Raw genomic sequence first — 111,820 nt, forward strand, 5'->3', positions numbered from 1 at the left:
GACATCCCTTTTGAAGATCGCTGTCCTGGTCCAGCATGGTTTCCCACGCGTGCTCGGGGAGCTTCGCGATGGCGGCCTCGTCCGCATCGGTGATCTTCCATCCGACGGTGTAGCGGACTGTGCGGTGGGAGGTGTTCAACTTCTGCAGGTGCTCCAGGAGTTCGTGGGTGGCTCAGGTCTGGTCGGCGCGGAAAAGCAGCTTGGCTCTGGCCGAGTTCGGGATTTGGTCCAACGCCTGGGTGAGCACATGGATGTGGTCGGCGACGGTGTCGGATCCGGCTGCCCGGCCGCAGCAGCATGGCCAGACACTCGCCGGCGTTGGCACACCAAACGGTCAGGGGCGGAAGCCGCGGCTTCCCTTGAAGGTGGGTGCCGCGTCCTCCTTGGTGGAGGTGGTGATGATTGTGGCGTCCAACTCCAAGATGATCCAGCCTTTGAGGCGGAGACCCGCGACCATCAGGTGGGGGAAACCTCCGGGGCGCAGGTGCAGCAGGGTCCACACGTGGCGGCGGATATGCCGTCTGATCTTGACGATCGCTGCCAGAGCGGTTGCGTCGAGGGTGGCAAGAGTCCGGCGCAGGGTGGAGTCGGAGGTGGGCGGGCCGAAACACGGGTCGGTGGTACAGGCCCAGGCGTTCGGCCTCACTCAAGCTGAGGGCTCCGAGCAGGATCGCAATGGCCAGGTGAACCAGGACGGTGGCTCGGTCCCGCCAGGTGATGGTCATGGAAAGCCCGTGGCCCTAGTTCGGACACAGTGACGCCACACGCCACTCCATGGACGCCACCTCGAGTCACCAGCGGACTTGATCCGCACCTCGGGCGGGGCCGAATTGGCTCCGTTGTGGCTCCGGTGTTCCGGAACCCCATGGCACGGGGTGGTCTCGCATGGTCTCCGGTGGCACGGAGGACCCCGGGCAGCGTGGAACAAACCGGGGTATACCACCACGAATCTCCTGCCTTCCCGCTGACTTTTAATCCGCGGGTTCAGGGTTCGATCCCCTGGGGCCCTACCACGATCCACCTGCGCGTTCTCGCCGCGCGGCACGGTGGGAGCTCCCGAGGGTTGCGGTTCGGGCCGTGCGCACGTCCACGCCCCGTCGGCTCGCAGGCGTTCCGAGTCCCGCGCCGTGTGCGGGACTCTCGGGGTCCCTCCTCCTGCTTCGGGCGCGCAGGTCGATCGGTTCGTCATTCTTTCTGTTCCGTTGTGCCTGGAGAAAGCAGAGTTCCACAAAGTGGTTCCAAGGGCTCCGCGTGACTTTTTTCTCCGGTGCTAGGGTCGCTGTTGTGGATATCGATGACATGCTGACCGGAGTGCGCCAGATGCCTGACCAATTGGCCACGGTGTCCGACCCGCTCACCCGCGCACGCCTGGTCGGGGATGTCCTCGCCGCGTTCGCCGAGACCGAGCGTGCACTCAAAGAGGTGCGGTGGCCTGCTGTCGTCGCACTACGCGAGCAGGGTATGACCATGCGCGAGATTGGGGAGAAGCTCGGTGTGAGCGCCTCCCGTGTGGACCAGATCTCCCGGGGTATCAGCGGCTAGGCGGGACATGAGAACGTCCGAGCTCCCACGTGCCGGAGCGGGGGATCATCCGTGTTCGGGACGTTCCGCTCGTGTCGGCGTCCCTGTGCCCGCGAGTCCGTGGCTCCGCCTGCCGCGGGATGATTCCGAGAGGTGGATGGGAGGTACCGGTGGCCCGTCTGGGCGATGACGGCGTGACCGTCCTCGTTCCCGTCGGCGGCACGCTGGAGGACGGTACCAAGTGGGACGCCGCGCGTCGTCTGAGCCCCGGTGACGACGGCTATGACGAGGCACTGGCCGCTGCCCGAACCCGTGCGCGCCTGCCCCGGACACCCCGACCCGAGCCGTCCGAGGCGGATGTCACCGACTTCGTCGCCTCGATGAACCGCGAGTAGCGGCACCCGCTTTTCTTTCGGTCCAGTACCGGATTCCGACAGAAAATCCGCCCAAGAGCTGGCTGTGCTTACCGGTCGGCACCCGGACGGAATGGTGGGGAGGAGAAGAGTGCGAGCCATCGTCTCCGAGGTCCCGCTCAGTGTGTGAGTTGTCGACACCACACCAGCGTCCTGGTTGCCGACTCGGCCTCCGGGGGTGTCGGCCGGATCGGTTCCCCGCTTTTCCGGAGGCAATTCCCACGGTGATCATGCGCGACGAACATGGTCACCGTGATCCCTGTACGGGGGCCCACGGGACGCGCTGGGAGAACAACGAAGTGCGTAACCCCCTCGACATCCTCGCGGAACGCGGAAAACTCCGAACGGTTCCTTCCGCGAACCCGTCCGTGGGTCGGTTCCTCCCCTACGCGGATGACGTACGGACGACCCCCCGCACGTCCGCCCTCTTAGCCGCTGTGCCGGCGCGTACACGATGATCACCCGGAAGAGGCCGGTGGAAGCCGACCTGCGGACTTTCAATCCGCGGGTTCGGAGGCCTCCTCCGCTGTCGGGGCGGTCATCGGCAGCCGCACCTGGAAGCGCGTGTCCCCCGGGACGGACTCCACCTGGAGGCTCCCGTGGTGTTTGTTCACCACGATCCGCCAGGAGATGTCGAGGCCGAGCCCGGTTCCCTCGCCCACCGGCTTGGTGGTGAAGAAGGGCACGAAGATGCGGTCGCGGATCTCGGAGTCCACACCGGTCCCGGTGTCCCCGAACTCCACCAGCAGGTGGTCCCCGTCCCGGGCCGTGCGCACGGTCAGCTTTCCCTCGCCGCCCATCGCCGAGACGGCGTTGTCGACGAGGTTGGTCCACACCTGGTTCAGCTCGCCCGGATAGGCGGGGACCCTCGGCAGCGTCCGGTCGTACTCCTTGACGACCCGGATCCCGGCCCCGATCTTCTTGGAGAGCATCACGAGCGTGCTGTCCAGCAGGTCGTGCACGTCGGTGACCTGGAAGGGGGCGCGGTCGAGTTGCGAGTACTGCCTGGCCGTGTCCACGAGGTGCGAGATGCGGGCGGTGGAGTCCTCGATCTCGTTCATGAGCAGCTCGGTCTCCACCGTGTACTCCAGCCACCGGACGGCCCCCTCGAGGGTCTGCTCGTCCACGGCCTCCGCCACCCGGTCCAGCCAGTCGGTGTCCAGTCCGGCCTGGACGAACGTCGGCGCGAGGTCCCAGCCGCCCGCGATTCCGCGCTCGTCGAGCCAGTCGGCGAGCTCGTCCTCCCGGTCGGCGGCCTCCAGCGCGCTCAGCGGCTCGGCCTTCGACACCTGCTCCGCGGTGCGCTCCTGGATGGCGACGAGCGTCTCCAGGGTCCGGCGCGTGTACGGGCCCGCCGCTATGACCCCGAGCTTGTGCCGCATCCCGGCCACCCGTTCGCGCAGCGACGACGTGGCCCGCACGGCGGCGGCCGCGGGGTTGTTGAGCTCGTGGGTCAGCCCCGCGGACAGGGAGCCGAGCGCCAGGAGCCGCTCACGCTGGTCGATCGTCCGCTGGGAGTTCTGGGTGCCGAAGAACATCCCCTCCAGCAGGTGGACGGCCATCGGGAACCAGTCCCGCATGATCGAGGCGAAGGTCTCGGCGGGCAGGACGAAGAACCGGGAGGGCTCCGTGACGCGGAGGGAGCCCCGGTAGCGCTGGTCCTCGGCGCCGCTCAAGTAGGCCTGCATGGCGCCGGCGTAGGCCCCCCTGTGCGAGGTGCGGATGGTCTCCACGTCGTCACCGCCGACCCGGCGCGACATCACCACCCGGCCCTCCAGGAGCACGTAGAAACAGGTGGCCGGGTCGCCTTCGCGGTAGACGGGTCCGGGCCCGAACTCCTCCACACGGCCCTCACGGCACAGCCGCGCCAGTTGTTCGTCGTCCAGTTCCTCGAACAGGAAGAGCGTGCGCAGCTCCTCCTCGTCGCAGCGTGTCGGCCGCCCGCTCATGACTGCTCCAGGTAACGGTGGACGAGCATCACGGCCATGGCGCCCTCGCCGACGGCGGAGGCGACCCGCTTGGCGGACTCCGCGCGCGCGTCGCCCGCGACGAACACCCCCGGCACGCTCGTCTCCAGGTGGTACGGCGGCCGGTCCAGCTCCCAGTCGTTCGGCGGCCGACCGTCGACGCCCAGGTCCGGCCCGGCCAGGATGAACCCGCGCTCGTCCCTGGCCACGGTGCCGTCCAGCCAGTCGGTGCGCGGGGCCGCCCCGATGAACGCGAACAGCCACTGCGTGCCGACGAGTTCGGTGTGACCGCTCTCCACGTCGCGCAGGGTGAGCTGCTCCAGATGGTCGGAGCCGTGCGCGGCCTCGACGACCGTGCCCGTGCGGACGTCGATGTTCGGGGTGTCCTCGATCTGCTGGATCAGGTAGTGGGACATCGACGCCTCCAGCGAGGGGCCGCGCACCACCAGGGTCACCGACTTCGCGCCCCGGGACAGGTACATGGCGGCCTGCCCGGCGGAGTTCGCGCCGCCGACGACGTACACGTCGTGGCCCTGGCAGGAGGGGGCCTCGGTGAGCGCCGACCCGTAGAACACTCCGCGCCCGGTCAGGTCGTCGAGCCCCGGCGCGGTCAACCGGCGGTAGGACACCCCGGTCGCCAGGAGGACGCTGTGCGCGCAGACCGCGGAGCCGTCCGAGAAGCGGACGGTGCGCGAGGCGCCGTTCACCTCCAGTCCCGACACCTCGCACGCGCTCAGGATCTCGGCGCCGAACTTCGCCGCCTGCCGCCGGGCCCGTTCCGTGAGCTGGCCGCCGGACACGCCGTCAGGGAACCCGAGGTAGTTCTCGATCCGCGAGCTCTGCCCCGCCTGACCGCCGGTGGCGGAGCGTTCCACGAGGACGGTCCGCAGCCCCTCGGAGGCCCCGTAGACGGCCGCGCCGAGCCCGGCCGGGCCGCCGCCGATCACCACCAGGTCGTAGAACTCCTCCGCCGGTGCCGTGGCCAGCCCCACCAGCGACGCGAGTTCGGGGTCCCCGGGTTGCGCCCGAGCCGTCCCGTCCGGGGCGATCACCAGCGGCAGCCGCTCCGCGTCCTGCCCGGCCGCGTCCAGCAGCCGCCGCCCCTCCGGCTCGTCACACGAGTACCAGCGGTAGGGCACCTGGTTGCGGGCCAGGAACTCCCGCACGTCCGACGACCGGGCCGACCACCGGTGGCCGACGACCTTGGTGGTGGCCACCGTCCGGTGTCTGCGGGCCCGCCAGGCCGCCAGGAGGTCGTCCAGGACCGGGTAGAGCTTCTCCTCGGGGGGATCCCAGGGCTTGAGGAGGTAGTGGTCGAGGTCGACGAGGTTGATCGCGTCGATGGCCGCGTTGGTGTCCGCGTAGGCGGTCAGCAGGACGCGTCGCGCACCCGGATAGACGTCGATGGCCTGTTCGAGGAACTCGATGCCGTTCATCCGCGGCATGCGGTAGTCGGCCAGGACCACCGCCACCTGGTCACCGCGGAGCTTGAGTTCCCGCAGGGTGTCGAGCGCGGTCTCCCCGGACTCGGCCCGCACGACCCGGTACGTGTCTCCGTAGCGGCGTCGCAGGTCGCGGGCGATGGAACGCGACACGCCCGGATCATCGTCCACGGTCAGGATGACGGTTCGTCCCGGTCCCGTCGGCTGCGCCATGCGTCTCCCTCGTCCGATCGACTCGCCGCACCCTGCAACGCCGCTCCGGGGTCGCTCAGTCCGGGGCGCGGCCGGTCACCGCACGAAGAGTACGGCGTCCCCGTCGTCGCACGCGGTGGCGGGATCGTCGGATCCGCCTGGGGCGCGGCCGGTCCGCCCTCGCACGGGGGCGGACCGGCCGCCGGGGTGGGAACGGGCAGGAGGCGGGCCCTCCCCGTGGGCGGCTCAGTCGCTCAGGGCGCGGATGAGCGCCTCCTCGTCGTCGTGGGTGAGGTTGGTCTGGATGACGGTCGGGTGCAGGGGCTTGAACGCGCTGACCACCCGGTCGCGCGTGGCCGACTGCGCGAGCAGGAAGACCGCGGCCCGGCCCTGGTCGAGCTCGGAGCCGATCCGCTTGATCATGTCGTCGTCGATACCGACGTCGCTGAGTTTGCCCGCGACCGCGCCCGAGGCGGCGCCGACGGCCATGCCGAGCAGCGGGTTGAGGAACAGCAATCCGATGAGCATGCCCCAGAAGGCTCCGCCCAGCGCACCCGCACCGGTGAGGTTGACGGTCTGGTGGATGCGGGGCCGTCCCTTGGCGTCCTTGTAGACGTAGGCCGTGTCCTCCAGCTTCAGCAGTTCCTGCTTGGCCAGGTCGGACGCGATGTCCAGGGCCTCTTCGGCCGTCTTGGTGTCGGCGACGCCGAGCACGACGAGATGCGCCATCCGTTCCTCCGGTTATCACTTTTCGTGGCTGGTGTGTCACTCCCGGTCTTTCCGTGTGGGCTTCGCGCTAGCGCCATCGTTCGGGAAAACGAGGGCCATGTTCGCCCGGGGGAGTGTGTGACATGCCGGACACCGGACGCCGCCGTGGGCCGGTACGCGGTCGCGGGCGGTCGGCGCCCGGACGCGTGTGCGCTGGGCCTGCGCGCGGATCCACCGTTCCCGCGATGGTGGTCCCACCTGCGGTGACCCGCGCGACCGGGGTGTTCTCGCTGTTCGGAGGCCGTACACTGCGCCGGGCGCCACCCATGCGGGCCCGCCCCGGGGCGCCGCCGGGCGCGACCGACGGCTTTTGGACGTTTCCCACAACGGATGCCGCCCAGAGTCCTCCGCCGACGACATGGCGCCGCCGGTCGGCAGACGGGAGGATGAACTCTGCGGAGTGCCGCCATGGGGGCGGCGCGCACATCGTCGATCTACAGAAGGACGCAATCGGGTGTTCACTCGTGTCGCCATCGTCAACCGTGGTGAGGCCGCAATGCGGCTCATCCACGCCGTACGAGACCTCGCCGCGGAGACAGGGGCACGGATCGAGACCGTGGCCCTGTACACCGACGTCGATCGTTCGGCCGCCTTCGTCCGTGAGGCGGACCTGTCCTATGACCTCGGTCCCGCGTCCGCGCGCCCGTACCTCGACCTGGAGGTGCTGGAGCGCGCGCTGGTGGAGACCGGCGCGGACGCCGCGTGGGTCGGTTGGGGGTTCGTCGCCGAGGACCCGGCGTTCGCGGAGCTGTGTGAGAAGGTCGGTGTCACCTTCGTCGGCCCGAGCGCCGAGGCCATGCGCAAGCTCGGTGACAAGATCGGCGCGAAGCTGATCGCCGAGGAGGTCGGTGTGCCGGTCGCCCCTTGGAGCCGGGGCGCGGTCGAGACCCTGGACGCCGCCCTGGCGTCGGCGTCGGAGATCGGCTACCCGCTGATGCTGAAGGCGACGGCGGGCGGTGGCGGGCGCGGTATCCGCGTCATCAACCACGAGGCCGAACTGGCCGACGCCTACGAGCGGACCAGCCAGGAGGCGGCGCGGGCGTTCGGCAGCGGCGTCGTGTTCCTGGAGCGCTTGGTCACCCACGCCCGGCACGTCGAGGTGCAGGTGATCGCCGACGGTGAGAACGCCTGGGCGCTCGGCGTCCGCGACTGCTCGGTGCAGCGGCGCAATCAGAAGATCATCGAGGAGTCGGCGTCGCCGGTCCTGAGCCCCGAGCAGACCGCTGATCTCAAGGCGTCGGCCGAGCGGCTGGCCGTCGCGGTCGGCTACCGCGGCGCGGCCACCGTCGAGTTCCTCTACCACCCCGGCGACGACCTCTTCGCCTTCCTGGAGGTCAACACCCGACTCCAGGTCGAGCACCCGATCACCGAGTCCACCACCGGCGTCGACCTGGTCAGGGCCCAGCTGCACGTGGCCTCCGGCGGAAAGCTGGAGGGCACGCCGCCGGCGGAGCGCGGGCACGCCATCGAGGCCCGGCTCAACGCCGAGGACCCGGACCGCGACTTCGCCCCCTCCCCGGGCCGCATCGCGCGGCTGGACCTGCCCGCCGGACCGGGCATCCGCGTGGACACCGGGGTCAGCGAGGGCGACACCATCCCCGCCGACTTCGACTCGATGATCGCCAAGATCATCGCCTACGGAGCCGACCGCGACGAGGCGCTCGGCAGGCTCCGCCGGGCGATGGCGCAGACCACCGTGATCATCGAGGGCGGCGCGACGAACAAGAGCTTCGTGCTCGACCTGCTCGACCGGCCCGAGGTCATCGACGCCAGCGCCGACACCGGCTGGATCGACCGGGTCCGGGGCGAGGGCGGCCTCGTCACCCACCGGCACTCCGCCGTCGCCCTGGCCGCGGCCGCCATCGAGGCCTACGAGGAGGAGGAACGCGTCGAACAGCACCGCCTGCTGTCGACGGCGTTCGGCGGCCGTCCGCAGGTGCAGCACGAGAGCGGTCGCCCGCTGGACCTCAAGTTGCGCGGTGTCGGCTACCGCGTGCGCGTCGCGCGCGTCGGGGCGCACCGCTTCCGCGTCGGTGTCGAGGCGGGCGAGGAGGCCCGCACCGTCGACGTCGAGCTCGACCGCTTCGACGAGCACACCGGGCGGATCATCGTCAACGGCACCCCGTACCGCCTGCTCACCGGCACGCACGGGCCGATCCACCTGGTCGAGGTGGAGGGCGTGGCGCACCGCGTCAGCCGCGACGAGGGCGGTGTCCTCCGCTCGCCCGCGCCCGCGCTGGTCGTCGCCACACCGCTGGAGGTCGGCGCCGAGGTCGAGGCGGGCGCCCCGGTCCTGGTGCTGGAGAGCATGAAGATGGAGACGGTGCTGCGGGCGCCGTTCCGGGCGCGGCTGAAGGAGTGCGCCGTGTCCGTGGGCAGCCAGGTGGAGACCGGCGCCGCGCTGCTGCGCCTGGAACCGCTCGCCGACGACGAGGCCGAGGACGCCGCCGCCACCGAGTCCGTGGAACTGGACCTGCCCGCCCCGGCCGCGGGGGTCCCGGCGCGCACACGCATCGCTCGCGGCCTGGAGGACGTGCGGAGCCTGCTACTGGGCTTCGACGTCGACCCCCACGACGAACGCCGGGTGCTCGACGCCTACCTCGCCGCGCGCGAGGAGTCCGTCGGGGAGGGCCACCGGCCGCTGGCCGAGGAGCTCGGCCTCGTCGACGTGTTCGCCGACCTGGCCGAGTTGAGCCGCAACCGCCCGGCCGGCGAGGAGAGCGGCGCCGACGACCGCGTCCACAGCGCGCGCGAGTACTTCCACACCTACCTCCAGAGCCTCGACGTCGAACGGGCCGGGCTCCCCGCGGCGTTCCAGGACAAACTCGCCAAGGCGCTGGAGCACTACGGGGTCACCGACCTGGAGCGTTCGCCCGAGCTCGAATCCGCGGTGTTCCGGATCTTCCTCGCCCAGCAGCGCGTGTCCGCGGACGTGTCCGTGGTGACGGAGCTGCTGCGCGCGTGGCTGCGCGAGCCGCAGCCGGACGGGACCCTGCGCGAGACCGCCGGCCGCGCCCTGGAGCGGCTGGTGGCCGCCACCCAGGTCCGCTTCCCCGTGGTCGCCGACCTCGCGCGCGGCGTCGTGTTCTCCTGGTTCGGCCAGCCGCTCCTGCGCCGCAACCGCGCCCGCGTCTACGCCAACGTCCGCAGGCACCTGCGCCACCTGGACGCGAACCCGGACGCGCCGGACCGCGCCGAGCGCGTCGCCGAGATGGTGCGCAGCACCGAGCCGCTGGTGCGGCTGCTCGGCCAGCGGCTCGTCCGCGCCGACCTGGACAACTCCGTCATGCTGGAGGTCCTGACCCGGCGCTACTACGGCAACAAGGGCCTCACCGGCGTCCGCACCGCCGAGGTCGCGGGCTGCACGTTCGTGGTCGCCGACCGCGCCGGTTCGCGCGTGGTCTCCTCCGCGGTGGGTTTCGACGCGCTGGGAAGCGCGCTGCGCGGGCTCGCGGAGCTGGCGAACGGCGAGGACGACATCGACGCCGACATCTACCTCGCCTGGGAGAAGCAGCCGGAGGACTTCGACGCGATGGCCGCCGCGTTGCAGGACGTCCTCAGGGTGCACCCGCTGCCGGACCGGGTCCGCAGGCTGACCACGACCGTCGCCGGACGCGACGGCGCGGTGATGCACCACCACTTCACGTTCCGTCCTTCGCCGACCGGGATGACCGAGGACCGGCTGATCCGCGGCCTGCACCCGTACATCGCGCAGCGGATGCAGATGGAGCGCCTCAGCAAGTTCGACCTCACCCGCCTGCCGTCGTCGGACGAGGAGGTCTACCTCTTCCAGTGCGTGGCGCGGGAGAACCCGTCGGACGACCGCCTCGTCGCGTTCGCCCAGGTGCGCGACCTGACCGAGCTGCGTGAGCAGGACGGCAGGCTCGTCGCGCTGCCGACGGCCGAGGACACCGTCGCCGCCTGCCTCGACTCGATCCGTCGGGAGCGGTCGCGGCGCCCGTCGCGGCAGCGCTTCAACACCAACCGGATCGTGATCTACGTCTGGCCGCCGAGCGAGATCACCCGCGAGGAGCTGGAGACGATCGCCGGGCGCGTGCGGCCGACGACCGAGGGCGCCGGGCTGGAGGAGATCCTGTTCATCGCGCGCCAGCGCGACCCGGAGACCGGGGAACTGACCAAGGTCGCCATCCGCATCTCCTCCGACGCCGCCGGGGGCACCGAGCTGACCATCGGTGAGCCGTCGAACGAGCCGGTCGAGCCGGTCGACGACTACCGCCAGAAGGTGCTGCGCGCGAGCAGCCGCAACACGGTCTACCCCTACGAGCTGACCGGCCTGCTCGGTGAGTTCGTGGAGCACGACCTCGACGACGACCACGTGCTCGTGCCCGTCGACCGGCCCAGGGGGCGCAACTCCGCCGCGATCGTCGCGGGTGTGGTGACCACGCCGACCGAGCGGCACCCCGAGGGCGTCCGCCGGGTGGTCCTGCTCGGCGACCCGACGAAGTCGCTCGGCGCGCTGTCGGAGCCGGAGTGCCGCCGGGTGATCGCGGCGCTGGACCTGGCCGAGCGGATGCGGGTCCCGCTGGAGTGGTACGCGCTGTCGGCCGGTGCGCGGATCTCCATGGAGTCCGGCACGGAGAACATGGACTGGGTGGCCGCGGCGCTCAAGCGGATCGTCGAGTTCACCCAGGACGGCGGGGAGATCAACGTCGTCGTCGCGGGCATCAACGTCGGCGCCCAGCCGTACTGGAACGCCGAGGCGACGATGCTCATGCACACCAAGGGCATCCTGGTCATGACGCCGGACTCGGCGATGGTGCTCACCGGCAAGCAGTCGCTCGACTTCTCCGGAGGTGTGTCCGCCGAGGACAACTTCGGCATCGGCGGTTACGACCGGGTCATGGGTCCGAACGGGCAGGCGCAGTACTGGGCGCCGAACCTGACCGCCGCGCGGGACGTTCTGATGTCGCACTACGACCACTCCTACGTCGTACCGGGCGAGGAGCGGCCGCGGCGGACGAGGACCACCGACCCCGTCGACCGCGACGTGTCCGACTTCCCGCACACGGTGGAGGGCAGCGACTTCACCACCGTCGGCGAGATCTTCTCCTCCGCGGCCAACCCGGACCGCAAGAAGCCGTTCGACATCCGGACGGTCATGCGGGCGCTCTCCGACCAGGACCACGCGGTGCTGGAGCGCTGGGCGGGCATGGCCGACGCGGACACCGCGGTGGTGCAGGACGTGCACCTCGGAGGCATGCCGGTGTGCCTGCTCGGTATCGAGTCGCGGTCGGTCCAGCGGCGCGGTTTCCCGCGCACCGACGGTCCGGACGCCTACACCGCGGGCACGCTGTTCCCGAAGTCGTCGAAGAAGGCCGCCCGGGCGATCAACGCCGCCAGCGGCAACCGGCCGCTCGTGGTGCTGGCGAACCTGTCGGGCTTCGACGGTTCGCCGGAGTCGATGCGCGAGCTCCAGCTGGAGTACGGCGCGGAGATCGGCCGCGCGATCGTGAACTTCCGCGGGCCCATCGTGTTCTGCGTGATCTCGCGGTACCACGGAGGCGCGTTCGTGGTGTTCTCGAAGGCGCTGAATCCGAACATGACCGTGCTCGCGCTGGAGGGTTCGTTCGCCTCGGTGCTCGGCGGCGCACCCGCCGCCGCGGTGGTGTTCTCCGGTGAGGTCAACGCCCGTACCGCGGCCGACCCGAGGGTGCGGGACCTGGAGGCCCGCGTCGCGGCCGCCTCCGGTACCGACCGGGCCGCGCTGACCGCCGAACTCGACGAGCTGCGCGTGTCCGTCCGCTCGGAGAAGCTCGGCGAGGTGGCCGCGGAGTTCGACCGCGTGCACGACATCCACCGTGCGGTCGAGGTGGGTTCCGTGGACGCCGTCATCAGCGCCGCCGAGCTGCGCCCGCGCATCATCGGGGCCCTGGAGGCGCACCAGAGTTAGGCGGTGTCCGTTCCGGGCCCGCCGCCTCGCTTCGGCCCGGACGGAACCTCCCCGGGCGACCATTCCATGAACGGAGCCCGGGGTGCGGCCCCCGGCGGGCCGGTCACCGACCGCGGTGGCCGGTTCCCGTCGGGGGCCTTCCGCGCCACGGGGCCGTCCCCGGGCGGAGCGGCGCCCTCCCCTTCGCGCCGCGGTCGCGGAGGACTACGGTGGGAGCGCCCGTACCCGGGGCCCGTGGTTCCCTGCGGGCCCGGCCGCGCCGCCGACCCCCCGGGAGCACCGTGATCTGCGACCTGTCGTCCGTCGTCGGCTGGTTCCTGATCGTCTTCGCGGGGATCATCCAGCTCCTCGCGGCACGGAACGCGGACGGCCCTCCTCCCACGGTGTTCAGGGTGGGTGTGGGGCTGGCCTTCGGCGCGGCGGCCGTGGCTCTGCTCGGCTCCGGGCTGGCCGAGTGGTTCGGTCGCTGCTAGAGCGCGTGGCCCGGCTTCTCGGCGCCCGTGGGGCTCAGGACCCCGCGGCCTCCCGCCGGATCCGCTCGAACTGCGCGCCCATGGCCTCGGCGAGCGCGTTGGCCGCGGACAGCGGCCGCACCATGACGGTGAGTTCCTCGATCAGGCCGTCCTCGCCGACGCGCAGGAAGTCGCAGCCCTGGACCTGGCGGCCGTTCACCGTCGCCTCGAACATGAGCGCGTGGTCGCGGCCGTCGGCCCCCTCGTACTCCCGCAGGTAGCGGAAGTCCTCGAAGACCCGCAGGACCCCGCGCAGGATCGCCGCGGTGATCGCCTTGCCCGGGTAGGGCCGAAAGACCACCGGACTGGTGAACACGACGTCCTCGGCGAGCAGCGCCTCGACCGCGGCCATGTCCCTGGCGTCGACCGCCGCGCGGAACTCACGCATGTGCCCTCCTAGGCAATTTGTTGAGTAGGTGTGTTGGACACTAGGTTGTACTCACATAGTTGTCCAGTCTTGAAATTGACTAATCAAGTTGGTTAACTCGGCCTCATGGCGTTGCGTGACGCGGTGATGGCCGCACTTCTGGAGGGTGAGGCGTCCGGATACGACCTGGCCAAGGGCTTCGACGCCTCGGTGGCCAACTTCTGGATGGCCACGCCCCAGCAGCTCTACCGGGAACTGGACCGCATGGAGGCCGAGGGCCTGGTCCGGGCACGCGTCGTGCACCAGGAGAAGCGCCCGAACAAGCGCCTGTTCTCCCTCACCGACACCGGACGCCGGGCCCTGCGCGCGTTCACCGCCACGCCGCCGAAGCCGGGGGCGATGCGCGAGGACCTCCTGGTCCAGGTGCAGGCGGTGGACGCCGGCGACGTCGAGGCGGTCCGGGGCTCGGTCGCGGAGCGGATCGGGTGGGCGCGCGCGAAGATCGCCCGCTACGAACGGCTGCGTGAGCGGCTCCTGGAGGGGCGCGGCGAGGAGGAGTACCTCGTCCACGCCGAGCGGGTCGGCCCCTACCTGACCCTCATGGCGGGCCTGGCGTTCGAGCGGGAGAACGTGCGCTGGGGCGAGCGCGTCCTGGCCGTGCTCGACCGCCGCGCGGCGCGGACCGACACCGGCGCCGGGTCCGGTTCGGGTCGGGGCTGAGGCCGGTGGGATACCTGCGCTACGTCGCGGTGGGCGACAGCCAGACCGAGGGCCTCAACGACGGTGACGAGACCACCGGTTACCGAGGCTGGGCCGATCGGCTCGCCGGGACGCTCGCCGCCCACGAGCCCGAGTTCGCCTACGCCAACCTCGCCGTGCGCGGGCGGCTGGCCGGGCGGATCCGCGCTGAGCAGTTGGCTCCGGCGCTCGCCCTCGCCCCCGACCTGGTGACCGTGATGGCCGGTATGAACGACCTGGTCCGACCAGGGTACGACGCGGATACCGTGGCCGCCGACCTGGAGGCGATGCTGGCCGCGTTCACCGCCTCCGGGGCGACCACGGTGACCTTCACCTTCCCCGACATCGCCCGGATCGCCCCGTTGGCGGGACGGCTGCGCCCGCGTGTGCTGGACCTCAACGACCGGATCCGCGCCATGGCCCGCCGCCACGGCGCGGTGCTGGTCGACACGTTCCCGTACCCGGTGACCACGGATCCCCGGCTGTGGAGCGCCGACCGCATCCACGCCACACCGTTGGGGCACGCCCGTATCGCGGCGGCGGTCGCCCACACGCTCGGCGTTCCGGGCGCGGACGCCTCCTGGTCCGATCCCCTGCCCCCACTCGCGCCCGTGCCGCCCTGGCGCCGCGCCGGAACCGAGCTGGTCTGGGCCGCCGTTTTCCTCGGCCCCTGGCTGGCACGCCGCCTGCGCGGGCGTTCGTCGGGTGACGGCCGCGCCGCGAAGCGCCCCCGGTTGGAACCGGTCCGCACGGCAGGGGCGTGAGGGGGACTCCGGCCGTCAGGCCTCGTTCGGGCCCTCCAACACCGAGACCGTTCCCTGCGCCACGGCGCACGGGGTCTCCACTCCGTCGGCGTCCACCGTGGAAAGGTCGCAACGGCACACGACGCGGGTGCGGCCGGCCCGGACGATCCGCGCGCGGGCGCGCAGCAGGTCGCCCCGGGCGGGGCGCAGGTAGTCGATGGTGAAACCGGCGGTCACGACCTGCGCGCCGACCGCCGCGCCCGCCGCGAACGTGAGCGCGTTGTCGGCCGCGTAGCTCAGCACCCCGCCGTGCACGAATCCGTGTTGCTGGCGCAGGTCGTTTCGGATGTCCAGTTCCAGCGTCGCGCCCTCCTCGCCGAAGGCCGTCAGACGGGCTCCGAGCAGCACACTGAAGGGCTGGGCCTCCAGCACCTTCTGCGCCACCGTCAGGTCCAGACCACCGCTCACACCGCACCCCATGTCCTGTGGGTCTCGTCACCGCCGCACCGACCCTCCTGCGTGCGGGACCCGGCTGTCAAGGGCTAAGTTACTCGCGAGTTAGCCAGCCTGGCCCACCACCGGACGGACGGAGCGGCCCTGTGCCGCCACCCGAACGGCGACCCCCCGCGGAGACCGCTCCGGGAAACCGGGCCCTAGGCGGTCCGCTCGGTCTCGTTCATCCGCTCGATCGTGGGACCGGCCGCCCGGGACCACGGGATCGAGAGGAGGGCGGCGGCCGCGATCCCCAGCGCGCCGGCCACCACGATGACGGTCCCGGTGCTGACGAACTCCGCGAAGAACCCGGCGACGAGGATGCCCACGCCCTGGGCGACCTGTAGCCCGGCCGCGACCAGTCCGAAGGCCAGGGCCCGGCCCTCCTTGGGCACGCACAGGACGAACGCCGCGTTGGCGACGAACTGGTAGGAGCCGGCGACCCCCACCAGGGCGAGGGCGGTGACCATCAGCCACAGTGGCGGGTCGACCAACCACAGGAGCAGCGGCACGGAGGTGAGCACCGCCAGGGGGCCGAGCAGTCGCATCCGGGTGGGCGGTGGGATCAGCCGGGTGAGGACGAGGCCGCCGATCAGCGCACCGACCGAGGAGCCCGCCATGATGAACCCGGTCGCCGCGTCCCCCGCGCCGATCTCGGTGGCCATCGGTTTGGCGAGGCCGTACGGGATCGAGTACAGGCCGGCGAGCCAGGCGAGCAGGGCGAGGGTGCGCAGACGGGAGTCGCCGAAGACGAGCTTGGCGCCGTCCCGGGTCATCGCGAGGAAGCCCGGCCGGTCCTCCTCCCCGGAGCGGGCCGCGGGACGGGCGCGGACGCCGGCCAGCACGATGAGCGCGGACAGGACGAAGACGGCGCCGTTGGCGGCCACGGCGATGTGCGGGCCGATGACCCCGACGACGACACCGCCCGCGACGAGGCCGATCAGCATCCCGACCTGAGAGGTGAGCTGGATGATGGCCGTGCTGGCCACATAGCGCTCCCCCTGGACGATCTCGGTCATGAGCGCCGCGCGGGCGGCGGCGAACGGGATCGACGGCAGGACCGAGCAGAACAGCAGCGCCCAGATCGCCCAGACCGGCATCCCCGGGACGGCGATGAGGAGGACGACCAGGGCGCGGGCCAGGTCGCACACCACCATGACCTGGCGGCGGGGGAAGAGGTCGGCGAGCCCGGACAGCAGGGGGCCGGCGATGAACGGAGGCAGGAAGGTGACCGCGAGCGTGACTCCGGTCGCGAACGCGGACCCGGTGAGCTGGTAGACGAGGATGCTGGTGGCGATGTTCAGCACGTTGGTGCCGATCATCGAGAGGGCGTGGGCAAGCCAGATGGAACGGAACTCGCCGATCCTCATGACCTCGCGGTAGCTGCTTCGCCAGGTCTCGTTCGGGGGGCTGGGGGGTTCGTGGTCCCCGTCATCAGGTGATTTGTCGAGGCTCGGATTTGACACCCGGCACTCCCTCGTTTTTACAGGGTTGAATTCACGCTGTGTCGCGTCCCGATGACCAACCGTTCCCGACGTGAGGGGCTTCACGCAAGCCGCTTTGGGGATTTCGTGTCTGATTCGTTGCTCTGGGTTAGGTTTTTTTGTGTGATCACCCATGCCGCGAAGCGGTCTCAACGTATCGTTGCCGCAGTCCGGGGCAGGTGTGCGGGGTTCTGGGGGCGACCTGGAATTCCAGGTCGCCCCCAGAGTCACGAATTGGGTGCTTAAGGTAACGAAAAGGGTCTTAGTTCCCTTGGGTGCTCTGTGTCGGGAGCGTTCAGGCCCAGCCGAGGTCGCCGAGCCGGTCGTCGTCGATGCCGAAATGGTGGGCGACCTCGTGGACGACGGTGATGCGGACCTCCTCCACGACCTGCTCCGGGGTCTCGCAGATCGCGCAGATGTCGCGCCGGTAGATGAAGATCTGGTCCGGCAGCACCCCGAAGTAGGTGTCGCCCCGCTCGGTCAGCGGAACGCCCTCGTACAGTCCGAGCAGGCCGTCCGGCGACTCGTCCTCGACCGTGATCACCACGTTGTCCATGAGTCGCGCCAGGTGAGGGGGTATCTCGTCCAGGGCGTCCGCGACCAGTTCCTCGAATTGCGCGCGCGTCAGTTCCACCACACCAGTCATTGTGCTGCCTGGCCGCGGGGGCCGGAAGGGAACCGGAGGAGACATAACACTCTGGACGGGAGGAAACATTGGGAACGGTCCGCGGTGGCGGCATCATGGGGGAGTGGTTTCTTGGGGAGCGATCCGCGCGTACGACTACCGGAGAGCCTTGGAACGCGTGCGAGCCGGACGCACGTGGCGTTGGGCGTGCGTCGTCGTCGCGGGGCTCATCGGCGGGTGGCTGGGGTTGGCCCTCGGAGGGCAGGTCGTCACCCCGATCGGCCCTGCCGACGTCACGTTCAGTCTGGTGCCCCAATGGCACGGTGAGACGGTCGTCGACGTCGCCCCCTTCGGGCAGCTGGCCTTCGACACCCACCGGGCCCCGCTGCGGCTGGAGGCGACGATCTCCGACATTCGGCTGTCCGCGGCCGAGGAGATGTTCGCCGACCCCGAGTCCATCAACCGCATGGCCGCGGGTATCGGCGAGGACCTGCGCGCCGGGGTGACCGCGCTGCTGGTCCGGTGTCTGCTGGCCGCCGGGCTGGGAGCGCTGGTGACGGGGTTGGTGCTGTTCCGGAACGTGTGGCGGGCCTTGGGCAGCGTGGCCACGTCACTGGCGGTGCTCGCGGCGTCCGGGGCGGCCGCCGCGGCCACGTTCAACCCGAGCGCGATCGCCGAACCCCGGTACACGGGACTCATCGCGGGAGCGCCGCAGGTGGTGGGCAGCGCCGAGGCCGTCGTGAACAGGTTCACGCAGTACCAGGAGCAGCTCGCCGGACTCGTGGGCAACGTGTCGAGGCTCTACGAGGCGACCTCGACCCTGCCCGTGTACGAGGAGGACGAGTCGGTCATCCGTGTGCTGCACGTGTCCGACATTCACCTCAACCCGGCGTCGTGGGCCATCATCGCCACCCTCGCGGACCAGTACGGGGTCGACGTGATCGTGGACTCCGGCGACCTGACCGACCGGGGGAGCGCGGCGGAGGACGCCTTCGCGGACGAGATCGCCGACCTGGAGGTGCCCTACGTGTGGGTGCGCGGACGGCATGACTCCATGGGCACCCAGCGGGCGGTGGCGGCGCAGCCGAACGCCGTGGTGCTTGACGGGGACGTCCGGGAGGTGGCGGGCCTGACCCTCTACGGGGCGGGGGACCCGCGGTTCACCCCGGACGCGACCCGGCTCAACCCGAGCGCTCGGGAGGTCGCCGAGACGGGCGAGGAACAGGCGGCGGCGGTGGCCGACTCCGGCGACGAGGTGGATGTGGCCGTGCTGCACACGCGCACGCAGGCGGAGGCGTTCGACGGGGTGGTGCCGCTCGTCCTCACGGGGGACGAACACCAGCGGTCCACGCGCCTCGGCGCCGAGGGCACACGGTTCCTGGTGCAGGGTTCCACGGGTGGCGCCGGCCTGGGTGGTCTTGATCACGCCGCCGGTCGGCCGATCCCGTACCAGGCGTCGGTGCTGTACCTGGACGCGGAGACGGGGCGGCTCCAGGCGCGCGACGACATCGATCTCGGGGGGATCGGCTTGACGTCCGCGCAGGTCGAACGGCACATCGAACCCGATCCCGACCGGCCGGTAGGGGAGTCGGGCCGGGAGTCGGGCGCAGACGCGGACGCGTCGGTGAGTCCGTCTGAGGGGTGAGTCCCCGCAGGTGAAGGATGTCCGCGAAGGCCGGTCGAATCACTTTGGAGTTGGTGGGAATCTCCCCTATGCTTGACCTGTCACACGGGCCCCCATCGTCTAGCGGCCTAGGACGCCGCCCTTTCAAGGCGGTAGCGCGGGTTCGAATCCCGTTGGGGGTACGAAGCGGTCAGAGCACTGCCGGACATCTGGCAGAATGAATACCGCAGCGACGCGCCGGGGGTTTTCGACCCGGCGTGACAAACGAACAAGGTCCTGTGGAGCAGTTAGGAGTGCTCGCCACCCTGTCAAGGTGGAGGCCGCGGGTTCAAATCCCGTCAGGACCGCAGACGCAGCCGAGAGATCGGTGCGCATGGCTAGGTAGCTCAGTTGGTACGAGCGTCCGCCTGAAAAGCGGAAGGTCGGCGGTTCGACCCCGCCCCTAGCCACCTCTCGCAGACACGCGAAAACGCCCCGCCACCTGGGAAGACAGGCAGCGGGGCGCTTTGTTGCGTCGGTGGTTGCCGGTGGACCGTGGCGGCTCCCGGTGGGTGTCTGCGGCCAATGCGCGGCCACGTTCAGGAGCGGCGCAGGGCCTCCTCGATCTGGCGCTTGGCCCGGTCCTCCTCCCCGACGAGACACTTCGCGTAGATCTTCTTGAGCACGGCCACGCTGTGCCCCGCCCACTGGGCCACGAGCGTCTCGGAGACGCCCGCGTTGAGCCACGTGGACACGCAGGTGTGCCGGAGGTCGTACGGACGCCTCGCGAGCGGAGAACGCGTCTCAGCCTCGCTCAGCACCTCCTCGCGGGTCCACGCCCACGCGCGCCGGTAGGTGATCGTCGCCAGCGGTCCGCCGCGCACCCCGGTGAACAGCCGACCCTCGGGGTCGGTGCCGAACACCTCCAGGTGCTCCCAGAAGAGCCGGGTCAGCTCCGGCGGACAGGGGACCGGCCGGACCTCTCCGGCCTCGCGCTGCTTCGGACCGCGACGGGTGTCGCGGCTGGTGCCGTCGTCGGTGAACTCGGGCCGGGCGTCGGGGGTGACCTCCTCCACGTAGATCTCGCCCCAGTCGTAGACCGGTGAGCCGGTCGCGTCGGTGCGGGGCGTGGGCAGGGACAGGTTGTGCTTGCGCAGGTTCACCGCCTCCTCGGGCCGGAGCGCCGCGTAGTACATCGACCCGAAGAACGCGACCAGCCGCGGACCGGACTTCATGCCCTGACGCCGCTCGGTCTCCTCGTACCCGTACTCCCGCACCTTGTCGAGCAGGTTCCGGGCCTGCTCCGGGTTGACCACGCACCGCCGGTCGACCTGGTGGACCGAACGGGACGTGGTGGCCTCCAGGTCCCCGATCGGGTTCCGTTCGAGCAGCCCTTCACGCACGGCGTGGGCCAGCGCGGCCTTGAGGATGCCGTGGTTGCGCCGCTGGGAGCCGATCACCAGCTTCCTGCCCTCCAGATCCCGGGTGGCCGCGCGCACGGCGGCTTCGGCGACCTTCGGGTCCGCCAGCTCCCCGACCGCGCGGCTGTGCCGGGAGACCCACCGCAGCGCCTCCTCCACCTCGGGCGGCCGCTCCGCCGCCCGGTAGGTCTTGCTGTAGGCCCACCGCCTCAGCGCGGCCCGGAGCAGTGCCGGTTCGGGCATGCCCCGCTCGGTGGTGAGCAGCGCGGTCGTCGCCATCATCAGGGCGAACGCGATGTTGCCCCGGTGCTTGGCGGAGATGTCCGGCCACTTGTGGTCGACGTAGGAGACCGCGAAGTCGTACCAGGACTTCTCCGGCCGTTCCTCCCGGAGCATGCTCACGGGCAGTCCCTTGGACAGGCTGAACGCCTCACCCCGGCTCTGCGCCTGCACCAGCTGGGAGCGGAAGGCGTCCGCCTGGGCGCTCTTCTTGAACGGCTCCTTGAACTCCTCGGTGCCGACCTTCCAGCGCACCCGGTAGGTCGTGCCCCGGGAGCCCTTGTAGGTAGTGACCTTCCAGACGGCGACCCTGTAGCTCAGGTCGTCGGACTCGATCATCAGGCGTTGTCCTCAGCGGTGGTCATGAACTTCTCGAACTCCGAGCGGCGGATGCGCAGGCTCCCGTTGGGGAGCTTCGCGCACTTGGGGGCGCGACCCTTCTTGCGCCAGTCGTAGAAGGTGTCGCGGCTGATCATCAGCTCCCCGCAGAACTCGTCCACAGTCAGCCACCCCCGGGAGCGCTGCGCGGGGACGGCGGGAGCCTTGGTCGGACGCATCCGGCGCGGCTTGGCGCGGTCGGTCATCATGGGAGGTACTCCTTGCCTCTCACGGGGTTCGGGGTGCGGCTCCGGCGGTGCTTGGCGGTACAGGCCGGGGCCGTCTTGTGCGTTGCGGGCGGCGGCGCTCATCGGGTGAGCCGCCGGTCCGCGCCGGTCATCTCGACTCGGGTCGTCATCTCGATCAGACGGGACGCGATCCGGTCGCCCATCAGCTCGGGTAGGGCGGCGGGCGGTTCGTTGCTGGTGAGGATCACCGGGAGCATGCGGTTGTAGCGGTGGTTGACGATCCGGTACGTCGTCTCCTCGGTCCACGGCGAGGACTTCGTGGTCCCGAGGTCGTCCAGGAGCAGCACGGGCACGCTCAGCACGCGGCGCATGAGCCGCTCGCGTTCCTGGTCGCCGGACGCCCCGGGGCGGAGTGCGGCGTACAGGTCCGGGAAGGTCGTCGCCAGGAAGCCGAACCGCGTCGGGCCGGTCAGGGCGATCCTGCGCACGGCTCCGAACGCCGCGTGGGTCTTGCCGGTGCCGGTGCCGCCCCAGAGCATGAGGGACGGTGCCTGCGTGACGTCGGCGGCGACCTGGTCGGCCCAGTCGCAGACCCGGGGGTGCTCCGTCGAGGCGGTCAGGTACCGGGGCGGGGTCGTGCGCTCGAACTTGGTCAGGGCCGCGTTGACCCGCTGCCTGTGGTGGTAGGCGGGGTGGCCCGGGAGTTCCGGCCGGGGTGTGTCCTCCACCGGGCCGGGTGTGGTGTCGAGGCCCTTCTCGCGGGTGATGCGTGCGAGTCGGGCGAAGAACTGGGTTTCGGTGGTCGTGTTCATGCGGTGCCTCTCATGACCAGGGGTCCGGGTTGTCGCCGTAGTCGCCGGGGTTCCGGTACGGGGTGTGGCCGCCCACGACACGCAGTTGAGGGCGTGGGCGGGTGCGGTTGATCGCGATGCGCAGGGTGTCGGCGGTCAGGGCGAAGCGGCCGTCCGCCGCGACGTGTTCGAGCCCTCGGGAGATCTCCTCATCCGAGTAGCCGCTGTTCAGGGCCTTCTTGACGACGGCGCGGATCTTGTTCCAGTCGCCCATGCCGTTGGTGGCCCGGTGGTAGACGGTGGCGAGCGCGTTGACGCGCTTGTGGCCGACCGGGGCGGGCGTGTCCGGTCGTTCCGGAGAGGCGGTGGGGGTGGCCTGTGACGGCTGTTCCCGCACGCCTTCCCTTATAGGGGCGTCGCTCTTCGTCACCCCCGGGGGTGACGAAGCAGAGGCGCTTGGTCTCCCCCGGGGGTGACCTGTTTCCTCGGAAACCCGTCCTCCCCGGGGGTGATCGGTTTCCCCGGAAACGGGACTTGGGTCCGGCACCCGTTTCCCCGGAAACGTGTCACCCACGGGGGTGATGGACTCGCCCTCGGGAAGGGCCGCCTGGAAGACGGACGTGGCACCACGGGTGCCCCGGCGAACCTGCCGGAGAAGCTCCGCTTCGATCGCCTTCGAGTAGCGACCGGAGACGCGTTGCGGGGCGCGGGACAGCAGGGTCGCGAGGTCGTCTCGGCTGATCTCGACACGGCCGTCGTCGTCCATGTGCTCCGCCAGCACCAACAGCAGTACGCGCACGCTGTCAGGGACGCGGGCGGTGGCGTAGACGCAGCGCAGCCACCGCCCGCGCACCGTGCTCGGGTCAGCCGGTGCCACTACTCCTCCGAGGCGTTCACGTCGTCTCGGAACTCGGGAGCGCACCAGACCTTCACGACGATCCCGTCCACGATCGCGCGTGCGTCCGGGGTCGTGCCGTGGCGCAGTTCCACACTTGTGCCCAGACGCGCGGCCCACTCCCGGACCGCCTGGTGGGAGTCGGCCTGCCCGGCCAACAGGTCGGTGGCCAGGTTCGGTGGCGTGTAGCACCGGGTGAAGCCGCCCGGCGCGTACAGGCTCCAGTTCACCTCCGGCAGACCAGGGGTGGCGAGCAGATCAGCGAGAACGCGCGCGGCCGTGCGCTGGAGGTCGCGGTTGGTGGTCATACTGGGTTCCTCTCGTGTTTCGGGAGAGACGGCCCCACCCGGTGCCTGCAAGCTGAGGGTGGGGCCGTCGTCGCGGTGCGGGCGCCGGTGTGGACGCCCCGGCGCGGTGTTACAGGTCAGAGGGTGTCCAGACCGGTCTGGACACCCGGTTTGGACGGGGTTTGGACACCGGTCTGGAACCGGGTTGGACGGCCCCTGGAATCGGTGCGGGCGGTCCCTGCGAGGGCACCCCGGTCGGTGGGCGGGATGCCCCACAGGCAGCGCCCGGGGTCAGGCGTCGACCAGTTGGCGGGTCTCCAGGACAGTCCACGCCCCGGTGTCCTCGTGACGCAGGCGACCGGCCTCCTCCAGGCGGCGGAGCTGGCCGTAGATCCAGGAGCGCTTGCGCTCCACACCCATCTCCCGGAGTTCGGCCCCCAGCTCGAACGCCTGGAACTCGTGGCCGGGACCCCACTCCTCCATGAGGGAGTCCACGGCGGCGCGGGCCTCTTCCGCGCTGGCCTTGGTGCCCTTCTTGCGCACCGGCAGCGCGAAGTCCTCCCCCTCCTCCAAGGGTGGGATCTCGGTGTCCAGGTCCCCGGCGATCTCGGGGTCGTCGTCGGGGGTGGTCAACACGATTGGTTCGATGTCGGCGTCCACGAGTGGCCCTTCGTCTTCGGCCGGGGGCGTCGCCGCGGCGGGTGCCGACACCGGTGCGTTGGCAGGGACGGAGGTCGTGCGGCCTGCGAGGAACTCGGTGTACTCGGCACCGAACGCGGCCCGGGTGACCGGGTCGAGCTTGGCGTCCTGGTCGGGCAGAGCGTCGGCGGCGGCCTTGAGGTCGCGGTTCTCCTCAGCCGGGTCGGTCGAGGGCGGCCCGTAGGTCTTGGCCGCGACCATGTGCCGGTCCACGTCCACGTGCTCGATCGCGGCGTAGACCGCGCCCGGCTTGGACTTGCGCCACCGGGAGGGGTCGCACCCGGCCTCGGTCACGTAGTCGGGCAGGACGAACGTGGCGTCGGCGTGGTCGCGCACCCCGAAGCACAGCCCGTCACCCAGGTTGGCGCGGGTGTCGGTGTCGAGGTTGCCCCACGTGGCGCGCTGCAACGACAGCTCCAATTGGATGCCGACCGACCGGGCGACCCGGGCCACCTCCACGATCTCGTCGAAGTCCACGACCTCAGCGGCCTCTTCGACCAGCAGGTAGAGGAAGGTCAGCCCGCACCCGGGCACCCACTGGGCGTGCCCGGCGTCGGCGAGGTGGTTGGCGCGGGCCTTGATCGCGCGCTTGACGGCGTCGAGCTGGGCGCGTGCGGCCTTCTTGGTGTAGGCGGGCCAGCCGATCGCCCCCTCGATCGGACCGAGCGTCTGACGACCCTTGGCCAGGTCGATCGCGAGGGTGAAGGTGTCCCGGCGAGCGGCGACCTGCACCATCTTGACCTTGCCGTAGACGCTCTTCCCGGCCCCGGCCATGCCCACGGTCAGGCTGTGCCGGTTGGTGATCTGGTTGGTGAAGGTCTCCCCGTCCTCGTACACCCCCAGTTCCAGCGGGTGGTCCGCGATGCCAGTGCCCACGTGCGCGGGGTTCAGGCCCGGCCAGGGGATGAGCTTGCCCATGACGTCCTTCTTGGTGATGACCAGTTCCGCGCGGTCGGCGCGGCCCTGGTCCTCGATCACGCGGATCGCGCCGGGAGCGACCCCGTAGGCGCTGGCGAGTTCCTTGCCCCGGCTCTGGAGTTCCTCGGCCGTGGTGCCGTTGTCCAGGGTCAGGGTGTGGCGCTGCTGCATCTCGGTGTCCGAGGTGAGCTTGGCCCTGACGTCCTTGAGGTGCAGTTTGGCCGCGACTTCCGCGAAGGTCGGCAGGATGCGGCCGACGCCCTTCTTCGGTGCGGCCTCGGCGGTGCCCTGCGAACGCGCCCACAGGTGGACGTTGGAGATGGCGGCGGCGGCCCACCCGCCGATGAGCAGTGCGTCCATGAGCGGGCGCCCGGGGCCGAAGCCGGTGGCCAGTGCCAGCCACGCGGCGGACCCGCCGGTCATGGCGGTGGAGATGTGGTGGGCGTACCAGGTGCGTGCGTGGGTCAGGTGGTGGGTGGCGTAGGTGACCACCGCGCCCGCTGCCGCGATGGCGGCGGCGGCCAAGCCGGTGCCCCACCCCAGGTCGCCCCACAGCCAGTGGGTCAGGTATCCGGCCGGGATCAGCGCCGGAGCGGCCAACCAGGGGCGGGCGTAGTCGATGAGGGTGTTTCCGCGTCGCGCGGTCTCTGAGTCCCGATCGCCGCGCACCACCAGCTCGTTGCGAGCCATCAGCGTCTCTCCATTCTCGTGTGGTGGGCGGGGGCCGCCCGGTGCGGCCCCCGCGGATTCGGTGTCAGGCGGACAGGTCCAGGGCCTTCTTGCGCTTCTTGCGCTTGACCAGGTACTCGAAGTGCTTGTGCAGGCTGGCCCAGGTGCGCACGGCCTCCACTCCCACGGTGCGCTGGGCCTCAGCGCACCGGCGCAGGTGGCGGGTCACGCTCTTGGCCTTGCGGCGCATCGCCAGACGCGATTCCCCGTCGCCGGGCGGCAGCTCCCTCAAGGCCGCTTCCAGCTCCTGGGCGGAGAACTCCAGTTCCATCGACAGGGCGCGGCTCAGCTTGCGGGTGGTCTCGACGTAGCGGCGGATGTCCGAGCCGGTCTCGAACTCGATCGACTCCAGGTCCGCCATGATGCGCTTCAGTTCCGAGCGCTCGGTGTTGGCCTCAGCCACGGGTGTTCTCCTTGGTCGGACGGCGGTTGATGACGACGGCGATCAGGCCCCGGCCGGGGCCGTAGCGGCGCACGTGGGCGTGGTGTAGGTGGGCACGCCAGGTCCGCCCCAGCCAGGCGGCGGCGTCGGCGGCGGTGTTGCGGAGCGGGCGGACGTCCAGCCACGCGCTGATGAGCGAGTCGGCTTGGCACAGCAGGTGATCGACGAACGAGGCGGCCGCCGCGAGGCGGGTGCGCCAGGTCGGGCGGCGGCTCATCCGGCCACCTCCAGGCCCTCGAAGCCGGGCAGGGTCAGCTGGTCGGCGCATACCGGGCAGCGGTCGTGCGGCTGGCAGCGGTGCCTCTGGGGCTCGCGGCATCGCTCGGAGTACGGCGGGGCGACCTCGATCAGGTGCTTGGCCTTGTCGTTCTCGGCCAGGCGCTTGGTGTAGTGCTCATCGAACTCGGCTTCGCAGGAGCAGCGGACCGTGTAGCACCACGCTTCGCCTTGCGAGGTCTCCTCGCGCCAACGGCGCACCTTGGGGCGGTGGCGGACGGTCATGACACGTCGCCCCCCTCCTCGATCTCGCGCCGGATCCGGCGGACGGTCGACGCGGCCAGACCGAGCGCTTGGGCGATCTCACCCGTGGGAGCACCGGGGTGATCGGACAGGAAGTCCGCGACGCGGCGGCGGTTCTCGATGCCCTTCAGGCGTCGGCGCTCCTGCGCGGTGAGCACACGCTCAGACGAGGAGTCGTCGCCGTGCGAGCGGGACCGCTCGGACGGGCGCTCAGACGGGGTGACCTCGTCAGATGTGGTGTTGGCCTCGTTGTCGTCGGGGGAGTCGTCGCCGTGCGAGCGGCCCGGGGACCGGTCGTGTGAGCGGGTGGTGTCGTGCGAGCGCTCAGACGGGTTTCCGTGTGAGCGGGTGTGGTCTCGGAGGTAGTCGGCGGCCTGTTCCGCGATCTCCTCCCCGACGACCTCCAGGGCCTGCCCGGCAGTGTGGTGTGGCAGCGGAGTCGTCGGCTCCCCGTGCTCCTGGTCCCCGTTGTCGGCGGGCACCTCGGTCGCCGTGGTCCGGGTGCGGCCGTCGATGCGGCCCACCAGGGCGGTGATCGCGGCGGCGGAGGTGGTGGCCACCAGGTACGCCATCGCGGAGAACGCCGCTGCTCCCAGCGACGCCACGGCTCCGACTGGGCCGGAGCCGATCGTGGACCCGATGATGCTCACCAGCAGTGGCACCGCGATCAGCGAGATCAGCGCGGTTCGGGTCCGACCCTGCTTGGGAAGGGCTTCGGCGCGGGCCAGCTTCCCGGCCCACAGGATCGCGGTGGTCGACATCCCGGTCAGGGCGACTTCGGCGAGGTAGCCGATGCCGTCCGGGGCGGTCGGGTGGTGGGCGACCACGGCCGCCTCCAGTCCCATCGCGGACCCGACTGACAGCACGATCGAGGCTCCCAGGCACAGCCGGGAGAACCGCGTACGGCTGCGCACGAGGTCGAGGACGGTGTAGGACTCATCCGTCGCGGCTCGGGCGGCGTCCACGGCGGCGGATGCCCGGATGGCCTTTTCGGCGCGCCGGTCGGCCTCGCGCACCGCCCGCAGCTCCCGGCGGTGCTCCATCTCCAGGCCGGTCGCCAGCCGCTTCGCCTGGAGGCGGTCAGCCCTCGCCCTGGTCTGCGGGTTCAGGCGCGGGTCCGCGAGCAGCTTCTGTTCGGGCACGGCCGCCAGGGCCTGAGCCTGACGGATGCGCTCTTGGAGGTCGGTCACCACGTCGGTGGTCTTGTTCGTGTGCCTGCGGCGGAGGTTCATGAGGTGGCTCCCATCCAGACCAGGCCAGCTCCGATGACGAGAGCGGCAGCGATCAGCAGGTCGACGGCGATGCGGATGCGGACGAACTTGATGGAGGCGACGGCCGCCAGGTTGACCAGCCGCTCGCGGGTGCGCTCGGGCTCCCAGCCCTCCGGGTCGGCGGTGATCCGGGCGAACGGAGCGCCGATGCTGCGGGGGCGGACGACCGTCAGGAGCACGACGAGTGCCACGACCAGAAGCAGGGCTCCGCCCCGCAGCACCCAGTGAGCGGCGGTGCCGCCGGTCAGCAGCGGTCCGGCCGCCAGCACCGCCAGCGAGGCACCTCCCAGGGCGGTCAGCGTGGACGCCTTGGCGTCTGCGCGGGCAAGCTCGGCGCGGGTCTCGTCGATGTAGTCGGTCAGCGGGACGCGGGGGTCAGTCACGGCGGTCTCCCAGCTTGGAGAGGCGACGGAGGGTGCGCAGGTCAGCACGGATGTTCACGATCGGGATGCCGACGAGCCGGTAGACCAGCGCGCACAGGATGAACAGGGCGAACAGCGAGATCAGCGAGGCCATCAGCGTGACCTCCAGAACGGGGGAGTGAGCATCAGGGCGGCCAGCGCGAGGTAGGCCAGGACGGTCAGGATTGCGAGCAGCATCAGCGCCGACCTCCCTTCCGGCGGCGGGCGGTCTGGGTGACGACCAGGCGGGTGCGGGACAGGAGGCGCAGCTTCGAGCGGACCTTGCGGTAGGCGGCCGCCACGCGGAGCGCTCCCAGCACGAGCAGGAGAACGAGGACGGCGGTCGCGATCACCGGGGGCAGCAGGTCGGGGGTCACAGCGCCCACCCCCGGATGTCCTCGGAGGCCAGGGCGGCATGGGCGATCTCGGTCAGGCGGTCGTCGAGGATGTCCGCTGCGGCGGCCAAGCGGGCGGCGCGCTCCTGGTCGCTCTCGTCGGCCAGTTCGACGGCGAACAGGTCGTCGGTGTCGGTGATGCCGAGGACGTCCAACGCTGCGGGGGCGACCTCGAACGGTGCGGGGGGAGTGGTGCTGTTCTCGGGAGCCGTCGGGGACGGCATCATGGTGGTGCGCATGTGCTGCTCCTTGCAGGTGAGCGAGTGCGTAGGAGTCCCGCCGGGCGGCATCCCGGCGGGACTCGTCTCTGCTTGGTCGGTTGTTCGGGCCGGTGACGGCCCTGATGGACCCGGGTGGTCCCGGCCCGGTCCCGCGTCCCGTGTTGTGCCGAGAAGCGGGGCCGGACAGGCACCCCTGGGGTGCGGCGCGGCCATTCCGTGCCGCCGGTCTCCGCCGGTCGGCGCACCCTTGTCGGGGTGCCGTGGCCACGTCTTCCCCTCGCCGCCCCTTGTCTGCTCGGGGTGGGGTCAGGGCTTGCGCGCTGTGTGCCTCAAGGGCTTGTGAAAGCTCGTGCGCTCCGGGATTCCACGCGATGGACAGGGCTCTGCCCTGGTCACCGGAGTCCTCTTCCGGGCTGCGGCCTGTGGCCGTGAAACTGTTATAGCACGCGATCGTCAGGTGTACTAGTACAGTGGGCATATTCCTTGGCCCGGAAGCGTTGTGGCTCGTAGAGTCCCAGCTCACATGGCTGAACATCTATGCGTACTAGTACACTGATCATGTTCACCACGAAGGAGCCACACGTGTCCCCTCAGGTCCAACGAACCGACCCGCCTTACATGCAGGTCGTCAAGCACATCAAGGCTGAGATCGAGTCCGGTGCCCTCCAGGACGGGCAGAAGATCGATTCCGTGCGCGCTCTCAGCGCGAAGTGGAAGATCTCGCTGGCGACCGCGACCAAGGTCGTCGGGGTGCTCAAGGCCGAGGGCCTGGTGCGCAGCGAACCCGGTAGGGGCAGCATCGTCACCCGCGACCAGGCGGCGGCCAGCGCCAAGGACCGTGTGCTCCGCAGTCTGGAGGGCCGGATCTACGCGGCGAACGAGCGTGCCGAGATCCGCTCGGCCGAACTGGTGCCGGCACCCGAGGAAGTCGCGGACGCCCTCGGCCTGCCCACCGGTACGCACGTCATCCGGCGCCAGCGGGTCACCCTTCGGGATGACGTGCCCTCCTCGGCCAGCACATCCTGGTTCAAGGGTGAGTTGGCCGACAGCGCCCCCCTCCTTCTGGAAGCGAAGCGGTTGCCGCAGGGAACCCCGAAGTACATCGAGGAGCAATCGGGGCTCACGGCTGCGGCGGGTAAGGACCAGCTTCGCGCGGACATCGCCTCGGAGGAGGACTCCGCGGCGCTGGGCATCCCGCTCGGTTCCCCGGTCCTGCGCAAGCAGAACTGGGTGCTGAACGCCGAGGGCGACGTGATCGAGTTCGGCCAGTCCGTCTCCGTGGCCCGTCGCTGGGCCACGTACAACTACGAGATCTCCAGGTAGGAGCGACATGGAACTGCTGCACTCGGGCAAGGTGCGCGACGTCTACGCCGATGGTGACGACCTCATCCTGGTGGCCTCGGACCGCGTGAGCGTCTACGACGTCGTGCTGCCCACCCCCATCCCCGACAAGGGCAAGATCCTCACCCAGCTCTCGCTGTGGTGGTTCGAGCAGCTGGCCGACGTGGTGCCCAACCACATCATCTCCGCGACGGACGTTCCGGAGGAGTGGGCCGGGCGCGCGGTGCGCTGCCAGAAGCTCACCATGCTCCCCGTGGAGTGGATCGCTCGCGGCTACCTCGCGGGCCTCGGACTCAAGGAGTACGAGAAGCAGGGCACGGTCTCGGGGATCAAGCTCCCCGAGGGCCTGGTGGAAGCGTCCAAGCTCCCCGAGCCGATCTTCACCCCCACGACCAAGGCGACCGAGGGCCACGACGAGTTCATCACCTTCGCGGACGTCGTCGAGGAGATCGGTCAGGAGACCGCTGACCGTCTGCGCACGGTGACCCTGGACGTGTACAAGCGCGGCGCTGAGATCGCCGCTGAGCGCGGCATCATCATCGCTGACACCAAGCTGGAATTCGGCCGTGCGGCGGACGGTACGCTCGTGCTCGCGGATGAGGTGCTGACCTCGGACTCGTCGCGGTTCTGGCCTGCGGACGACTGGCAGCCGGGCAGGCCCCAGCACGCGTTCGACAAGCAGTTCGTGCGGGACTGGTCGAGCACGGTCACCGACTGGGACCGTACCCCGCCCGGCCCCGAGATCCCGGATGAGATCGTGGAAGCGACCCGAGCCCGGTACATCGAGGTCTACGAGCGGATCACCGGCAAGCGCTGGGAGGCGTGAGCATGTATCAGAGCTACGACCGCAACAAGCTCGTGCGGCAGGTGCGGGAACTCCTGGAGAGTGAGGGCCTTCAGCCGGTCGCTCAGGACGACCCGAAGCCGGAGCACGCCGCGATGTTGCTCCTGCGTTCCTTCGGAGTGGAGCCCGTCGTCGACCACGTGGAAGCCCTCAAGGGCGCGATGAACCGCACCTGGGAAGAGTCAGATGATGCCCGCGCAGAGCGCCTATGAGTACCCAGTCTCTCATCGGGACGTGTGTGAATCCTGAGCCAAATCGCCTTAACCTATAATACTTCCCGTGGAAAGTCCTGTGGCTATGAGCGCGGTGGCCAAAGTTATGGTTATGAGTAGAATTATTGAGCATCCTCCCTGGGGGGAGGATTTCCCGGGGTGCATTTCCGAGTGCAGCTCGCTGGCTGAACGTTGGTAAAGTTTGACGGCGGGATCGTCAAGATCGTCGTATTCTCCGAGTGCGTACCTCTCCATCTTTGAAATGCAAAGATCGCACAATTTCAAAGAGTCGCCATCAAGCCTAATTCGTATTCGCTTGCCACAACTATTGCAAGCCGTCTTTACGCCCGAAGGAGATTCTTTGGAGTACAACTCCTCGGCCCCACGTCGGTAAAGTTTGACGGCGGGATCGTCGAGATCGTCGTACTCACCATTCCCGTAGCTCACCATCTTCGCGATGCAGAGATCGCACAATTTACCGGGATCTTCCCCGGGTCTACTTTTTATCCGTTCGCCGCATGCTCTGCAGGACGCCATTTTCCTCCTTGTGATTCCATTTTTTCTGAATTCTATCTTGCGGCGCGATGGGATGTATATGTTAAGTGGGCAGGATTCTTTCATGTTTCTGGGATTAGATTATACAGTTGATCTCAGAGGTGCGTGCGTGGCAGAAGTGTTTTAAGAAGCGCGTCCACGGTTGAACGCTTCTTCATCCCGCTTCGTGAAACCGAAGCAGGAGCACGGATAGGGCGATCTCCCCGGGGCGGCCCGTGCAGTACCGCGATCGGAACAGGACGTTCCAGCTCTTGAGCTGGGTGACGGCGCTCTCGCAGGGTGAGAGGAGCACGGCGTGGTTGGCATTGGCGTCCTTCTCGCGCTCCGGCCAATGCGCGGCCAAGTTCCGTCACGGCCAAGCCGGTTCCGTCGTTCGTGCAGGTCAGGTGTTGGGTGGCAGCAGTTGGTGTGATCGCCTGAAAAGCGGAAGGTCGGCGGTTCGACCCCGCCCCTAGCCACCCATCCCGAACAGGGACGACGCCCGGAGACCACAGGTCCCGGGCGTTTTTTGACGGCGACGTGACAGCAACCGGGTCAGCCGAGCGCGTCCCCCGGCTTCCCGGGAACCACCGCTGGGAAGCGGCGGGGCGCCGGGTGCACATGGTTCCCGGCGCCCCTCGGTCCCCGCGTCAGCAGGTGCTGTTCGCCGGCTCACCGGTGAACCGGTCGGCCATCCAGTCGTGGGCCCCGTCGTAGTCGAGGAACAGGCTCATGACGTGCGAGCCGGAGTAGGTCCTGCGCCACCGCACGTTCGCGCCGGCGGCGCAGTAGGTGTCGCGCAGTTCCTCGGCCTGGCCGATCGGGATCGCGTCGTCCAGGGCCGAGTGGTACATGAACAGCGGTACGGTCGGGGCCGTCTCCCCGGGCAGGTTCTCGGCCAGGCGCGCCTGCCACTCGGGACTGTTCAGCAGTTCGGAGGTGGTGATGCCGTCCATGCTCCTGAACATCCCGTGGGGGATGGCGTCCACGGTGCAGGAGCCGCGCAGGGTGTCCATCAGCTCCACCCCCTCCTCGGTCATCCTCTCCTCCAGCGGCAGCTCGGGGTAGGCGGAGCTGAAGCCGATCGCCGCGAGGCCCACGAGCGAGAAGTAGGAGCCGCCGTCCAGGAACCCGGCGACCTGGTTCAGGTCGGAGGGCACGGCGCCGGCGGCGACGCCGACCAGCGGTAGCTCCGGCGCGTACTCAGGGTGGAGCTGGGCCGCCCACACGGCGGACCCGCCGCCTTGGGAGAAGCCGTTGACGCCCATCGGGGAGTCGGCGGGGATTCCGGCTTCGTCGAGCCGGGTGGCGGCGCGCAGCGAGTCGAGCACGGCCGGGCCCTGGGAGCGGCCGACCATGAAGGTGTGGTCGCCCGGGGTGCCGAAGCCCTCGTAGTCGGTGACGACCAACGCGTATCCGTCGTCGACGAACCGCTCCATGAGGGAGGCCTCGTACTCCAGGCCCTGTTCCAGCCCGTTCGCCGGGGCGCACTGGTCGCCGATGCCGTGGGTGCCGATGGCGTAGGCGAGCAGGGGCCGTTCGCCCTCGCCCTTCCACGGCGCGGTCGGCACCATGACGGTGGCGGTGACCGCCATCGGCTCGCCGAGCCCGTCGGTGGACAAGTACATCACCCGCCACACGTCGGCCGGGAAGCGGCCGATACGTAGCGCGTCGGTGAACGCGTCGGCGGGCTCGGCGCGGATGACGTCGCCGGGTTCGCCCGCGGGTAGCGGGTCGGGAGGCTGGAAGAAGTCCTCCTCGACGGCGGTGCCCTCCTCCGGCTGGTCGATCTCTCCCCAGGTGCCGAGGGCACCGGTGGCCGAGACCGGTCCGGCCTCGGCGACGGATCCCTCGTGGTTCCACAGTGCGGTGGCGGCGGTCAGTGCGGCCGCCGTGCACGCGGCGGCGGTCGCCGTGGTGAGGCGGGACCGCCGGGCGCGCGGTGTTCTGGACACGGATGTGACTCCTGGTTCCCTTGGGGGTTTCGCGCCTGGGGACGACGCCGTGCCCGGTTTCTGGACGGCACGACTTCACCGGGGCGTCCCTGTCACGGTTCGGGCGCCGTTCGCGGTGGTGCGCATCATCCTGGTGCGGATGGTCCCTTCCGCGCATCGGTGGTTCCACTGGTTGGGGAATGACTCTTTGGAGTTGAGTCATCGCCCTTCGTGGTCACGTGGGCTGTTGGGCGCGGTCGGGCCACTTCTTGGCGCTCTTGACGCCTGGGTGCCGCGAACTCTAAGTTAATGCCACTAACTTTGCTGGGGAAGGGATGCCTCCATGGATTCGGGCGGGCGTCGGCGCGGCGGTCGGGCGGCCGTCGTGTCGACCGAGCGGATCGTCCGGGCGGGCCGTGAGCTCGGGATGCGGAACCTGGGCGTGAACGCGGTCGCGGCCCGGATCGGGGTGTCGGCGACGGCGCTGTACCGGCACATCGAGGGCCGTTGGGAGCTGGAACGGCTGGTCGGAGAGAGCTTCCTGGCCGAGCTCACGCTCAGAGACGACCCGGAGGAGGACATTGAGCGGCACCTGGTGTCCTTCGGCGGGCAGCTGAGGTCGTTCCTGCTGTCCCACCCCGGGTTGGCCTCATACGTCCAGGTGCTGTTCCCGCGCGGTGAGGCGGGCGTCCGGCTGCTCCTCGACGAGGTCGCGGCCCTGGAGCGGCGCGGGTACTCAGCGGACGCGGCGGTTGTCCTGTCCGGCGCGGTCGCCTCCCTGGTGACCTGGTCGGCGGTGGCCGAGGAGCGCCAGTCGGCGGACGCGGACCCGGCCGGGTACGAGCGCGAACGGGACGCGGTCACCACGATGATCGCCGACCACGCCCGTCTCGGCCAGGCGCACTCCGGACTCCCCGCGGTGACGCCCAAGGAGTTCTCCCGCCTGCTCCTGATCGCCCAGATCCGGGGACTGGTGTCGGTGGCGCCGCCGGGCCGCCCCGTAGGCGAGATCGTGGCGGAGCTGTCCGCGGCGGGGGACCGGTGGTGAGGGGGCGCGGGCCCGCGCGGGGTCCCGATCCGTTGGGCGGCCGCCTCCCCCGGCGGTCGCCACGTCATCGCCGAGCGCTCCGGACACGACGTGCCGATCAGCGCGCCCGGTGTCGTCACCGCGGAGATCCGCCGCACGGCGGTCCAGACCTGAGAAGAGGAAGCCGATGAACGAGCGGAACGGCGCATGGGGTCCGGTCAGGCGGACGTTCGGGTGCCTGGCGCTGTTACTGGTGCTCGTCGTCCTCCCGGTCGGCTGTGTCGTCCGGTGGTGGAACAAGCCCATCCACGAGTTCGCCCGGGAGATGGACGACTACGGGACCCTGTGCGGGGGCCGCGAGATCCCCGGGGCCGCCGAGTACACCCCCGGCCCGGGGCCGCACCCCATCGTCGTGTTCGGCGGGGAGCGCCACTCCGACGCCGGCCGGACCGACCTGCACTTCTACGAGGACGAGGCCGGGGAGCCGTTCCGCTCGGACGACCCCGGGCAGATCCAGCTCGTCGCGTGCACCGAGGACATCGACGTGGGTGAGCGGGTCGGCGGCTGCGACTTCGATTCGGAGTCCGTCCCGCTGCACAGGGCGACCGTGGAGGTCCAGGTGTACGAGGCGCGGACCGGTGAGAAGGTCGGCGACCCCGTCGAACTGGTCGGCGAGGACGACTCCTGCCCGGTCGCGGTGGTCTACCGGGGGTCGCTGGGCCGTCTGTACACCGTCCCGACGAAGGAGCAGTACGCGTCCGCGCTCGCGGGTGTCGTCAACGGCTGACACCGGTCCCGTGACCGTCGTGTCGGCGCGTACGGCCACCGCCCGGGATCCTGTGGCCGTACGCGCACCGCGGCCACCGCTCACCGCCTGTCATAGGTCAAGGCGACCACGCCGTTCTCCAGGGGGCGGGTGCCCCTGAGCGTGAAGTGGGTCGGCGAGAAGCCGGCTCGGAACAGCGGGACGCCGGTGCCCAACACGACCGGGTAGAGCTTGACGACGAGCGAGTCGATCTCCGGGAGCAGGGTGCCCGCCAGGCGCCCCCCTCCCGCCAGGTAGATGTCACCTCCCGCTCCGGACTCCTCGGCCTTCAGCTCCCGGATCCGTTCCACCACGTCCGCGGCGATGACCTCCACCGCGGGGTCCTCGCTCCGCCCGAGGCTCTCCGACACCACGTACTGCCGCAGGTGGGTGTACGGGCTGGTGATCCCGACCTTCAGGGCGGCCTCGTAGGTCGCCCGGCCTTGGACGACGACGGCGAAGTTCGGGTTCGGGACGTCCACGCCCAGCTGCGCGCGGACGTGGGTCGGCAGGGTGTCCGGGTACTCCTCGACGATGAGGTCGACCACGTCCTGGGTCACCGGAAAGTCGTCGACCCGGTCTGCGGGGCCCGCGATGTAGCCGTCCACGGACATTCCGACGTAGTAGACGAGCTTGCGCATACACGACCTCTTTTCACTCTGTACGTAGTACTTCATGTGGAGTGGCTTGAATGTAGTACTACGCTTGAAGTGATGTCAATCCGGACGGAGAAGGACACCCATGCGCAAGAACCCCGAACGCCGGGCCGCCCTGCTCGACGCCGCCATCGAGGTGCTCGCCCGCGAGGGCGCACGTGGCCTGACCTTCCGCGCCGTGGATCAGGAGGCGGGCGTCCCGGTCGGCACCGCCTCCAACTACTTCGACAACCGTGACGACCTGTTCACCCAGGTCGGCCACCGCTTCTACGAGCGGCTGGAGCCCGGGGCGGACCTCGTCGCCCTCGCCCAGGAGGGGCCGCGCGACCGCGCCCGGGTCGCCCAGCTCATGCACGACGTCGTGGGGCGCGTCAGCGACTTCCGCTCCGGCTTCCTCGCCCAGATCGAACTGCGGCTGGAGGCCGCGCGCCGCCCGGAGCTGCGCCGTCTGCTCACCGAGCGGGTCCGCGCGGACCTCGACGCCAACATCGACTTCCACACCCGCGCCGGCTTCCCCGGAGGCGAGACGTCCGTCACCCTCCTCTACCTGGCGCTGAACTGGCTCATCCTGGAGCGGCTGACCCTGCCCGACGTCATCTCCGAGGAACGTGCCCGCGCGCTGGTGGACGCGGCGGTCGAGCGCGTCGTCCCCGGGTCCGACGGCTCCGCCTGACGGGGGCGGCGCCCCCAGCCGGCCGCCGCCGGGCTCCTCTCCCGCTACCAACGGTGACCCCGCCCCCACCTGCGGGGACATGCTCGCGGACCCGGGGGCGCAGTCAAGGTGGGCCAAGGGTTTTGTTAGCCTTGCCTAACCAGCTCTCGCCATGCCGTCGACGGCCGGCGGAGGTTCGGCCACGCCCATGTTGAGGAGCCCTTTCGCATGCCCGCAGTACGCCTGCCCAGACCCGCACGGTACGCCGCCGCGGGGCTCGCCCTCACCGCGTTCCTGACCGCCTGCTCCGGCGGCGACACCGAGGACGCCGCCACGGGCGGTGACGGCGGCGGTGACGGAGCCTTCCCCGTCACCATCGACAGCGCCCTCGGCGAGACGGTCATCCCCGAGCAGCCCGAACGCGTCGTCACCTGGGGCTGGTCCGCCCAGGACGTCGTCCTCGCCCTCGACGTCATGCCGGTCGCCATGCCCCGCAACGACTACGGGGGCGACGAGAACGGGATCTTCCCCTGGGACGCCGAGCGGATCGCCGAGCTCGGCGGCGAGGCCCCCACCATCCTCACCGGAGCGCACGCCGACGCCCCGCCCCTGGAGGAGATCGTCGAGGCCCGCCCCGACGTGATCCTCGCCCCCAACTCCGGGATCACCCAGGAGGACTTCGACCGCCTCTCCGAGATCGCCCCCACCGTCGCCTACCCCGACCAGCCCTGGGCCACCACGTGGCAGGAGCAGGTCGACATCGTGGGTCGGGCGCTCGGTATGGAGGAGGAGGCCGACGACCTGCTGGCGCAGACTCAGGAGCAGGTCGGCGCGCTCGCCGCCGAGCACCCCGTCCTGGAGGGCACCACCTTCTTCTACGCCGCCGCGAACGAGGCGGACGTGCTCAACGTCTACCGGGAGTACGACCCCCGCGTCGAGATGCTCACGGACCTCGGCATGGAGCCCGGCGCCAGTGTGACCGAGCTGGACGCGGACCCCGACGACTCGTTCTTCTTCCAGGTCTCCTACGAGAACCTCCAGGAGATCGAGACCGACGTCCTGGTCATGTACTTCGCGGACGAGGCCGCACTGGAGGAGTTCACCTCCGACCCGCTCGTCGCCGCGATGCCGGCCGTCCAGGAGGGCCGCTTCGCCCCCATCGTCGGCGAGGACTTCGTGATGGCCAGCAGCGCCCCGACCGTCCTGTCCATCCCGTGGATGCTCGACCGGTACGTGCCGGAGCTCGCCGCCGCGGCCGAGAACGTCGAGTAGCGCGGACACCGGCATGACCACCACGACCGGGGGCGGCGCGGGAGCCGCCCCCGCCGTTCGACCACGCGGGCGGTTCCGCGCCCCGCTGGGCTTCGTCCTGCTGGGCGCGGGGCTCGCGGTCGCCGCGGCGTGCAGCCTCGCGGTGGGGGCCAACCCCCTGCCGCTCCACGTCGTCGCCGACGCCCTGCTCGACACCGACCTGTCCGACCCGGAACACCTGATCGTCGTCGACCGCCGGGTGCCGCGCACCCTCGTCGGACTCGCGGCGGGCGCCGCCCTGGGCATGGCGGGTGCCGTCATGCAGGGACTGACCCGTAACCCCCTCGCCGACCCCGGACTGCTCGGGATCAACGCGGGGGCCTCGCTGTGCGTGGTGGCGGCGATCAGCCTCCTCGGCGTGACCTCGCCGGGCGGGTACGTCTGGTTCGCCTTCGCGGGCGCCGCCCTGGCGGCGACGGTCGTGTACGGGGTGTCGAGCCTGGGCCGCGAGGGGGCCACCCCGGTCAAGCTCGCCCTGGCGGGGGCGGCCGTCACGGCGGCGTTGACCTCGATCGTCACGGCCGTCCTCCTCGTCGACCAGTCCACCCTGGACCAGATGCGGTTCTGGCAGGTGGGCGCACTGGCCTCGCGCGACCTGTCCGTGTTCCTGCGCACCGCGCCGTTCGTCATGGCGGGGGCGGCCGTCGCCCTGGGCCTGGGCCGGGCCCTCAACGGTCTCGCTCTCGGGGAGGACGTGGCGCGCGGTCTGGGACAGAACCTCGCCCGGACCCGGGGCCTGGCCGCCGTCGCGATCATCGCGCTGTGCGGCGCCGCCACGGCGGCCGTCGGGCCGATCGGCTTCGTAGGACTGCTCGTACCGCACGCGGCACGCTTCGTGGTCGGCCTCGACTACCGCCTGATCCTGCCGTTCAGCGCGCTCGCCGCGCCGACCCTCCTCCTGGTCTGCGACGTCGTCGCGCGTGTGGTCGCGCGCCCCGGCGAACTCCAGGTGGGGATCGTCACCGCGGCGATCGGCGCGCCGCTGTTCATCGCCCTGGTGCGGCGGGGAAGGGCGGTGCGGCTGTGACTCGCGACTCCGGGACCGTGCGCGGTCCGTCCACCGGGCGGTCGGTACCCGCCCGGTCGAGCCCCTCCCGAGCGAGCGTCCCCGTCCGTGCCGTCCGCTTGCGCGGGAACCGGCGCGAGCTCGGCGTCACGCTCGTACTCCTGGTCGTACTCCTGGGCCTCATGGTGCTCGGGGTGAGCATGGGCCGGGCGTCGGTGTCCCTGCCCGAACTCGCCGACCTCCTCACCGGACGCGCCGATCAGGTCACCCGCTTCGTCGTCGTGGAGCTGCGCCTGCCCCGACTGCTCACGGCGGTGGCCGCCGGGGCGTGCCTGGGGCTGTCGGGCGCCCTGCTTCAGAGCATCGTCCGCAACCCGCTGGCCAGCCCGGACATCATCGGCATCACCCACGGCGCCAGCGCGGCCGGGGTCATCGGCGTGGTCTACCTGGGGATCAGCGGGCTGGCCCTGACCGGGTTGGTCTCCCTGGGCGGCGTCGGCGCGGCGGTGGCGATCTACCTGCTCGCTTGGCGGCGCGGTGTGGTCGGGTACCGGCTCCTACTCGCGGGCATCGGCGTGGCGGCCCTGGCCACCAGCGTCGTCTCCTGGGTGCTCACCCAGACGGACGTCCGCGACGCGACGGTGGCGCTGACCTGGATCACGGGTAGCCTGGCCCGCGCCGACTGGCCCACCCTGAACCCGCTGCTGATCTGCGCCGGGGGCCTGGTGGTGCTGTTGGCCGTGTTGAGTCCGCGGCTGCGTTCGCTGGAGCTCGGCGACGACCCGGCGGCGGCCCTGGGCGTCTCCGTGGAGCGCTCACGGCTCTGGCTGCTGCTGGCCTCGGTGGCGCTGGCCTCCGCGGCGGTGGCGGTGACCGGTCCGGTCGCCTTCGTCGCCCTGGTCAGCGCGCCGATCGCTCGACGTACCGTGGGGGCGGGACGGCTGGCCCTGGTCCCCGCGGCGCTGGTCGGCGCCGTGATCATGCTCGCGTCCGACCTCATCGCGCAGTTCACGATCCCCGAGACCACCCTCCCCGTGGGCGTGGTGACCGGTGTCGTGGGCGCTCCGTACCTTCTCTGGCTCCTCATGCGGACCAACCGGTCCGGGGCGGGTGGTTGACATGACTCTGACCGACAGAGCGAAGGCGGCGGACTCCGTCGAGGCCTTCACCTCACTGGAGACCGAGGGGCTGACGCTGGGCTACGGGGAGGAACCCGTCGTCCACGACCTCACGGTCAGCGTGCCGCAGGGCGTGGTCACCTCGATCGTCGGCGCGAACGGCTGCGGCAAGTCCACACTGCTGCGCGGCATGGCCCGGCTGCTGACCCCGCGTTCGGGGAAGGTGCTGCTCAACGGCTCGGACATCCACGGCCTCGCCACCCGGGACGTCGCCCGGATCGTTGGACTGCTGCCGCAGAACCCGGTCGCGCCCGAGGGGATCACGGTCGCCGACCTCGTGGGACGGGGGCGCTACCCGCACCAGGGCTGGTTCCGCCGCTGGACGGCGGAGGACGACCGGGCGGTCCAGGACGCGTTGACGGCGACGGACACGCTGGACCTCGCGGAGCGGTCGGTGGACGAGCTGTCCGGCGGACAGAGGCAGCGGGTGTGGATCGCGATGACCCTCGCCCAGCGCACCGACCTGCTGCTGCTGGACGAACCGACGACCTTCCTCGACATCGCCCACCAGGTCGAGGTCCTGGACCTCCTGCTGGAGCTGAACCGTACCCAGGGCACCACGGTCGTCATGGTCCTGCACGACCTCAACCTGGCCGCGCGCTACTCCGACCACCTGGTGGCGATGCGGGAGGGGCGGGTCTACGCGTCCGGGCGTCCGAGGGACGTGGTCACCGAGGACCTGGTCCGCGACGTCTTCGGGCTGTCGGCGAAGGTGTACCCGGACCCGGTCGCCGGTACCCCGAGCCTGTCGCCGCTGGTGCGCAACCCCGAGCACCTGCCGACCTGACACCGCCGGGGAGGCCGTGGAAGGGGAGGGAGTACGTCCCGGAGGGGAACCGAACCGGACGTCGCGGAGTCTGTCCTGACGTCCCCGTCCCGAACGCACGGAGTGCCCCAGGATGTCGCAGAGTCCGGAACAGTCGCAGATCGAGATCGCCAAGCTGCGCAAGCGCCTCAACCGGCTGGAGACGCGGGTGAGCATGGACTCCGAGGCGGCGCGGCGGTCCCGGCTGACCACGGGTGGGCTGGCGGGCGGTGCCGTGGCGCTCTTTCTGTCCCTCTCCCTTCCCTGGGTGGAGGCCTCCTTCACCGGTTGGGAGTTCCTCTGGGACTCGATCGGCGAACGCCGGTGGCTGGTCGTCGTCGCGCTGATCGCGGTCCTGGTGACGCTCGTGTTCGCCGTCGCGTCCCTCTCCGCTCAGGGGAGGGGAGTCCTCGTCGCCGCGCAGATCGCCGGCTGGTCCGTCCCCGCGCTGCTCGCTGTGGGGGCGATCTACCTCAGCATCGAGGACGTCTCCCTGGTCGGCGGGGTGTGGGTCGCCGCGGTCTCGGGCGCCGTGGTGGCCGGGGCCGCGCGCGGGGCGGCCGTCGCCCATGCCGAACTGGAGTAGCCGTCCCCCGCGCGAACGCCGTGCCGCTCCGCCTCGGCTCACGGCCGGACCCGGTGTGACCCGGACCGCGGCGCCTCCGGGGCCGTTCGGGTAGTGTCCGCGCACGTGAGCCACGCGATCGCCGCAGACGGCACCCGGATCTGGTACGACACCCTCGGCGAGGGTGAGCCCCTGCTACTCGTCCACGGACAGTCCCTCGACCACACGATGTGGAACGGGGTCGCCGAGGAACTGTCCCGGAACCATCGGGTCGTCCGGATGGACCTGCGCGGCACCGGTGACAGCGACGCCCCGGTCGACGCGCCCTACACGATGGACCTCCTGGCCCGCGACGCCCTCGCCGTCCTGGACGACCTCGGTCTCGAACGAGCCCACGTCTACGGCTTCTCCATGGGCGGCAAGGTCGCCCAGGCACTCGCGGTCACCGCCCCCGGACGGGTCGGAGCCCTCGTCCTGGGCTCGACCGCGCCGGGCGGGGAGCACGAGGTCGAGCGCCCCGTCGAGGCGTCGATGGCGCTGCGCAGGGCCAACACCGAGGAGGGGCGCGGGCTCATCGCGCACCTGTTCTACACACCTGCCTGGGCCGACACGCATCCGGACACCGTCGCCACGATCGTGCCGCACAACCCCCTGCGCGCCCAGCGGCGGCACTACGAGGCCAGCCTCCACCACGACGGGTGGGACCTGCTCCCCGACATCACCGCGCCGACCCTGGTCCTACACGGAGAGGACGACGAACTCACCCCCGTCGCCAACGCGAAGCTGCTGGCCGACCGCATCCCCGGCGCGCGCCTGTCGATCCTGCCCGGGGTCCGCCACGGGTACCCGCACGAGGCGGAGCCCAGGGCCACCCGGGAGGTCCTCGACTTCCTGCGGGAGCACCCGCTCACCCGCTGATCCAGGGCCGGCGGTCACCCGGGCGGCCACTGGTCGGCGCGCAGCTTGTCGAGCTGGCGCCGGTCGCGCTTGGTCGGGCGGCCCGCGCCCCGGTCCCGCCGGATCACGGGTCCGGTCGCCTGGGGCGGAGGGGCGGGTGTCCTGTCGACGTAGCACCGCGTCGCGATGGGCGCCCCGACCCTCTTGACGATGACGTGGCTCACGTCGACCAGCCGCGTCGTGCCGTGCAGGCGGACGCGGACCTCGTCCCCCGCCTTCACCGCGGTGGCCGCCTTGGCGGGTCGGCCGTTGACGCGGACGTGGCCGCCACGGCAGGCCTGGGCGGCGTCCGACCTGGTCTTGGTGAGACGGACGGCCCACAGCCAGCGGTCGACCCGGGTGGATTCGGGTCCGGACGGCAGGGGCGCCGACGGGTCGCTCACACCGTCTCCTCTCGGTCTCGTCGGGCGTTGTGAGTCACTTTAGGCGGGCGGCGGTACGAAGTACTCCAAAGTCGCGCTAGAGTTGTTCCTGCAACGAGGTCCTGTGGAGCAGTTAGGAGTGCTCGCCACCCTGTCAAGGTGGAGGCCGCGGGTTCAAATCCCGTCAGGACCGCAGCCGGAGCCCGGCACCGCGAGGTGCCGGGCTCCTGTCGTTGTGGGGTGGAACCCGCGAGAGGGGGAAGGTCCCCCTCGGAGGCGACGACACCGGGCACGGAAGGATGACGGCACGTTGGGCTACCGGTACGCCACCGAGCGGGCGGACCATTCGGCGTTGGCGAGCGGCCAGGTACTGCGTTCGGCGCCCGGATACCCGGGTTTCCCCGTACGCCTGGCGAGTGAGCTCTTCCAACGCGCGCTGGCCCACGTGCACGACACCCCGGTGCGTCTGTGGGACCCCTGCTGCGGCGGCGGGTACCTGGTCACGGTGCTGGGACTGCTCCACCGCGACCGGATCTCCCACGTGCGCGCGTCGGACGTCGACGCCGACGCGGTCGAACTGGCGGCACGCAACCTGGAGCTGTTGACGGCCTCCGGCCTCTCGGCGCGTGAGGCGGAGCTGCGCAGGTCGGCGCGGGACTTCGGCCGGGTGGCGTTCGTGGAGCGCGCCGAGGCGGCGGCCAACCTCGCCGCGGGACTGGCCGCGATGGGTGGCGACCTGCCGCACGACTCGGCGGTGGCCGACGTGTTCACCCTGGACGAGCCGGTGGACGTCGACCTCGTGGTGACGGACGTGCCCTACGGGGAGATGACCAGGTGGTCCGGCGCCGTGCCGGGGCGGGACCCCGTGGGCGCTCTGCTGGCCTCGCTCGGCCGTGCCCTGCCAGAGCGGGCGGTCATGGTCGTCACGGCGCGCACGCGGCGGATCGCCCTGCCCGAGGGCGTGCGGGCCCTCGAACGCGTGCGGGTCGGCAACCGCTCGGCGGTCCTCGTCCGCGCCCGCGACGTGGCCCCGGCCCCCTCCGTCTGAAACCGATTGTCACCCACGCCGGAGTGGGAAACGTGACATCCGTGCCGGATCAGGCATATTCAGTTACGGAACGTGGCGGGTGCCAGGGTGGGTCCCGTCGAGCCAGGCAGTGGCGAACGGGGGGTGTCCTCATGACGGCACGAGGCGAGGGCGGAGTCTTCTGGGGACGTCCGGTGCGTCCGGCCCACGGGGTGAACCGTGTCGGACCGTGCTCCCGGGAGGTGCCGGCCGAGGACGGAACCGCCCTCGTCCGGATGGACGACTACCCGGCGGTCGTACCGGACCGCCCCACCTTCGGTCGGCACGGATACCCGCACAGGCCGAGGTGAGCGCGCGAGCCCGCACCGTCGCCCAGTCCAGAAGGCATCATCCAGGAGACCTCGCACCATGGAGCTGTTCCCGCCCTTCCCACTCGACACGTGGTACGACACGAAGCAGACACTGCACCGCTTCGAGCAGATCGTCGGCAAGACGCGCCTGCGCCACAGCCCTCGCCGCAACCACTGGTGGCATGTGCCCTTCCACCTGACCGGTACCGGGATCACGTCGCGTCCGATGGGGATGGTGGACGGGAACCCCGTCTTCACCGTCGACTTCGACTTCGTCCGTCACCAGCTGGTCGCGTCGAACATCGACGGTGCGCGGGTGTCCTTCCCGCTCCAGGGCAACAGCGTCGCCTCGTTCTACCTGCGATTCCAGTCCGCGCTGGACAGTCTGGGCGTGGACGGGAGCATCCCGGAGGCGCACCCCTTCGACCTGCCCGACGCCGGGCGGCCGTTCGTGGAGGACCACGAGCACGCCGTCTACGTGCCCGAGCACGCCACGCGGTACTGGCAGATCCTCAGCCAGGTCAACCTCGTCCTGGAGGAGTTCTCGTCCGGGTTCTCCGGCAAGACCAGCCCCGTGCACCACTTCTGGCACACGTTCGACCTCGCGGTCACGCGCTTCTCCCCGCATCCGGTGCCGCAGCCGAGGGAGGCGGGTGAACTGATCCGCGAGGCCTACTCGCGGGAGGTCGTGAGCTTCGGGTTCTGGTTCGGTGACGACAACATCCCCGAACCGTGCTTCTACTCCTACACCGCTCCCGAGCCCCGAGGGCTCACCGAACGGCAGCTCGCGCCCACGACGGCGGAGTGGGTGGACAGCGGCCACGGACACCTGGCACTGCTGCGGTACGCCGACGCGCGCAAGGCGCCGGACCCGCAGGCCACCGTCCTGGAGTTCCTGGAGAGCGCCTACCGGGCGGGGGCGGAGCTGGCCGGGTGGGACATCGACGCGCTGGCGTGCCCCGGCGGGATCACCGATCCGTACCGGGCGCGTCACTGAGGGGCGTCGCCGCCGCTGCCGGAGGGTGCCGGGTACTCCGGAACGGGAACACCTCGACGTTTTGACCCGTTCTTTGGTGTGTGCGGAGTTTCTGGGGGAATGTGGCCCCGGAAGCGGAACGCGCGCACAGCGCCCGCGGAGGGCACCCGGAGCGGGGGAGTGGCATGGACCTGACCGTCATCGACGCGCCTGAGCGGTCGAGATACGAGGTGAGCACCGACGGACGGGTGGTGGGTTTCTCCGCCTACCACCTCATCGAGGAGGGGGTGCTCGCCCTGCCCCACGTGGAGGTGGACTCCTCCTTCGAGGGCCAGGGCGTGGCCAGCACGCTCGTGCGCGAGTCCCTCGACGACATCCGCGCCCGCGATCTGAAGGTCGTGCCGATCTGCCCGTTCGTCCAGGCGTTCCTGAAGCGGCACCCGACCTACGGGGACCTGGTCCAGCGGGCCTGAGCGGGCGACCCTCCCCGGTGCTGCGGCCCGAGGCGTCCACCCCGTTCGAGGCGGGGTTCTCCGGCGTCTCCACCGGGTGTTCTCCCCAATCACGGGGCGGTCGAACTTTCGCGTAACGGAAGAATCACCTTCCAGCGAAGATGCGAGCCCATGGGTGAAGGGTCCTACTTCGGGGGTATACGGCTCCGGTTGCCCGTTATCCCCGGAGCGAAGGAGCTCACCCGTCGTGTTAGTCGCAGACGCATCCCCCACCCTCAACGAACGCGTCACCGGCGCCATCGGGGACTTCAACAACGACATCCTCTGGGCCTGGGGCGTGATCCCGCTCCTGGTCGTCGTCAGCCTGTACTTCACCTTCGGGTCCGGCGTGGTCCAGCTCCGGATGCTGCCCGAGATGTTCCGGGTGCTGAGGAGCAAGCCCGAGACGGCGCCCGACGGCAAGAAGGCCGTGTCCTCACTGCAGGCGTTCATGATCTCGGCGGCGGCGCGTGTCGGCACCGGGAACATCGTCGGCGTGTCCGTCGCCATCGCGCTCGGCGGCCCCGGCGCGGTGTTCTGGATGTGGCTGATGGCGACGGTGGTCGGCGGCGCCAGCTTCGTGGAGGCCACGCTCGCGCAGCTCTACAAGGTCCGCGACCGGTCCGGGTACCGGGGCGGCCCCGCGTACTACATGGAGCGCGGGCTCGGCCAGCGGTGGATGGGGGTCCTGTTCGCGGTCATCCTCATCCTGACCTTCCCGATGGTGTTCAACGCGGTGCAGAGCAACACCATCGCCGGCGCGGTGAACAACTCCTCCGACGTCCTGGGCACCGGCTCCGGCATGTGGCTGTCGGCCGCGGTCGGCGTCGTGCTCGTCGTGGCCACCGGCCTGGTGATCTTCGGCGGCGTCCGTCGGATCGCGCACACCGCCCAGGCGCTGATCCCGTCGTTCGCGGCGTTGTACGTCGTCATCGGCCTGGTCATCATGGCCATGAACTACCAGGCGATCCCCGCCGTCTTCACGACGATCTTCGAGCACGCCTTCGGTCTGCGGGAGTTCGGGGCGGCCACGCTCGGCACCGTGATCATCCAGGGTGTGCGCCGGGGCATGTTCTCCAACGAGGCCGGTCTGGGGTCGGCGCCGGTCGCGGCGGCCAGCGCCTCCGTGACGCACCCGGTCAAGCAAGGGCTCGTGCAGACGCTCGGCGTCTACTTCGACACCCTGGTGCTGTGCACGGTCACCGCCTTCATCATCCTGCTCGCCGCGGGCGACCAGGTCGGTGGGGAGATCGAGGGCGACCTGGCGCAGCACGCGGTCATGACGTCGCTGGGCCCGTGGGCGCTGCACCTGATGACCGTGATCATCCTGCTGGTCGCGTTCACGTCGGTGCTCGGCAACTACTACTACGGTGAGTCCAACATCGAGTACCTGACCGACAACCGGGGCGTGCTGGTCGGGTACAAGGTCGTGTTCCTGCTGGCGACCTTCCTGGGTTCGCTGGGCTCGATCGACCTGGTCTGGACGCTGGCCGACACGACCATGGGTTCCATGGCGTTGATCAACCTGCTGGCCGTCACGCCGCTGGCGCTGATCGCGTTCCGCCTGCTCAAGGACTACAACCAGCAGCGTCGGGAGGGACGGGACCCCGTGTTCACCCGGGACCGGATGCCGGAGCTGCGCGGGGTCGAGTGCTGGGAGTCGGAGGAGGAAGTCGTCTCCGGTGTCCGGAAGCAGAGTCCGGCCTGAACCGTTCGGACCGAGTCCGGGCGGGGGCGGCGGCCCCGTGGGGCGGGGGCGGTGACCGGGTCGACGGCCGGGTCGCCGCCCCCTCGCGTGCGTTGGGTGCGCGGGTACGGCAAACCAGGAGAATTCCAACGAAGTCCGGAAAGCCCCTTGTTTACGGGCATCCGTGTTCTTTCGGTCACGAAGACGAGGCGCTAGTGTTCTGCATCACAGTTGTGGCGCCCGTGTGTCTCGCCGAGGGAGTCGGATGTCCATCGTCTCAATCGAGCCCGCCACCGCCGAGAGGTGGACGGACCTGGAGAACCTGTTCGGACCGACCGGAGCCTACGGGCACTGTTGGTGCACGTTCTTCCGCAGACGCGCGAAGGACCACACGGCGAGCACCTCGTGTGAGCGCTCCCAGCGGGGGGTGGACAACAAGGAGGAGCTGCGGCGGCTGACCCTGGAGGGCCGTGTCCCAGGTCTGATCGCCTACGACGGCGACGGGCCGTGCGGGTGGGTGTCGGTGGCGCCCCGGGAGGACTACATCCGGTTGTCGCGGTCGCGGTCCCTGCGTCCGGCGGATCCGGGCGAACCAGGTGTGTGGGCGCTGGTCTGCTTCTGGCTGCCGCCGAGGCGGCGGCGCCGGGGTCTCGGCAGCCGCCTGCTCGACGGCGCCATCGAGTACGCCAGGGCGAGCGGCGCCCGGGTGCTGGAGGCCTACCCCGTGGACACGGTGGGTGGCCGGGCGCCCAGCGCGGAGGTGTACACGGGGACCGTGGAGATGTTCCAGCGGGCGGGGTTCTCGCTCGCCCCGCACCACGCCAGCGAGCGGGTGGTGGCCCGGTTGGCGCTGAAGGCGGACTGAGGCGGGGCGGCGCGGACGGCGCCGAATCGGGGAGACCGAGCTGTCCGAAACACCGCTGAGGAAGGCGCCCGGAAACCGGGGGAGGGTATCTGGGGCGCGTAGGGCCGAAGGCCGCCGCGGTCGGTCGGCTCCTCGAAGACCCCGACGGCGATCGGCCGTTCGATGACGGCTGATGGCGTGCTGGCGGCAGATCGGTCGCAACCGCCGGGGAGGGCGGCGCGGGGAGCGGTGTGCGGGCAGCACGAGGCGGTCGGAGCTGTGGCGCCCCCGTATATCGAGTAGACCGTGCGGCGGGGTGGTCGCGCCAGGGCGGCTGGTGCGCCTGTGGACAACGTGTGTGGTGCGGTCATCGTGTGCTGGGCGACGTTCCCGTGGCGCGGTCGTGGCGCGCGTGGTGAGTGACGGCCTCCGGTGGGCGCGGTCGTGGCGTCGGGCTGCGGTCCCGGTGCGGCGGGCGGTCGTCGTGGCGCGGTCGGCCTGGGCTGACCTGGGTGGTCGTGTGCGCGCCGGGTGGGGTTCCAGGCGTACGTTTTCTGCCGGAGCGCGCGCTGCTTCGCCGTGCGTTTGTACCCCCCTGGGGTAATCTCGGACATGGAGTCGTCAGGCGTGTCGGGGTGCTTGACGGGTCAATACCCCTAGGGGGTATAGTTGCTTCCAGATGGAGCGGCCCGGCATCGGGTCGCTGAGGTACACACGTACTCAGGAGGCGACATGGCCACCATGACCACCGCTGTTTACGAGGTCGACGGCATGAGCTGCGGCCACTGCGTCAACGCCATCACCAAGGAGGTCACCGGGGTCGCGAACGTCTCCGACGTCAAGGTCGACCTGGAGACCCGGAAGGTGACCGTCACCAGTGAGGGCCCGGTCGAGGACGCCGCGGTCCGCGCCGCCATCGACGAGGCCGGTTACGAGGTGCGGAACTGACATGAACGTGACCACGAGGCTCGGACTCTTCGCTCTCGGGCTCGTGGCCGTGTTCGCCGCGATGTTCGGGGTCGGCTCCCTGGCCGGCCCCTTCCTCCCCGACAGTGTCATCGGCCAGACCGGGAGCACGGCGGAGGACCCGCACGGCGGAGCGGTCCACGAGGACCACTAGGGCCTGTTCGTGGAACGGTCGCCCGAGGGGCGCCTGAACCCGGGCCGAGGCGAGGCGGAGGCCCAAAGCAAGCACTGTTCGGGCGCCGACAGGGTTCTGCACGACGAGTCGAGCCGCGAGCGAGGAACGAGCGGCAGGCGAGGCCGAGGAGGAAGAATCCCTGTCTCTTTGGGCGCCTGAACCCGGGCCGAGGCGAGGCGGAGGCCCAAAGCAAGCACTGTTCGGGCGCCGACAGGGTTCTGCACGACGAGTCGAGCCGCGAGCGAGGAACGAGCGGCAGGCGAGGCCGAGGAGGAAGAATCCCTGTCTCTTTGGGCGCCTGAACCCGGGCCGAGGCGAGGCGGAGGCCCAAAGCAAGCACTGACACCAGCAGCGGTTGGAGTGTGGAATTGAGTACCAGCGACACCCGGGCGCGACGCCCCGAGACGGCTCCGGTCGAACTCGCCATCGGCGGGATGACCTGCGCCGCGTGCGCCAACCGCGTCGAGAAGCGGCTCAACCGCATGGAGGGCGTCACCGCCAGCGTCAACTTCGCGACCGAGAAGGCGCGCGTGTCGTTCGAGGGTGAACCCGTCGCCGTCGACGAACTCGTCGCCCAGGTCGAGAAGGCGGGCTACACCGCCACCGTCCCCCAGCCCGACACCGGGCCGGGGGAGACTCCCTCCGAACCGGACGACCCCGCCCGCGCCCTGCGCGACCGGGCGCTGGTCTCACTCCTGCTCTCCGCTCCGGTCATCGCCATGGCGATGATCCCGGCCCTCCAGTTCACCTACTGGCAGTGGGCGTCCCTCGCCCTCGCGGCGCCCGTCATCGTCTGGGGCGCGCTGCCCTTCCACGTCTCGGCGTGGAAGAACCTCAAACTCGGCACGGCGACCATGGACACGCTGGTCTCCCTCGGGGTGACCGCCGCGTTCCTGTGGTCCCTGTACGCCCTCTTCCTCGGCACCGCCGGAACCCCCGGTATGGTGCACCCCTTCGAGTTCACCATCACCCGCACCGACGGCTCCGCCAACATCTACCTGGAGGTCGCGGCAGGGGTCACCTCCTTCATCCTCCTCGGCAAATTCTTCGAGGCCCGGTCCAAGCGCCGGGCCGGGGCCGCCCTGCGCGCCCTGCTCGAACTGGGCGCCAAGGAGGTCACCGTCCTGCGGGGCGGGGGATCGGACGCACGCGAGGAGCTCGTCCCCATCGAGCGGCTCGCCGTCGGCGACCGCTTCGTGGTCCGGCCCGGCGAGAAGATCGCCACCGACGGCACCGTGGAGGAGGGCACCTCCGCCGTCGACATGAGCATGCTCACCGGCGAGTCCGTCCCCGTGGAGGTCGCGCCCGGAACGGCCGTGGTCGGTGCCACCGTCAACGCGGGCGGCCGCCTCGTCGTCCGCGCCTCGAGGGTCGGCTCCGACACCCAGCTCGCCCAGATGGCGCGCCTGGTGGAGGACGCCCAGAACGGCAAGGCGCAGGTCCAGCGGCTCGCTGACCGGGTCTCCGGGGTCTTCGTCCCCATCGCGATCATGATCGCCGTGGGCACGCTCGGTTTCTGGATCGGCACCGGAGGGTCGGTGTCGGCCGCCTTCACCGCCGCCGTCGCCGTACTGATCATCGCCTGCCCGTGCGCGCTCGGCCTGGCCACGCCCATGGCCTTGATGGTCGGCACCGGCCGGGGCGCTCAGCTCGGCATTCTCATCAAGGGCCCGGAGGTCCTGGAGAGCACCCGCCGCGTTGACACCGTCGTCCTCGACAAGACCGGCACCGTCACCACCGGCCGGATGGCCCTCACGGGGATCACCGCCGCTGACGGCGAGGACGAGGACGAGCTCCTGCGCCTGGCCGGGGCCCTGGAGAACGCCTCCGAGCACCCCATCGCCCGCGCCATCGCCAAGGAGGCCGCGGTGCGGGTCGGCGCGCCGCCGACCCCGGAGGACTTCGCCAACATCGAGGGACGCGGCGTCCAGGGGGTCGTCGACGGGCACGCCGTCCTGGTCGGTCGGGTGGCCCTGCTGGAGGAGTGGTCGCAGACCCTGCCCGAGGAGCTCGCCGCCGCGGTCGCCGACGCGGAGTCGGAGGGGCGCACCGCCGTCGCCGTCGGTTGGGACGGGAGAGCCCGGGGGGTCCTGGTCGTGGCCGACACCGTCAAGCCCACCAGCGCCGAGGCGATCCGTCAGTTCCGCGACCTGGGGCTCACCCCGATCCTGCTCACCGGCGACAACGAGGCCGTGGCCCGCGCCGTGGCCGTCGAGGTCGGTGTCGACGAGGTGATCGCGGAGGTCCTGCCCGAGGACAAGGTCGACGCCGTCCGGCGGCTCCAGGACGAGGGGCGCACCGTGGCGATGGTCGGCGACGGGGTCAACGACGCCGCCGCGCTCGCCCAGGCCGACCTGGGGCTGTCCATGGGAACGGGTACGGACGTCGCGATCGAGGCCAGCGACCTGACCCTGGTGCGCGGTGACCTGCGCGCGGCGGCGGACGCCGTCCGGCTGTCGCGGCGGACCCTGGCCACCATCCGGGGCAACCTGTTCTGGGCCTTCGCCTACAACTCGGCGGCGCTGCCCCTGGCCGCGCTCGGCCTGCTCAACCCGATGCTGGCGGGGGCCGCGATGGCGCTGTCGAGCGTGTTCGTGGTGACCAACAGCCAGCGACTGCGCCGGTTCCGGCCGCTCAGCGATCACGCCACCGCCGCCTGAACCGACCGCCCACCCTCCCGACCGACGGCCGCTCCGGGACCCGCGCCCCGGGGCGGCCGCGTGTTCGGGGCCAGCATGGATATCCGGAGAAACCGCTGATCCCCGGGGAGTGCGGATGACTCGGTGTGAATTGGGTCTCGCGTTCCGCGAAACCGAGCGCTAGGGTGTGCCGGTGGACGAACCCCAGGGTTCACACGGAGCCCCACACGGGCCCCGTACCGATCCGCGCGGTACCCCCGCTGTCCGCTCGTGACCCGAAGGACGGAGCCCCCTCCCGGACCGACGCCAGCCCGCCCCTCCCCTATCCCCCTCCCATGAGGCCCCCGTGACATCTGGATGCCCGTACGCCACGTTCCAGCGGAGCGAACCGCACCCCGACCCCTACGCCGTGTACGCCGAGCTGCGTGCGGAGCACGGTCCGGTGGTCCCGGTCGAGCTCGAACCGGGCGTCCACGGGTGGCTGGTCACCGACTACGAGACCCTCATCTCCTGGTCCAGGGACACCACCACGTTCACCCACGACTCACGGGTCTGGCGGGACTTCCGCGAGGGGAGGGTCGACCCCGACTCCCCTCTCCTGCCGATGATGGCGCCCCGGACGAACGCCCTGTTCGTCGATGGTGCCGAACACCAGCGCTACCGCCGGGCGATCACCGACAGTCTCGGTGCCGTCAGCGACGCCGACCTGCGCGCGACCACCCGTCGCTACGCCGACGGCCTCATCGACCAGTTCTGCGCGCGGGGCGAGGCGGAACTGCTCAACGAGTACGCGCGCACCCTCCCGCTGCTGGTCTTCAACGACCTGTTCGGCTTCGACGAGGACCAGGGCCTGCGTTTCGCCACCGCCATGCGCAACATGTGGATGGGCGTGGACGCCGAGCGCTCCAACACCGAGGCCGAGCGCGCCCTGTCCGAGGTGGTCGGCGCCAAGCACCGCGCGCCCGGGGACGACGTGACCACGCGCCTCATCCAGCACCGCGCCGGACTCACCGACGAGGAGATCATCATGCAGATGCTCCTCATCGTCGGCGCCGCCAACGAGCCCACCGCCAACCTCATCGGCGCCGCCGTCCGCTCCGCGCTGGCCGATCCGGTGGCCGCCTCGGACCGGGTCCCCTCCGACGCGGCCCTGGCCGACATCGTCGACCGCGTCCTGTGGCTGGAGCCGCCGATCATCAACTACCCGGTGATCTACCCGCGCGTGGACGTGCCCCTCGGCGGGGGCCGGACGATCCGCGCCGGTGAGCCGGTCACGCTGAGTTTCGCCGCCGCCAACCACTTCTACCGTCGGGAGAACGCCGAGCGGTTGGAGGAGGCACCCAACCGGGCCCACGTCGCCTGGGGCGCGGGGCCGCACCGGTGCCCCGCACGCGACGAGGCCACCACCATCACCACCATCGCGCTGCGCACCCTGCTCACCCGGCTCCCCGGGCTGCGCGTGGCGGTACCGCGCGAGGACCTGCGCTGGCAGATCACCGCCCTGTCCTGCATCCCGCTCCAGCTCCCCGTCCAGTTCACGCCGCAGTCACCCCTGCCCCCCACCGATGTGGAAGGACCCTCATGGAGCCCCTCCGACTCGCCCCGGGAAACCTCCGGTCCCAAGCCGCCCACCTCCGCTCGCTCGGGCCTGTCGTCCCTGTCGAACTTCCTGGTGAGGTTGCTGCGTGGATCGTGACCAGCCACGCGGCGGTCACCGAGGCCCTCGCCAGCCCGCACGTCCAGAAGGACAAGAGGCACTGGCGCGCCTTCAACGCGGGTGAGATCCCGCCTGACTGGCCGCTCATCTCGTGGATCATCGCCGAGAACATGCTGACCAGCGACGGCGACGAGCACACCAGATTGCGCAAGCTCGTCTCCAAGGCGTTCACCCCCCGAAGGATCGAGCTGTTGCGCGGCGGCGTCGTCGCGGTCATCGACGGCCTCCTGGACGGTGTGGAGGAGGCGGCCGGTGCGAGTGAGGACGGTGTCGTGGACCTGCGGGCGCTGCTCGCCCAGCCCCTGCCGATGACGGTCATCAGCGACCTGTTCGGGCTCGACGAGGCGATCCGGCCGACACTGAACCGCCTGGTCGGCCAGTTCTTCGACCAGAGCGTCACGCCCGAGGCGGCGATGGCGGCGTTCACCGAGATCGGCGAGGTCCTCACCGCGCTGGTCGCGGCCAAACGGGAGGAGCCGGGCGACGATCTGACCACCGCCCTGATCGCGGCCCGCGACGAGGACGACCGGCTCAGCGAGACGGAGCTCATCTGGAGCCTGCTCCTGATCATCAGCGCGGGCTACGAGACCACGATGAACCTCATCGCCAACGCCGTCCGCGCCCTGGTCACCCACCGCGACCAGCTCGACATGCTCATGGACGGCCGTGTGCCGTGGTCCGCGGCGGTCGAGGAGGTCCTGCGCTGGGACGGTCCGGCCGAGTACATCCCGATGCGCTACACGACCCGAGACCTCGAACTCGCCGGGGTGAGCGTCCCCGCGGGCGAGCCGCTGCTGATCGGCTACGGCGGTGCGGGCCGGGACGGGGAGCGATACGGTCCCACGGCGGAGGAGTTCGACGTCACCCGTGAGGACACCTCGCACCTGGCCTTCTCCCACGGGCGCCACTACTGCCTGGGGGCGAGTCTGGCCCGGATGGAGGCGGGGGAGGTCCTTCCCCGCCTGTTCGAGCGGTTCCCCAAGCTCGACCTGGCCGTGCCGCCGGAGGAGCTGAGGCCGCTGCCGTCGATCGTCGTCGCCGGGGTCGAGGAGCTGCCGGTGCGCCTGCGCTGAGAGTGACGCCGGGTGGGACACGCCCGGTGACCACGATCCCGTGAGAAGGGGTTTCACCCCCTTCTGGCGGGATCATCGCATTTCAGGGATCATGTGCCTGATGTCAGGGCGCCGGGTGGGTGTTCGCGGCGCCGCCACCGACCGTGCCAACGCCGCCCGGGATCCCTAGACTCTGGATTGTCCCCCCTGCCCGGCCACGCTCCGCTCCCGCGGTCACCCCTGCCCTTCTCCCCTCCCCTTCAGAGGAATCGCGCCACATGAACAGTTCGGCAGCCGAATCCGGCCGCTCCCTGGTCGACAGGTACCGCCTGGACGAGGTCATCGGCGAGGGCGGCATGGGCCGGGTCTGGCGGGGAACCGACACCCTCCTCGACCGTCCGGTCGCCGTCAAGGAACTGACCACGCCGCCCGGCCTCCCGGCGCACGAGGTGGAGGTCCTGCGTACGCGGATGCTGCGCGAGGCACGCAGCGCCGCGCAGCTGAGCCACCCCTCCATCATCACCGTGTTCGACGTGGCCGAGGAGGACGGCCGCCCGTGGATCGTGATGGAGCTGGTCCAGGGGCCCTCCTTGGGCGACCTGATCCGCTCCGGGGAGTCGCTGTCCGTGCGCCGGGTCGCCGACATCGGTGAACAGATGGGCGCCGGACTGGCCGAGGCGCACGGGCGGGGCATCGTGCACCGCGACATCAAGCCCGGCAACGTGCTCATCGCGGGGGAGAACCGCGCGGTCCTCACCGACTTCGGCATCGCCCATCTGGACGGGTCCACCCATCTGACCAGTACGGGACTGCTCATCGGCTCCCCCAGCTACCTGGCGCCCGAGGTCGCGCAGGGGCATCAGGCCACCCCCGCCTCAGACGCGTGGGCCTTGGGCGTCACCCTCTACCAGGCGGTGGAGGGGTCGCTGCCGTTTGACCGGCCCACGCCGATGGCGACGCTCACCGCCATCTGCACCCAGGACCTGCCCGAACCGCTGCGGGCCGGCCCGCTCCGCCCCGTACTGGAGGGGCTGTGCGCGAAGGAACCGGGGGACCGGCTCTCCATCGCCGAGGCGCGCTCCCTCCTGCGCGGGATCCGGGACGACGAGGAGGCCGCCTCCGTCGGCGCCGCCCCCACCCTCGCGACCACCCGTCCCACCGAGGAGCCCGGACCGGCGGTAGCCGCGGACACCGGGGCCGAGGAGGGGGGACCCGACCGCGGCACCGGCGTGTCCGGCGCCACCGACGACGCCCGCACCGCGAGCTCCGGCGGTACGGCAGGCGTCGCCTGGGCCACGCGTCCGTCCGACCCGTCCGGGAGCACCTCCGGGGGCGGAGGGGGAGCACGGCGGGTCAGGGCCGCGCTGATCGTCGCCGCCGCGGTCGTGCTGCTGGTCGCGGGCGCGGCCACCAGTGCCCTGATCAGTATGAACCGCTCCCAGGGCACGGCCGAGACCGCGAGCGGGTCCGTCGACGGGGCGGGTGCCGAGGACCCCCGGGACGCCGACGCCACCGCCGACACCCCGTCGGAGGACGCCGACCCGGACGCGGAGCCGCAGGACGGGGAGGACGGGGCGGAAGAGGACGACGACCGGTGGGACTTCCTCACCCGCTACGAAGACACCACCGGCTTCTCCGTCGACGTCCCCGAGGACTGGACGGTGGAGCGGAGCGGCAGCAGCGTCTTCTTCCGCAACCCCGACGGCGGGTACCTCCAGGTGGACCAGACCGACTCCCCCAACCCGGACGCCGGTGACGACTGGCGCGACCTCGAACCGGCCGCCAGCCAGAACTTCAGCGGCTACTCCAGCATCGGTATCACGGACGTGGAGGACGACTGGGCCGACGCCTACGTCAGCGCCGCCGACTGGGAGTTCACCTTCGACGGCGACGGCGGTCGGATGCACGCCATCAACCGAGGGTTCCACACCGAGGACAAGGGCTACGCGCTGTTCCTCGTCGCGAGCGGCGACGACCCCGAAGCCAACCACGAACTCCTGGACCGCATGGCCGAGACCTTCGAACCCGCCTCCTGAGCCCCGACACCCGTCCCGGACGCACCGCGCCGGACCCTCAGAACACCGAGCACCGCGTGATGTCGGTGAAGGCCTCCAGCGCCAGCGCGCCCGTGACCGAGTTGCCCTTGGGGTCCAGCCCCGGGGCCCAGGCCACCACCGCGTACCTGCCGGGCACCACCGACAGGATGCCGCCGCCCACCCCGCTCTTGCACGGCAGTCCGACACGGTAGGCGAACTCGCCCGCCGCGTCGTAGGTGCCGCAGGTGAGCATCACCGCCATGATCCGGCGGGCGTCCTCGCGGCTCACCAACCGGGTGCCGTCCGCCCGGACCCCGTGCCTGGCCAGCACGAGCCCGGCCCGGGCCAGGTCCTCCGCGCTGATGGTGATGGAGCACTGGCGGAAGTAGTGGTCGAGCGCTTGGGGGACCGGGTTGCGCATGTTGCCGAAGCTCGCCATGAGATAGGCCAGCGCTCGGTTGCGGTGGCCGGTCTCGGTCTCGGAGCGCGCGGTCACCGCGTCCACGTCCAGCCCCGGGTTGCCCGTCTCCTCGCGCAGCAGGTCCCGCAAGGCCCCCAACGCGTCGCCGGTGTCGCTGAGCAGCTGGTCGGTGACCACGATCGCGCCGGGGTTGATGAACGGATTGCGCGGGACGCCGCTCTCGAACTCCAGCTGGTACAGCGAGTTGAACGCGTTGCCGGACGGTTCCCGGTGCACGCGCCGCCAGATCCCGTGGCCGGACCGGCTCATCACCAGCACGAGCGTGAACAGCTTGGAGACGCTCTGGATGGAGAACGGCACCGTCGAGTCGCCGACCGCGTGCACCTCGCCGTCGACGGTGGCCACCGCGAACCCGAACTGGTGCGGGTCGACCTTGCTCAGCTCCGGGATGTAGTCGGCGTCCCGGCCCTCCCCGATGTGCGGTCCGGCCCGCTCCATGACGGCGTCGAGCACCCTGGGCAGGTCGACGCGGCGGGTCACGGCCCCTCACCCCTCTCGCCCCACTGATCATGCGATGGTCACACACAGTATGCGGGTCGGTGTCAGCGGAGCGGGGGAAGCTCCCCGGACGTCCCCGCGCGGCCCGGCGTGTCCGGCCCGTCGCACGCTCGGATCCGCCGGGTCGCGGGCCCGGATCAGTCCGTTCCGTCGAGGAGCCGGGCGTCGTGCACCAGCAGGGCGATCTGCACCCGGTTGTTGAGCCCGAGCTTGGTGAGGACGCCGGACACGTGCGTCTTGACCGTCGGCACGCTCAGGAACAGCCGAGACGCGATGTCGGCGTTGGACCGTCCCTGGCCCACCGCCACCGCCACGTCGAGCTCGCGCGCGTTGAGTGCCGCGAGCCGCCCCCGGGCCCGTTCCGCGCGCTCGGCGTGGTCGCCCGCGGCCACGCGGTCGATGAGGCGTCGCGTCACGGCGGGGGACAGGACGGGCAGGCCGCGGGCCACCTGGCGGACGGACTCCACGATCTGCTCGGGAGGGGTGTCCTTGAGAAGGAAGCCCGCGGCCCCCGCCCGCAGGGCACGCAGGACGTGCTCGTCGGCGTCGAAGGTGGTGAGGACGAGCACCTCGGGGGCGTCGGGGCGGGCCCGCAGGCGCTCGGTGGCGGTCAGGCCGTCCACCGCGGGCATCCGGATGTCCATCAGCACCACGTCCGGCGCGTGCTCGTCGACCAGGTCGGGAACGGCCCCGCCGTCCTCGGCCTCGGCCAGGACCCGGATGTCGGGCGCGCCGCCCATCATCATCACCAGGCCGACCCGCACCAGCGCGTCGTCGTCGACGATCACCACACCGATCTCGCGGGCGTCCCGCTCGGTCTCGCTCATGCTGGCCACGGTAGCCACGCGGACAGGCGCCAGCCACCACCGCCGGTCGGACCGTACTCCAGGCGGCCCGACGCCAGCGACACGCGTTCGGCCAACCCGACGAGACCCCGCCCCGCGCCGTCGACCGGGCCGGGCGGCCGAGGCGCGGACGCGGGGCCGTTGCGCACCTCCACGGTCAGCCCCTCACCGGGGGCGCCCGTCACGTGGACGAGGGTGTCGGCCCCGGACGCGTGCTTGCGGACGTTGGTCAGGGCCTCCTGGACGACCCGGTAGGCGGTGCGGCCCACCCGTTCGGGGACCGAGCCCTCGCAGTCGCGCACCAGTTCCACCCGGGCGCCGACATGGTCCGCCTCCTCCACCAACTGTTCCAGGTCGGCCAACGTGGGCTGGGGAAGCTCTCCCACGGGCGCACGTAGCACGCCGATCACCTCCCGCAGGTCCTGGAGTGCCTGGTGGGCGCTCTCGCGGATCACCGACGCCGAACGGGCGACCTCCTCGGGGGAGGCGTCGGGCCGGTACTCCAGGGCTCCCGCGTGCACGCTGAGCATGGACAGGCGGTGGCCGAGCACGTCGTGGATCTCCCTGGCGATGGCCTCGCGTACCTGGTGCTGGGCCTGCTCCGCCCGGAGCCGGGCCTCGGCCTCGGCGTGCACGGCCCGGTCGCGCAGCGACTCCACGAGCTTCCTGCGATGGTGGACGGTCAGCCCCCATCCGGTGACGGTGCCCAGGATCGCCACCCCCAGCAGGAAGTCGACGAAGAGCGGCACGAAGGGGTCGGGCCAGAGGAACGAGTAGAGGAAGGACGTCCCCACGGCGAGGCCGAACACCGACAGGCTGATCCTCGGCGGGCGGTGCACGGCCAGGGAGAAGAGCGCGATGAGCATCGCCCCGGCGATGAGCGCGGACACACTCGACAGCACGACCAGGACCACGGCGATCCCGATCGGCCAGCGCCGGCGCCACCACAGCGCCACACAGCCCGCGAACGCGACCAACTGCTCGGCGACCGCCAACCAGAGGGGAAGGTCGCGGCGTACGTCCGGTCCGGCCGGGCCGTGCGGGGACTCGCCGAGATCGGCGGTGACCATGAGCCCGAACCCGACGGCGAGCAGGAACATCGCCAGGTCCACGAGCCAGTCGCGTGTGCCGCGCCGTCGTCGCGGCCCGGGGGCCGTGGAAGCGTTCATCGCCCGGAGTCTACGGTTCGCCCGGCCGCCGGGGGCACCACGCGCCGGAGCCGGGGACCGACGTCGGCCGGATCCATACTTTGGTCGGGTCGCGGGGGCACGGCGGTCGGCCGATGGGCGGCGCGGATCCGTGCCTTGGGCGGCGCGACCGGGCACCGACGTCCGATGTGCGCGCCCCGCGCCCTCCCTAGCGTGGGTCCCATGCGAAAGATCCTCCAGGGCACCGGGGCCCTCGTCTTCCTCATCGGGGTCAGCGGCGCGATCGACCACCTGTGGTACCAGCCGTTCTTCGGGATCGTCCTCAACTCGTTCAACCGCCTCGTCGTCCCGAACGTGGCGTTCCTCCAGGAGTCCGCGCTGTTCGCCAACCTCGCGGTGGCGGTCGTCGGCGCGGTCATGGTCCTGGCGGCCGAGGCGCTGGCTCCGGGGCGCCGTCACTGAGGGGACACCCCTGGAGCTGGAACGTTACGCGCGGTGTGCGTCGGTCGGTACCGTGGGGCCCGAACGGGGCGCGGACACCGGTGGGAGACACCCCCCGGAGCGAACCGATCGTGGGGGGTCTATCCGATGAGCACACTCGTCACCGGCGCCACCGGGATGGTGGGCCGACGCGTCCTGACCGAGCTGCGTCGGCGCGGGGTGGACGCGACGGGGGCGTCGCGGACCTCCCAGACCCGACTGGACTGGACGGACACCTCCAACTGGGACGACGTCCTCGACGGCGTGGAGAGCGTCTTCGTGGTGACCCCGACGGGCAGTGGGCTGGGAAACCGCGTGGCGGGGTTCCTGGACCGGGCCGCGGAGGCCGGTGCGCGCAACGCCGTCGTCCTGTCCTGTATGGGCGTCGCGGTCGCCTCCGACCAGGGAGTGGTCGAGCGGAGGGCGAAGGAGCGGTTCCCCAGGTGGACGGTGCTGCGCTCCAACTGGCTCGACCAGGACCTCACCGAGGGCGCCTTCGCCCGCATGGCGCGCTCCCGGAACGGCAAGCTCGAACTGCCGGTCAAGAAGCGGACGGCGGTCAGCTTCGTGGACGCGAGGGACGTGGCCAACGCGGCGGTCGCGGCCCTGGTGGAGGACCACCACGGTCGGGAGTACACGCTGACCGGACCCCAGGCGCTCACGTTCCGCGAGGTGGTGCGGATGACGAAGGGCACCGACAGCCCGGTGTGGCGGTTCAAGACGGTGGACGAGTCGCGGTTCTACTTCCGGGCCACGGACGGGGGCTGGGGCGAGCGGTACGTCGACACGCTCAACGAGCGGTTCGCCGCCGCCGTCGCGGGCGGAGCCGCCGAGGTCACCGAGGACGTGCGCGCGGCGCTGGGCCGGGACCCGATCCCCTTCGCGCGGTTCGTGCGCGAGTCCACGGTCTGACCGGCGCCCTCCGGGTACCGAACACACACGGAACACGGGAGGCCCCGGCCGTCCCGCTTCCTTCCGCTGGAAGGGCGGGACGACCGGGGCCTTCGTGCCGGCTACGGCCTACTTCAGCAGCTGGCGGGCCATCACCAGGCGCTGGATCTGGTTGGTGCCCTCGTAGATCTGGGTGATCTTGGCGTCGCGCATCATGCGCTCGAGCGGGAAGTCCTTCACGTAGCCCGCGCCGCCCAGCAGCTGCACGGCGTCGGTGGTGATCTCCATGGCGGCGTCGGAGGCGTAGCACTTGGCGGCGGCGCCGTAGAAGGGCAGGTCGTCGTCGCCGCGCTCGGACTTGGCGGCGGCCACGTACACCATCTGCCGGGCGGTCTCCAGCTTCATCGCCATGTCGGCCAGCATGAACTGCACGCCCTGGAAGTCGGCGACGGCCTTGCCGAACTGCTTGCGCTCCTTGACGTAGGCCACGGCGTGGTCCAGGGCGCCCTGGGCGATGCCGATGGCCTGCGCGCCGATGGTGACACGGGTGTGGTCCAGGGTGCGCAGGGCGATCTTGAGGCCCTCGCCCGGAGCGCCGACCATGCGGTCGCCGGGGACGCGCACGTTGTCGAAGAACAGCTCACGGGTGGGGGAGCCCTTGATGCCGAGCTTGCGCTCGGGCTCGCCCAGGCTGAAGCCCTCGTCGTCGGCGTGCAGAACGAACGCCGAGATGTTGCGGCCGCGGGCGCCCTCGGGGTCGGTCACGGCCAGGACCGTGTAGTACTCGCTGACCCCGGCGTTGGTGATCCACGACTTCTGGCCGTTGAGGATCCAGTCGTCGCCGTCGGCCACGGCCTGGGTACGCATGCTCGCGGTGTCGGAACCGGCCTCGCGCTCGGACAGTCCGTAGGAGAACATCGCCTCGCCGCTGGCGACCTTGGGCAGGTAGCGCTGCTTGACCTCCTCGGACGCGCCGAGGATGAGCGGCATGGTGCCGAGCTTGTTGACGGCCGGGATCAGTGAGGACGAGGCGCACGCGCGGGCGACCTCCTCGATGATGATGCAGGTCGCGAGGGCGTCGGCGCCCACGCCGTCGTACTTCTCCTCGATGTGCGCGGCGTGGAAGTCCGTGGCGACCAGAGCGTCGTGCGCGGCCTGGGGGAAGGAGCTGGTCTCGTCGACCTCGGCCGCGTGCGGGGCGATCTTGTCCTCGGCGACGGAGCGCACGGCCTCGCGCAGCTCCTCGTGCTCCTCGCTGGTCTTGAACAGGTCGAAGTCGCTCATGTCCGTTCCCTCTCCGGTGGCGTGTCCCGATCCATGGCACCGCGTGCCGGTGTATGGCATCCAGTGCCAGGGTAGGGGGTGAACAGGACGAAGTACACAGACGAGGTCGGATACCTTCTGGGTGTCGTCCGAGACGGACGGACCAGGACACCGAGGTGAAGGGGGTGGACCCCATGGCCGGGACGGGTGCGCGGGAGCGCGCCGAGGCGCGGGGCGGGGCCGCGCGCACGGACACGCGCGACGTGGTGCTCGCCGCGGTCCGGCTCTTCACCGACGACGGGTTCGAGGCCACCACCATGGAGGGCATCGCCGTCGCCACGGGGGTCAGCCGCCGCAGCCTGTTCCGCAGGTTCGGCTCGAAGGAGGACATCCTCTTCGCCGAGCACGACGAACTCTTCTCGACCGTGGTCCGCTACCTGGAGGCATCGCCGGACGATCCGCTGAGCTCGGTGTGCGCGGCCGCGCGCCTGGTCCTCCAGGGGTACCTGCGCGACCCGGAGATCACCGTCCCCCGGTACCGGCTCGTGCGCGCCCACCCGCGGCTGCGCGACCGAGAGGTGGCCATGACCGCCCGCTACCAGGCGGCCTTCACCCGGTACCTGGCCGCTGACGGCGGGGAGGGGCACTCCCTGGCCGCCGGTGTGGTGGCCGCGTCCCTGATCGCCGCGCACAACCACGTCCTGAGGTCGTGGCTGCGCGCCCCCGACCAGGACCCCGGAGAGGTGTGGGAGCGGTTCGACACCGCGACGGCCCTGGTGCGCCGGACGGCCGAGACCGTGTTGGACACCGGGGGGCGGGGGGAACCCCCGGGCGGGGATCGGGCGGAGCCGGAGGCGCTCACGGGCGAGAGCGTGCTGGTCGCGGTCTATCCCAGCGACACCGGTCGCGACGAGCTGCTGCGCCGGATCACCGCGGCGGTACGGGAACCGCGCGCGACGTCGTGACCGGGTTGTCCACAGGCCGCCCCGGGGAGTCCGTCACCGGGCGTACTCTGGACGGGGTCGAAGTAGTAGGAGCGACGCGGGACGGGCAGCGGGAATGAGCGTGGATCAGGCGGGCACGACGCGGCAGGAGGCCGAGGTCGAGCGGGAGGCGGGACGTCGGCGGACGTTCGCGGTGATCTCGCACCCCGACGCCGGTAAGTCGACGCTGACCGAGGCGCTGGCCCTGCACGCGGCCGCGATCTCCTCGGCGGGCGCGGTCCACGGCAAGGGCGACCGCAGGGGGGTGACCTCGGACTGGATGCAGATGGAGCAGGACCGGGGGATCTCGATCACCTCGGCCGCGCTGCGCATCGACTACTCCGACCGGGTGCTGAACCTGCTGGACACCCCCGGTCACGCGGACTTCTCCGAGGACACCTACCGGGTGCTGTCGGCGGTGGACTGCGCGATCATGCTGCTGGACTCGGCCAAGGGCCTGGAGCCGCAGACGCTCAAGCTCTTCGACGTGTGCCGGGCGCGGAAGATGCCGGTCATCACGTTCGTCAACAAGTGGGACCGGCCGGGCCGCGAGCCGCTGGAGCTGCTGGACGAGATCGAGCAGCGCATCGGGTTGCGACCGACCCCGCTGAACTGGCCGGTGGGCATCGCCGGTGACTTCCGCGGCCTGATCGACCGCGCCAGCGGCGCCTACACCAAGATGACCCGTACCCCCGGCGGCGCCCAGAAGGCGATCGAGGAGACCCTGGAGGCGGGCGAGGCGGCCCGGCTCGAGGGCGCCGAGTGGGAACAGGCCCAGGAGGAGATCGAACTCCTCCAGGCCCTGGGCGCCGACTACGACGAGGAGTCCTTCCTGGCGGGGGAGTCCTCTCCGGTGCTGTTCGGCGCGGCGCTGCCCAACTTCGGTGTGGGCCAGCTGCTGGAGGCGGTCGTGGGCCTGGCGCCCGCTCCGGCGGCCAAGGCCGACGACCGGGAGCGCCCGCGCGAGGTGTCGGCTCCGTTCTCCGGCCAGGTCTTCAAGATGCAGGCCAACATGGACAAGAACCACCGGGACCGGATGGCGTTCGTGCGGGTCTCCTCGGGGCGGTTCGAGCGCGGGATGGTGCTCACCCACGCGGCGACGGGGCGTCCGTTCGCGACCAAGTACACCCAGGCGGTGTTCGGCTCGGACCGGTCCACGATCGACACCGCCTACCCGGGCGACGTGATCGCACTGGTCAACGCCCAGGCGCTGGCCGTGGGCGACACCCTCTACGACGGCCCCAAGGTCAACTACCCGGCGATTCCGAGCTTCGCCCCGGAGCACTTCGTGGTGGCGCGAGCGCAGGACGCGGGCAAGTACAAGCAGTTCCAGCGCGGGATCGCCCAGCTGGACGCCGAGGGTGTGGTGCAGGTGCTCACCTCGGACGTGCGCGGGGAGCAGGCCCCGGTGCTGGCGGCGGTGGGTCCGCTGCAGTTCGACGTGGTCAAGCACCGCATGGAGCAGGAGTTCCGGTCCCCGATCGAGACCTCGCCGCTGGAGTACTCGGTGGCGCGGCGTACCGACGCCGAGTCCGCGCCGGGGCTGCACGCGCTGTCCGGGGCGGAGGTGCTGCGGCGGCGCGGTGACGGGGAGCTGCTGGTGCTGGTGCACAACAAGTGGCGGCTGCGGGTGATCGAGCGCGACCACCCCGATCTGTTCATGGAACCTCTGCTGGCCGGAGGCGTCGAGGAGGAGTAGCCCCGGACTGTGACGAAAAAGCCGCCACTCGGGGGTTTCACTTCGGCGCCTTCGGGGCACTGACATCCCTTCCGCCGGGGCAATGACTGTCGGTGCGGCGGCGGTCGGACGCAATCAGGACCATCGGTCCTATGGCCTTGTCGTGCTCTGTTTACCGGAGTTCTCACATGCCGTCCGGTGCGGGTGTGAACTCGTGTGTTCTCCGTACCACCTCCGAACACAGTGAGCGCGTTGGCATGTGGCCAGAGTGACGGACGGGGTCGTGGGGCGCCTCGCAGAGGCCAAGATCACCGAACTGTCGGCACCCCTCCTCAACCCCCGTGATCAGCGCGAAGGTACCCTGTGGGAAGGCCACTAGGGCGCGTACGGACACCCCGTCGCACCGGGCTTCGCGGCACCTGTCCACATCTGTGAAGGGTGCCCGAAGGCCACCGGTTCGACGGGTGTCGGAGTGCTCAGGGGACCGGCACAGGAGGCTGGGCGCCATCGGGAGAACCCCGGTGTCGTCCGCGACGCCTCAGGGCGATCACGGAGTAATCGACGGTCGGCAAAGTTTGTAAATCTTCACCGTGCGGTAATTCTGCCCCCACGTGGGTATGTGTTGCATGTCACCTGTTCGTGAATCGGTGAAACTTATATGATTTTGCTTAACCGTCGTTTAACAAAACAGAACAATAACGAGTGAATCAAGAACGCGGCGGCTGACCGCCCCGCGTCTGAGCACCTCACGTATCCCCCGCCTGGAAAGGTTGACCTCGGGCATGAGCGAAGACGACAAAGAGCGCACGGTGGAGCTCCACTACGAGGGCGGCGTGCTGAAGCTGCCGGTGTTCACCGGCACCGAGGGTGAGCGCACCATCGAGCTGAAGACCCTGCTGGGCTCGACCGGTATGACCACCCTGGATCCGGGGTTCGGCAACACCGCTTCGTGTAGCTCGAAGATCACCTACATCGACGGGGCCGCGGGCATCCTGCGCTACCGCGGATACCCGATCGAGGACCTCGCCGTGGGCGCGACCTTCCTCGAGGTCGCCTACCTGGTGATCTACGGCGAGCTGCCGGAGTCCGGCCAGCTCAAGGAGTTCTCCGACAAGCTGCGCGAGAACGCCGACATCCCGGCCGACATGGGTACGCTGATCGACGCGATGCCCCGCAACGGACACCCGATGTCGCTGCTGGCCAGCGCCGTCAACACCCTCGCGGCGTACTACGACGACAGCGTCGACCCCTCCGACGAGAACCAGGTGGAGCTCGCCACGATCCGGCTGTTGGCCAAGCTGCCGACGATCGCGGCCCGCATCTACCGCAACTCCATCGGCGAGAAGCCGATCGCCCCGGACGACTCCCTCGACTACGTCGAGAACTTCATCCGGATGACCTTCGGAGACAACGCTCCCACCGGCAACCTCGGCGACCTGTTCAACAAGGCCGTCGGGATGCTGCTGGTCCTGCACGCGGACCACGAGCTGAACTGCTCCACCGCCACCGTGCGCGTCGTGGGCTCCTCGCAGGCCGACATCTTCGCCAGCGTCGCCTCGGGCGTCAACGCCCTGTCCGGCCCCTCCCACGGCGGCGCCAACCAGGCCGTCCTGGAGATGCTGGAGGGTATCCGTGACTCGGGCACCAGCATCGAGGACTTCCTGGAGCGGGTGAAGGCCCGCGAGGTCCGCCTGATGGGCTTCGGCCACCGCGTGTACAAGAACTTCGACCCGCGGAGCAAGGAGATCAAGGTTCTGGCCAGCCAGATCCTTGACCACGACGACAACCCGGACGAGCTGTTCAAGCTCGCCCTCAAGCTGGAGGCCGCCGCGCTCGCGGACTCCTACTTCACCGAGCGGAAGCTCTACCCGAACGTCGACTTCTACACCGGCGTCATCTACCGCACCATGGGCTTCCCGAACAACATGTTCACCGTGCTGTTCGCCCTGGGCCGTCTGCCCGGGTGGATCGCCCACTACCGCGAGCAGCTGCACGACCCGGCCTTCCGGATCGCGCGCCCGCGTCAGCACTACATCGGTTCCGCCGAGCGCCGCTACCCCGGCCAGGGCTGATCCCGAGACCCGCACCGCCCGCTCCCGTCACCGGGGGCGGGCGTTGCCGTGTCCGGCTCCGTCAACCACACCTACCCTCCCTTGCCAGGTATTTTGCCCGTCGACTGTCGTGGGGGCGCGGCCCAGAGGGAAGTTGCATCCTGAGGTCCCGTGATCACGGGTGACCGCGAGGGACTCGGGAGGCTGGGATGGTCCGGTACGCGTTGGCCGGCGACATGCTCGGAGAGATGAGCCGGAACTGGTGGATGGTGGTCCTGCGCGGCGTCGCCGCCGTGGTCTTCGGCCTGCTCGCCCTGTTCTGGCCGGGGCTCACCCTGGTCGCCCTGGCCATCGTCTTCGGTGTGTTCGCCCTCGTCGACGGATGCGTGCTGGGGGCGGCCGCCTTCCGCGCGACACCGGGCACCCGGGCGTCGATGATCGTCCAGGCGGTACTCAGCGTCATCATGGGTCTCATCGCGTTGATCTGGCCCCTCGTGGCGGTCATGGCGCTGGTGTTCGTGATCGGTGCCTGGGCGATCGTGACGGGTGTGGCCGAGATCGTCACCGCCGTCCGGCTGCGGGCGCGCATCAGCTCGGAGTGGCTGCTCATCTTCCTCGGCGCCCTGTCGATCGTGTTCGGTCTGCTGCTGTGGTTCTGGCCGCTGGAGGGCGCGCAGGCCATCGTGCTCGTGGTGGGGATCTACGCGATCATCTTCGGTGTCGTGCTCGCGGTGGCCGGTTTCCGGCTGCGCGGTGTCGCCGAGGCGTTCGCCCTGCCCGGGAACCACATGCGGAGGGAACCCGGGGACACGGGGCCGGACGAGGGCGACGAGCCGCCGGGCCCCGTCGCCACCTGACCGTGTTCTCTCGGGGCCTCCGCCGCGCCTCGGCCCGCCCGTCGCCCTCCACCACCCTCAAACGACGCCTGCGGCGCGGTTCCTCCCTCTTCGTCACCCGGGGGCCGCTTCGCGGCGGGCGCCCTCAACGGACGGTCAGGGCCCGCCGATGACGCGGGTACCGAGATGGTCGACCTGGCTTCCGGGGACGACCAACGCGGCCTTCTCCTCCTGCCAGGCGAGGAAGTGCGGTGCGCGGCGGTGCGCCCGGAGCGCCTCCTCGTCGGCGAACACCTCATAGACCCAGAACACGTCCGGGTCCGCCGCGTCCTGGGTGACCTCGAACCGCAGACAGCCGGGCTCGTCGCGCAGCGCGGCGGCGGCGTTGCGGGAGATCCCGGTGAGGAAGTCCTCGCGGCGGCCCGGCGACACGCGGATCGAGATGACGAGTGCCACCGCCTGGTCGGCCACGATTCCTCCACTGTTCTCGGCGCCGGGGGTGTCCCGAGGATACGTCCCCCATGGCCGGTCACGGCCGAACACCGGGACGCCCTTGTGGTTCGGCAGGACGGCGGCCAGACTCGTATCTGGACATCGAGAGGACGGGGCCGTTCACGTGGATCGGGCGTGGACGCGTGACACGGGGAGTGATGTGGAAGGTGGGGAGCGCGCCAGGGGCACGGATGCCTCCGATGAGCTGGGAGGGCATCGACCACGCGCTCAACCGTGTGCGTGGTGAGGCGGATCGGATCGCCCTCTACCGCACCGACCTGGACGGCCACGTCAGCCACCGCCTGCTCCGGGAGGCGGACCTGGTCGGACGCACCAGACTGCGCTGGGAGAGGGCGGACGCGCACGTCCGCAGCCTGTGGGCGGCGCACCCCGCCGTGCGGGACGTGGTCGAGCGCGCCACCGATCTGCGTGTCTCGGGCGACCCCGACTCCCAATGCGAGCTCACCCGTCTCCTCGACGGCCCCTCGGTGGTGCTTCCGCGTACCGACACCCGTCCGGACGCCTCCGACGAACGGATCACCCTCGCGGAGGCCATCGCCCGGGTGACGGCCGACTACGAGGAGGTCACCGAGGCCATCTCCGCCGTCGAGACCGCCTGGGACGCCCTCCACCCCCGGCTCGGCGAGCTGGAATCCATGTGGCACGAGATCGGCACGTACGCCGACATGATCGGCCTCGGCGAGGACGAGTACGAGGACCTGCGCGCCGCCCTCTTCCGGATCGGTGAGGTGATCCGCCGCGACCCGCTGTCGCTCGTCGTCGGCGGACGCGTGGTCACCACCGAGATCGAGCGCCTGCGCGGACTGCTGGACCGCACCCGGGGCGAGCTCCGCGACGCCCTGCGCATGCGTGACTCCTACCACGAGACCGTTGACCGCCTCCGCTTCGCCGTCGACGACGTCGAGATGGTCATCGGGCGGGCCCACCGCCTGCGCGCGCAGGTCGTCGCCAAGGTCTCCTCGCCCGAGGTGCCCGACGTCCCGGACCCGGTCCCCGGTCTGCGCTCGGGCGTCGCCGCGCTGGACGACCTCCGCGCCGGCGGGCGCTGGCGCGAACTCGGCTCCCGTCTGGGCGAACTCCAGCGCGCCATTCACCTCGCCGCCGACGACGCCCGCGACCGGGAGGTCGGGCTCACCCGTCTGCTGGAACGCCGGGCCGAGCTGCGTGGCCGACTGGACGCCTTCCGCGCGCTCTCGGTCAGGCTCGGCCTGGCCGGTGACGTGCGGCTCGCCGGGCTGCACGGCGTGGCGCACTGGGAACTGTGGTCGGTCCCCTGCGACCTGCGCGCCGCCACCGTCGCGCTGGCCGCCTACCTCAGCGCGCTCAAGGAGGTGTCCGGGGCCGACTTCCCCGAAGACGGAACCCCCTCCGGCGCCGGAGAGCCGGGCGGCGGGAGTGAAGGAGGTGCGCACACGTGACGACCGCGTGCACGGAACCCGACTGCGACGGCCGGATCGAGGGCGGTTCCTGCCGTACCTGCGGCCGTGCGCCGGGCGACGTACTCCACGCCAGGACCGAGCAGGTCCCCCTGGCACCTCGGCCCGCCTCCCAACCGGTCCCGTGGGTGCGCCCTCCCGGAACTCCGCCGGGGGACCGTGTCCCCCTCCCCGGCGGCGCCGGGTCCGGAGACACCACGGGCACCGGGAACGTGCACGGCACGGGTGCGGGGTCGGCCGGGAGCAGCCGCCGCTCCGCGCGCGGCATGCTCGGGATGGGCATGGTCCAGGTGCCCATGGTCCCTTACCGGAATCCGGCCGAGGCGGTCATGACCGAGCCCGTCGTCGCGGAGAAGAACCGCTTCTGCGGCGTCTGCAACGACCGGGTCGGCCGCTCCCGTGACGGCCGTCCCGGCCGGACCGAGGGGTACTGCCGCAGCTGCGGCACCCCCTTCTCCTTCACACCCAAGCTCGCCGCGGGCGACCTGGTCGGTGGGCAGTACGAGGTGCTCGGCTGTATCGCCCACGGTGGGCTGGGCTGGATCTACCTGGCCAAGGACCGCAACGTCAACGACCGTTGGGTGGTACTCAAGGGCCTGCTCAACGCCGGGGACGCGGAGGCGCACAGGGCGGCCGCCGCCGAGCGCGCCTTCCTGTCGGAGGTCGAGCACCCCAACATCGTCAAGATCATCAACTTCTCGCAGTACCCCGACCCCGACACCGGTATCCCCGCCGGCCACATCGTCATGGAGTACGTCGGGGGCAAATCGCTGCGGCAGTTGCTCACCGAGCGCGGGGAGCCGGGCACCGGCTACGAGGTCCTGCCCGTCGACCAGGTCATCGCCTACGGTCTGGAGAGCCTGCGCGCCCTCGGCTACCTGCACAGCAAGGGTCTGCTCTACTGCGACTTCAAGCCGGACAACGTCATGCAGAGCGAGGAGCAGATCAAGCTCATCGACCTGGGTGGCGTGCGGCGTATGGACGACACCTCCAGCTCCGTCTACAGCACGCCCGGCTACCGGGTGCCGGAGGAGGAGCTGCGTTCCCCCGGCCCCTCGATCAGCTCCGACCTCTACTCCGTGGGACGGTCCCTGGCCGTCCTCAGTTTCCGGTTCGACGCCAGACGCGAGCACGCGCACACCCTCCCGCCCGCCGACACCGTGCCGCTGCTCAGACGGCACGAGTCCTTCGACCGCCTGCTGCGCCGCAGCACGCGGGCCGAACCGGACCTGCGCTTCCAGGACGCCGACGAGATGGCCGACCAGCTCACCGGCGTCCTGCGCGAGGTGCTGTCCGACATCAAGGGCTCGCCGCACCCGGCGTCCTCCACTCTGTTCGGCGGTGAGAACACGGTGGGCGGCACCGAGATCGGCGCACTCGACGCCGACCGGCTGCTCGCTCCACCGCCGCCCATCGAGGCCGCGGCGCTCCTGCCCAGGCCCCTCATCCACGACGACGATCCGGCCGCCCAGCAACTCCGGGGGTTCTCCGCCCTGAGCGACGAGGAGCTGATCCCCATCCTGCGGGGCAGAGCCGCACCCTCACCCGAGACCCTGCTCATGCTGTGCCACGCGCTGATCACGGCGGGCCGCCACAACGAGGCCATGGACGCCCTGAACCGCTTCAGCGAGGAGGTCCCCGACGACTGGCGCACCATGTGGTACCTCGCCGTCGCCGCGTTGAGCAAAGGCCACTTCCGTGAGGCCGGCGACCACTTCGACCGCATCTACGACCACCTGCCGGGGGAGAGCGCCCCCAAACTCGGCCTGGCCATCGCCAGCGAACGGCTCGGCGACCACGCGACCGCCGCCCGCCAGTACCAGACGGTGTGGAGCACCGACCACTCTTTCGTCAGCGCCGCCTTCGGCCTGGCACGGATCCGCCTCGCCCAGGACGACCGGGCGGCGGCGATCTCGGTCCTGGACACCGTGCCCGAGCTGTCCAGCCAGTACGTGCACGCCCAGACCGCGCTCGTGTCCGTCCTGTCCACCCGGCACGGCTCCACGGACGCGGCGGAGTTCCTGGAGGCGGGTCAACGCCTGGAACGGCTCGGTCTGGACGGCGACTCCACCGACCGGCTCGCCGCCCGGGTCCTGGAGAACGTCCTGGTCTGGCTCGACGCGGGTGGCCGCGCGCCGGCGGACCGTGTGCTCCTGGGAGCACCGCTCTCGGAGGACGGTGTGCGTGCCAACCTGGAACGGCGTTACCGTACCCTGGCTCATCGCGCCGCCTCGGTGCGTGAACGCCACGAACTCGTGGACAAGGCCAACTCCCTACGCCCCGTGACGCTGCTGTGAGAATCGAAGGTACGTCGATGTCCAAGGTGCGGACCTGCCCTGCCTGCGCCGACAGAGTGGCCGCTGGTGACAGCTTCTGCGAGGGGTGCGGCCGCACCCTTCCGAGCGACATCAGGGACGCTCCCGCCGAGAACCCCGACACGGTGCCCACCGCGCCCCAGGTGAGCCTGTCGGGGGCCACCCGCCCGAGTCCCGACGGCGGCGAACGTCCCGGTCTGACGCCCGAGGACGGCGCGCCCACCGCGCCCCAGGTGAGCCTGTCCGCTGCCACGCGTCCGCGGTCCGGCGGCGGTGCCGACGCCCTGGCCACCCAGCCCCTGCGGCGCGACGCCGTCCTCCCCGCCCCGACGGGTGAGCCCCGGGGCCCCGCCGATGGTGCCCACGGCCCGGCCGAGACCTCCAGACCTCCCAGACCCTCCGGTCAGGCGGGGTCCTCCGAACAGTCCGTCCCGACCGTGCCGGAGTGGCCGCCGCCCGCCACCGGAAGCGTCCCGGTCACTCCCACCAACCCCGCCCTCTGCACGTGGTGCCCGGGGCGGGTGCGGGACGGGTACTGCATGACGTGCGGCCTGCTCCAACCCACCGGGCGCGACCACGTCGAGGTGTCCACCGAGAGCGCCGCGGGCGTCAGTGACCGCGGACTGCGGCACAAACGCAACGAGGACGCCATGGCGGTCCGCGTCCTGCCCGCCGACGACCCCCACGCGCCCGGCGCGGTCCTCGCCGTGGTCTGCGACGGGGTGTCCACCTCGCCCCGCCCCGACGAGGCCTCCCGTGTGACCGCCGAAGCCGGCGTCGCCGTCCTCGTCGAGCGCATGCGCCAGGGAGCCGACCCCCGCGAGGCCACCGGCGCGGCGATGACCCACGCCGCCCGTGCCGTGGCCGCGATCGCGGAGTCGCCCCGGTCCGCGCCCGCCTGCACGTTCGTCTCCGCCGTCGTGCGCCCCGACACCGGAACCGTCACCGTCGGGTGGGTCGGCGACAGCCGCGCCTACTGGCTGTCCGGCGGTCCCGCCGCCAGCGCGTCCGCCCTCCTCACCAAGGACGACTCCTGGAGCGAGGCCATGGTGCAGATGGGCATGCTGTCCCGGGAGGAGGCCATGCGCTCGGCGAACGCGCACGCTCTCGTCGCGTGGATGGGCGCCGACTCCGGGGAGGTCGACGCGCACGTCTGCACCGTCACCCCCACCGGACCCGGAGCCGTCGTGCTCTGTACCGACGGTCTGTGGAACTACTATCCGGAGGCCGCCGACCTCACCGCCGCCGTCCCCGGTGCCGGAACCGCGCCCCGGGAGGCCGCCCGCAGGTACGTCGACCTCGCGATCAGGGCCGGCGGCAAAGACAACATCACCGTGGTGGTCATACCGGTGCCCGGCCGACGAGGGGGACCCCGTGCCGGACAGGTCTGACCACCCTGACAGACCCTCCCGCCACACCCGGACCCCTCCCCGCGACGCCCCGGGACCCAGGTAGGAGGGACCCATGCCGAGCTGCCCCTCCGGTCACAGTTCCACCGCGACCGACGTCTGCGACGTCTGTGGCCTGCGGCTGCCCCGACCCCGTCAGCCGCTGTCGGTGGTTCCCCACGGCCCGACCGAACCACCGCTCCCCTGGACGGCCGCCGAACCCCGCGGCGGCCCCTGCCCCGTCTGCGCCACGTCCCGCACCGGCCGCTTCTGCGAAGAGTGCGGCTTCGACTTCGCCTCGCGTTCCGGCGGCCGCCGACGCCGTCCCGGGGCCGCGGACTCCGCGACCGGGATCCCGTGGCTCGCGATCGTGGCCGCCGACCCCGCCTACTACCAGTACATGGCCGACCAGGGCAGGCTCGACACGTCCCAGCTCCCCTTCCCCACGCACCACCGGCAGCGTCGGGTCAGGCTCCAGGGTGAGCGCGTGCACATCGGCCGGCGCAGCGTCAAACGGGAGTTCACTCCGGAGATCGACCTCGGCGGCCCCGACGGGGACCCCGCCGTCTCCCGCGTCCACGCGATCCTGTTGCCCGCGTCCGGCGGTACCTGGGCGGTCGTCGACCCGGGATCAGCCAACGGGACGACGATCAACGGAGCCGTCGACCCCATCCCCCGCAACGTGGAGGTTCCCCTGAATGACAGTGATCGGATCTACGTCGGCGCGTGGACGGCCATCACCGTGCAGAAGGGGTGAGGCCCGGTGACCGGCCACCCTCCGGGGTCCCCGCCCCGGACCGGGCGCCGCCGGTTCCGGCTCAACTCCACCCCGGCCCGGGTGTGGGCGCTGACGATGGTGTGCGTCGTCGCCGTCACGGGGCTGTTCGCGTCCGCGCACACCACCCTGGGCCAGGCCCGAACCGGGCTCGACGTGCTCGGCCGCGACGCGGGACCGCGCGCCATGGCCACCACCGACCTGTACCTGGCCCTGGCCGACATGGACGCGCGCATGGCCGACGTCCTGCTCATGGGGACCGGTCACGACCTGGGGTCCGGGCGCGCCGACGCCCTGGACCGCTTCGAGGCCAGCCGCCGCCAGGCCAACGAGGCGCTGCTCCACGCCGCCTCACTCACCGAGGGCGACAGCGTGGAGGAGCGCACCGTCCAGGCGGTCCTGGACGGGATGGGCTCCTACGAGCGGCACGCCTCCCGCGCCCGCCTGCTCAACGACGAGGCACAGGCCCCGCCGGGAAGGGTGGACGAGGAGGCGCTGGAGGAGTACCGGCGGGCGACCCAGCTGATGCACACGGAGCTGCTGCCCAAGGCGTTCAACCTGGGGTTGGACTCCTCCGCGATCGTGCGGCAGAACCATGAGGAGGGGCAGCGTTCGGTCGCGCAGGGAATGCTGACGGTCGGCGCGGTCGGCGCGGCCACGATCGTGGCGCTGGTCGCGCTCCAGCTCTACTTGCGCGTACGTTTCCGCCGCCGCCTCAACATCCCCCTCCTGGCCGCGACCGCCGGGGTCCTCCTCCTGACCGTCGGCGTCGTCATCACGCTCGAACTGAGCAACGGGTACCAGCGCGGCGCCAAGGAGGAGGGGCTGGACGCGGCGATGGCGCTCGCACGGGCGGGGGCGATCGCCACCGACATGCAGGCCGACCAGAGCCGCTTCCTCGGCGACCCCGAACTGGCCGACAACTACCAGCAGGTCTACCTGGAACGGGCCCAGCAGGTTCTGTTCCGGCCCGCCGAGAACCTGGACCAGTACTACACGGCGGTCGACGAGGTCGCCGACGCCTACCCCGAGCTGCCGGGGCCGGACGACCCCGACGACGATGACCCCGGCACCCTCGGGTACCTCGGCGAGCGGGCACAGGGGTCACTGCTGCCCGGCCAGGAGGACGCGCTCGCCGAGGTGCTGGAGACCTACGAGCGGCTGCACGCGGCCGACCGCGACCTGCGCGCCGCCGCCCGCGACGGCGATCTGGCCGCCGCGGTCGAGACCCGCATGTCCGTCGCCGACTCGCGCGACGGCACCTTTCCCGCCTACGTCGCCGCTCTGGACGAACTGATCGCCCTGCACCGGACCACCTTCGTCGACGGCATCGCGCGAGGGGACGCGGTGCTGACCCCCTGGCGGCTGGGGCTCCCCGTGTGCGTCCTGGCCGTGCTCGCACTGATCGCGCTCGGGGTCCGCCCCCGGCTGGCCGAGTACCGCTGACACCTGAGAGAGGAACGGGCCGATGAGGTTGCGACACCGTCCCGCCGCCGCGGCGGCCGCCCTGGTGCTGGGACTGTCCGCGTGCTCCGAGGCGCTGGGGGAGGAGGTCTCGGTGCTCGACGCGGAGTCGATCACCGTGGGCGTCAAGTACGACCAGCCCGGCACCGGTCTGCGGGGCCCCGACGGCGAACTGACCGGCTTCGACGTGGACGTCGCCTACTACCTCACCGAGCGCCTGGGCTTCCCCGCCGACCGCGTGGAGCTGGTGGGGGTCACCTCCGCCGAACGCGAGGACCTGCTCATCGGCGGCGAGGTGGACATGGTCGTGGCGACCTACTCCATCACCCAGGCCCGCAAGGCCGATGTGACCTTCGGCGGACCGTACTACGTGGCCCAGCAGGACCTGCTCGTCCGGGCCGAGGACACCGACATCGACGACGTACGCGACCTGGAGGGGCTCCGCGTGTGCCAGGGGAAGGGGTCGAACTCGGCGCGGCGGATCACCCAGGGGCTCGGCATCCGGGTCGAGCAGACGGACGCCCCCAGCTACGGCGCGTGCGCCGACGCCCTGCGTGAGGGCGAGGTGGACGCGATGTCCACGGACAACCTGATCCTCGCGGGCTTCCTGGCCCAGGCCCCCGACACCTTTCGGCTGGTCAACAACCCGTTCACCGAGGAGAAGTACGGTGTCGGGCTGCCGCACGGCGATGTGCGCGCGTGCGAGGCGGTCAACAAGGCGATCACCGAGATGTACCAGGACGGAACCGCGGGGCAGCTGTTGGAGACGTGGTTCGGGGAGACCGGTCTGGACCTCGTCACGAGCGTCCCGCAGTTCGAGGGTTGTCCCTGACGGTGAGTGGATCGCCACCGGAGAATCACGGATACTGGGCCAGGTGTAGGGCCGTACGGTGACCGGAGGGGAGTCGTTTCCGTTGACCATCGTCGAGTTCCTCAACACGCGCCTGGACGAGGACGAACGCGCGTCGAGGGCCGTCCCCGCGGGAGCCCGCGGCCGGGACCGGGCGCTGGCCGAGGTGGCGGCCAAGCGCATGATCGTGGAGGGGTACACCAAGGCCCACTCCGCCAGCATGCGCACCCTCGAACCCGCGCCCTCGTCACCGGCCGAGAGCGGAGGCGACCCGTGGTCGGAACTGCTCGCCTGGCGCCGGGCGGTGAAGTACCTGGCCACGGTGTACCGGAACCACCCCCAGTACGACCGGTCCTGGGAGGATTGAGCTGTGCTCGCTTCGGTCCTCGCCCCAGGGGCCGGGGCGCGGATCAAAGGTCCAGTAGGGCCTTGACCACCTGTTCGAGGTCCCGACCGGACACGTCCGGTGCCGGGAACACCGCCGGGAACCGGCCCTCCAGGTGGGCCGACCACCCGGTCACCAGCCCGGCGCGCGCGGCGCCGCCCACGTCCCACCCGTGCGCGGTGACCAGGCCGAGTTCGCGCGGGTCGACCCCCAGCTCCCGCGCCGCCGCGAGGTAGGGCGCCGCGGCCGGCTTCCAGGCGCCCGCCGACGCGCCGCCCAGCACTCCGTCGACCAGGTCGAGGATCCCCGCCCGCTCCAGCAGCTCCCGCGTCGGGCGTTCGTCGCCGTTGCCGAGGGTCACCACCCGCAGGCCCGCCTCGCGCGCGGCGGTCACGGCGGTCACGGCCTCGCTCCGGGGCTCGAGCCGCGCCATGCCCTCGATGACGGAGTCCTCGGCCGCCGGGGCGATCTGGTGCCCGGTGATGTCCCTGAGCGACCCCCGGGCCACGTCCTCGAACGAGCGGTCGCCGTCCAGGAGGGCGAGGGCGAAGGTGTCGCGGAGCACGTGGTCGCTCCAGCGGGTCATGAGTACGCGGGGGATCCCCGCCTCGCGGAACCGCCACTCCAGCGGGCCCAGCGGGAACAGGGTGTCGAGGACGTCGAAGGCGAGGGCGACGGGGCGAGGTGGCATCTGCTCGGCTCCTACCGGGGGGAGGGGTCGCTGAGACCGTCCTACCCAGAGAAGCCGCGGCTGTGCTTGCTTTGGGCCTCCGCTTCGCTTTGGCCCGGGTTCGGGCGCCCCGAAGGCAGGGATGCTTCATCCTCGTCTTCGCCTGACGCTCGTTCCTCGCTCGCGGCTCGACTCGTCTTGCAGCACCCTGCCGGCTCCCGAACCGTCACACCCGGGGAACCGGACCCGCCGCGTCCAGGGCGGGGATCTGTTCGGCCGCCCACGGGCTGATCGCCCACGGGGACCGCGCGGCCAACTCCACCAGGTCGGGCCACTCCACCCACGCGTACTCGGTCACCTCGTCGGGGTCGGGGGAGGGCTCCCCCTCCGCGCGGGCCCAGAACACCGGGCAGAACTCGTTCTCCACGATCCCCTCCGCCGACACCGCCCGGTAGCGGAACTCCGGCAGCGCCGGCCGGACCTCCGCCAGCTCCAACCCCAGCTCCTGGCCGACCCGGCGGCGCACGGCCTCCTCCAGACCCTCACCCGGGCCGGGGTGGCCACAGCAGCTGTTGGTCCACACGCCCGGCCACGTGGTCTTGGCCAACGCGCGCCGGGTGACCAGGACCCGACCGTCGGGCCCCAGGACGTAGCAGGAGAAGGCCAGGTGCAGCGGGGTGTCCGCGCTGTGCACGGTGGCCTTGTCGGCCACGCCCACCGGCCGGTGCCGTTCGTCGAGCAGGACCACGAGTTCGGGCGTGCCGCCCGTGTCCTCGGCCCGCGCGTCACTGGTCAGTCGGTTCACGGCTTCCCTCTCGTCTCACGACACCCGGTTCACCTCCATAGTCACCTCCGTCCCACACCGGATCGTTCCCCGCCTGGTCTCCGGGTGCGCATATGGTTCCTTTTGGCCCCGCCTCGGGGGCCGTGGAGGACAGTGGTGGAGTCAGCGGTGACGGAAGACGTGACGGAGACGACGGAGGCCGGAGTCGACCCGGAGCACCTGCGCGTGTGTCTGGACGTGCTCGCGCGGGTGGAGGGGCTGCCCACCGACCACCCGGACTCGCTCGTCCTGCAACGGGCCTCCGCCAAGCTCTTCAAGATCGTGAAGGAGAAGCGGCGGCGCGCCCGCAGGGACGCGGTGAAGGCGCACGACGACGCCGTGCTCGCCGCCACCGCCACCGCCGCCCCGGACCGGATCGACGACGAGACCAACGGCCGAGCCCTGACCAGCGGAGCGACCGGGGCCCTGGCCGGGGTGCTCAGGAAGGCCCGGCCCTGCTACGTGTGCAAGGAGAAGTACACGGAGGTCGACGCCTTCTACCACCAGCTGTGCCCCGCGTGCGCGGCCCTGAACCGGGAGCGCCGCAACGCGCGCACCGACCTGACCGGGCGGCGCGCCCTGCTCACCGGCGGCCGGGCCAAGATCGGCATGTACATCGCGCTGCGGCTGCTGCGCGACGGTGCGCACACCACCGTCACCACGCGGTTCCCCAAGGACGCGGTCCGCCGGTTCTCCGCCATGCCGGACAGCGGCCAGTGGCTGCACCGCCTCCGCGTGGTCGGCGTCGACCTGCGCGACCCCGCCCAGGTCCTGCGGCTGGCCGACGACGTGGCCGAGCAGGGGCCGCTGGACATCCTCATCAACAACGCGGCACAGACGGTGCGGCGTTCGCCGGGTTCCTACGGACCGCTCATCGCCGCCGAGGCCGAACCGCTCACGGGGGAGGGGCTGCCCGAGCCGCTGGTCCTCGGCGGAGTACGGCCCCGCGCACTGGAGGGAGCGCGGGAGAGGGAGGAGCTCCGGCTCGCCCCGCACGCGCTCACCCCGGAAATGCTCACCTCGCTGGCCCTGACCACCGGGTCGGCCTCGATGGAGCGGGTGCGTGAGGGCAACGCCATCGACGCCGGGGGGCTGGTGCCGGACCTGGCCCCCGTCAACAGCTGGACGCGGAAGGTCGGCGAGGTCGACCCCGTCGAGATGCTCGAAGTGCAGCTGTGCAACGTGAGCGCGCCGTTCATGCTCGTCGACCGCCTGCGCCCCGCCCTGGCGGCCTCGTCCGCGCGGCGCACCTACATCGTCAACGTGTCCGCCATGGAGGGCGTCTTCGGACGCGGCTACAAGGGCGCGGGCCACCCGCACACCAACATGGCCAAGGCCGCGCTCAACATGCTCACGCGGACCAGTGCCCAGGAGATGCTGGAGACCGACGGCATCCTGATGACCAGTGTCGACACGGGCTGGATCACCGACGAGCGGCCGCACCCGGACAAGGAGCGGATCGCCGACGCCGGGTTCCACGCGCCGCTGGACCTGGAGGACGGGGCCGCGCGCGTGTACGACCCCGTCGTCCGCGGCGAGCTCGGCGAGGACCTGTACGGCTGCTTCCTCAAGGACTACGCGCCCGCCGCCTGGTAGGCCTAGTCCACATGGCCGCCCCGGTAGGCCCAGGCGGCGACCTCGACCCGGTTGCGCGCCCCCAGCTTGTTCTGGACGCTCGCCAGGTGCGTCTTGACCGTGCTCACCGTGACGTACAGCTCCGCGGCCACCTCGGTGTTGGTCAGTCCGCGCGCCACCGCGCGCACGATGTCCAGCTCCCGGTCGGTCAACCCGACCGTGTCCCTCCTCGGCCGCGGACCCGTCTCGGCGAAGTGCCGCAGCAGCCGGACGGTGATCCTCGGGGAGACCATGGCGTCGCCCCGGGCCGCCGCGCGCACCGCCTCGATCAGCAGCGCCGGGCCCGCGTCCTTGAGCAGGAACCCGACGGCCCCGCCGGTCAACGCGGCGTGGACGTACTCGTCCAGGTCGAACGTGGTCACCACGACCACGCGCAGCGGGTCGGCCACCCCCGGACCGGCCAACCGCCGGGTGGCCTCCAACCCGTCCACCCCCGGCATGCGGATGTCCATGAGCGTCACGTCCGGGCGCAGTTCCCGCGCCAGCCGCACCGCCTCGACCCCGTCGCCCGCCTCGCCCACGACCTCGATGTCGTTCTCGGCGTCCAGCATGTAGCGGAACCCGGTCCGCACCATCTGCTGGTCGTCGGCGAGGAGGACTCTTACACATCTTATCCCGCCTGCGTCCGCCCGCGTTTCGTCCATGCCTGGACTGTAGCCTGCACCCGACAAACGGCCCCCGCTCCGAAGAGCGAGGGCCGTAGGTGGGTGGTTCAGACGTCGCGGCGGCTATCGCCTACGTGCCTACAGAGACAGGAGCGGGAAATCCTCTCCGAGTAGCCGTGTCAGGTCCGGCCACGATGTCCATCGCGACGGTGATGCCCAGCCGTTGCCTGTCCGCGGAGGCGGCTGCCTGCGCGGTTTCCCAGTGGCGGAAGCCGGGGCGGATGATCGCAGCAGGTGGGAAAGACTCGCGCACCTCGCGGACCGGGGCGACCGCTGCGAACGGGTTCCCGTAGCCCGGACCGACCGGCAGGGCGGGGCGGGGGTTCGCGGCGTAGCGGCGGACGCGGTTCGCCCGGCGTGCCTCTCGACGGAGTACGCGGGGGGCGGCGTGCTGCCCATGGGGCGGGCGGAGTGCACAGAGGATCACCGCGAGGCAGGAAAGTAGTGTGTGCATGTCACTGATCCCTTGAATCGGTGGCCACGCTCCGGGGGTGGTAACAACACCCGCCGGGGCTCTGTCATTTGGCGCTCGTGACTATATCGCAACCGTTCAGACCTGCCCAAGAGTTCAGAGCTTCCCAAGCCTTCAAATCTCCCTGGCGTGGGAACATGGGTTTATGACCACACCGCTTCCCGCTGGCTTCGGGCCGGACAGCCTCGTCAAGGAAGGCCCGGAACCGAAGTACGCCCAACTCGCGGCGATCCTCGCGGCCAGGATCGACCGGGGCGACTTCCCCCAGGACAAGCGGCTTCCGACAGTGGCTGACCTGCAAGCGGACTACGGGGTGTCACGCGGTACCGCGCAACGCGCGGTGTCGGTACTTGCTGAGCATGGACGCGTTCGGGTTTCGAACGGCAAAGGAGCGTGGCCAGTTCTCCGCGACTGACACGAAGAACCCCGGGGACGCTTCCCTCACAGCACCCTTGGGGGGATAGCGGGGCGAGAGCGGAGCCGCCTCAACGCGTTCCACTGTTCGTGGTGGGTGTCGGTGCACGAAAGCCCCCGACCGAACACGGTGGCCGGGGGCTGGTGGGGTGGTCGTGCGTCCAGGTCAGGCGTCGACCTTCCACCTCAGGTCGGCCACGACCGACGCCATGAGGTTCGGGACCTGGTCGGCATCAACCTTGATCCCCCGCAGCGACAGGACACCCCCCACATCCTCGGTGGTGCTCCCGCGTAGGTCACAGCCGTCCATCCGGGTTCCGTCGAACTGGACGCCTGCCAGACGGCACCCGTCCATCGCGACTCCTGACAGGTCGCAGGAATCGAACACGGCTTCGGTGAACCGGCACCCCGTGAACGCCACCCCGGAGGCGGCCCTCACCCGGGCCATGTGCGCGTAGTCGAACACGCAGTCACGGAACAGCACGTCAGACATGGTGACCTGGTTCAGAATGGCCCCGGTGAGACGGCAGTCAGTGAAGACCACACGAGACATCTTCACGTCGTTCCACCGATGTCCGGCCAGGTCCACACCCCGGTACTCAGCGTGTGAGAGAGCCGCCTTAGTCAGGGTGTCGGCATGGGGCCAGGTGGTGTGTACGTCCTCTTCGTCGTCAGGAAGCAGGACGCGCACGTCATGGACGTTCACGGTTTCCATCAGTTCCTCTTAGCGTTTGCCCGTGCCGTTGCACGCGGGGCACAGGATGCGTTCGGTTCCCCCGTCACGGGTGACCACGATCGTCTTGGCCCCGTTACAGGTGTCGCAGGTGGCCATACTCAGTGTCCCTTCCGGATGATAGGTGTGCTCGTTCCCTGTCGTGAGGCGGACGCGAGAACGGCGTTCGCCTCTGAGTGCCGCATCCCGTATTGACGGGTGAGGTGGGTGTGGCAGGTGTGCCAGCTTCCGGCGACGTCGCCCACGCGCCAGACTCCGTGCCCCAGATAACGGACCACGGGGTCATGCGAGGCCACCCGAACCCCTCCCCGGACGGACGTCCACGGGGAACTCAGCCGCGCAGGCGAACACGTACCAGGTCGCGCCCAGGCGCACGTGGACGTTGCCGTTCCGGGGCGGGAGGATCTGGGACACCACCCGCAACTGGCCTTCGGGCATCAACACGATGTCGTGGCGCGTGAGCTGGTCGGCGCGGCGGTACTCCCACCGCATGACGGCTACCTCCTGATCACTGGTGGGCGTAGCGGTACGGGCAGTGCCCGTCTTTGGTCAACTTCGTTCCGCACGTCGGGCACGTGAACGCGCACGTATGCGGGCACACGCGCACACGAAGCGGTACACGGGGCGTTTCGGGGTTGGGATGCTTCATCGGGGCTGTGTCTCCGTGCTGATGGTGTGCGGCCAGCGATCGCGGTCACGGTCGCGGCGAGGAAGTGGACCGGGCGTGTACGTCCGCACATTGCGGGGGCGCTCGCGCGGTTGTGCCAGATAGGCAACGTCCGCGAGGGTCCGCGCGAGGGGCGGAGGAATGCGGTCCGGAGTCACGGGAGCTTTCCTAGGAGTTCCCGTGCGAGGTGTCGCGCGAGGGCGTCTTCCGCCCCTTCGTGCGCAACGGGCACGGTCACCCCGGGCTTTCCGGGCATCGGTCGCCACCACTGGTGATCCACGTAGCGGACCGTGACCTGACGCCCCCCGTGTTCCAGGCAGACGGCCCCGGGAAGCTCACCGTCCATTGCGGGAAGGCCCCAGCGGTGCAAGGCGGAGCGCAAGGCGAGGGTGGGGTCAGAGGTATCGGCGTGCGTTCTCTGGTGGAGGCTCGCGGCAGACATAGCACCAGGCTGTAGGTACAACCAACCACAGACCAGGGACGCCGTGTCCTAGTCTCTGTTCACTAAATTCGCCTATTAGGTCCGCAATCCGACGAATTCCGCAAGTGAGTTCAAACCGGGCGGATGTACCGATCCCGCTAGCAAGTCTTGAATGATTACCACAGCCAACGTGTGATGTCGCATCCACGCGGGAGACTTACGACGCAACGTCTGTAGCGCCTTCACGGCCCCGAACGCGTCGCCCACGTCCGTGTGAGCACGGGCGATATCCAGTAGCAGCCACGTTCGCCAGGAAGGCGGAGTCTGCCCGTTCACCCGCATACCCCGGGCGAGTTGTATCGCCTCGTCGGGGCGTTCGTGCTGTACCGCGAGGCGGACGCGTTCGATGCGCACGGATGACGTGCTGAAGATCGACACCGCGCGACTGTCGGCAGGCTGAGGAAGCTTGGGGATGCGTCGCGCTTCCTTCTCCGCGTGGGCCATCATGTCGGCGGACTCGGAGTAGTCCCCGGACCTAGCCGCACTGGTAGCCCCAGACATGAAGAGTCCACCCCACACGCGCAAGCTTGCGGCTGTGGTGATGCCCCCGCGTTCAACGTCCTCCGCTGCGTGTAGGGCGAGGCCGCTCGCGTCCTGTAGGCGGTCCTGCCGTTGGTAGGCCCAAGCAACGGAGCCGTACACCATGGGAGCTAGCAACGGGTCTCCGGAGTTCTGTGCAGCGTTCGTCGCGCGTTCCAACGCTGACAACGCGAGGTCCGTTTTCCCCAGCCGGATAGACAGGTGCCCCGCAAGCTGTAGCGCTTTGCTCAACGCCGCTTCACCGTTCGCACGCTGTGGGAACGTGCCGACACACGCCACAAGGCGCGCGTCCGCGATCATCCCCGGGAGAACGCGCATGAGTTCGCCGAAGTTCGCAGAGTGGTACAGCGACCAACCGTCGGATATCTCCGCGCGCAGCAGCGGCACGGACAGTTCCTCCGCGCTCTCCGGAGCGGGCGGAGGGGCGAACAGTGGGGGCGAGATAGCGCGGCGGAGCGCCACCAGTTCCGGGGGTTCAGGGTCCCCGTTCGACGGAACGGCCGGAGGGTCACCGATCAACGCCGTGACTTCGACCCCCAACCCACTCGCGAGGGCATGCAACGTGGGAAGCCGTGCGCTGTGCCGTTGGCGCTGTTCCAGCTTCCGCACCGTATCGACGGACACGCCTGCCTTCGCGGCCAACTCTTCTTGAGAGAGGCCGGAGAAACGGCGCAGGCGTGCGAGGCGGTCACCGAGGTGCTCCATGCTGACAGGCTAGGTCCGTCGGCAGATGCGGGGGAAGTCTCTCCGAGACTCTCACTGGACTGCGAGGGGCTTGCCGCTCGCGGCACGGCAGTGGCAAAGAGCAGCGGCACGAACGGCAGAACTTCCGGCAACCCCGGCAAACCCACACGTCAACGCCTTGCCGCATGCTTGCCTTCGACCTCCTGGTCGACGGGGAACGCGGCGCGGGGCGGAGGCACGCGGCACGGCCTCCCACACGCGGAGCGGCACACCTCGCGCGTGCACGCCCGTAATGCGTGCGCGTCCGCCCGCATGCTCGCACTGGTCACGTTGGGTAGTCAAAAAGCCCAGACTTGGGCAGCGATCGAGTCGCTGAATCCCGCCGCTGTATAGCCCCTTGGTTCGGGGGTGCCCCCAGGGGCTACGTTCAAGCCGCGAGACCGAACGACATGGACTGTCGGTTATCGAGGACACCCGCACCCACGAAGGTGGACATCAGGGAGACCTCAGCACGCACGGTCATATCGAAGTCCTGCACGACTCGCAGGCTGTACCCGTTGTGCCGCTGCGAAGCGGACTTACCCGCACCCTCAGAGACTCGCGGGGCACGACACGCCAGTGCGAACGCGTCGCGTGTAAAGGCGGTAGCGCCGTTCACAAATGGAGAGATGAACACTCGGAACCCGAACACGCGGCCAATCTCACCGTTTCGCAGAGTCTCATCACTGCCAGCGGCAGCGGCGTTCTGAAGTGCTGGAATGGTCAGGAACGCTTCCATCAGTTCCGGACCGATGACCATTACCCGGCCGTTCATTTCCAGCTCGCGGCGCGTGAATTCAGCGGCAGCTTTAGCGACGGCCGCGAGCGGGTTCACGGGGTCGATGGTGTCAGTAGCAGAGGCAACCTGCGTGTTAATCACGTCGGCCACGGCTTTTTCACAGAACTTCGCCACTCCGGAAGCCTGCCGCTGTAGGACCTGCGCCCCGTACTGGTAGATGTCGAGGGTCATTTCCTTGTCGGTGAGGCGTACAGCGTTGTATGCCTCTGCCGACAGGGTGATAGGAACCGCACCGTCTACCACATCCGAATACTCCGTAGGAAGTCCGGTGCCGTCCTTCGCCTCAATCACGTGTGGAACGCGGACACGAACCGTCTCCCCGACACCCCCAACAAAGTCCCGTTCCGCATCACGAAACACCAACTGGGAAAGCACCGAAGATGCCTCTACCAGGCCAAGCGACGCGGAAACAACATCAGAAATTGCAAGGTCGTGCGCCATACGCGCACCTCCTAAGGTTTAGTGCCCCGGCGACTCGCGGGTACAGAAATGGTCTACTGTGCGCCGTTGCGTACGGCCCGCGCGAAGCCTGCGGGGTCCTCTGCGGGAGCCCTGGTGTTGATCACCTTGAGCAGCAGGGCGACAACCCGTCGAAGCTCGGAGAAATCCCCTTGGGCAAGGGGTTTGAACTCGCGGGGAAGTTCCTCGGCGATGTCGATGGGAAGGTTCGCCATCAACGCTCCCCGGCGGGAATATACGCGTTGCGGTGCTCCGGGTAAAGGACAGCGAACTCGTCACGAGCCGCGAGGAACACAGGGAAGCTCTTCGGGTCACGGCGGTGGGCAGTGGAATGAACGGCATAGGTCAGCGCGTCAAAGATGGCGGTGTACTGGTCAAGGGTCATTTTCGCTCCATAGATCGGTGGACAGCGGGCGAGGGTTTGCCCGACACCTAATTATCCGTCCGGGCGTATGCCCGTCAGGAACTTGCCGGTCACCTAGTTATTGTTCCCTGTGCTCGCCGCAGGTCAGAGGGGGCGTGAAAGAGTGCGTTACCGACCCGCGTCCGAATTCTGTACATCGCGGGGAGGCTGTGCGGTCGACGCGCTTTCGAATCAATTTCCCCTTAAGCCCCTCAGGTGCCCCCAGAATGAACAGAATCCATTTACCCAACCAATCCCACCAGGGGCATGCTTGAAATCCCGCACGGGCCATTTGAGGGGCGTTTGGAGGCATGGGGGGCGCATGTCGCAGTCGCCTCGCGGGAGGGGCGGGGCGGTACTCTGCGAGCCCCTCGGGCCGTGCTCGCGGCGAAGCGGTGTGCGCAGACTAGCGGGGTCGTGTGGCCGGGGTCACACCTGTATCTAGAATCCCTACGTAGCAAGGCTTCCAGGATCTGCCCTTCCTGTGTGCCCTAGGCCACTTCGTCACCACGGCGGCGCGCCGCCTGCCGCGATGTCTCGCGGAGGGGCGGGGTGCACTGCGAGGCGTAGCCATTCTGTCACTAGGTGTCGAGAGTGTAGAAATGTAGGAACGCGGGCGAGTTCGGTAATCCCTTAGAAGTTTCTATATGTTTACTGAGTTCTGCTAAGAATCTACACTTCTACATCATCCCAGGTCAGGCCGGATGATTTTAGGGCACCCTAACTTCTAGATCTACACTGGCCGTCTCGGGGTAAGGGTCCGCCTACCGTGAGTAGTGGCCCCGGGTGCAACAAAATGGGGCGCTCCGCGAGGTATCCCCGCCGAACGCCCCGTGTGGCTACGCGCTGTGTACGCCAGTGGGGGCTACGCGGCGTCGGCCCAATGAATCGTGATGCGCTCCGCGCCAACGAACTTCACGCCCTGTGCGCGTGCCTTGCGGACCGTTACCTTGTTGATCGCTAGGCGAAGCAGGTCCCGCCGGAGCGGAAGGGACGCGGCTTCCCATGCCTCGCGAACGGCGTCGTCGTCGCCGGACAGGAAGGGGAGATCCAGGGTCGGGGACGTCTCCCACTTACTCAGGGTCTCTTTCGCGTCGTCCACGGCTTGCGTGGCCTCCGCGAGTAGGGGACCGAAGTAGCGCGCGGCGGGACCGTCGTACACCCCGGCTTGCCGGTCCTGTAGCAGTCGCTCTAGCCCGTTCTCCGCCGCGCGGAGGGCTGCGCGCGCGGCTGCCTCCTCCTCCGTCTCCTCTGGCTTGACGAGCGCGGCCCACCGCTGGGACACGACGTGCAACAGAGGGTCGTCCACCTCCGCGTTACTCAGTCGCGCCACCCACTGCTGAAACACGTACTCCTCCGCCGCGTGACCCCGGACGGACGCACGGGCTTCGCACGCACGACCGCCCAGAACGGCGGCGCACGCGTATGACCGTCCCTGGTACGGCATCGACCGTCCGCACTCCGCGCAGCGGGTCAACCCCGTGAGTAGGTGTCGCGGCCGTGTGTCCCGCTTGCCGTCGTTCGCGGGCACCGCGCGACCGACCTTGAGCCCCTGGACTGTCGCCATGGCGTCGCGCTGCTGCGCGTCGGTCACCAGACCGGGAACCCGTTCGCCGTCCTGGTCGCGGAGATACACGCGTTCACCGCTCGTGTTGCGGTAGATGTTCCGCTTCCCCTTGTTCGCTACGACCTGCCACCCCGCGTACACGGGGTGGTGGATCATGGAGTGGACGACGTTGTACCGCCACCGCGTACCCCCGGGGGACGGGATGCCCTCGTTGTCCAGCCAACGAACGATCTCGCGGGTACTGGCACGTTCCTCGGAGACACGGCGGAACATCTCGCGCACGATGTCCGCGCGGGACGGCTGGTCGGGGGCTGCCGGGGTGGTGTCGGGGGAGAGCACACGGTCCCGAGACACGGCGTAGCCCCATGGGGCTCTGGCGGCCACCCACAACCCCGCGTCCCGCTGCTCTTGCTTCGTGTCGCGGACACGGCGAGACAGGGTCTCGGAGTACTCGCGGGCTTCCTCCGCGCGGTTGATGATCCAACGGCGGTCGCGGGACTCGTTGGAGTCCAAGCCGTCCATGTCGAAGACGACGCGTGCCTTACCGATCACGCGCAAGAGGTCTTCCGCGCCCTTACGGCTGAATCGGTCGACCGCGTAGGCCCACAGGGCGGGAACGTCCTCGTTGGCGAGTGCGGAGAGCGCGCGGTCAAAGTCGGCCCGCTCCACGTCCGCGTAGCCGGATGCGATGTCCTTCCAGACCCGTCGCACGGTGTAACCGTTGCGTGCTGCCCACCTTCGCCCCTGCTCTTCCTGGGCGTCGGTGCTCAACTCCTGTCGGTGACCGCGAACGAGCTTCGACTTCCTGACATACAGGTCAATCTCGGGGGAGACGTCCATATGCGTGATCCTAGAGGTCTATATCCACAGGTCACATACATGGTGTGCATGTGTCCTGTCCTCCTCGGCGAGCAGTACCCGAATCGTCACGCGTCCTCGTCTCCGTTCCGGCCGTCCGACCCGTCGCCGGACAGCGGCAGCCACGCCCGTACGACCCACCCCCGGGTCCGGCCCGGCGGACCGGCGGTCAGTTCTCCGCCGAGCAGCCTGGCCCGTTCGGCCATGCCGACCAGACCGTAACCGCCGCCCACCTGGACCCCGGCTCCGCGCCCGTCGTCGTGGACGCGCAGGCGCACACCGTCGTCGAGCACCTCCACGACCACGCTCACCCGTTCGGCGCCGCGCGCGTACCGCAGCGCGTTGGTCACCGACTCCTGGGCGATCCGCAGAATCGCCGTGCCGACGGCGGGCGGCAGGTCCGCCACGCCGCCGCTGGTGTGCACGCACACCTCGGGACGCCCGGGCCGGGCGGGAGCGGCCAACCGGGTGAGCCCCTCCGCGGGGTTCGGGTTCAGGGGGGCGTCCTCGTGTTCCCGCAGCCGGGAGACCATACCGCGCATGGACTCCAGCGCGCGTGTGCCCGCGGCCTCGATCTCCGGCAGCGCCGCGCGCACCGTCTCCGGGTCGCGTTCGGCGATGTGCCGGAGGGCCTGGACCTGGACCACGATCCCGGTGACCTCGTGGGCGACCACGTCGTGCAGGTCGCGGGCGAGGGACAGCCGTTCGTGCGCCCGGACCGCCTCCACCTGGGCGGCGTGCCGGGCCGCTCGCCACCGCAGGTACAGCCCGGGGGCCACTCCCATCCCGACGAGCACCAAGGCGAGGGAGAGCTGGTTCGACCAGTACGGCTCCCGCAGGTACTCGGACAGGAAGGCCGCGTACGCGGCCGCGGAGACGGCGCCGACCTGCCAGGCCCGGCAGCGCAGGGCCGTGAGCGCCAGCAGGAACAGCAGCGCGAGGACCTCGGACAGGGCGAAGGCGTACCCGAACTGCCCCTTGGGCGGGGACCACAGGACCACGGAGGTCGCCGTCACGGTGAGGGCGCCGCCGAGGCCGAGGAGCGCGGTCGAGGCCGCCCGGGTACGCGGTGGGAGCGCGACCAGGCAGAGGAGGACGAGCAGGGTGCCGGACCCCAGCGTCAGGACGTAGAGGGAGGTGACCGGCGGGCCGAGCCAGTCGCCGACGGGGTGGAGGGACCGCACCGTGTTGGCGAGGTCGAGGGGCCAGACCAGGAGCAGCAGGGCCGCCGCGCTCCACGCGACGAGCCGGGGCAGCCCGCCGTCGACGTGCGAGAGGTGTTCGGTGATGCGGGCGAACGCCCTGTTCAGCGCCATGGTGATCAGGCTAGGCAGGAACGCCGTGCGCGGCCTCGGCCGAAAGGATGAGACGGCGCGCCGCGGGGGTCGGCGGATCGGTCGATGCGCGGCGGAGGGTGCGCGGGCGAGGGTTGACGGGTGCCTACCAAGGAGGGGAACCCGTGACCGAAGTCCATGCCCGACCCGTACCCCAGGCGCCGCCCGTTCCCCGGGTGGCCTTCCTCGACGTCGCGCGGGCGCTCGCGATGATCGGCGTGGTCATGATGAACGTGACGGTCATCGTGTTCGCCGCCGAGCGTGCCGGGGAACTCGCCCCGAGCACGCTCACCTCCGCCGTCGACACCGGCGCCACGCTGCTCATGTCAGGCAAGGCCAGGGCCATGCTCATGGTGCTGCTCGGGGTGGGAACCGTGCTCGCGTGGCGCGGCGCGGCCCGGCGCGGACAGCGCCCCATGGTGGTGATGGTTCGCCGGTACGCCGTGCTCGGACTGCTCTTCGGGGTCCCGCACCTGCTCGTGTTCGACGGTGACATCCTCACCCACTACGCGATCACCGCGGTCGTCCTGGCTCCGATGATGCCGGTTCTGCTGTCCGGAACGCGGCGGCGTCCTCTGGCCGCGGCCGTCCTGCTCTTCGCCCTCGCGCCGGTCGTCGAACTCCTGATGCCGACGGGTGGCGCGTGGATCCTGGTCTCCCTCGTCCCGCAGACCCTCGCGTTCTTCTGCGTCGGCGTGTGGCTGGCCCGCCGCCCCGAACTCGACCCGGAGCACCCGGGGGAGCCCTCGCGGCTGCCGGTCCGGATGATCTGGACGGGGCTCGCGGGCCAGGTGGTCGGTCTGACCGTCATGTTCGCCTCCGACCTGCTGTTCCCGATGGAGGTGGACGCCGACGGCGTCCCCGTCCACCTCGGGGCCGACGGCCTGCCGGTCACGCACCCGGGTTCGGACGCGCTCGTCTCCCTGGGCGGTTCCCTCTCGGGGATCGGCGGCGCCCTGTTCTACCTGGGGCTGGTCTGGTGGCTGGTCAACCGAGGGCGTGCCGTCTCGCGGGTTCTGGGCGCCCTCGCCCCGCTCGGCCGGATGACGCTGACCGTGTACCTGGGCAGCACCGCCGTGTTCCTGCTGGCCATGTCCCCCTTCGAGGGCGAGGTCACCCTTCTCGGCCAGTACGCCGTCGCCGTCGTCTACTTCGTCCTGACGGCGGTCGGCGCCCACTTCTGGATGGGGCGCTTCCGCCTCGGCCCGCTGGAGTGGGTGTGGCGCTCCCTCACCCACCTCCGTCCGATGCCGATGCGGTGGGACGCCGGCAGGGTTCCGCCAGACGGGTCGAGCCGCGAGCGGGGAACGAGCGTGCATCGGGCCGCGCCGTAGGCGTCGGTTGAGGGTGGTGGCGGGCGAAGACGAGGATGAGGAATCCCCGCCTTCGGGGCGTCCGAACCCGGGCCGAAGCGGAGCGCAGGCCCGCAAGACACCGCTCAACCGCCCGCCACCGAGGGGAGGAGGCGGACGTCCGCCCCGTCGGGGACCGGGGCGTCCAGGCCGCCGATGCCCCGGCACTCGTCCTCGTTGACGAACACGTTCACGTACCGGCGGAGCGCGCCCCGCTCGTCGCGGATCCGCCGGTCCAGCCCCGGATGCCGTGCGGTCAGGGCGTTCAGTACGTCCCGCAGCCCGGTGCCGTCGTCGACCTCGACCGGAACGTGGGCGGCGCCGTCCGCGTCCGCGCGAAGGAGCCCCGGCAGGTGGACCGTCACGCGCATCTCACACCTCCACGGCGCGCACGCACAGGACGTCGGGCAGGTGGGCGGCCACCTGGTGCCAGCGGTCCCCGTCGTCCGTGGCGGCGTAGACGTCACCCGTCCGGGTGCCGAAGTAGAACCCCGGCACGTCCGCCCCGTCCGTGCAGGCCGCGTCGCGCAGGACGATCCCGAAGTAGGGCTCCTGCGGCAGGCCCTCGGTGACCGGCCGCCAGCTGTCACCGCCGTCGTCCGTGCGGTACACGCCCAGGCGGTCGCCGGGCGGCAGGTGCACCTCCTGGCTGATCACCGGGAAGGTGAGCGCGGTTTCCGGACGGCTCGGGTGCGTGACCACGGCGAACCCGAAGTTGGAGGGCAGGCCCTCCTCGATGGACGTCCACCCCTCCCCGGCGGGGTCCGCGCTGCGGTAGACCCCGTGGTGGTTCTGGAGGTAGAGGACCCCGTTCGGTGCCGCCGCGACCTTGTGGACGCACTGGCCGTACTCGGGCTCCTCGTCCGGGAGGAACACGGCCGAGACGCCCTTGTTCGCCGGTGTCCAGGTCGCCCCGGCGTCGCGGGTCTGGTAGACACCGCCGGTGGACATGGCGACGGTCATGGCCTCCGGAGCGCGGTCGCCCGCCCCCAGGAGCCCCGGCAGGATGGTGTGGATCGCGCCGCCGCCCGCACCGGGGAACCAGTCCGCGCGGTGGGGGTGGTCCCAGAGGGGACGCACCAGCCTGAAGCTCAGTCCTGCGTCCGTCGACCGGAAGAGGGCGTGCGGTTCCACACCCGCGTACACCGTGTCGGGCTCGGGCCCGAACGCGAACTGCCAGACGCGGGTGAACGAGGCGTCGGTGTCCTCGGGGAAGGCGATGGGCGCGGTGCCCGGTTCGTGCCACGACGCCCCGTTGTCGTCGCTGTACCAGACACTCGGGCCGAAGTGTGAGCTCTCGGCTCCGGCGAGGATGCGGCCGGAGCGCGGGTCGACGCCGACGGCGTACACCGCGCTCATGCTCGCGTAGTCGGCCGCGTCCAGCCGGTGGGGGCCGGTCACCTCCCATGCGCGCCGATCCTCGCTCTTGGCGGTGAAGAGCCCCTTGCGCGTACCGATGACCAGGAGATACGTCATAACCAACTCCAGGGTGTGATGCAGGTCTCCCACTGTGGCACAGGGGGCCGTCATTCTGGGGGAGGTCGCGTGAACTGTGCGGTGCGCCTATAGTTAGGAAACTTAACTATTTTGTTGGGTGGAGAATTTTGGTCGGCTGACAAAATGGTCGGCCCATCGGTGGCATAACCTGCGTGAGTGGGGAACCACATTCCACGTCGGCTCCGGCCGGTCTCCGGAAGGCGGTTGTCACCCGGCGTCGGTTCTGCAATAAAATTCCGGGCCAACCGGAACATGTGCGTAGGGTCCCCGGCTGAGCCCGACGCCCGTGTCCGCAACCAGATCGGCCAAACGACTTCCCGCTACCCAGGTGCTCACGGAGCGTTTTGGGACCAGAGTACTTATGGTCTCGAGTCTCACGGAGAACCGGGTTCCCACTCGATAGGGTTGCCTCATGCACCACCCCCCGGACACGCTCCACGCCCGTAAACGGCGTAAGGCCCGCGCGTTGATCGTGTCGGCCGCCTTCCAGCTCTTCGACGAGCACGGATTCGACAACGTCACCGTCGCGGCGATCGCCGAACGCGCCGAGGTGGGGCGTACCACCTTCTTCCGGTACTTCGGGGACAAGCAGCAGGTGCTGTTCGCGGACGACGCGGATGAGATCGAGCGCGTGTGTGCCCACGTGCGCGAGAAGGCGTCCGCCTCGGTGGGGGACGACCTCGGTGCCGCGGTCGGACTCCTCCGCGAGGCGGGCGTCCGTCCGCACACCTCCCTGTCGCCCGATCACGCGGCGGTGCTGATGCGGCTGCTGCGTGAGAGCGACGACCTCAAGTCCCGCCACCTCCTGGTGCAGCAGTGCCGGGCCGACAAACTGGCGAACGCGCTCATGGAGGTCGGTGCGACGGAGGCCGTGGCCGTCCTGGCCGCTCACGTCGCCATGGCCTGCGAGCTCACCGCGATGCGCCTGGCGGAGGGGCCGGAGGCCGTTCCCGCCCATCTGGACGAGGCCCACGAGCTCCTCGCGGGGCTGGACCGGTAGCGCCCCCGGTCAGGCGCGCCGACGCGCGTCCGTCCGTCTCCCCGTCCCGGGCCGCCGACTCCGGTTCCACCCAGAACACCCCCTCGACCCGTGTGGCCCGGGTCACACTCCCTGGGCCCTGGATTTACTTGGACGTCCAACTATATGGTGGGCGTCACAGAGCCGCGGTGCAGGGAAGCCGGTGGGAATCCGGCACGGTCCCGCCACTGTGTCCGGGAAGCGCTCGCCCAGACGATGCCACTGGCGTCAGCCGGGAAGGCGGGGAGAGCGCGCTGATCCGGGAGTCAGGATACCGGCCGCGGCTGTCGACAACCGTGTGATCCACGAGGATGGAGCGAGCACGCATGGCACCGGTACGCGCCCACGCGACCCGGCCCGGGCACGGAACGCCGCCCGGGCACGCGATCGGGCACGACCGCTGAACCCGGCGACCCGACACCACGGGCCGCCCGGCCGGCCGCGCACCATCGCGGCCCCGTTCCCCCATGCCCCCGTGCCCCGCTCCGCCTCCAGACGAGAGCTGGTGCGCCATGGTCAGTGAGACCCACGAACCCAACGAGCCCCGCGAACTCACGCACTTCGTGCATGGAAAGCACGTCCCCGGGCGGTCGGGCGCCTTCGGCGACGTCCACGACCCCAACAACGGCACCGTGCAGGCCCGCGTCCCCCTCGCCGACCGGGCCGAGACCGAGGCCGTCATCGCCGACGCCGAGGCCGCCCAGGCCGAGTGGGCCGCCTGGAACCCCCAGCGCCGCGCCCGCGTCCTCCTCCGCTTCCTCCAACTCGTCGACGACGAGCGCGACACCCTCGCCCGCCTCCTGTCCGCCGAACACGGCAAGACCGTCCCCGACGCGCACGGCGACATCCAGCGCGGCCTGGAGGTGGTCGAGTTCGCCGCCGGGATCCCGCACCTGCTCAAGGGCGAGTTCACCGACAACGCCGGGACCGGGATCGACGTCCACTCCCTCCGCCAGCCACTGGGCGTCGTCGCGGGCATCACCCCGTTCAACTTCCCCGCGATGATCCCGCTCTGGAAGGCCGCCCCCTCCCTCGCCTGCGGCAACGCGTTCATCCTCAAGCCCTCCGAGCGCGACCCCTCCGTCCCGCTCCGCCTCGCCGAGCTCTTCCTCGAGGCGGGGCTGCCCCCGGGCGTGCTCAACGTCGTCAACGGCGGCAAGGAGACCGTCGACACCCTGCTCACCGACCCCCGCGTGGCCGCCGTCGGGTTCGTCGGCTCCACCCCCATCGCCGAGTACGTCTACACGACCGCGACCGCGCACGGTAAGCGGGCCCAGTGCTTCGGCGGGGCCAAGAACCACATGATCGTCATGCCCGACGCCGACCTCGACCAGGCCGTGGACGCCCTGCTCGGCGCCGGTTACGGGTCCGCGGGCGAACGCTGCATGGCCGTGTCCGTGGCCGTCCCGGTCGGGCGGGAGACCGCCGACGCCCTGGTCGCCCGCCTCACCGAGCGCATCGGCGCCCTCCGCGTCGGGCCCTCCCACGACCCCGACGCCGACTTCGGCCCGCTCGTCACGCGCGAGGCCCTGGAGCGGGTCGAGCGCTACGTGGACCTGGGCGTCGAGGAGGGCGCGGAACTGGTCATGGACGGGCGCGGGCACACCGTCCCCGGATACGAGGACGGGTTCTTCACCGGCCCCAGCCTCTTCGACCGGGTCACCACCGACATGCGGATCTACCGCGAGGAGATCTTCGGCCCCGTGCTCTCCGTCGTGCGCGCGGACACCTACGAGGAGGCCCTCCGCCTGCCCAGCGAGCACGAGTACGGCAACGGCGTCGCGATCTTCACCCGCGACGGCGACACCGCCCGCGACTTCTCCCAGCGCGTCAACACCGGCATGGTCGGCGTCAACGTGCCGATCCCGGTCCCCGTCGCCTACCACACCTTCGGCGGCTGGAAGCGGTCCGGGTTCGGCGACCTCAACCAGCACGGCCCCGACTCGATCCGGTTCCACACGCGCACCAAGACCGTCACCTCCCGGTGGCCGTCCGGGGCCAAGGAGGGCGCCAGCTTCACGATCCCGGTCATGCGCTAGGCGGCCCCCGTTGAACACACTCACCGAGGACCAGCTCATCCTGGCCGAGACCGCCCGCGACTTCGCCCGCGAGCACCTCGCGCCGCACGCCGTCGAGTGGGACCAGGCCAAGCACTTCCCCGTGGACGTGCTCCGCAAGGCCGCCGAACTCGGACTGGGCGGCGTGTACGTCGGCGAGGGGTCCGGGGGCTCCGGCCTGACCCGCCTCGACGGCGCCATCGTCTTCGAGGCCCTGGCCACCGGCTGCCCGTCCATCGCCGGGTACCTGTCCATCCACAACATGGTCGCCTGGATGGTCGACCGCTACGGCTCCGACGAACAGCGGGCCCGCTGGCTGCCCGACCTCTGCTCCGCCCAGACCCTGGGCAGCTACTGCCTCACCGAACCCGGCGCGGGCTCCGACGCCGCCGCGCTCGGCACGCGCGCCGAGCGCGACGGCGACCACTACGTCATCACCGGCACCAAGCAGTTCATCTCCGGCGCGGGCGCGTCTGAGGTGTACCTGGTCATGGCCCGGACCGGGGACACCGGATCCTCCGGCGTGTCCGCGTTCGTCGTCCACCGCGACGACCCGGGGCTGTCCTTCGGCGCCAACGAGACCAAGATGGGCTGGAACGCCCAACCCACGCGCCAGGTGATCCTGGACGCCGTCCGGGTCCCGGCCGACCGCCGTCTGGGGGAGGAGGGCGACGGCTTCCGGATCGCGATGCACGGCCTCAACGGCGGCCGGCTCGGGATCGCCGCCTGCTCGCTCGGCGGGGGCCGTGCCGCCCTGGAGGCCAGTACCGCCTACCTGGGCGACCGGGAGGCGTTCGGATCACCGCTGATCAACGCCCAGGCGCTGCGGTTCCGGCTCGCCGGGATGGCCACGGAGCTGGAGGCCGCACGGTCCCTGCTGTGGCGGGCCGCCGCGGCTCTGGACGCGGGCGACCCCGAGGCGCAGCAGCTGTGCGCCATGGCCAAGCGGTTCGCCACCGAAGCCGGGTACACCGTCGCCGACGAGGCCCTCCAACTGCACGGGGGGTACGGGTACCTCACCGAGTACGGGATTGAGAAGATCGTCCGCGACCTGCGGGTGCACCGAATCCTGGAAGGAACCAACGAGATCATGAGCCTGATCATCGCTCGCGGACTCACCGGGGCCGCCTGATGTCCGAGACACCCGGAGCCGCCACCACGTCCACCGGAGCCGCCCTGCCCACCCCGCCCGACGCCGAGGTCGTGGCGCGCGTCGAGGGCGGGCTCGGCCGCATCACCCTGAACCGGCCCCGCGCGATCAACGCCCTCAACCACGCCATGGTGCGGGACGTCGAGGCCGCCCTCACCGCCTGGGAGGGCGACGACGCCGTGGCCGCCGTGCTCATCGACGGGGCGGGGGAGCGCGGCCTGTGCGCGGGCGGCGACATCCGCTCCATCCAGGCCAGCGCCAAGGAGGACGGTCACGAGGCCGCCGCCTTCTGGCGCGACGAGTACCTGCTCAACGCGCACATCGCCCGGTTCACCAAGCCGTACGTCGCGCTCATGGACGGCGTCGTCATGGGCGGCGGGGTGGGCGTGTCCGCGCACGGGAGCGTCCGCGTGGTCACCGAGCGCTCCACCGTCGGCATGCCCGAGGCCACGATCGGGTTCGTGCCCGACGTCGGCGGCACCTTCCTGCTGTCCCGGGCCCCCGGGGAGACCGGCACGCACATGGCCCTGACCGCCGCTCCCGTCGGCCCCGGGGACGCCGTGTACACCGGGCTCGCCGACCACTTCGTCCCGTCCGAGCGGCTGGCCGACCTGGCCGACGCGCTCACCAAGGCCGCCTCCGCCGAGGACGTCGCCGACGCCGTCGGCCGGTTCGCCGAGACCGCCCCGGCCGGTGACCTGGCCGGTTCCCGGCACTGGATCGACGCCTGCTACTCCGCCGACACCGCCGAGGAGATCGTCGACCGGCTGCGCTCCCACGGCGACAAGGACGCCGCGCGCGCCGCCGACGTCATCGAGAGCAAGTCGCCCACCTCGGTGAAGGTCGCCCTGGCGGCGCTGCGCCGGGCCCGGGAGCTGCCCACGCTGGAGGCGGTCCTGGAGCAGGAGTACCGGGTCTCGTGCGCCCTGCTGTCCTCGCCCGACCTGGTCGAGGGCGTGCGGGCGCAGGTGATCGACAAGGACCGGAGCCCGACGTGGGCGCCGGACCGGCTGGCGGAGGTGTCCGACAGCCACGTGGCGCGGTTCTTCACGGCCGCGCCGGACGGACCGCTGGGACTCATCGACGAGGGGAGCCGCGCATGACCGCCGTCGCGTTCGTCGGACTGGGCAACATGGGTGGGCCCATGGCCGCCAACCTCGTGACCGCCGGGCACACGGTCACCGGTTTCGACCTGGTGCCCGAGGCCCTGGCCAAGGCCGCCGAGTCGGGCGTCCGCGTCGCCGACAGCGCGGTGGACGCGGTCGCCAAGGCCGACGTGGTCGTCACGATGCTGCCGAGCGGCCGGCACCTGCTCACCGCCTACCTGGGCGCCGACGGAGGCGCGGGGCTGTTGGCCGCCGCCCGCCCCGGGACGCTGTTCGTGGACTGCTCGACCGTGGACGTGGCCGACGCCCGGGCCGCCAACGCCGAGGCCGTCGCCGCGGGCCACCGTGCCGTGGACGCCCCGGTCTCGGGCGGTGTCGTGGGCGCGACCGCCGCGACGCTCACCTTCATGGTGGGGGCCGAGGGCGCCGACTTCGCCGACGTGGAGCCGCTGCTGTCCGCGATGGGCCGCAAGGTGGTCCACTGCGGCGGGCCAGGGGGCGGGCAGGCCGCGAAGATCTGCAACAACATGGTGCTGGGCGCGTCGATGATCGCGGTCAGCGAGGCGTTCGTGCTCGGCGAGCGGCTGGGGCTCACCCACCAGGCGCTGTACGACGTGGTCTCGACCGCGTCCGGGCAGTGCTGGTCGCTGACCACCAACTGCCCGGTGCCCGGGCCGGTCCCGACCAGCCCGGCCAACCGGGACTACCAGCCCGGGTTCGCCGCGTCGCTGATGGCCAAGGACCTGGGCCTGGCGGCCAACGCGCTGCGCGACACGGGGGTGGAGGCCGAGATCGGGCTGGAGGCGGCCCGGATCTACTCCGCCTTCGCCGAGGGGCTGGAGACCGAGCGGGACTTCTCCGCGATCGTCAACGCCATCCGTGAGCGGTCCGGCCGGCCGGGCGGCGACGCCTGACCGACGGGATACGACGAACGCCTCCGCGTGCCTGGCGCGCGGAGGCGTTTCGCTGTGTCGGTGGATGTACGAACTTTACGGAACGGTAGACGCACGGGGAGTGTCCAAGTCGGGTAAACGTCATCTCCCGTGAGAGAGAGTTCCATGCACCCCCCTGTGCTCCCCATGCCCGGAAGCCTCAAGGCGGTCCGGGTCATCATCGCCGTCCGTGTGGTCCTCGCCGTCATCGTCTACGGTGTCGCGACGCTGGGGTTGGCCGCGGCGTCGGGAGACCGACGTCTCCAGGCCGCCCTGGAGGCCGAGGCCGGGATGTCCTACGGAGCCGTCGTACTGTTCATGGTCATCGGAGCCGCGATAGTCGCCTTCGAGGGCTACGTGCTCGTGACCATGGGCAGAGGAGGCAGCAGGACGCAGACGCTCCTGCGTCTGCTGGTCGGGATCGGCCTCGTGAACTCCGTCCTGAACCTGCTGATGGGCCAGAACGCGGTCCTCGGCATCGTCCTGTTGGTGGTCGTCGCGATCCTCGTCGAGGGCCGGAGCGCCAAGGAGTGGTTCCACACCACGGAGAGCTCCGTCGGCTGACGTCAGGCGCCCGTGAGCGTCGCGCTCGCCGAGGGGAGTCCGTGGCGGGGCGGCACCGCCCCGCCACGGGCGTGTCCGGTCAGCCGGATCGGTCGAGGTAGTGGCGGATGAGGGAGGCGAGTTCGTCGAACTCACCCGGTGCCGGTCCCGTCAGGAGGTCACCCACGGGGAGTCGTGGCCGGGGGACGCGGGTGAGCATGTAGGGGCGGACGAGGGCGCCGCCGATCTCGTCGGGGTCCGGCCCGGGTTCCGGGGCGTCGGGTTCGACCGAGGGCGCCGGGGTCAGCGCGGGGCGCTCGGGGGCCGGGGTGATCGCTCGGGGTTCGGGTCCGGGGGTTTGGGGAGTGAACACGTAGGTCAGGGCCGTCGCGAGCGCGGCGGCGGCGAGCTGCCAGAGGCGCGCGGCGAGGGATTCGACGGGCCTACGGTGTCGCCCGTTAGGGTGGTGCATGGTCATCCTCCTGGGGTTTCAGGTGGTTGATCGCGCCCCGGGCCGGTGTTGCACGCACCGGCTGGGGCGTCTTCTTGCGCGCGGTCGGCTCCTGGCCGGTCATCGGACCAGGTCGTGGTGGGGGTCGATCAGCGCCCAGACGGTGAGGGGACCGCCGTAGAGGCCGGTCCACCACCACTTCTCGGCGACGGCGGCCACGAGGAGGAGTCCGCGCCCGCCCGGGTACAGGTCCTCCGTCCGCTCAGGGAGGCGGGGGACGGTCGTCCGCCGACCAGGGCGGGGACCGTCGTCGGTCACGGAGACGAGCACGACGGTTCCGGGGAGGACCTCGACCGAGACCTTCACCCGGCCGTACCGCCCACCGGAGGCGGTGTGGCGGACGGCGTTGGTCACGAACTCGCTGACGACCAGCCCCACCGGCGCGGCCTCGACCGGATCGAGCCCGGTGGCGTTCTGGCTCCAGTCGCGGATGCGCCCGACCTGGTCGGGCGTCCCATCGAAGTAGGCGGTGGACTCCCCCGACCGCCGACCCCGCACACGCACCGGCGACCCACCCGCCACCTGTCGGTCTTCGTGCTGGCTCCGCCTCGGTCGCGGGATGTCGGCTTCATGCATCGCTGCTCCTCCACACCGATCGTTGCCTGGAGGCTCAGCCGACTGGGGCACACTGTGCGTGTGACCGTCCATCGCTCCACCAACGTCGGACGTGCCGGAGTCGACTTGATTTAGAGGGGCTAAACCTCGCTTGTCGACGACGGTAGCCCCAACTCCCCGTCACTGCAATAGGGGGGCTAAAGTTTGATGGAGTAGTCGACCGGAGGATTCGCCTTGGATGCCAGGACATTGCACGACATCGCTGCCATCTCGGACCCGGTGGAGAGGGCTCGTGCGGCGTCGTCCGCCATGACCACGTTGCAGGGACAGAGCGTGGAGCTGTCCAGGATTCGGCGCGGGGCGATCGTGGAGGCCCAGGCATCGGGAATGCGGCAGGATGAGATCGCACGGCATCTCGGGGTCACGCCGGGCAGAGTGAGCCAGATGAAGAAGGCGGGCGGCGATCCGTCCCACAAGGCGCCCGCGGGCCCGCTCGAACCACGCCCCCGTGTTCTGGTGCAGCGCGCGTTGCCGACTCCGCCGAGCACGCGTGGGTCCAAGAGCCTCTACCTCACCGAGGCCGAACAGCAGGGCCTCGAACCGAAGCGGAAGATGCTCTTCGTCGGGCAGGAACCCGCGTCGGAACACGTCGCGGCTGGTCTGCAAGCCGAACCCGGCACAGATGTCGTCGCGCGGCGCAAGATGTTCTGGGCGAACGACGTTCCGGTGCGCATCTCCACCTCCTATTTCCGCCTCGACGTGGCAGAGGGAACCCGGCTGGCGGGGGAGGGGTTCGTCCTTCCCACGCTCCAGGCCGCCATCGAGGACCTGGGGCACGTGTTCGGGCACGCCACGGAGACGCTGACCGTTCGGCCGCCGACGCCTTACGAGGCGGATCTGCTCGACGTGCCCGGCGAGTGGATCGTGCAGGTGCTCCGGGTCAGTTACTCGACCGAGGACGTTCCGGTCCATGCCCTGGAGACGATCTGTGCCGCGTCGCGGCATGTCTTCCCGATCGGTCAGGTCGCGGGTTCCGATCAGTTCTGACAGTGATCGGGGTGGCCTCGGTAGTGCTTGGGGCCGTGCTCCGCCAGAGGAGGGGTTCTTCGATGGATATGGTGAACGGCTGGTAGAACTGGCGCAATTCCAGTTACAGCGGGGGTTCTGGGGAGAGTGTGTCGAGGTTGCTGTCCTGCCTGGTGCGACAGCCGTGCGCGACACGCAGAACCGGGAGCTGGGGAACTTGGCGTAGCCGAGTGCGGAGGGGGCCGGGCTTCTTGCCGTGCTGAAGCCGTGAGCGCGTCGGACGGTGTTCTTGTACCTGAATGAGGCAGGCGGGGCGAATGTCTGTTTCTTGGAAACTTGCAGATCTGGTGGTGCTGGCCGGATAGAAACGCAGGTCAGGAAGCTGCTCCCCGCGCACGCGGGGATGGACCCTGCTGGGGGACGACTTCCGGTCGGGCGATCATCTGCTCCCCGCGCACGCGGGGATGGACCCACCGGGTGGCGCCACCCGCCGTCCTTGTGGCGCTGCTCCCCGCGCACGCGGGGATCGGCGAGTCGTTCAGGTGCGGATCGCGTCCTGCCGGGCCTGGAGTACCAGGTCACGGTAGGGCAGTGACACGAGCGGCACGGTGTCACGCCGCTCGGGGCCTCGACGTGCCCGTGCTCATCGCCCACACCCTCCGCAGGTGCGCCCAGGGCTGAGCCGTCACCGCAGGGACATGCCCTTCTCGGCGAGCGTCTCCCTCAGGATCCGCACGGCCTTCGGGCCGACGCCGTGCAGCGCGAGCAGCTCCTTCTCGCTGCGCGTGGCGACCTCCGCGAGCGTGCCGAGCCCGGCACCGAGCAGGGCGCGGGTGGCGGGCTTGCCGATACCGGCCGGCAGGTCGCCGTCCGCCGGTCCGGTCCCCGCGTCGGCCGCGGCCAGCTCCTTGGCCAGCCGCTCGGGAGCACGGTGGTACCAGGCCGCGCGGACCAGGGCGTTGAGCTTCTGGCCGTCGACGTCGGCCAACGGCAGGCCGAACCCGATCACCTCCTCCTCCCGGACGATCCGATCTCCGCCGGGATGCGCCGCCTCGGCGGCCTCGACCTCGGCGACCGGCAGCCGCAGCCGCACCCGGCCGTCCTCGGCCACGGAGACGAACCCCGCGCCGCGTACCGAGAACACGACCATGCCGGAGCGGGTGCCCTCCTCGACCTCCGGAAGGGCGAGTGCGGCCTTGCGCAGTTGGGTCAGAGTGGTCATGGGGCCGATGCTAGACATCAGCGAAGACGTTCCGACGGCCCCGCCGGGCGTGTCAGTCCCGCAGGCGCAGGTCGCCGTCCCAGCTGTCGGCGTGGACGGTGCCGTCCGGGAACTCGATCGCCAGTCCGGTGAGCCCGTGGTCCGGGTCCCAGTCCTGGTGGACCGCGGTCACGGCCTGCCCGACGTGGCGGGCGAACGGCGTGCCCTCGGCGGTCGGCAGCACCTCGACCCGTCCCAGGCCGTCCATGTCGTAGTCCCCGTACGGATGCTCCTCCACCACGACGAGCCGCCAGTCCGCGGCCGTCGTCAGGTGCGTGGGGACGCCCTGTTCGCCCACCAGCCACACGTCGATCGGGCCCTGTGGTCTCTGGTCGTCGGCCACCCACCACGCGGCGAACAGTCCGTCCAGGCGGCGGCCGACCAGGGCCGAGGGGTCGAAAGGCGTCATTCGGCCGGGAGGTAGTCCTGGCGCACGGCGTTGACGCCCGCCTGGAACCGGCTCTTCGCGGACAGGCGCACCATGATCTCCGACGCGAACCTCCGCGCCGTGCGCGGGGAGACACCCAGCCTCCGGGCGATCACCTCGTCGGTGTGCCCCTGCGCGAGCAGTCTCAGGGCCTCGCTCTGCTGCGGGGTCATCTCGTCGCCGACGTCCTTGCTCGGCGTGGGGGCGAGCTCCCGGGCATCCCGCCACACCGCCTCGAACAGCGTGCACAGGGCGGCCAGCACACCCGGCGCCCTGATCACCGCCGCGCCCTTGGCCGTGTCCTGGTCGTCGATCGCGACGATCGCGACGGACCGGTCGCAGATGATCATGCGGGTCGGCAGGGACGGCGCCGTGCGGACCCGGGCCCCCAGGTCCACGAGGTCCCTGGCGTGGGCGACGCTGTCCGGGTCGTTGGTGAGGCTGTCCAGGTACACGGTCCGCATCCGTACGCCGCGCTCCAGCAGTCTGCGGTTGAGCGGTTGGGAGGCCTTCATGTTCTCGGGGGTCTGGGACCCGCCGGGGGCGAAGGTCAGGAACTCCTCGCTTACCTGTTCGTTGAGCAGGTGCAGGTTGTCCCGGATCTGGTCCAGTCCACGGAGGACGGACAGCTCCGCGTCCTCGGGCGCGGCGCGGAAGTTCTCACTGAAGTCACCGATCAGCTGGGCGGCCGCCGCCCGGCTCTCCTCCAACCGCTGCTGTCTGCGCGCCAGGTCGGCCTGCTGGTGGGCGAGGAGGATCTGCGTTCCCAACTGCGGGTTGATCGCGTGCAGCCGTCCGCCGGAGCCGGTGGAGGAGCGCACCATCGCCAGTTCGCTGAGGACGTCCAGGGCCTCCCGAACCTGTTTCTCGGAAAGGTCCAGGCCGCTGGCCAGTTCCGACACTCCCTCCTCGGGATGGAACAGCATGCGCCGGTAGACCGATTCGACCACGGGATCGACACCAAGACCATCCAACGCCGTTCTCACCCTCGTGTGGGACGTCGTACGCTTTCTTCGTCTTTCGGGACCATGTACTTATACCACGGGGCTTCGATCCTGGTCGGGTCGCCAGTGCCGCCATTCACGAAACTCCTGTCGGGGTCACCCGGGGTGCGACTTGAAAGGGTTATTACCTGCGATTCCTACAGTGGGTGACGGACATCGCCCCCGTTCCGGAGAAATGAATGCGCGGCGAATCCGCCGTCATTACTCGACGCCCGCCGCGGAACGGCGCAGGTGGCGCGTCCACGTCACCGCGATCCCCCCGGCGACGGCCAGCGGCACCAGGACGAGGAACGCGGACAGGATCCACTCACGGGAGCCGTCGGGGCCGTAGACCCGGTTGTCCGCGCCCACGTCCACGGCCCCGATCCGAGCCCCCTCCACACAGGTCTCCCGACCGGCGGCGTGCAGGTACACCCCGCGCGTCTCCCCGCCGTCGCCGGGCGTGAAGTGGCCGTTGCAGGTGCACGACTCGTGCCCCGGGTGCTGGATGCAGGAGAGGCTGACCGCGGTGAACGTCCCGGGGGCGCCCTCGCCGCGCGCCGCCCGCAGGTTCTGGTCGAACCCGGCGAAGCCGATGTAGGCCACGGCCGAGGCCAGGATCAGGAGGACGAGGGAGAAGGGGAGGGAGGGCGCCCTGCGGGGCCTGTGCCGCGGGGGCGCCTCGGCGGTGGTCTCGGTGAGGTTCTCGCTCATGGCGCTCACACCTTCTCGGGCTCTGCGGAGGGCCCGGTCCGGGCGGCGGAGCCGTCGGCGGTGTCCTCACCGGCGCGGGCGAACCCGAACACGGCCACCGCGGCGACGACGCACAGGGCGGCGGCCAGCATCCACACCGGGCCGTAGCCGCCGGTGACGTCCCGGGTGAAGCCGCCGAAGACCGCCATGGCTCCGGCTCCGACCTGGTGGACGGCGTTGACCCAGCCGAAGACGATGGCGCCGTCCGCGCCGAAGGCCCGGCGGCACAGCAGGATGGTGGGGGGCACGGTCGCGACGTCGAGCAGGCCGAACATGACGACCCAGGACACGATCACCGCCCCGGCGTCCGGCCCGAGCAGCGCGGGCAGCGCGGCCAGCAGCAGCGCCCGGCCGCCGTAGTAGCCGACCAGGAGCAGGCGCGGGTCGAACCGGTCGGTGAGCCATCCGGACAGAACCGTTCCCACCAGGGCGAACACACCGATCATCGACACCAGGGAGGCGGCGACCGTGACGGACATCCCCTGGTCCTGGGCGGCGGGCACGAAGTGGGTCCACATGATCCCGTTGGTGGTCGCGCCGCACACCGCGAACGCCCCCGCCAGGACCCAGAAGCGGCGGCTGCGCACGGAGGAGTACAGGACCCGGACCGTCCGCCGCGCCGCGCCCTGGTCCGCCTTCGGCCGCTCCACGAACTCCGTCGCCCCGTAGGGCCGCTGTCCCAGGTCGGCGGGGTGGTCGCGCAGGACCAGCGCGATGAGGACCATCATCGTGCCCGCCGTCAGGGCGAGGGTCACGATGGCCGGGCGCCACCCCTGGTTGTCGACGATCCACGCCAGGGCGGGCAGGAAGACCAGCTGGCCGAAGGCGCTGGACCCGGTCAGCGCGCCGATGACCAGTCCCCGGCGCTCCACGAACCAGTTGCCCGCGACGGTGGCGGCGAAGGTCATCGACAGCGATCCGGTGCCCGCGCCGATGAGCAGCCCCCAGTACAGGGTCAGCTGCCACACGTCGGTCATCACGGTGGTCAGCCCGGCGCCGACGACGATGACGAGCATGGCCACCAGGGCGATCCGGCGGATGCCGAACCGGTCCATCAGCGCGGCCGCGAACGGGGCGATGAGGCCGTAGACGATCATGTTGACCGACGCGGCGATACCGATCGAGCCGCGCGACCACTGGTACTCGGTGTGCAGGGGATCGATGAGGATGCCGGGCATCGCGGCGAAGGCCGCCGCGGCCACGATGGTCAGGCAGGCGATGACGGCGATCGCCCACGCGCGGTGGAACAGGACGGGTGTCGGCCTCTGCTGGGAGGCGGTGTCGTTCGGCATGACCCCAGAGTCCTTCGGAACCCCCTGTCGCTGACAGTGTCCTGAAAGCCAACATGTGAAAGAATCAGGCCATGTCGTCTTTCAGCGAACCCGGACGCCACCGCGTGGCCGTCCTCGCCCGCCACGGTCTGCTGCCCATCGAGGTCGGCATCGTCCACCGGCTGTTCGGCCGGGCCCGAGACGCGGACGACCAGCCGATCTACGAAGTCGTCACCTGCGCGCTGGAACCCGGTGAGATCAGGACCGACACCGACTTCACCATGAACGTCGCGCACGGCCCCGAGGCCCTCGGCGAGGCCGAGACGGTGATCGTCCCCGCCGCCGAGGAGGACTACGAGGAACGCCCGCACGCACCGCTCGACCCGGAGCTGGCCGCCGCCATCGCGCGGGTGCGGCCGCGCACGCGGGTGGCCTCCATCTGCACTGGGGCGTTCGTGCTCGCCGCGGCCGGGCTGCTCGACGGGTGCCGGGTGACCACGCACTGGAAGTCCGCCGGGTACTTCCGGGCCATGTACCCGCACATCGACCTGGACCCCGACGTGCTCTACACCGACAACGGGCGTGTGCTGACCGCCGCCGGGGTCGCCTCCGGCATCGACCTGAGCCTGCACATGATCCGCACCGACCACGGCGCGGCCGTCGCCAACGAGGTGGCCCGCAACACCGTCGTCCCACCCCACCGGGACGGCGGCCAGGCCCAGTACATCCGGCACCCGGTCCCGGCCCCGGAGCGCTCGGCGACCGCCCGGGCCCGCGCCTGGGTCCTGGACCACCTCCACCTCCAGCCGAGCCTGAGGGAGATGGCCGAGCAGGAGTCGATGAGCGTACGTACGTTCACCCGCCGCTTCCGTGAGGAGGTGGGGCAGTCGCCGGGGAAGTGGGTCACACAGCAGCGCCTGGACCGGGCCCGTCAGCTCCTCGAGGAGTCCGACCTGTCCGTGGACCGGATCGCCGCGGAGGCCGGGTTCGGGACGGCCGCGTCGCTGCGCCAGCACATGCACGTCGAACTGGGCGTGTCCCCCAGCGCCTACCGGCGCACCTTCCGGGGGACGGTGGCCGCGGCCTGAACCGCCCCCTCGCCGGGTCCCGCCGTGCCCCGGGCGGGTGGGGCGGGACGCTCCGCACACGCGAACGCCGGGACGGTGCCCGAGCACCGTCCCGGCGTTCGCGTTCACCCGGGTCCCGTTCAGGGAAGGACCGGGCCGATCCGGTAGAGGGTCTCCTCGTGGTGGCCCCCGCCGAAGTCCGCGCTGGAGAAGAGCACGCTCTTGTCCACCGGGGCGCCCCAGCGCTTGGCGAAGCGCTTGAGCACCATCACGATCGGGGTGTTCTCCTCCGACACGGTCGCCTCCACGTATCTGGCGCCGTCGAGGATCTGCTCCTGCACGGCGTGGTCGAAGAGCTTCACCCCGAGGAAGGGGATGCCGTGCCGGGGCTTGACCGCCTCCTGCCAGACGAAGTACGTGTCGGGCCGATCCGGTCGGCGGTAGCCGCTGAGGAAGCCGATGACCTCGCCGTCGAGCTCGGCCACCAGCGAGGTCCGCGCGAAGTCGCGGAACCAGATCATGTAGTAGTACTCGCTGTTGTTGTCGAGTTGGTCGGACTCGTCCACCAGGTGCCAGACGGCGCGCGCGTCGGCGGGCTCGGGGCGGCGGAAGACGACGCGGTCGCGCGCGGCGGCGGGGGTGGCGGGTGCGTCGATCGTGACGGTCATGCGGACTCCCTGTTCTGGGTGGGGGTGGTGGTCGTCGTCGCGGTGCCGGCAGGGTCAGGAGCCGGTCGCCTCGGTCAGGAGGGGGTAGGCGCCGTTCTCGTCGTGGTCCTCGCGGCCGGTGACGGGCGGGTTGAACACGCAGATGAAGCGCGAGTCCTTGGTGGGGCGCAGCGTGTGCCGCTCGTGTCCGTCGAGCAGGTACATGACGCCGGGGGTGATCCAGTGCTTCTCACCGGTCTCGTCGTCGGTGAGCTCCATCTCGCCCTCGACGCACAGGACCGCCTCGTAGTGGTTGGCGTACCACAGCGACGTCTCGGTGCCCGCGTACACGGTGGTCTCGTGCAGGGAGAACCCGACGCCCTCCCGGGCGAGCACGATCCGCTTGCTCTCCCAGGTGCCCTTGGCTCCCTTGACGTGGCGTTCGGTGTCCTCGATCTCGGCGAAGGAACGGACCAGCATGGTGACCTCTCGGGGTTGGGGGGTGGTGGTGACGGCCGGCTCGGGCGCGCGGCGCCCTCGACCGGCGGTGGTGGGCGGTGGGCGGGGTCAGGCCGCGGCCGCCCGCGCGGACAGGACGAAGTCGGTGAGGGAGTCGACGGACTCGAACGCCTCGATCTCCAGGTCCTCGGGCTCGACCTCCAGCCCGATGGACTCCTCCAGGGACATGAGGACCTCCAGCATCGAGGTGGAGTCCAGGTGCAGGTCGTCGAAGAGGCGGACGGTGCCGTCCAGGTCGGCGACCTCGCGCTCCAGGGCCTCGGACAGGGCGGCTTCGAGGGCGGTGACGACGTCGTTGCGCTGCATGGGTTTTCTCCCTGTGTGGTGTGACGGCCCGGAGGGGCCGGGTGCGGTCGTGCTCGGTTCTCGTGGTGCTTGTCGTTGGCGGTGCTCGGTGTTCGCGGTGTTCGCGGCCGGGACGCTCAGGCGCGCCCCGAGGCGGAGATCAGGTCGGCGAGCCTGGCCCGGTCGATCTTGCCGTTGCCGTTGGTGGGCAGGTCGTCGAGGCGGACGCAGATCCGGGGGACCTTGAACTCCTCGATCTCCTGGCGCATCCGCTCCAGGACCTCCTCCTTGGGGATGCTGGAGATGACGGCCAGCTGGGCGGGGCGCCCGTCCGCCGGGGGCAGGACGATCGCGGAGTCCACCCCCTCGACGCGGTGCGCGGCGGCCTCCACCTCGGTGGCGCTGACCCGGAAGCCGCGCTCCTTGTAGATGTCGTCCCTGCGGCCGTCGAAGTACAGGTAGCCGTCCTCGTCCACCCACCCGTAGTCGCCGGTGCGCAGCTCGGGGAAGAGCCCGTCGCGGCGGTGGAACCGCTCGGCGGTCAGCTCCTCGCGCCGCCAGTACCCCGCCATGACGTTGGGTCCCCGGACCACGATCTGGCCGGTCTCCCCGGAGGGAAGGCGCTCGCCGTCGGGGCCGATCACGAAGATCTCGGTCCCGTCCAGGGGCAGCCCGCACGAGCCGGGCCGCTCCAGGTCGCCGTCGGGCGGCATGATGGCCGCGCGCTTGCACTCGGTGAGGCCGTACATCACCTGCACGCGCAGACCGGGCAGGGACGCGCGCAGCGAGGACACGGTCTTCTCCGACAGGGCCGCGCCGGTGTTGGTGAGCAGGCGCAGCGACGTGGGGCGGCGCTTGCCGCGGGCGGCCAGCCAGGCCAGGCGGTCCGAGACCGCCGGGACACCCGCCAGGACGGTGGCCCCGCTCTCGATCAGGCTGCGCAGCAGGGGCGGTCCGGCCTCGGCCGGGGAGCCGAAGCGCAGCCGGGCCCCGGCGAGCATCACCAGGTAGACCTGGTAGAGGCCGTAGTCGAAGGACACCGGCAGGGGGCAGTAGACGGTGTCGTCCGACCGGTAGCCCAGGCGCTTCTGGATCGCCCGGGCCGCGAACAGGATCTGCTGGTGGGTGCTGACCACGGCCTTGGGCCGGGACGTCGTGCCCGAGGTGTAGATCATGCAGACCGGATCGACCTCCAGTACCGGGCAGGTCCGGTCCGGCGGCGGCGTGGCCTCCCCGGTCCCGTCCGGTGCGGCGGGGGCCGGTGCGTCGGCGAGGGCGAGCAGGTCGCGGGTGGTGAGGAAGTCGGCCCCGGCGGCCCCGGCCTCGTCCCTGACGTCGTCGGTGTCACAGACCACGACCGAGGGCTCGGCGTCGTCCAGGACGTGGGTGAAGGCTCCGTCGCGCACGCTCTCGTGCAGGAGGCTGAACACCGCGCCCGCCCGGGAGACCGCGAAGAGCGCCGCGGCGGCGGCCAGGGGGTCGCCCGTGCGCACGGCCACGCGGTCGCCGCGCCGCAGTCCCCGGGCCCGCAACCGGCGGGCGATCCGGGAGCTGGCGGAGGCCAGTTCCCCGAAGCTCGCCGTCCGGTCGCCGGCGCCCAGGGCGGGGGTGTCCGGATCCCGTCGGGCCGCGTCGTCGAGCAGGTCGTGCAGGAGTCGCGGTTCGGTGCTCATCGGGTCTCCTTCCTGGTCACGGCCTCGCGGGGGACCACGGTCGTCGCGGTGGCCGAGCACACCAGCTGCGGTTCGGGCAGGAGTCGGGCCGCGCTGGGGCGCGTTCCGGGGTCGGCGCTGATCACCTTGAAGGCGCTCAGTTCGACGACCCTGCGCAGGCGGGTCCGGCGGACCAGCCGTCCGTGGACCTCCAGGTAGTCGCCGGGGGCGACGGGGGCGGTGAAGCGGACGTCGGAGTAGCCGGAGAGCAGGCCCTCGTCGCCGTCCTCGCGGACGGTGATCTCGGTGACCAGGTCGCCGAACAGGCGCAGCACCCGGGCCCCCTCCACCACGCCCCCTCCGTAGTAGGCGTCGCTCTCGCTGAGCCGTACGCGCAGGGAGGCGGTCGTGGGCTGGTCCTGGTCCTGGTCCTGGTCCGTCGGCGGCGCGGCGGCGGGCGCGATCGGATCGTCGGTGGCGGTCGGCATGTGCTGCTGTCTCCTTGTCAGGTTCGCGTGTGGTCCGTGCACAGCGCCACGGCGACCACGACGTCGTTCTTGTGTGAGATCGACAGGCTCACGCGGGGCAGTCCCATCGCGGCGGCGGCGCCGAGGAAGACCACGCGCGGCGCGCCCTCCCCGGTCCGGGCCACCCGGATGTCGCTCATGGCCACGCCCTGGAGCATCCCCCTGCCCAGGGCCTTGAGGACGGCCTCCTTGGCGGCGAAGCGTCCGGCGAGGAACTCCGTACGGCGGTGCGTCCCCATACCCTCGGCCTCCGTCCGCTCCTCGGGCGCGTAGCAGAAGCGGAGGAACCAGGGGCGGCGCAGCAGGCGGTCGAGTTCGCGGCGGTCGAGGACGTCCACGCCGACGCGGAGGGCGGCCGGGGGAGCGGGGTCCGGGGGACGGCGGGCCCTCGCTCCGT

At 70.7% G+C, this 111,820-nt stretch carries 110 protein-coding genes, 5 tRNA genes, 1 pseudogene and 1 riboswitch (2 of these 117 only partly in view); of the genes and pseudogenes, 59 read left to right on the plus strand and 57 right to left on the minus strand.

Going from position 1 to position 111,820, the window contains the following annotated elements:
• Together KIK06_RS24970 and KIK06_RS24975 are read right to left on the minus strand one after the other, a co-directional pair.
• Positions 1-139, minus strand: the 5' portion of a protein-coding gene (locus KIK06_RS24970; protein ID WP_268645355.1) for a hypothetical protein. The gene continues 131 nt to the left of window position 1, outside the view; 139 of the gene's 270 nt are visible here — the first part of the coding sequence; its start codon is at positions 137-139; its stop codon lies off the left edge, out of view.
• Between the two features lie 195 nt (positions 140-334).
• Positions 335-646, minus strand: a complete 312-nt coding sequence (locus KIK06_RS24975) for a hypothetical protein (RefSeq protein WP_268645356.1) — start codon at positions 644-646, stop codon at positions 335-337.
• Positions 647-1,284: 638 nt separating this feature from the next.
• Here KIK06_RS24975 and KIK06_RS24980 point away from each other — a divergent pair.
• Both KIK06_RS24980 and KIK06_RS24985 read left to right on the plus strand, forming a co-directional pair.
• A complete protein-coding gene (locus KIK06_RS24980) occupies positions 1,285-1,542 on the plus strand; it encodes a sigma factor-like helix-turn-helix DNA-binding protein (RefSeq protein WP_268645357.1) in 258 nt (85 codons plus the stop codon).
• A gap of 149 nt (positions 1,543-1,691) precedes the next feature.
• Entirely contained in the window at positions 1,692-1,916 is a 225-nt protein-coding gene (locus KIK06_RS24985; protein ID WP_268645358.1) for a hypothetical protein, read from the plus strand.
• 515 nt (positions 1,917-2,431) lie between these two features.
• Here the strand turns inward: KIK06_RS24985 and KIK06_RS24990 are convergent.
• The 3 genes from KIK06_RS24990 to KIK06_RS25000 all read right to left on the minus strand — a co-directional run bounded on the left by KIK06_RS24990 (position 2,432) and on the right by KIK06_RS25000 (position 6,264).
• On the minus strand, positions 2,432-3,883 hold the full coding sequence (locus KIK06_RS24990) for an ATP-binding protein (RefSeq protein WP_268645359.1): 1,452 nt from the start codon (positions 3,881-3,883) through the stop codon (positions 2,432-2,434).
• Positions 3,880-5,556 (minus strand): FAD-dependent oxidoreductase, encoded by a 1,677-nt coding sequence (locus KIK06_RS24995; protein ID WP_268645360.1) that lies wholly within the window; start codon positions 5,554-5,556, stop codon positions 3,880-3,882. Before KIK06_RS24995 ends, KIK06_RS24990 begins: the two co-directional genes overlap by 4 nt.
• Positions 5,557-5,781: 225 nt before the next feature.
• Positions 5,782-6,264 carry a DUF1269 domain-containing protein gene (locus tag KIK06_RS25000; protein ID WP_268645361.1) on the minus strand — a complete coding sequence of 161 codons (483 nt, stop codon included), beginning with the start codon at positions 6,262-6,264 and terminating at the stop codon, positions 5,782-5,784.
• Between the two features lie 493 nt (positions 6,265-6,757).
• On the opposite strand from KIK06_RS25000, the gene KIK06_RS25005 reads away from it, so the two are divergent.
• Both KIK06_RS25005 and KIK06_RS25010 read left to right on the plus strand, forming a co-directional pair.
• Positions 6,758-12,214, plus strand: coding sequence for an ATP-binding protein (locus KIK06_RS25005; RefSeq protein WP_268645362.1), 5,457 nt, complete (start codon positions 6,758-6,760; stop codon positions 12,212-12,214).
• A 281-nt stretch (positions 12,215-12,495) separates the two neighbouring features.
• Positions 12,496-12,687: a hypothetical protein gene (locus KIK06_RS25010; protein WP_268645363.1), complete on the plus strand. Its 192-nt coding sequence runs from the start codon at positions 12,496-12,498 to the stop codon at positions 12,685-12,687.
• 34 nt (positions 12,688-12,721) lie between these two features.
• Here KIK06_RS25010 and KIK06_RS25015 read toward each other — a convergent pair whose 3' ends face one another.
• On the minus strand, positions 12,722-13,114 hold the full coding sequence (locus KIK06_RS25015; protein WP_017601669.1) for a nuclear transport factor 2 family protein: 393 nt from the start codon (positions 13,112-13,114) through the stop codon (positions 12,722-12,724).
• 105 nt (positions 13,115-13,219) lie between these two features.
• On the opposite strand from KIK06_RS25015, the gene KIK06_RS25020 reads away from it, so the two are divergent.
• Together KIK06_RS25020 and KIK06_RS25025 are read left to right on the plus strand one after the other, a co-directional pair.
• The gene (locus KIK06_RS25020) at positions 13,220-13,813 is read left to right on the plus strand and encodes a PadR family transcriptional regulator (protein WP_017601670.1); all 594 of its coding nucleotides are present in this window, start codon (positions 13,220-13,222) and stop codon (positions 13,811-13,813) included.
• A gap of 5 nt (positions 13,814-13,818) precedes the next feature.
• Positions 13,819-14,595, plus strand: a complete 777-nt coding sequence (locus KIK06_RS25025) for an SGNH/GDSL hydrolase family protein (protein ID WP_017601671.1) — start codon at positions 13,819-13,821, stop codon at positions 14,593-14,595.
• A 15-nt stretch (positions 14,596-14,610) separates the two neighbouring features.
• Here KIK06_RS25025 and KIK06_RS25030 read toward each other — a convergent pair whose 3' ends face one another.
• The 3 genes from KIK06_RS25030 to KIK06_RS25040 all read right to left on the minus strand — a co-directional run bounded on the left by KIK06_RS25030 (position 14,611) and on the right by KIK06_RS25040 (position 17,196).
• The gene (locus KIK06_RS25030) at positions 14,611-15,054 is read right to left on the minus strand and encodes a PaaI family thioesterase (RefSeq protein WP_017601672.1); all 444 of its coding nucleotides are present in this window, start codon (positions 15,052-15,054) and stop codon (positions 14,611-14,613) included.
• Between the two features lie 173 nt (positions 15,055-15,227).
• Entirely contained in the window at positions 15,228-16,532 is a 1,305-nt protein-coding gene (locus tag KIK06_RS25035) for an MFS transporter (protein WP_268645364.1), read from the minus strand.
• A gap of 313 nt (positions 16,533-16,845) precedes the next feature.
• The gene (locus KIK06_RS25040; RefSeq protein WP_026128142.1) at positions 16,846-17,196 is read right to left on the minus strand and encodes a metallopeptidase family protein; all 351 of its coding nucleotides are present in this window, start codon (positions 17,194-17,196) and stop codon (positions 16,846-16,848) included.
• 103 nt (positions 17,197-17,299) lie between these two features.
• Between KIK06_RS25040 and KIK06_RS25045 the strand changes: the two genes are divergently transcribed.
• From KIK06_RS25045 to KIK06_RS25060, 4 genes are all read left to right on the plus strand, one after another.
• The gene (locus KIK06_RS25045) at positions 17,300-18,820 is read left to right on the plus strand and encodes a metallophosphoesterase family protein (protein WP_040691638.1); all 1,521 of its coding nucleotides are present in this window, start codon (positions 17,300-17,302) and stop codon (positions 18,818-18,820) included.
• A gap of 88 nt (positions 18,821-18,908) precedes the next feature.
• Positions 18,909-18,981: transfer RNA gene (locus tag KIK06_RS25050), tRNA-Glu, on the plus strand.
• Between the two features lie 90 nt (positions 18,982-19,071).
• Positions 19,072-19,146 (plus strand) — tRNA-Asp (locus KIK06_RS25055).
• Positions 19,147-19,174: 28 nt separating this feature from the next.
• Positions 19,175-19,248 (plus strand) — tRNA-Phe (locus KIK06_RS25060).
• Between the two features lie 129 nt (positions 19,249-19,377).
• Here the strand turns inward: KIK06_RS25060 and KIK06_RS25065 are convergent.
• From KIK06_RS25065 to KIK06_RS25130, 14 genes are all read right to left on the minus strand, one after another.
• A complete protein-coding gene (locus KIK06_RS25065; RefSeq protein WP_268645365.1) occupies positions 19,378-20,817 on the minus strand; it encodes a tyrosine-type recombinase/integrase in 1,440 nt (479 codons plus the stop codon).
• The gene (locus KIK06_RS25070; protein WP_442789800.1) at positions 20,817-21,065 is read right to left on the minus strand and encodes a helix-turn-helix transcriptional regulator; all 249 of its coding nucleotides are present in this window, start codon (positions 21,063-21,065) and stop codon (positions 20,817-20,819) included. Before KIK06_RS25070 ends, KIK06_RS25065 begins: the two co-directional genes overlap by 1 nt.
• 98 nt (positions 21,066-21,163) lie before the next feature.
• Positions 21,164-21,856, minus strand: coding sequence for an ATP-binding protein (locus KIK06_RS25075; RefSeq protein ID WP_268645366.1), 693 nt, complete (start codon positions 21,854-21,856; stop codon positions 21,164-21,166).
• Between the two features lie 10 nt (positions 21,857-21,866).
• On the minus strand, positions 21,867-22,232 hold the full coding sequence (locus tag KIK06_RS25080; RefSeq protein WP_268645367.1) for a hypothetical protein: 366 nt from the start codon (positions 22,230-22,232) through the stop codon (positions 21,867-21,869).
• Between the two features lie 479 nt (positions 22,233-22,711).
• The gene (locus tag KIK06_RS25085; RefSeq protein WP_268645368.1) at positions 22,712-23,038 is read right to left on the minus strand and encodes a hypothetical protein; all 327 of its coding nucleotides are present in this window, start codon (positions 23,036-23,038) and stop codon (positions 22,712-22,714) included.
• Between the two features lie 270 nt (positions 23,039-23,308).
• Positions 23,309-25,324: a hypothetical protein gene (locus KIK06_RS25090; RefSeq protein WP_268645369.1), complete on the minus strand. Its 2,016-nt coding sequence runs from the start codon at positions 25,322-25,324 to the stop codon at positions 23,309-23,311.
• 64 nt (positions 25,325-25,388) lie between these two features.
• Positions 25,389-25,766 carry a hypothetical protein gene (locus KIK06_RS25095; RefSeq protein WP_232832052.1) on the minus strand — a complete coding sequence of 126 codons (378 nt, stop codon included), beginning with the start codon at positions 25,764-25,766 and terminating at the stop codon, positions 25,389-25,391.
• Complete coding sequence (locus KIK06_RS25100) at positions 25,759-26,022, minus strand: hypothetical protein (protein ID WP_268645370.1); 264 nt, start codon at positions 26,020-26,022, stop codon at positions 25,759-25,761. Before KIK06_RS25100 ends, KIK06_RS25095 begins: the two co-directional genes overlap by 8 nt.
• On the minus strand, positions 26,019-26,306 hold the full coding sequence (locus KIK06_RS25105) for a hypothetical protein (RefSeq protein WP_268645371.1): 288 nt from the start codon (positions 26,304-26,306) through the stop codon (positions 26,019-26,021). Before KIK06_RS25105 ends, KIK06_RS25100 begins: the two co-directional genes overlap by 4 nt.
• Positions 26,303-27,556, minus strand: a complete 1,254-nt coding sequence (locus KIK06_RS25110; RefSeq protein ID WP_268645372.1) for a helix-turn-helix domain-containing protein — start codon at positions 27,554-27,556, stop codon at positions 26,303-26,305. The genes KIK06_RS25105 and KIK06_RS25110 overlap by 4 nt, the downstream gene beginning before the upstream one ends.
• Positions 27,553-27,978 carry a hypothetical protein gene (locus KIK06_RS25115; RefSeq protein WP_268645373.1) on the minus strand — a complete coding sequence of 142 codons (426 nt, stop codon included), beginning with the start codon at positions 27,976-27,978 and terminating at the stop codon, positions 27,553-27,555. Before KIK06_RS25115 ends, KIK06_RS25110 begins: the two co-directional genes overlap by 4 nt.
• Complete coding sequence (locus tag KIK06_RS25120; RefSeq protein ID WP_268645374.1) at positions 27,971-28,111, minus strand: hypothetical protein; 141 nt, start codon at positions 28,109-28,111, stop codon at positions 27,971-27,973. The genes KIK06_RS25115 and KIK06_RS25120 overlap by 8 nt, the downstream gene beginning before the upstream one ends.
• 82 nt (positions 28,112-28,193) lie before the next feature.
• On the minus strand, positions 28,194-28,382 hold the full coding sequence (locus tag KIK06_RS25125; protein WP_268645375.1) for a hypothetical protein: 189 nt from the start codon (positions 28,380-28,382) through the stop codon (positions 28,194-28,196).
• A complete protein-coding gene (locus KIK06_RS25130; protein ID WP_268645376.1) occupies positions 28,370-28,630 on the minus strand; it encodes a hypothetical protein in 261 nt (86 codons plus the stop codon). The genes KIK06_RS25125 and KIK06_RS25130 overlap by 13 nt, the downstream gene beginning before the upstream one ends.
• 564 nt (positions 28,631-29,194) lie before the next feature.
• On the opposite strand from KIK06_RS25130, the gene KIK06_RS25135 reads away from it, so the two are divergent.
• The 4 genes from KIK06_RS25135 to KIK06_RS25150 all read left to right on the plus strand — a co-directional run bounded on the left by KIK06_RS25135 (position 29,195) and on the right by KIK06_RS25150 (position 32,022).
• Positions 29,195-29,935, plus strand: a complete 741-nt coding sequence (locus KIK06_RS25135; protein WP_268645377.1) for a GntR family transcriptional regulator — start codon at positions 29,195-29,197, stop codon at positions 29,933-29,935.
• Between the two features lie 7 nt (positions 29,936-29,942).
• Positions 29,943-30,779, plus strand: coding sequence for a phosphoribosylaminoimidazolesuccinocarboxamide synthase (locus KIK06_RS25140; RefSeq protein ID WP_268645378.1), 837 nt, complete (start codon positions 29,943-29,945; stop codon positions 30,777-30,779).
• A 2-nt stretch (positions 30,780-30,781) separates the two neighbouring features.
• Entirely contained in the window at positions 30,782-31,009 is a 228-nt protein-coding gene (locus tag KIK06_RS25145) for a hypothetical protein (protein ID WP_268645379.1), read from the plus strand.
• Positions 31,010-31,959: 950 nt separating this feature from the next.
• Positions 31,960-32,022, plus strand: a tRNA-Ser gene (locus tag KIK06_RS25150).
• 171 nt (positions 32,023-32,193) lie between these two features.
• Here KIK06_RS25150 and KIK06_RS25155 read toward each other — a convergent pair.
• Positions 32,194-33,498, minus strand: a complete 1,305-nt coding sequence (locus KIK06_RS25155) for a lipase family protein (RefSeq protein ID WP_017601676.1) — start codon at positions 33,496-33,498, stop codon at positions 32,194-32,196.
• 322 nt (positions 33,499-33,820) lie between these two features.
• Between KIK06_RS25155 and KIK06_RS25160 the strand changes: the two genes are divergently transcribed.
• Positions 33,821-34,525, plus strand: coding sequence for a TetR/AcrR family transcriptional regulator (locus KIK06_RS25160; protein WP_026128144.1), 705 nt, complete (start codon positions 33,821-33,823; stop codon positions 34,523-34,525).
• A gap of 166 nt (positions 34,526-34,691) precedes the next feature.
• The gene (locus KIK06_RS25165) at positions 34,692-35,291 is read left to right on the plus strand and encodes a hypothetical protein (RefSeq protein WP_268645380.1); all 600 of its coding nucleotides are present in this window, start codon (positions 34,692-34,694) and stop codon (positions 35,289-35,291) included.
• A gap of 80 nt (positions 35,292-35,371) precedes the next feature.
• On the opposite strand, the gene KIK06_RS25170 is transcribed toward KIK06_RS25165, so the two are convergent.
• Complete coding sequence (locus tag KIK06_RS25170) at positions 35,372-35,950, minus strand: dihydrofolate reductase family protein (RefSeq protein ID WP_017601679.1); 579 nt, start codon at positions 35,948-35,950, stop codon at positions 35,372-35,374.
• A 100-nt stretch (positions 35,951-36,050) separates the two neighbouring features.
• On the opposite strand from KIK06_RS25170, the gene KIK06_RS25175 reads away from it, so the two are divergent.
• The 7 genes from KIK06_RS25175 (at position 36,051) to KIK06_RS25205 (ending at position 42,400) form a co-directional block, all read left to right on the plus strand.
• Positions 36,051-36,638 (plus strand): TetR/AcrR family transcriptional regulator, encoded by a 588-nt coding sequence (locus KIK06_RS25175; RefSeq protein ID WP_268645381.1) that lies wholly within the window; start codon positions 36,051-36,053, stop codon positions 36,636-36,638.
• Between the two features lie 207 nt (positions 36,639-36,845).
• The gene (locus tag KIK06_RS25180; protein WP_268645382.1) at positions 36,846-37,889 is read left to right on the plus strand and encodes an iron-siderophore ABC transporter substrate-binding protein; all 1,044 of its coding nucleotides are present in this window, start codon (positions 36,846-36,848) and stop codon (positions 37,887-37,889) included.
• A gap of 13 nt (positions 37,890-37,902) precedes the next feature.
• Positions 37,903-38,955 (plus strand): FecCD family ABC transporter permease, encoded by a 1,053-nt coding sequence (locus tag KIK06_RS25185; RefSeq protein WP_268645383.1) that lies wholly within the window; start codon positions 37,903-37,905, stop codon positions 38,953-38,955.
• Between the two features lie 98 nt (positions 38,956-39,053).
• Positions 39,054-40,052: a FecCD family ABC transporter permease gene (locus KIK06_RS25190; RefSeq protein ID WP_268645384.1), complete on the plus strand. Its 999-nt coding sequence runs from the start codon at positions 39,054-39,056 to the stop codon at positions 40,050-40,052.
• Between the two features lies 1 nt (position 40,053).
• A complete protein-coding gene (locus tag KIK06_RS25195) occupies positions 40,054-40,899 on the plus strand; it encodes an ABC transporter ATP-binding protein (protein WP_268645385.1) in 846 nt (281 codons plus the stop codon).
• Between the two features lie 112 nt (positions 40,900-41,011).
• Positions 41,012-41,503, plus strand: a complete 492-nt coding sequence (locus tag KIK06_RS25200) for a hypothetical protein (protein WP_268645386.1) — start codon at positions 41,012-41,014, stop codon at positions 41,501-41,503.
• 105 nt (positions 41,504-41,608) lie between these two features.
• Positions 41,609-42,400 (plus strand): alpha/beta fold hydrolase, encoded by a 792-nt coding sequence (locus tag KIK06_RS25205; RefSeq protein WP_268645387.1) that lies wholly within the window; start codon positions 41,609-41,611, stop codon positions 42,398-42,400.
• 14 nt (positions 42,401-42,414) lie between these two features.
• Here the strand turns inward: KIK06_RS25205 and KIK06_RS25210 are convergent, their stop codons facing one another.
• On the minus strand, positions 42,415-42,822 hold the full coding sequence (locus KIK06_RS25210) for an RNA-binding S4 domain-containing protein (protein WP_268645388.1): 408 nt from the start codon (positions 42,820-42,822) through the stop codon (positions 42,415-42,417).
• Positions 42,823-42,919: 97 nt separating this feature from the next.
• Here KIK06_RS25210 and KIK06_RS25215 point away from each other — a divergent pair.
• From KIK06_RS25215 to KIK06_RS25270, 12 genes are all read left to right on the plus strand, one after another.
• A tRNA-Asp gene (locus KIK06_RS25215) sits at positions 42,920-42,994 on the plus strand.
• 117 nt (positions 42,995-43,111) lie between these two features.
• Positions 43,112-43,849, plus strand: a complete 738-nt coding sequence (locus KIK06_RS25220) for an rRNA methyltransferase (RefSeq protein WP_268645389.1) — start codon at positions 43,112-43,114, stop codon at positions 43,847-43,849.
• Positions 43,850-44,236: 387 nt separating this feature from the next.
• Complete coding sequence (locus KIK06_RS25225) at positions 44,237-45,175, plus strand: DUF5996 family protein (protein ID WP_268645390.1); 939 nt, start codon at positions 44,237-44,239, stop codon at positions 45,173-45,175.
• Positions 45,176-45,339: 164 nt separating this feature from the next.
• Positions 45,340-45,627 carry a GNAT family N-acetyltransferase gene (locus KIK06_RS25230; RefSeq protein WP_017601692.1) on the plus strand — a complete coding sequence of 96 codons (288 nt, stop codon included), beginning with the start codon at positions 45,340-45,342 and terminating at the stop codon, positions 45,625-45,627.
• Positions 45,628-45,853: 226 nt separating this feature from the next.
• Entirely contained in the window at positions 45,854-47,353 is a 1,500-nt protein-coding gene (locus tag KIK06_RS25235; protein ID WP_017601693.1) for an alanine/glycine:cation symporter family protein, read from the plus strand.
• Between the two features lie 244 nt (positions 47,354-47,597).
• Positions 47,598-48,197 carry a GNAT family N-acetyltransferase gene (locus KIK06_RS25240; RefSeq protein WP_017601694.1) on the plus strand — a complete coding sequence of 200 codons (600 nt, stop codon included), beginning with the start codon at positions 47,598-47,600 and terminating at the stop codon, positions 48,195-48,197.
• A gap of 711 nt (positions 48,198-48,908) precedes the next feature.
• The gene (locus KIK06_RS25245; protein ID WP_268645391.1) at positions 48,909-49,124 is read left to right on the plus strand and encodes a heavy-metal-associated domain-containing protein; all 216 of its coding nucleotides are present in this window, start codon (positions 48,909-48,911) and stop codon (positions 49,122-49,124) included.
• 1 nt (position 49,125) lies between these two features.
• Positions 49,126-49,296, plus strand: coding sequence for a hypothetical protein (locus KIK06_RS25250; protein ID WP_268645392.1), 171 nt, complete (start codon positions 49,126-49,128; stop codon positions 49,294-49,296).
• Positions 49,297-49,685: 389 nt separating this feature from the next.
• On the plus strand, positions 49,686-51,977 hold the full coding sequence (locus KIK06_RS25255) for a heavy metal translocating P-type ATPase (RefSeq protein ID WP_268645393.1): 2,292 nt from the start codon (positions 49,686-49,688) through the stop codon (positions 51,975-51,977).
• A 388-nt stretch (positions 51,978-52,365) separates the two neighbouring features.
• Complete coding sequence (locus KIK06_RS25260; protein ID WP_017601698.1) at positions 52,366-53,652, plus strand: cytochrome P450; 1,287 nt, start codon at positions 52,366-52,368, stop codon at positions 53,650-53,652.
• On the plus strand, positions 53,649-54,746 hold the full coding sequence (locus KIK06_RS25265) for a cytochrome P450 family protein (protein WP_017601699.1): 1,098 nt from the start codon (positions 53,649-53,651) through the stop codon (positions 54,744-54,746). Before KIK06_RS25260 ends, KIK06_RS25265 begins: the two co-directional genes overlap by 4 nt.
• Before the next feature lie 257 nt (positions 54,747-55,003).
• Positions 55,004-56,761 carry a serine/threonine-protein kinase gene (locus KIK06_RS25270; RefSeq protein ID WP_268645394.1) on the plus strand — a complete coding sequence of 586 codons (1,758 nt, stop codon included), beginning with the start codon at positions 55,004-55,006 and terminating at the stop codon, positions 56,759-56,761.
• 37 nt (positions 56,762-56,798) lie between these two features.
• Here KIK06_RS25270 and KIK06_RS25275 read toward each other — a convergent pair whose 3' ends face one another.
• The 3 genes from KIK06_RS25275 to KIK06_RS25285 all read right to left on the minus strand — a co-directional run bounded on the left by KIK06_RS25275 (position 56,799) and on the right by KIK06_RS25285 (position 59,754).
• Positions 56,799-57,722 (minus strand): glutaminase, encoded by a 924-nt coding sequence (locus KIK06_RS25275; protein ID WP_268645395.1) that lies wholly within the window; start codon positions 57,720-57,722, stop codon positions 56,799-56,801.
• Positions 57,723-57,877: 155 nt separating this feature from the next.
• Positions 57,878-58,567: a response regulator gene (locus tag KIK06_RS25280; protein WP_268645396.1), complete on the minus strand. Its 690-nt coding sequence runs from the start codon at positions 58,565-58,567 to the stop codon at positions 57,878-57,880.
• The gene (locus tag KIK06_RS25285; protein ID WP_268645397.1) at positions 58,564-59,754 is read right to left on the minus strand and encodes a sensor histidine kinase; all 1,191 of its coding nucleotides are present in this window, start codon (positions 59,752-59,754) and stop codon (positions 58,564-58,566) included. Before KIK06_RS25285 ends, KIK06_RS25280 begins: the two co-directional genes overlap by 4 nt.
• Before the next feature lie 201 nt (positions 59,755-59,955).
• On the opposite strand from KIK06_RS25285, the gene KIK06_RS25290 reads away from it, so the two are divergent.
• Together KIK06_RS25290 and KIK06_RS25295 are read left to right on the plus strand one after the other, a co-directional pair.
• On the plus strand, positions 59,956-60,195 hold the full coding sequence (locus KIK06_RS25290; RefSeq protein WP_017602370.1) for a hypothetical protein: 240 nt from the start codon (positions 59,956-59,958) through the stop codon (positions 60,193-60,195).
• Positions 60,196-60,321: 126 nt separating this feature from the next.
• On the plus strand, positions 60,322-61,125 hold the full coding sequence (locus KIK06_RS25295; RefSeq protein WP_268645398.1) for an NAD-dependent epimerase/dehydratase family protein: 804 nt from the start codon (positions 60,322-60,324) through the stop codon (positions 61,123-61,125).
• A 108-nt stretch (positions 61,126-61,233) separates the two neighbouring features.
• Here the strand turns inward: KIK06_RS25295 and KIK06_RS25300 are convergent, their stop codons facing one another.
• Positions 61,234-62,388 carry an acyl-CoA dehydrogenase family protein gene (locus tag KIK06_RS25300; RefSeq protein WP_017602368.1) on the minus strand — a complete coding sequence of 385 codons (1,155 nt, stop codon included), beginning with the start codon at positions 62,386-62,388 and terminating at the stop codon, positions 61,234-61,236.
• Positions 62,389-62,561: 173 nt separating this feature from the next.
• On the opposite strand from KIK06_RS25300, the gene KIK06_RS25305 reads away from it, so the two are divergent.
• The 4 genes and pseudogenes from KIK06_RS25305 to KIK06_RS25320 form a co-directional block, all read left to right on the plus strand.
• Positions 62,562-63,332 (plus strand): TetR/AcrR family transcriptional regulator, encoded by a 771-nt coding sequence (locus KIK06_RS25305; RefSeq protein ID WP_040692293.1) that lies wholly within the window; start codon positions 62,562-62,564, stop codon positions 63,330-63,332.
• Between the two features lie 94 nt (positions 63,333-63,426).
• Positions 63,427-65,049: a peptide chain release factor 3 gene (locus KIK06_RS25310; protein ID WP_268645399.1), complete on the plus strand. Its 1,623-nt coding sequence runs from the start codon at positions 63,427-63,429 to the stop codon at positions 65,047-65,049.
• A 761-nt stretch (positions 65,050-65,810) separates the two neighbouring features.
• Positions 65,811-67,100 (plus strand): citrate synthase, encoded by a 1,290-nt coding sequence (locus KIK06_RS25315; RefSeq protein WP_017600814.1) that lies wholly within the window; start codon positions 65,811-65,813, stop codon positions 67,098-67,100.
• A gap of 188 nt (positions 67,101-67,288) precedes the next feature.
• A pseudogene (locus KIK06_RS25320) lies at positions 67,289-67,852 on the plus strand (HdeD family acid-resistance protein); the annotation flags it as partial.
• Positions 67,853-68,071: 219 nt separating this feature from the next.
• Here KIK06_RS25320 and KIK06_RS25325 read toward each other — a convergent pair.
• A complete protein-coding gene (locus KIK06_RS25325; protein WP_268645400.1) occupies positions 68,072-68,386 on the minus strand; it encodes a putative quinol monooxygenase in 315 nt (104 codons plus the stop codon).
• A 221-nt stretch (positions 68,387-68,607) separates the two neighbouring features.
• Here KIK06_RS25325 and KIK06_RS25330 point away from each other — a divergent pair, with 221 nt between their 5' ends.
• The 7 genes from KIK06_RS25330 (at position 68,608) to KIK06_RS25360 (ending at position 77,023) form a co-directional block, all read left to right on the plus strand.
• On the plus strand, positions 68,608-69,846 hold the full coding sequence (locus tag KIK06_RS25330; RefSeq protein WP_268646183.1) for a hypothetical protein: 1,239 nt from the start codon (positions 68,608-68,610) through the stop codon (positions 69,844-69,846).
• 284 nt (positions 69,847-70,130) lie between these two features.
• Positions 70,131-72,161, plus strand: coding sequence for a tetratricopeptide repeat protein (locus KIK06_RS25335; protein ID WP_442789835.1), 2,031 nt, complete (start codon positions 70,131-70,133; stop codon positions 72,159-72,161).
• A 17-nt stretch (positions 72,162-72,178) separates the two neighbouring features.
• On the plus strand, positions 72,179-73,570 hold the full coding sequence (locus KIK06_RS25340) for a PP2C family protein-serine/threonine phosphatase (RefSeq protein WP_268645402.1): 1,392 nt from the start codon (positions 72,179-72,181) through the stop codon (positions 73,568-73,570).
• Positions 73,571-73,643: 73 nt separating this feature from the next.
• Positions 73,644-74,324, plus strand: a complete 681-nt coding sequence (locus KIK06_RS25345; protein ID WP_268645403.1) for an FHA domain-containing protein — start codon at positions 73,644-73,646, stop codon at positions 74,322-74,324.
• Positions 74,325-74,330: 6 nt separating this feature from the next.
• Complete coding sequence (locus KIK06_RS25350; protein ID WP_268645404.1) at positions 74,331-75,788, plus strand: hypothetical protein; 1,458 nt, start codon at positions 74,331-74,333, stop codon at positions 75,786-75,788.
• Positions 75,789-75,810: 22 nt separating this feature from the next.
• Positions 75,811-76,638 carry a glutamate ABC transporter substrate-binding protein gene (locus tag KIK06_RS25355; protein WP_017600805.1) on the plus strand — a complete coding sequence of 276 codons (828 nt, stop codon included), beginning with the start codon at positions 75,811-75,813 and terminating at the stop codon, positions 76,636-76,638.
• A gap of 82 nt (positions 76,639-76,720) precedes the next feature.
• Positions 76,721-77,023 carry a DUF6221 family protein gene (locus tag KIK06_RS25360; protein ID WP_268645405.1) on the plus strand — a complete coding sequence of 101 codons (303 nt, stop codon included), beginning with the start codon at positions 76,721-76,723 and terminating at the stop codon, positions 77,021-77,023.
• Between the two features lie 43 nt (positions 77,024-77,066).
• On the opposite strand, the gene KIK06_RS25365 is transcribed toward KIK06_RS25360, so the two are convergent.
• Entirely contained in the window at positions 77,067-77,732 is a 666-nt protein-coding gene (locus tag KIK06_RS25365; RefSeq protein WP_017600803.1) for an HAD family hydrolase, read from the minus strand.
• Positions 77,733-77,937: 205 nt separating this feature from the next.
• Positions 77,938-78,516 carry an isopentenyl-diphosphate Delta-isomerase gene (gene idi, locus KIK06_RS25370; protein WP_017600802.1) on the minus strand — a complete coding sequence of 193 codons (579 nt, stop codon included), beginning with the start codon at positions 78,514-78,516 and terminating at the stop codon, positions 77,938-77,940.
• 147 nt (positions 78,517-78,663) lie between these two features.
• Between idi and KIK06_RS25375 the strand changes: the two genes are divergently transcribed.
• A complete protein-coding gene (locus tag KIK06_RS25375; protein ID WP_268645406.1) occupies positions 78,664-80,130 on the plus strand; it encodes an SDR family oxidoreductase in 1,467 nt (488 codons plus the stop codon).
• Positions 80,131-80,132: 2 nt separating this feature from the next.
• On the opposite strand, the gene KIK06_RS25380 is transcribed toward KIK06_RS25375, so the two are convergent.
• A complete protein-coding gene (locus tag KIK06_RS25380) occupies positions 80,133-80,813 on the minus strand; it encodes a response regulator (RefSeq protein WP_268645407.1) in 681 nt (226 codons plus the stop codon).
• 638 nt (positions 80,814-81,451) lie between these two features.
• Here KIK06_RS25380 and KIK06_RS25385 point away from each other — a divergent pair.
• Positions 81,452-81,721 (plus strand): GntR family transcriptional regulator, encoded by a 270-nt coding sequence (locus KIK06_RS25385; protein WP_268645408.1) that lies wholly within the window; start codon positions 81,452-81,454, stop codon positions 81,719-81,721.
• Between the two features lie 165 nt (positions 81,722-81,886).
• Here KIK06_RS25385 and KIK06_RS25390 read toward each other — a convergent pair whose 3' ends face one another.
• The 8 genes from KIK06_RS25390 to KIK06_RS25425 all read right to left on the minus strand — a co-directional run bounded on the left by KIK06_RS25390 (position 81,887) and on the right by KIK06_RS25425 (position 90,266).
• Positions 81,887-82,435, minus strand: coding sequence for a pentapeptide repeat-containing protein (locus tag KIK06_RS25390; protein WP_268645409.1), 549 nt, complete (start codon positions 82,433-82,435; stop codon positions 81,887-81,889).
• A 300-nt stretch (positions 82,436-82,735) separates the two neighbouring features.
• Positions 82,736-82,945, minus strand: a complete 210-nt coding sequence (locus KIK06_RS25395; protein ID WP_268645410.1) for a hypothetical protein — start codon at positions 82,943-82,945, stop codon at positions 82,736-82,738.
• 692 nt (positions 82,946-83,637) lie between these two features.
• Positions 83,638-84,846 (minus strand): helix-turn-helix domain-containing protein, encoded by a 1,209-nt coding sequence (locus tag KIK06_RS25400; protein WP_268645411.1) that lies wholly within the window; start codon positions 84,844-84,846, stop codon positions 83,638-83,640.
• A gap of 406 nt (positions 84,847-85,252) precedes the next feature.
• The gene (locus tag KIK06_RS25405) at positions 85,253-86,104 is read right to left on the minus strand and encodes a P22 phage major capsid protein family protein (RefSeq protein ID WP_268645412.1); all 852 of its coding nucleotides are present in this window, start codon (positions 86,102-86,104) and stop codon (positions 85,253-85,255) included.
• 53 nt (positions 86,105-86,157) lie between these two features.
• Positions 86,158-86,337 carry a hypothetical protein gene (locus KIK06_RS25410; protein ID WP_268645413.1) on the minus strand — a complete coding sequence of 60 codons (180 nt, stop codon included), beginning with the start codon at positions 86,335-86,337 and terminating at the stop codon, positions 86,158-86,160.
• Positions 86,337-86,507, minus strand: coding sequence for a hypothetical protein (locus KIK06_RS25415; protein WP_268645414.1), 171 nt, complete (start codon positions 86,505-86,507; stop codon positions 86,337-86,339). Before KIK06_RS25415 ends, KIK06_RS25410 begins: the two co-directional genes overlap by 1 nt.
• A gap of 883 nt (positions 86,508-87,390) precedes the next feature.
• A complete protein-coding gene (locus tag KIK06_RS25420) occupies positions 87,391-88,932 on the minus strand; it encodes a recombinase family protein (RefSeq protein ID WP_268645415.1) in 1,542 nt (513 codons plus the stop codon).
• Positions 88,933-89,018: 86 nt separating this feature from the next.
• Positions 89,019-90,266, minus strand: coding sequence for a sensor histidine kinase (locus KIK06_RS25425; protein ID WP_268645416.1), 1,248 nt, complete (start codon positions 90,264-90,266; stop codon positions 89,019-89,021).
• A 143-nt stretch (positions 90,267-90,409) separates the two neighbouring features.
• Between KIK06_RS25425 and KIK06_RS25430 the strand changes: the two genes are divergently transcribed.
• The gene (locus tag KIK06_RS25430; RefSeq protein WP_268645417.1) at positions 90,410-91,618 is read left to right on the plus strand and encodes a DUF418 domain-containing protein; all 1,209 of its coding nucleotides are present in this window, start codon (positions 90,410-90,412) and stop codon (positions 91,616-91,618) included.
• Positions 91,619-91,722: 104 nt separating this feature from the next.
• Here the strand turns inward: KIK06_RS25430 and KIK06_RS25435 are convergent, their stop codons facing one another.
• Positions 91,723-92,007, minus strand: a complete 285-nt coding sequence (locus KIK06_RS25435) for a MoaD/ThiS family protein (protein ID WP_268645418.1) — start codon at positions 92,005-92,007, stop codon at positions 91,723-91,725.
• 1 nt (position 92,008) lies between these two features.
• Positions 92,009-93,112, minus strand: a complete 1,104-nt coding sequence (locus tag KIK06_RS25440) for a WD40/YVTN/BNR-like repeat-containing protein (RefSeq protein ID WP_268645419.1) — start codon at positions 93,110-93,112, stop codon at positions 92,009-92,011.
• Positions 93,113-93,545: 433 nt separating this feature from the next.
• Between KIK06_RS25440 and KIK06_RS25445 the strand changes: the two genes are divergently transcribed.
• The 6 genes from KIK06_RS25445 (at position 93,546) to KIK06_RS25470 (ending at position 99,960) form a co-directional block, all read left to right on the plus strand.
• Positions 93,546-94,133, plus strand: coding sequence for a TetR/AcrR family transcriptional regulator (locus KIK06_RS25445; RefSeq protein ID WP_268645420.1), 588 nt, complete (start codon positions 93,546-93,548; stop codon positions 94,131-94,133).
• Positions 94,134-94,261: 128 nt separating this feature from the next.
• Positions 94,262-94,448: riboswitch (cobalamin riboswitch) on the plus strand.
• 215 nt (positions 94,449-94,663) lie between these two features.
• Positions 94,664-96,190: a CoA-acylating methylmalonate-semialdehyde dehydrogenase gene (locus KIK06_RS25450; protein ID WP_268645421.1), complete on the plus strand. Its 1,527-nt coding sequence runs from the start codon at positions 94,664-94,666 to the stop codon at positions 96,188-96,190.
• A 10-nt stretch (positions 96,191-96,200) separates the two neighbouring features.
• On the plus strand, positions 96,201-97,340 hold the full coding sequence (locus KIK06_RS25455) for an acyl-CoA dehydrogenase family protein (protein ID WP_268645422.1): 1,140 nt from the start codon (positions 96,201-96,203) through the stop codon (positions 97,338-97,340).
• Positions 97,340-98,461, plus strand: a complete 1,122-nt coding sequence (locus KIK06_RS25460) for an enoyl-CoA hydratase/isomerase family protein (RefSeq protein ID WP_268645423.1) — start codon at positions 97,340-97,342, stop codon at positions 98,459-98,461. Before KIK06_RS25455 ends, KIK06_RS25460 begins: the two co-directional genes overlap by 1 nt.
• Positions 98,458-99,378, plus strand: coding sequence for a 3-hydroxyisobutyrate dehydrogenase (mmsB, locus tag KIK06_RS25465; protein ID WP_268645424.1), 921 nt, complete (start codon positions 98,458-98,460; stop codon positions 99,376-99,378). Before KIK06_RS25460 ends, mmsB begins: the two co-directional genes overlap by 4 nt.
• A 144-nt stretch (positions 99,379-99,522) precedes the next feature.
• Positions 99,523-99,960, plus strand: a complete 438-nt coding sequence (locus KIK06_RS25470) for a hypothetical protein (RefSeq protein WP_268645425.1) — start codon at positions 99,523-99,525, stop codon at positions 99,958-99,960.
• Between the two features lie 79 nt (positions 99,961-100,039).
• Here KIK06_RS25470 and KIK06_RS25475 read toward each other — a convergent pair whose 3' ends face one another.
• The gene (locus KIK06_RS25475; RefSeq protein WP_268645426.1) at positions 100,040-100,411 is read right to left on the minus strand and encodes a hypothetical protein; all 372 of its coding nucleotides are present in this window, start codon (positions 100,409-100,411) and stop codon (positions 100,040-100,042) included.
• Positions 100,412-100,510: 99 nt separating this feature from the next.
• Positions 100,511-101,026, minus strand: a complete 516-nt coding sequence (locus tag KIK06_RS25480) for an ATP-binding protein (protein ID WP_268645427.1) — start codon at positions 101,024-101,026, stop codon at positions 100,511-100,513.
• Positions 101,027-101,239: 213 nt separating this feature from the next.
• On the opposite strand from KIK06_RS25480, the gene KIK06_RS25485 reads away from it, so the two are divergent.
• Positions 101,240-102,052 (plus strand): GntR family transcriptional regulator, encoded by an 813-nt coding sequence (locus tag KIK06_RS25485; RefSeq protein ID WP_268645428.1) that lies wholly within the window; start codon positions 101,240-101,242, stop codon positions 102,050-102,052.
• A 664-nt stretch (positions 102,053-102,716) separates the two neighbouring features.
• Here the strand turns inward: KIK06_RS25485 and KIK06_RS25495 are convergent.
• From KIK06_RS25495 to KIK06_RS25515, 5 genes are all read right to left on the minus strand, one after another.
• On the minus strand, positions 102,717-103,253 hold the full coding sequence (locus KIK06_RS25495; RefSeq protein ID WP_268645429.1) for a helix-hairpin-helix domain-containing protein: 537 nt from the start codon (positions 103,251-103,253) through the stop codon (positions 102,717-102,719).
• Positions 103,254-103,305: 52 nt separating this feature from the next.
• Positions 103,306-103,701, minus strand: a complete 396-nt coding sequence (locus tag KIK06_RS25500; RefSeq protein WP_017600783.1) for a hypothetical protein — start codon at positions 103,699-103,701, stop codon at positions 103,306-103,308.
• Complete coding sequence (locus tag KIK06_RS25505) at positions 103,698-104,669, minus strand: helix-turn-helix transcriptional regulator (protein WP_268645430.1); 972 nt, start codon at positions 104,667-104,669, stop codon at positions 103,698-103,700. The genes KIK06_RS25500 and KIK06_RS25505 overlap by 4 nt, the downstream gene beginning before the upstream one ends.
• A gap of 255 nt (positions 104,670-104,924) precedes the next feature.
• The gene (locus KIK06_RS25510; protein WP_268645431.1) at positions 104,925-105,416 is read right to left on the minus strand and encodes a hypothetical protein; all 492 of its coding nucleotides are present in this window, start codon (positions 105,414-105,416) and stop codon (positions 104,925-104,927) included.
• Between the two features lie 5 nt (positions 105,417-105,421).
• A complete protein-coding gene (locus KIK06_RS25515) occupies positions 105,422-106,747 on the minus strand; it encodes an MFS transporter (RefSeq protein ID WP_268645432.1) in 1,326 nt (441 codons plus the stop codon).
• Positions 106,748-106,818: 71 nt separating this feature from the next.
• Here KIK06_RS25515 and KIK06_RS25520 point away from each other — a divergent pair, with 71 nt between their 5' ends.
• Positions 106,819-107,814 carry a GlxA family transcriptional regulator gene (locus KIK06_RS25520; RefSeq protein WP_268645433.1) on the plus strand — a complete coding sequence of 332 codons (996 nt, stop codon included), beginning with the start codon at positions 106,819-106,821 and terminating at the stop codon, positions 107,812-107,814.
• A 119-nt stretch (positions 107,815-107,933) separates the two neighbouring features.
• Here KIK06_RS25520 and ectA read toward each other — a convergent pair whose 3' ends face one another.
• The 6 genes from ectA to KIK06_RS25550 form a co-directional block, all read right to left on the minus strand.
• Positions 107,934-108,461, minus strand: coding sequence for a diaminobutyrate acetyltransferase (gene ectA / locus KIK06_RS25525; RefSeq protein WP_017600778.1), 528 nt, complete (start codon positions 108,459-108,461; stop codon positions 107,934-107,936).
• A 54-nt stretch (positions 108,462-108,515) separates the two neighbouring features.
• Positions 108,516-108,920, minus strand: coding sequence for an ectoine synthase (locus KIK06_RS25530; RefSeq protein ID WP_017600777.1), 405 nt, complete (start codon positions 108,918-108,920; stop codon positions 108,516-108,518).
• 87 nt (positions 108,921-109,007) lie between these two features.
• Positions 109,008-109,265 carry an acyl carrier protein gene (locus KIK06_RS25535; RefSeq protein ID WP_017600776.1) on the minus strand — a complete coding sequence of 86 codons (258 nt, stop codon included), beginning with the start codon at positions 109,263-109,265 and terminating at the stop codon, positions 109,008-109,010.
• A gap of 116 nt (positions 109,266-109,381) precedes the next feature.
• Positions 109,382-110,917: a class I adenylate-forming enzyme family protein gene (locus KIK06_RS25540; protein WP_268645434.1), complete on the minus strand. Its 1,536-nt coding sequence runs from the start codon at positions 110,915-110,917 to the stop codon at positions 109,382-109,384.
• Positions 110,914-111,384 (minus strand): 3-aminobutyryl-CoA ammonia lyase, encoded by a 471-nt coding sequence (locus KIK06_RS25545; RefSeq protein WP_268645435.1) that lies wholly within the window; start codon positions 111,382-111,384, stop codon positions 110,914-110,916. The genes KIK06_RS25540 and KIK06_RS25545 overlap by 4 nt, the downstream gene beginning before the upstream one ends.
• A gap of 17 nt (positions 111,385-111,401) precedes the next feature.
• Positions 111,402-111,820 carry the 3' portion of a holo-ACP synthase gene (locus tag KIK06_RS25550; RefSeq protein WP_017600773.1) on the minus strand. Its footprint extends 4 nt past the window's final position, so 419 of the gene's 423 nt are visible here — the last part of the coding sequence; its start codon lies off the right edge, out of view — the gene reads right to left on this strand; the stop codon is at positions 111,402-111,404.

It is taken from the genome of Nocardiopsis sp. EMB25, assembly GCF_026797795.1.
In the GTDB taxonomy this organism is placed as follows: Bacteria; Actinomycetota; Actinomycetes; order Streptosporangiales; family Streptosporangiaceae; genus Nocardiopsis; species Nocardiopsis lucentensis.

What these genes read in the sequence shown, in the direction of transcription:
- KIK06_RS25470 (WP_268645425.1), top strand. Translation starts at nt 99,523, where the DNA reads ATGCACCCCCCTGTGCTCCCCATGCCCGGAAGCCTCAAGGCGGTCCGG.
- KIK06_RS25105 (WP_268645371.1), bottom strand. Translation starts at nt 26,306, where the DNA reads ATGACCGTCCGCCACCGCCCCAAGGTGCGCCGTTGGCGCGAGGAGACC.
- ectA (WP_017600778.1), bottom strand. Translation starts at nt 108,461, where the DNA reads ATGACCGTCACGATCGACGCACCCGCCACCCCCGCCGCCGCGCGCGAC.
- KIK06_RS24990 (WP_268645359.1), bottom strand. Translation starts at nt 3,883, where the DNA reads ATGAGCGGGCGGCCGACACGCTGCGACGAGGAGGAGCTGCGCACGCTC.
- KIK06_RS25185 (WP_268645383.1), top strand. Translation starts at nt 37,903, where the DNA reads ATGACCACCACGACCGGGGGCGGCGCGGGAGCCGCCCCCGCCGTTCGA.
- KIK06_RS25310 (WP_268645399.1), top strand. Translation starts at nt 63,427, where the DNA reads ATGAGCGTGGATCAGGCGGGCACGACGCGGCAGGAGGCCGAGGTCGAG.
- KIK06_RS25400 (WP_268645411.1), bottom strand. Translation starts at nt 84,846, where the DNA reads ATGGAGCACCTCGGTGACCGCCTCGCACGCCTGCGCCGTTTCTCCGGC.
- KIK06_RS25250 (WP_268645392.1), top strand. Translation starts at nt 49,126, where the DNA reads ATGAACGTGACCACGAGGCTCGGACTCTTCGCTCTCGGGCTCGTGGCC.
- KIK06_RS25500 (WP_017600783.1), bottom strand. Translation starts at nt 103,701, where the DNA reads ATGACGCCTTTCGACCCCTCGGCCCTGGTCGGCCGCCGCCTGGACGGA.
- KIK06_RS25305 (WP_040692293.1), top strand. Translation starts at nt 62,562, where the DNA reads ATGGCCGGGACGGGTGCGCGGGAGCGCGCCGAGGCGCGGGGCGGGGCC.
- KIK06_RS25445 (WP_268645420.1), top strand. Translation starts at nt 93,546, where the DNA reads ATGCACCACCCCCCGGACACGCTCCACGCCCGTAAACGGCGTAAGGCC.
- KIK06_RS25065 (WP_268645365.1), bottom strand. Translation starts at nt 20,817, where the DNA reads ATGATCGAGTCCGACGACCTGAGCTACAGGGTCGCCGTCTGGAAGGTC.
- KIK06_RS25330 (WP_268646183.1), top strand. Translation starts at nt 68,608, where the DNA reads ATGAGCTGGGAGGGCATCGACCACGCGCTCAACCGTGTGCGTGGTGAG.
- KIK06_RS25435 (WP_268645418.1), bottom strand. Translation starts at nt 92,007, where the DNA reads ATGCGCGTGACGGTCCACCTGCCGGGGCTCCTTCGCGCGGACGCGGAC.
- mmsB (WP_268645424.1), top strand. Translation starts at nt 98,458, where the DNA reads ATGACCGCCGTCGCGTTCGTCGGACTGGGCAACATGGGTGGGCCCATG.
- KIK06_RS25285 (WP_268645397.1), bottom strand. Translation starts at nt 59,754, where the DNA reads ATGAACGCTTCCACGGCCCCCGGGCCGCGACGACGGCGCGGCACACGC.
- KIK06_RS25545 (WP_268645435.1), bottom strand. Translation starts at nt 111,384, where the DNA reads ATGCCGACCGCCACCGACGATCCGATCGCGCCCGCCGCCGCGCCGCCG.
- KIK06_RS25280 (WP_268645396.1), bottom strand. Translation starts at nt 58,567, where the DNA reads ATGAGCGAGACCGAGCGGGACGCCCGCGAGATCGGTGTGGTGATCGTC.
- KIK06_RS25415 (WP_268645414.1), bottom strand. Translation starts at nt 86,507, where the DNA reads ATGACCCTTGACCAGTACACCGCCATCTTTGACGCGCTGACCTATGCC.
- KIK06_RS25315 (WP_017600814.1), top strand. Translation starts at nt 65,811, where the DNA reads ATGAGCGAAGACGACAAAGAGCGCACGGTGGAGCTCCACTACGAGGGC.
- KIK06_RS25340 (WP_268645402.1), top strand. Translation starts at nt 72,179, where the DNA reads ATGTCCAAGGTGCGGACCTGCCCTGCCTGCGCCGACAGAGTGGCCGCT.
- KIK06_RS25140 (WP_268645378.1), top strand. Translation starts at nt 29,943, where the DNA reads ATGGAACTGCTGCACTCGGGCAAGGTGCGCGACGTCTACGCCGATGGT.
- KIK06_RS25420 (WP_268645415.1), bottom strand. Translation starts at nt 88,932, where the DNA reads ATGGACGTCTCCCCCGAGATTGACCTGTATGTCAGGAAGTCGAAGCTC.
- KIK06_RS25450 (WP_268645421.1), top strand. Translation starts at nt 94,664, where the DNA reads ATGGTCAGTGAGACCCACGAACCCAACGAGCCCCGCGAACTCACGCAC.
- KIK06_RS25090 (WP_268645369.1), bottom strand. Translation starts at nt 25,324, where the DNA reads ATGGCTCGCAACGAGCTGGTGGTGCGCGGCGATCGGGACTCAGAGACC.
- KIK06_RS25030 (WP_017601672.1), bottom strand. Translation starts at nt 15,054, where the DNA reads ATGGGGTGCGGTGTGAGCGGTGGTCTGGACCTGACGGTGGCGCAGAAG.
- KIK06_RS25245 (WP_268645391.1), top strand. Translation starts at nt 48,909, where the DNA reads ATGGCCACCATGACCACCGCTGTTTACGAGGTCGACGGCATGAGCTGC.
- KIK06_RS25345 (WP_268645403.1), top strand. Translation starts at nt 73,644, where the DNA reads ATGCCGAGCTGCCCCTCCGGTCACAGTTCCACCGCGACCGACGTCTGC.
- KIK06_RS25425 (WP_268645416.1), bottom strand. Translation starts at nt 90,266, where the DNA reads ATGGCGCTGAACAGGGCGTTCGCCCGCATCACCGAACACCTCTCGCAC.
- KIK06_RS25475 (WP_268645426.1), bottom strand. Translation starts at nt 100,411, where the DNA reads ATGCACCACCCTAACGGGCGACACCGTAGGCCCGTCGAATCCCTCGCC.
- KIK06_RS25520 (WP_268645433.1), top strand. Translation starts at nt 106,819, where the DNA reads ATGTCGTCTTTCAGCGAACCCGGACGCCACCGCGTGGCCGTCCTCGCC.
- KIK06_RS25075 (WP_268645366.1), bottom strand. Translation starts at nt 21,856, where the DNA reads ATGAACACGACCACCGAAACCCAGTTCTTCGCCCGACTCGCACGCATC.
- KIK06_RS25410 (WP_268645413.1), bottom strand. Translation starts at nt 86,337, where the DNA reads ATGGCGAACCTTCCCATCGACATCGCCGAGGAACTTCCCCGCGAGTTC.
- KIK06_RS25405 (WP_268645412.1), bottom strand. Translation starts at nt 86,104, where the DNA reads ATGGCGCACGACCTTGCAATTTCTGATGTTGTTTCCGCGTCGCTTGGC.
- KIK06_RS25355 (WP_017600805.1), top strand. Translation starts at nt 75,811, where the DNA reads ATGAGGTTGCGACACCGTCCCGCCGCCGCGGCGGCCGCCCTGGTGCTG.
- KIK06_RS25085 (WP_268645368.1), bottom strand. Translation starts at nt 23,038, where the DNA reads ATGACCACCAACCGCGACCTCCAGCGCACGGCCGCGCGCGTTCTCGCT.
- KIK06_RS25180 (WP_268645382.1), top strand. Translation starts at nt 36,846, where the DNA reads ATGCCCGCAGTACGCCTGCCCAGACCCGCACGGTACGCCGCCGCGGGG.
- KIK06_RS25040 (WP_026128142.1), bottom strand. Translation starts at nt 17,196, where the DNA reads ATGACTGGTGTGGTGGAACTGACGCGCGCGCAATTCGAGGAACTGGTC.
- KIK06_RS25120 (WP_268645374.1), bottom strand. Translation starts at nt 28,111, where the DNA reads ATGGCCTCGCTGATCTCGCTGTTCGCCCTGTTCATCCTGTGCGCGCTG.
- KIK06_RS25270 (WP_268645394.1), top strand. Translation starts at nt 55,004, where the DNA reads ATGAACAGTTCGGCAGCCGAATCCGGCCGCTCCCTGGTCGACAGGTAC.
- KIK06_RS25165 (WP_268645380.1), top strand. Translation starts at nt 34,692, where the DNA reads ATGAACGAGCGGAACGGCGCATGGGGTCCGGTCAGGCGGACGTTCGGG.
- KIK06_RS25240 (WP_017601694.1), top strand. Translation starts at nt 47,598, where the DNA reads ATGTCCATCGTCTCAATCGAGCCCGCCACCGCCGAGAGGTGGACGGAC.
- KIK06_RS25495 (WP_268645429.1), bottom strand. Translation starts at nt 103,253, where the DNA reads ATGACCACTCTGACCCAACTGCGCAAGGCCGCACTCGCCCTTCCGGAG.
- KIK06_RS25300 (WP_017602368.1), bottom strand. Translation starts at nt 62,388, where the DNA reads ATGAGCGACTTCGACCTGTTCAAGACCAGCGAGGAGCACGAGGAGCTG.
- KIK06_RS25440 (WP_268645419.1), bottom strand. Translation starts at nt 93,112, where the DNA reads ATGACGTATCTCCTGGTCATCGGTACGCGCAAGGGGCTCTTCACCGCC.
- KIK06_RS25395 (WP_268645410.1), bottom strand. Translation starts at nt 82,945, where the DNA reads ATGCGGTGGGAGTACCGCCGCGCCGACCAGCTCACGCGCCACGACATC.
- KIK06_RS24995 (WP_268645360.1), bottom strand. Translation starts at nt 5,556, where the DNA reads ATGGCGCAGCCGACGGGACCGGGACGAACCGTCATCCTGACCGTGGAC.
- KIK06_RS25365 (WP_017600803.1), bottom strand. Translation starts at nt 77,732, where the DNA reads ATGCCACCTCGCCCCGTCGCCCTCGCCTTCGACGTCCTCGACACCCTG.
- KIK06_RS25225 (WP_268645390.1), top strand. Translation starts at nt 44,237, where the DNA reads ATGGAGCTGTTCCCGCCCTTCCCACTCGACACGTGGTACGACACGAAG.
- KIK06_RS25195 (WP_268645385.1), top strand. Translation starts at nt 40,054, where the DNA reads ATGACTCTGACCGACAGAGCGAAGGCGGCGGACTCCGTCGAGGCCTTC.
- KIK06_RS25540 (WP_268645434.1), bottom strand. Translation starts at nt 110,917, where the DNA reads ATGAGCACCGAACCGCGACTCCTGCACGACCTGCTCGACGACGCGGCC.
- KIK06_RS25100 (WP_268645370.1), bottom strand. Translation starts at nt 26,022, where the DNA reads ATGAGCCGCCGCCCGACCTGGCGCACCCGCCTCGCGGCGGCCGCCTCG.
- KIK06_RS25015 (WP_017601669.1), bottom strand. Translation starts at nt 13,114, where the DNA reads ATGCGTGAGTTCCGCGCGGCGGTCGACGCCAGGGACATGGCCGCGGTC.
- KIK06_RS25295 (WP_268645398.1), top strand. Translation starts at nt 60,322, where the DNA reads ATGAGCACACTCGTCACCGGCGCCACCGGGATGGTGGGCCGACGCGTC.
- KIK06_RS25145 (WP_268645379.1), top strand. Translation starts at nt 30,782, where the DNA reads ATGTATCAGAGCTACGACCGCAACAAGCTCGTGCGGCAGGTGCGGGAA.
- KIK06_RS25230 (WP_017601692.1), top strand. Translation starts at nt 45,340, where the DNA reads ATGGACCTGACCGTCATCGACGCGCCTGAGCGGTCGAGATACGAGGTG.
- KIK06_RS25130 (WP_268645376.1), bottom strand. Translation starts at nt 28,630, where the DNA reads ATGCGCACCACCATGATGCCGTCCCCGACGGCTCCCGAGAACAGCACC.
- KIK06_RS25160 (WP_026128144.1), top strand. Translation starts at nt 33,821, where the DNA reads ATGGATTCGGGCGGGCGTCGGCGCGGCGGTCGGGCGGCCGTCGTGTCG.
- KIK06_RS25480 (WP_268645427.1), bottom strand. Translation starts at nt 101,026, where the DNA reads ATGCATGAAGCCGACATCCCGCGACCGAGGCGGAGCCAGCACGAAGAC.
- KIK06_RS25510 (WP_268645431.1), bottom strand. Translation starts at nt 105,416, where the DNA reads ATGAGCGAGAACCTCACCGAGACCACCGCCGAGGCGCCCCCGCGGCAC.
- KIK06_RS25335 (WP_442789835.1), top strand. Translation starts at nt 70,131, where the DNA reads ATGCTCGGGATGGGCATGGTCCAGGTGCCCATGGTCCCTTACCGGAAT.
- KIK06_RS25390 (WP_268645409.1), bottom strand. Translation starts at nt 82,435, where the DNA reads ATGGAAACCGTGAACGTCCATGACGTGCGCGTCCTGCTTCCTGACGAC.
- KIK06_RS25020 (WP_017601670.1), top strand. Translation starts at nt 13,220, where the DNA reads ATGGCGTTGCGTGACGCGGTGATGGCCGCACTTCTGGAGGGTGAGGCG.
- KIK06_RS25515 (WP_268645432.1), bottom strand. Translation starts at nt 106,747, where the DNA reads ATGCCGAACGACACCGCCTCCCAGCAGAGGCCGACACCCGTCCTGTTC.
- KIK06_RS25460 (WP_268645423.1), top strand. Translation starts at nt 97,340, where the DNA reads ATGTCCGAGACACCCGGAGCCGCCACCACGTCCACCGGAGCCGCCCTG.
- KIK06_RS25530 (WP_017600777.1), bottom strand. Translation starts at nt 108,920, where the DNA reads ATGCTGGTCCGTTCCTTCGCCGAGATCGAGGACACCGAACGCCACGTC.
- KIK06_RS25380 (WP_268645407.1), bottom strand. Translation starts at nt 80,813, where the DNA reads ATGGACGAAACGCGGGCGGACGCAGGCGGGATAAGATGTGTAAGAGTC.
- KIK06_RS25535 (WP_017600776.1), bottom strand. Translation starts at nt 109,265, where the DNA reads ATGCAGCGCAACGACGTCGTCACCGCCCTCGAAGCCGCCCTGTCCGAG.
- KIK06_RS25175 (WP_268645381.1), top strand. Translation starts at nt 36,051, where the DNA reads ATGCGCAAGAACCCCGAACGCCGGGCCGCCCTGCTCGACGCCGCCATC.
- KIK06_RS25170 (WP_017601679.1), bottom strand. Translation starts at nt 35,950, where the DNA reads ATGCGCAAGCTCGTCTACTACGTCGGAATGTCCGTGGACGGCTACATC.
- KIK06_RS25110 (WP_268645372.1), bottom strand. Translation starts at nt 27,556, where the DNA reads ATGAACCTCCGCCGCAGGCACACGAACAAGACCACCGACGTGGTGACC.
- KIK06_RS25385 (WP_268645408.1), top strand. Translation starts at nt 81,452, where the DNA reads ATGACCACACCGCTTCCCGCTGGCTTCGGGCCGGACAGCCTCGTCAAG.
- KIK06_RS25290 (WP_017602370.1), top strand. Translation starts at nt 59,956, where the DNA reads ATGCGAAAGATCCTCCAGGGCACCGGGGCCCTCGTCTTCCTCATCGGG.
- KIK06_RS25200 (WP_268645386.1), top strand. Translation starts at nt 41,012, where the DNA reads ATGTCGCAGAGTCCGGAACAGTCGCAGATCGAGATCGCCAAGCTGCGC.
- KIK06_RS25000 (WP_268645361.1), bottom strand. Translation starts at nt 6,264, where the DNA reads ATGGCGCATCTCGTCGTGCTCGGCGTCGCCGACACCAAGACGGCCGAA.
- KIK06_RS25070 (WP_442789800.1), bottom strand. Translation starts at nt 21,065, where the DNA reads ATGATGACCGACCGCGCCAAGCCGCGCCGGATGCGTCCGACCAAGGCT.